This window comes from Brevundimonas sp. (assembly GCF_051858995.1).
GTDB lineage: Bacteria > Pseudomonadota > Alphaproteobacteria > Caulobacterales > Caulobacteraceae > Brevundimonas.
This window is the reverse complement of the sequence record NZ_JBHYGN010000011.1, coordinates 1-111,899: the sequence shown is the minus strand read 5'-3', so window position 1 is coordinate 111,899 and position 111,899 is coordinate 1. Positions and strand designations below refer to the sequence as shown.

109 protein-coding genes, 3 tRNA genes, 2 pseudogenes and 1 riboswitch (1 of these 115 running past the window's edge) are annotated in these 111,899 nt (G+C 68.6%); of the genes and pseudogenes, 62 read left to right on the top strand and 52 right to left on the bottom strand.

The window, feature by feature from the left end:
- The 8 genes from ACTIEF_RS12820 to coxB all read right to left on the bottom strand — a co-directional run.
- A protein-coding gene (locus ACTIEF_RS12820) for an SURF1 family protein (RefSeq protein WP_439472529.1) crosses the window boundary here: on the bottom strand, positions 1–491 show its 5' portion. Its footprint begins 238 nt before the window's first position; the window shows 491 of its 729 coding nt (coding positions 1–491); the start codon lies at positions 489–491; its stop codon lies beyond the left edge, outside the window.
- The gene (locus ACTIEF_RS12815) at positions 484–867 is read right to left on the bottom strand and encodes a DUF983 domain-containing protein (protein WP_439472528.1); all 384 of its coding nucleotides are present in this window, start codon (positions 865–867) and stop codon (positions 484–486) included. The genes ACTIEF_RS12820 and ACTIEF_RS12815 overlap by 8 nt, the downstream gene beginning before the upstream one ends.
- Positions 868–891: 24 nt before the next feature.
- Positions 892–1,800: a cytochrome c oxidase subunit 3 gene (locus ACTIEF_RS12810; protein WP_439472527.1), complete on the bottom strand. Its 909-nt coding sequence runs from the start codon at positions 1,798–1,800 to the stop codon at positions 892–894.
- A 51-nt stretch (positions 1,801–1,851) separates the two neighbouring features.
- On the bottom strand, positions 1,852–2,430 hold the full coding sequence (locus ACTIEF_RS12805) for a cytochrome c oxidase assembly protein (protein ID WP_439472526.1): 579 nt from the start codon (positions 2,428–2,430) through the stop codon (positions 1,852–1,854).
- Positions 2,427–2,606 carry a hypothetical protein gene (locus tag ACTIEF_RS12800; RefSeq protein ID WP_439472525.1) on the bottom strand — a complete coding sequence of 60 codons (180 nt, stop codon included), beginning with the start codon at positions 2,604–2,606 and terminating at the stop codon, positions 2,427–2,429. The genes ACTIEF_RS12805 and ACTIEF_RS12800 overlap by 4 nt, the downstream gene beginning before the upstream one ends.
- A 4-nt stretch (positions 2,607–2,610) precedes the next feature.
- Positions 2,611–3,573: a heme o synthase gene (locus ACTIEF_RS12795; protein WP_439472524.1), complete on the bottom strand. Its 963-nt coding sequence runs from the start codon at positions 3,571–3,573 to the stop codon at positions 2,611–2,613.
- Between the two features lie 71 nt (positions 3,574–3,644).
- Positions 3,645–5,309, bottom strand: coding sequence for a cytochrome c oxidase subunit I (gene ctaD / locus ACTIEF_RS12790; protein WP_439472523.1), 1,665 nt, complete (start codon positions 5,307–5,309; stop codon positions 3,645–3,647).
- A gap of 23 nt (positions 5,310–5,332) precedes the next feature.
- Positions 5,333–6,334 (bottom strand): cytochrome c oxidase subunit II, encoded by a 1,002-nt coding sequence (coxB, locus tag ACTIEF_RS12785; protein WP_439472522.1) that lies wholly within the window; start codon positions 6,332–6,334, stop codon positions 5,333–5,335.
- A 245-nt stretch (positions 6,335–6,579) separates the two neighbouring features.
- Here coxB and ACTIEF_RS12780 point away from each other — a divergent pair, with 245 nt between their 5' ends.
- The 4 genes from ACTIEF_RS12780 to tldD are packed head-to-tail and all read left to right on the top strand — an operon-like array spanning position 6,580 to position 9,783.
- Positions 6,580–6,945: a PadR family transcriptional regulator gene (locus ACTIEF_RS12780; protein WP_439472521.1), complete on the top strand. Its 366-nt coding sequence runs from the start codon at positions 6,580–6,582 to the stop codon at positions 6,943–6,945.
- Entirely contained in the window at positions 6,942–7,520 is a 579-nt protein-coding gene (locus ACTIEF_RS12775) for a DUF1700 domain-containing protein (protein WP_439472520.1), read from the top strand. The genes ACTIEF_RS12780 and ACTIEF_RS12775 overlap by 4 nt, the downstream gene beginning before the upstream one ends.
- Positions 7,521–7,534: 14 nt before the next feature.
- A complete protein-coding gene (locus tag ACTIEF_RS12770) occupies positions 7,535–8,311 on the top strand; it encodes a GIN domain-containing protein (RefSeq protein WP_439472519.1) in 777 nt (258 codons plus the stop codon).
- A 41-nt stretch (positions 8,312–8,352) separates the two neighbouring features.
- A complete protein-coding gene (gene tldD, locus ACTIEF_RS12765) occupies positions 8,353–9,783 on the top strand; it encodes a metalloprotease TldD (RefSeq protein ID WP_439472518.1) in 1,431 nt (476 codons plus the stop codon).
- A gap of 83 nt (positions 9,784–9,866) precedes the next feature.
- Here tldD and ACTIEF_RS12760 read toward each other — a convergent pair whose 3' ends face one another.
- The gene (locus ACTIEF_RS12760; RefSeq protein WP_439472517.1) at positions 9,867–10,829 is read right to left on the bottom strand and encodes a TraB/GumN family protein; all 963 of its coding nucleotides are present in this window, start codon (positions 10,827–10,829) and stop codon (positions 9,867–9,869) included.
- A gap of 171 nt (positions 10,830–11,000) precedes the next feature.
- On the opposite strand from ACTIEF_RS12760, the gene ACTIEF_RS12755 reads away from it, so the two are divergent.
- Both ACTIEF_RS12755 and ACTIEF_RS12750 read left to right on the top strand, forming a co-directional pair.
- Positions 11,001–13,049 carry a TonB-dependent receptor plug domain-containing protein gene (locus ACTIEF_RS12755; RefSeq protein ID WP_439472516.1) on the top strand — a complete coding sequence of 683 codons (2,049 nt, stop codon included), beginning with the start codon at positions 11,001–11,003 and terminating at the stop codon, positions 13,047–13,049.
- A gap of 181 nt (positions 13,050–13,230) precedes the next feature.
- Positions 13,231–15,321 carry a TonB-dependent receptor plug domain-containing protein gene (locus tag ACTIEF_RS12750; RefSeq protein WP_439472515.1) on the top strand — a complete coding sequence of 697 codons (2,091 nt, stop codon included), beginning with the start codon at positions 13,231–13,233 and terminating at the stop codon, positions 15,319–15,321.
- A 224-nt stretch (positions 15,322–15,545) separates the two neighbouring features.
- On the opposite strand, the gene ACTIEF_RS12745 is transcribed toward ACTIEF_RS12750, so the two are convergent.
- Positions 15,546–17,483: a peptide MFS transporter gene (locus ACTIEF_RS12745; protein WP_439472514.1), complete on the bottom strand. Its 1,938-nt coding sequence runs from the start codon at positions 17,481–17,483 to the stop codon at positions 15,546–15,548.
- Positions 17,484–17,651: 168 nt separating this feature from the next.
- On the opposite strand from ACTIEF_RS12745, the gene ACTIEF_RS12740 reads away from it, so the two are divergent.
- The 11 genes from ACTIEF_RS12740 to ACTIEF_RS12690 all read left to right on the top strand — a co-directional run bounded on the left by ACTIEF_RS12740 (position 17,652) and on the right by ACTIEF_RS12690 (position 25,192).
- Positions 17,652–18,590: a hypothetical protein gene (locus tag ACTIEF_RS12740; RefSeq protein WP_439472513.1), complete on the top strand. Its 939-nt coding sequence runs from the start codon at positions 17,652–17,654 to the stop codon at positions 18,588–18,590.
- Positions 18,591–18,635: 45 nt separating this feature from the next.
- Positions 18,636–19,697, top strand: a complete 1,062-nt coding sequence (locus ACTIEF_RS12735; RefSeq protein ID WP_439472512.1) for an isoaspartyl peptidase/L-asparaginase family protein — start codon at positions 18,636–18,638, stop codon at positions 19,695–19,697.
- The gene (locus ACTIEF_RS12730) at positions 19,694–20,059 is read left to right on the top strand and encodes a cupin domain-containing protein (protein WP_439472511.1); all 366 of its coding nucleotides are present in this window, start codon (positions 19,694–19,696) and stop codon (positions 20,057–20,059) included. Before ACTIEF_RS12735 ends, ACTIEF_RS12730 begins: the two co-directional genes overlap by 4 nt.
- Positions 20,056–20,526 carry a methyltransferase family protein gene (locus ACTIEF_RS12725; RefSeq protein ID WP_439472510.1) on the top strand — a complete coding sequence of 157 codons (471 nt, stop codon included), beginning with the start codon at positions 20,056–20,058 and terminating at the stop codon, positions 20,524–20,526. Before ACTIEF_RS12730 ends, ACTIEF_RS12725 begins: the two co-directional genes overlap by 4 nt.
- A 20-nt stretch (positions 20,527–20,546) precedes the next feature.
- Positions 20,547–20,783: a hypothetical protein gene (locus ACTIEF_RS12720; RefSeq protein ID WP_439472674.1), complete on the top strand. Its 237-nt coding sequence runs from the start codon at positions 20,547–20,549 to the stop codon at positions 20,781–20,783.
- Between the two features lie 93 nt (positions 20,784–20,876).
- Complete coding sequence (locus ACTIEF_RS12715; protein ID WP_439472509.1) at positions 20,877–21,632, top strand: hypothetical protein; 756 nt, start codon at positions 20,877–20,879, stop codon at positions 21,630–21,632.
- A gap of 58 nt (positions 21,633–21,690) precedes the next feature.
- Positions 21,691–22,704, top strand: a complete 1,014-nt coding sequence (locus ACTIEF_RS12710; protein WP_439472508.1) for a fumarylacetoacetate hydrolase family protein — start codon at positions 21,691–21,693, stop codon at positions 22,702–22,704.
- A 64-nt stretch (positions 22,705–22,768) separates the two neighbouring features.
- Complete coding sequence (locus tag ACTIEF_RS12705; RefSeq protein WP_439472507.1) at positions 22,769–23,623, top strand: hypothetical protein; 855 nt, start codon at positions 22,769–22,771, stop codon at positions 23,621–23,623.
- 195 nt (positions 23,624–23,818) lie between these two features.
- A complete protein-coding gene (locus tag ACTIEF_RS12700) occupies positions 23,819–24,259 on the top strand; it encodes a DUF1453 domain-containing protein (RefSeq protein WP_439472506.1) in 441 nt (146 codons plus the stop codon).
- The gene (locus ACTIEF_RS12695) at positions 24,256–25,038 is read left to right on the top strand and encodes a hypothetical protein (RefSeq protein ID WP_439472505.1); all 783 of its coding nucleotides are present in this window, start codon (positions 24,256–24,258) and stop codon (positions 25,036–25,038) included. The genes ACTIEF_RS12700 and ACTIEF_RS12695 overlap by 4 nt, the downstream gene beginning before the upstream one ends.
- A 69-nt stretch (positions 25,039–25,107) precedes the next feature.
- A tRNA-Leu gene (locus ACTIEF_RS12690) sits at positions 25,108–25,192 on the top strand.
- 49 nt (positions 25,193–25,241) lie between these two features.
- Here the strand turns inward: ACTIEF_RS12690 and metE are convergent.
- From metE to acnD, 3 genes are all read right to left on the bottom strand, one after another.
- Entirely contained in the window at positions 25,242–27,560 is a 2,319-nt protein-coding gene (gene metE / locus ACTIEF_RS12685; protein ID WP_439472504.1) for a 5-methyltetrahydropteroyltriglutamate--homocysteine S-methyltransferase, read from the bottom strand.
- Positions 27,561–27,667: 107 nt separating this feature from the next.
- Positions 27,668–27,862, bottom strand: a riboswitch (cobalamin riboswitch).
- A 66-nt stretch (positions 27,863–27,928) separates the two neighbouring features.
- Positions 27,929–29,128 (bottom strand): 2-methylaconitate cis-trans isomerase PrpF, encoded by a 1,200-nt coding sequence (prpF, locus tag ACTIEF_RS12680; protein ID WP_439472503.1) that lies wholly within the window; start codon positions 29,126–29,128, stop codon positions 27,929–27,931.
- Positions 29,128–31,755 (bottom strand): Fe/S-dependent 2-methylisocitrate dehydratase AcnD, encoded by a 2,628-nt coding sequence (gene acnD / locus ACTIEF_RS12675; RefSeq protein WP_439472502.1) that lies wholly within the window; start codon positions 31,753–31,755, stop codon positions 29,128–29,130. The genes prpF and acnD overlap by 1 nt, the downstream gene beginning before the upstream one ends.
- A 309-nt stretch (positions 31,756–32,064) precedes the next feature.
- Between acnD and prpC the strand changes: the two genes are divergently transcribed.
- The 3 genes from prpC to prpB are packed head-to-tail and all read left to right on the top strand — an operon-like array spanning position 32,065 to position 34,504.
- Positions 32,065–33,219: a bifunctional 2-methylcitrate synthase/citrate synthase gene (gene prpC, locus ACTIEF_RS12670; RefSeq protein WP_439472501.1), complete on the top strand. Its 1,155-nt coding sequence runs from the start codon at positions 32,065–32,067 to the stop codon at positions 33,217–33,219.
- Between the two features lie 5 nt (positions 33,220–33,224).
- Positions 33,225–33,551 carry a hypothetical protein gene (locus ACTIEF_RS12665; RefSeq protein ID WP_439472500.1) on the top strand — a complete coding sequence of 109 codons (327 nt, stop codon included), beginning with the start codon at positions 33,225–33,227 and terminating at the stop codon, positions 33,549–33,551.
- A gap of 29 nt (positions 33,552–33,580) precedes the next feature.
- Positions 33,581–34,504 carry a methylisocitrate lyase gene (prpB, locus tag ACTIEF_RS12660; protein ID WP_439472499.1) on the top strand — a complete coding sequence of 308 codons (924 nt, stop codon included), beginning with the start codon at positions 33,581–33,583 and terminating at the stop codon, positions 34,502–34,504.
- Between the two features lie 61 nt (positions 34,505–34,565).
- Here prpB and ACTIEF_RS12655 read toward each other — a convergent pair whose 3' ends face one another.
- Genes ACTIEF_RS12655 through ACTIEF_RS12645 form a run of 3 tightly spaced genes read right to left on the bottom strand, consistent with a single transcriptional unit; the run spans position 34,566 to position 35,085 of the window.
- Positions 34,566–34,754 (bottom strand): hypothetical protein, encoded by a 189-nt coding sequence (locus ACTIEF_RS12655; RefSeq protein ID WP_439472498.1) that lies wholly within the window; start codon positions 34,752–34,754, stop codon positions 34,566–34,568.
- Complete coding sequence (locus ACTIEF_RS12650; protein WP_439472497.1) at positions 34,751–34,957, bottom strand: hypothetical protein; 207 nt, start codon at positions 34,955–34,957, stop codon at positions 34,751–34,753. Before ACTIEF_RS12650 ends, ACTIEF_RS12655 begins: the two co-directional genes overlap by 4 nt.
- On the bottom strand, positions 34,954–35,085 hold the full coding sequence (locus ACTIEF_RS12645) for a hypothetical protein (RefSeq protein ID WP_439472496.1): 132 nt from the start codon (positions 35,083–35,085) through the stop codon (positions 34,954–34,956). The genes ACTIEF_RS12650 and ACTIEF_RS12645 overlap by 4 nt, the downstream gene beginning before the upstream one ends.
- A 281-nt stretch (positions 35,086–35,366) precedes the next feature.
- On the opposite strand from ACTIEF_RS12645, the gene ACTIEF_RS12640 reads away from it, so the two are divergent.
- The 9 genes from ACTIEF_RS12640 to ACTIEF_RS12600 all read left to right on the top strand — a co-directional run bounded on the left by ACTIEF_RS12640 (position 35,367) and on the right by ACTIEF_RS12600 (position 47,771).
- On the top strand, positions 35,367–35,459 hold the full coding sequence (locus tag ACTIEF_RS12640) for a potassium-transporting ATPase subunit F (protein ID WP_439472495.1): 93 nt from the start codon (positions 35,367–35,369) through the stop codon (positions 35,457–35,459).
- A gap of 13 nt (positions 35,460–35,472) precedes the next feature.
- Complete coding sequence (gene kdpA, locus ACTIEF_RS12635) at positions 35,473–37,176, top strand: potassium-transporting ATPase subunit KdpA (protein ID WP_439472494.1); 1,704 nt, start codon at positions 35,473–35,475, stop codon at positions 37,174–37,176.
- Positions 37,177–37,187: 11 nt separating this feature from the next.
- Positions 37,188–39,257, top strand: a complete 2,070-nt coding sequence (kdpB, locus tag ACTIEF_RS12630) for a potassium-transporting ATPase subunit KdpB (RefSeq protein ID WP_439472493.1) — start codon at positions 37,188–37,190, stop codon at positions 39,255–39,257.
- Positions 39,258–39,276: 19 nt separating this feature from the next.
- Positions 39,277–39,996 carry a TorF family putative porin gene (locus ACTIEF_RS12625; protein WP_439472492.1) on the top strand — a complete coding sequence of 240 codons (720 nt, stop codon included), beginning with the start codon at positions 39,277–39,279 and terminating at the stop codon, positions 39,994–39,996.
- An 11-nt stretch (positions 39,997–40,007) separates the two neighbouring features.
- The gene (gene kdpC, locus ACTIEF_RS12620; RefSeq protein ID WP_439472491.1) at positions 40,008–40,583 is read left to right on the top strand and encodes a K(+)-transporting ATPase subunit C; all 576 of its coding nucleotides are present in this window, start codon (positions 40,008–40,010) and stop codon (positions 40,581–40,583) included.
- Positions 40,580–43,255: a DUF4118 domain-containing protein gene (locus ACTIEF_RS12615; RefSeq protein WP_439472490.1), complete on the top strand. Its 2,676-nt coding sequence runs from the start codon at positions 40,580–40,582 to the stop codon at positions 43,253–43,255. The genes kdpC and ACTIEF_RS12615 overlap by 4 nt, the downstream gene beginning before the upstream one ends.
- Positions 43,256–43,264: 9 nt before the next feature.
- Entirely contained in the window at positions 43,265–43,954 is a 690-nt protein-coding gene (locus ACTIEF_RS12610) for a winged helix-turn-helix domain-containing protein (RefSeq protein WP_439472489.1), read from the top strand.
- Between the two features lie 158 nt (positions 43,955–44,112).
- Positions 44,113–46,641, top strand: coding sequence for a hypothetical protein (locus tag ACTIEF_RS12605; RefSeq protein ID WP_439472488.1), 2,529 nt, complete (start codon positions 44,113–44,115; stop codon positions 46,639–46,641).
- Complete coding sequence (locus tag ACTIEF_RS12600; RefSeq protein ID WP_439472487.1) at positions 46,638–47,771, top strand: cytochrome-c peroxidase; 1,134 nt, start codon at positions 46,638–46,640, stop codon at positions 47,769–47,771. The genes ACTIEF_RS12605 and ACTIEF_RS12600 overlap by 4 nt, the downstream gene beginning before the upstream one ends.
- On the opposite strand, the gene ACTIEF_RS12595 is transcribed toward ACTIEF_RS12600, so the two are convergent.
- On the bottom strand, positions 47,768–48,544 hold the full coding sequence (locus tag ACTIEF_RS12595) for an energy transducer TonB family protein (RefSeq protein WP_439472486.1): 777 nt from the start codon (positions 48,542–48,544) through the stop codon (positions 47,768–47,770). The two genes, ACTIEF_RS12600 and ACTIEF_RS12595, sit on opposite strands and share 4 nt — an antisense overlap.
- 88 nt (positions 48,545–48,632) lie before the next feature.
- Positions 48,633–48,980, bottom strand: coding sequence for an arsenate reductase (glutaredoxin) (gene arsC, locus ACTIEF_RS12590; protein ID WP_439472485.1), 348 nt, complete (start codon positions 48,978–48,980; stop codon positions 48,633–48,635).
- A 79-nt stretch (positions 48,981–49,059) separates the two neighbouring features.
- Here arsC and ACTIEF_RS12585 point away from each other — a divergent pair, with 79 nt between their 5' ends.
- From ACTIEF_RS12585 to ACTIEF_RS12555, 7 genes and pseudogenes are all read left to right on the top strand, one after another.
- The gene (locus tag ACTIEF_RS12585; protein ID WP_439472484.1) at positions 49,060–50,319 is read left to right on the top strand and encodes a multidrug effflux MFS transporter; all 1,260 of its coding nucleotides are present in this window, start codon (positions 49,060–49,062) and stop codon (positions 50,317–50,319) included.
- Between the two features lie 53 nt (positions 50,320–50,372).
- Positions 50,373–52,316, top strand: coding sequence for a M1 family metallopeptidase (locus ACTIEF_RS12580; RefSeq protein WP_439472483.1), 1,944 nt, complete (start codon positions 50,373–50,375; stop codon positions 52,314–52,316).
- Positions 52,317–52,632: 316 nt separating this feature from the next.
- Positions 52,633–53,718 (top strand): 4-hydroxyphenylpyruvate dioxygenase, encoded by a 1,086-nt coding sequence (gene hppD / locus ACTIEF_RS12575; RefSeq protein WP_439472482.1) that lies wholly within the window; start codon positions 52,633–52,635, stop codon positions 53,716–53,718.
- Positions 53,719–53,907 (top strand): hypothetical protein, encoded by a 189-nt coding sequence (locus ACTIEF_RS12570; protein ID WP_439472481.1) that lies wholly within the window; start codon positions 53,719–53,721, stop codon positions 53,905–53,907.
- 10 nt (positions 53,908–53,917) lie between these two features.
- Positions 53,918–54,082, top strand: a pseudogene (locus tag ACTIEF_RS12565) (DUF7684 family protein); the annotation flags it as partial.
- 25 nt (positions 54,083–54,107) lie between these two features.
- Positions 54,108–54,356: pseudogene (locus ACTIEF_RS12560) on the top strand (DUF7684 family protein); the annotation flags it as partial.
- Positions 54,357–54,501: 145 nt separating this feature from the next.
- On the top strand, positions 54,502–55,026 hold the full coding sequence (locus tag ACTIEF_RS12555) for a hypothetical protein (protein ID WP_439472480.1): 525 nt from the start codon (positions 54,502–54,504) through the stop codon (positions 55,024–55,026).
- 44 nt (positions 55,027–55,070) lie between these two features.
- Here ACTIEF_RS12555 and ACTIEF_RS12550 read toward each other — a convergent pair whose 3' ends face one another.
- From ACTIEF_RS12550 to ACTIEF_RS12535, 4 genes are read right to left on the bottom strand one after another with little or no spacing between them, the layout of a single operon-like run.
- The gene (locus tag ACTIEF_RS12550; RefSeq protein WP_439472479.1) at positions 55,071–55,496 is read right to left on the bottom strand and encodes a hypothetical protein; all 426 of its coding nucleotides are present in this window, start codon (positions 55,494–55,496) and stop codon (positions 55,071–55,073) included.
- A 54-nt stretch (positions 55,497–55,550) separates the two neighbouring features.
- Positions 55,551–58,847 carry an error-prone DNA polymerase gene (locus ACTIEF_RS12545; RefSeq protein WP_439472478.1) on the bottom strand — a complete coding sequence of 1,099 codons (3,297 nt, stop codon included), beginning with the start codon at positions 58,845–58,847 and terminating at the stop codon, positions 55,551–55,553.
- Entirely contained in the window at positions 58,844–60,454 is a 1,611-nt protein-coding gene (locus tag ACTIEF_RS12540; RefSeq protein WP_439472477.1) for a DNA polymerase Y family protein, read from the bottom strand. The genes ACTIEF_RS12545 and ACTIEF_RS12540 overlap by 4 nt, the downstream gene beginning before the upstream one ends.
- Positions 60,360–61,013 (bottom strand): hypothetical protein, encoded by a 654-nt coding sequence (locus tag ACTIEF_RS12535; RefSeq protein WP_439472476.1) that lies wholly within the window; start codon positions 61,011–61,013, stop codon positions 60,360–60,362. Before ACTIEF_RS12535 ends, ACTIEF_RS12540 begins: the two co-directional genes overlap by 95 nt.
- Before the next feature lie 178 nt (positions 61,014–61,191).
- Between ACTIEF_RS12535 and ACTIEF_RS12530 the strand changes: the two genes are divergently transcribed.
- Together ACTIEF_RS12530 and ACTIEF_RS12525 are read left to right on the top strand one after the other, a co-directional pair.
- Positions 61,192–62,337 carry an N-acetyltransferase gene (locus ACTIEF_RS12530; protein WP_439472475.1) on the top strand — a complete coding sequence of 382 codons (1,146 nt, stop codon included), beginning with the start codon at positions 61,192–61,194 and terminating at the stop codon, positions 62,335–62,337.
- Between the two features lie 162 nt (positions 62,338–62,499).
- On the top strand, positions 62,500–63,159 hold the full coding sequence (locus tag ACTIEF_RS12525) for a hypothetical protein (RefSeq protein ID WP_439472474.1): 660 nt from the start codon (positions 62,500–62,502) through the stop codon (positions 63,157–63,159).
- 200 nt (positions 63,160–63,359) lie between these two features.
- Here ACTIEF_RS12525 and mscL read toward each other — a convergent pair whose 3' ends face one another.
- From mscL to aroA, 6 genes are all read right to left on the bottom strand, one after another.
- Entirely contained in the window at positions 63,360–63,779 is a 420-nt protein-coding gene (gene mscL / locus ACTIEF_RS12520; RefSeq protein ID WP_439472473.1) for a large-conductance mechanosensitive channel protein MscL, read from the bottom strand.
- A gap of 13 nt (positions 63,780–63,792) precedes the next feature.
- Positions 63,793–64,077 (bottom strand): integration host factor subunit beta, encoded by a 285-nt coding sequence (locus tag ACTIEF_RS12515; RefSeq protein ID WP_439472472.1) that lies wholly within the window; start codon positions 64,075–64,077, stop codon positions 63,793–63,795.
- A 244-nt stretch (positions 64,078–64,321) separates the two neighbouring features.
- Complete coding sequence (gene rpsA, locus ACTIEF_RS12510) at positions 64,322–66,025, bottom strand: 30S ribosomal protein S1 (protein WP_439472471.1); 1,704 nt, start codon at positions 66,023–66,025, stop codon at positions 64,322–64,324.
- A 158-nt stretch (positions 66,026–66,183) separates the two neighbouring features.
- A complete protein-coding gene (gene cmk / locus ACTIEF_RS12505; protein ID WP_439472470.1) occupies positions 66,184–66,834 on the bottom strand; it encodes a (d)CMP kinase in 651 nt (216 codons plus the stop codon).
- Positions 66,831–67,112 carry a hypothetical protein gene (locus ACTIEF_RS12500; RefSeq protein WP_439472469.1) on the bottom strand — a complete coding sequence of 94 codons (282 nt, stop codon included), beginning with the start codon at positions 67,110–67,112 and terminating at the stop codon, positions 66,831–66,833. The genes cmk and ACTIEF_RS12500 overlap by 4 nt, the downstream gene beginning before the upstream one ends.
- Entirely contained in the window at positions 67,105–68,403 is a 1,299-nt protein-coding gene (gene aroA, locus ACTIEF_RS12495; protein WP_439472673.1) for a 3-phosphoshikimate 1-carboxyvinyltransferase, read from the bottom strand. Before aroA ends, ACTIEF_RS12500 begins: the two co-directional genes overlap by 8 nt.
- A 136-nt stretch (positions 68,404–68,539) precedes the next feature.
- On the opposite strand from aroA, the gene ACTIEF_RS12490 reads away from it, so the two are divergent.
- From ACTIEF_RS12490 to ACTIEF_RS12475, 4 genes are all read left to right on the top strand, one after another.
- Entirely contained in the window at positions 68,540–69,004 is a 465-nt protein-coding gene (locus ACTIEF_RS12490) for a TIGR02300 family protein (protein ID WP_439472468.1), read from the top strand.
- 180 nt (positions 69,005–69,184) lie between these two features.
- Positions 69,185–69,260, top strand: a tRNA-Ala gene (locus tag ACTIEF_RS12485).
- Positions 69,261–69,413: 153 nt separating this feature from the next.
- Complete coding sequence (locus tag ACTIEF_RS12480) at positions 69,414–69,836, top strand: Hsp20 family protein (RefSeq protein ID WP_439472467.1); 423 nt, start codon at positions 69,414–69,416, stop codon at positions 69,834–69,836.
- Between the two features lie 82 nt (positions 69,837–69,918).
- On the top strand, positions 69,919–70,176 hold the full coding sequence (locus ACTIEF_RS12475; protein ID WP_439472466.1) for a DUF1150 domain-containing protein: 258 nt from the start codon (positions 69,919–69,921) through the stop codon (positions 70,174–70,176).
- A 166-nt stretch (positions 70,177–70,342) separates the two neighbouring features.
- Here ACTIEF_RS12475 and ptsN read toward each other — a convergent pair whose 3' ends face one another.
- From ptsN to ACTIEF_RS12415, 12 genes are all read right to left on the bottom strand, one after another.
- Complete coding sequence (gene ptsN, locus ACTIEF_RS12470; protein WP_439472465.1) at positions 70,343–70,810, bottom strand: PTS IIA-like nitrogen regulatory protein PtsN; 468 nt, start codon at positions 70,808–70,810, stop codon at positions 70,343–70,345.
- Between the two features lie 73 nt (positions 70,811–70,883).
- Positions 70,884–71,549: a ribosome hibernation-promoting factor, HPF/YfiA family gene (hpf, locus tag ACTIEF_RS12465; protein WP_439472672.1), complete on the bottom strand. Its 666-nt coding sequence runs from the start codon at positions 71,547–71,549 to the stop codon at positions 70,884–70,886.
- An 87-nt stretch (positions 71,550–71,636) separates the two neighbouring features.
- The gene (rpoN, locus tag ACTIEF_RS12460) at positions 71,637–73,148 is read right to left on the bottom strand and encodes an RNA polymerase factor sigma-54 (protein ID WP_439472464.1); all 1,512 of its coding nucleotides are present in this window, start codon (positions 73,146–73,148) and stop codon (positions 71,637–71,639) included.
- A 291-nt stretch (positions 73,149–73,439) separates the two neighbouring features.
- Positions 73,440–74,036 (bottom strand): peptidase S14, encoded by a 597-nt coding sequence (locus ACTIEF_RS12455; RefSeq protein WP_439472463.1) that lies wholly within the window; start codon positions 74,034–74,036, stop codon positions 73,440–73,442.
- Positions 74,033–74,218 (bottom strand): hypothetical protein, encoded by a 186-nt coding sequence (locus ACTIEF_RS12450; RefSeq protein ID WP_439472462.1) that lies wholly within the window; start codon positions 74,216–74,218, stop codon positions 74,033–74,035. Before ACTIEF_RS12450 ends, ACTIEF_RS12455 begins: the two co-directional genes overlap by 4 nt.
- A 108-nt stretch (positions 74,219–74,326) precedes the next feature.
- Positions 74,327–74,677: a DUF2200 domain-containing protein gene (locus ACTIEF_RS12445; protein ID WP_439472461.1), complete on the bottom strand. Its 351-nt coding sequence runs from the start codon at positions 74,675–74,677 to the stop codon at positions 74,327–74,329.
- 3 nt (positions 74,678–74,680) lie between these two features.
- Positions 74,681–75,103 (bottom strand): GNAT family N-acetyltransferase, encoded by a 423-nt coding sequence (locus ACTIEF_RS12440; protein ID WP_439472460.1) that lies wholly within the window; start codon positions 75,101–75,103, stop codon positions 74,681–74,683.
- A complete protein-coding gene (gene lptB, locus ACTIEF_RS12435) occupies positions 75,103–75,891 on the bottom strand; it encodes an LPS export ABC transporter ATP-binding protein (RefSeq protein WP_439472459.1) in 789 nt (262 codons plus the stop codon). Before lptB ends, ACTIEF_RS12440 begins: the two co-directional genes overlap by 1 nt.
- Before the next feature lie 21 nt (positions 75,892–75,912).
- On the bottom strand, positions 75,913–76,389 hold the full coding sequence (locus ACTIEF_RS12430; RefSeq protein ID WP_439472458.1) for an LptA/OstA family protein: 477 nt from the start codon (positions 76,387–76,389) through the stop codon (positions 75,913–75,915).
- Positions 76,389–77,045: an LPS export ABC transporter periplasmic protein LptC gene (gene lptC / locus ACTIEF_RS12425; RefSeq protein ID WP_439472457.1), complete on the bottom strand. Its 657-nt coding sequence runs from the start codon at positions 77,043–77,045 to the stop codon at positions 76,389–76,391. Before lptC ends, ACTIEF_RS12430 begins: the two co-directional genes overlap by 1 nt.
- Before the next feature lie 12 nt (positions 77,046–77,057).
- Entirely contained in the window at positions 77,058–77,672 is a 615-nt protein-coding gene (locus tag ACTIEF_RS12420) for a ribonuclease D (RefSeq protein WP_439472456.1), read from the bottom strand.
- A 115-nt stretch (positions 77,673–77,787) separates the two neighbouring features.
- A tRNA-Leu gene (locus tag ACTIEF_RS12415) sits at positions 77,788–77,874 on the bottom strand.
- Positions 77,875–78,056: 182 nt separating this feature from the next.
- Between ACTIEF_RS12415 and ACTIEF_RS12410 the strand changes: the two genes are divergently transcribed.
- Positions 78,057–79,034, top strand: a complete 978-nt coding sequence (locus ACTIEF_RS12410; RefSeq protein ID WP_439472455.1) for a complex I NDUFA9 subunit family protein — start codon at positions 78,057–78,059, stop codon at positions 79,032–79,034.
- A gap of 85 nt (positions 79,035–79,119) precedes the next feature.
- Here the strand turns inward: ACTIEF_RS12410 and ACTIEF_RS12405 are convergent, their stop codons facing one another.
- Together ACTIEF_RS12405 and ACTIEF_RS12400 are read right to left on the bottom strand one after the other, a co-directional pair.
- Complete coding sequence (locus tag ACTIEF_RS12405) at positions 79,120–79,926, bottom strand: undecaprenyl-diphosphate phosphatase (protein WP_439472454.1); 807 nt, start codon at positions 79,924–79,926, stop codon at positions 79,120–79,122.
- Positions 79,927–79,956: 30 nt separating this feature from the next.
- Positions 79,957–81,165, bottom strand: a complete 1,209-nt coding sequence (locus ACTIEF_RS12400; protein WP_439472453.1) for a citrate/2-methylcitrate synthase — start codon at positions 81,163–81,165, stop codon at positions 79,957–79,959.
- A gap of 98 nt (positions 81,166–81,263) precedes the next feature.
- Between ACTIEF_RS12400 and ACTIEF_RS12395 the strand changes: the two genes are divergently transcribed.
- From ACTIEF_RS12395 to queG, 3 genes are all read left to right on the top strand, one after another.
- The gene (locus ACTIEF_RS12395) at positions 81,264–82,184 is read left to right on the top strand and encodes a cation diffusion facilitator family transporter (protein WP_439472452.1); all 921 of its coding nucleotides are present in this window, start codon (positions 81,264–81,266) and stop codon (positions 82,182–82,184) included.
- 45 nt (positions 82,185–82,229) lie between these two features.
- Entirely contained in the window at positions 82,230–82,913 is a 684-nt protein-coding gene (gene fzlA, locus ACTIEF_RS12390; protein WP_439472451.1) for an FtsZ-binding protein FzlA, read from the top strand.
- Between the two features lie 111 nt (positions 82,914–83,024).
- A complete protein-coding gene (gene queG / locus ACTIEF_RS12385) occupies positions 83,025–84,092 on the top strand; it encodes a tRNA epoxyqueuosine(34) reductase QueG (protein ID WP_439472450.1) in 1,068 nt (355 codons plus the stop codon).
- Positions 84,093–84,224: 132 nt separating this feature from the next.
- On the opposite strand, the gene ACTIEF_RS12380 is transcribed toward queG, so the two are convergent.
- Positions 84,225–84,758 (bottom strand): FKBP-type peptidyl-prolyl cis-trans isomerase, encoded by a 534-nt coding sequence (locus ACTIEF_RS12380; RefSeq protein WP_439472449.1) that lies wholly within the window; start codon positions 84,756–84,758, stop codon positions 84,225–84,227.
- The gene (locus ACTIEF_RS12375; RefSeq protein WP_439472448.1) at positions 84,739–85,941 is read right to left on the bottom strand and encodes a threonine ammonia-lyase; all 1,203 of its coding nucleotides are present in this window, start codon (positions 85,939–85,941) and stop codon (positions 84,739–84,741) included. The genes ACTIEF_RS12380 and ACTIEF_RS12375 overlap by 20 nt, the downstream gene beginning before the upstream one ends.
- Positions 85,942–86,079: 138 nt before the next feature.
- Between ACTIEF_RS12375 and ACTIEF_RS12370 the strand changes: the two genes are divergently transcribed.
- From ACTIEF_RS12370 to ACTIEF_RS12360, 3 genes are all read left to right on the top strand, one after another.
- Positions 86,080–86,595, top strand: a complete 516-nt coding sequence (locus ACTIEF_RS12370; RefSeq protein WP_439472447.1) for a hypothetical protein — start codon at positions 86,080–86,082, stop codon at positions 86,593–86,595.
- 56 nt (positions 86,596–86,651) lie between these two features.
- Positions 86,652–87,287 (top strand): BA14K family protein, encoded by a 636-nt coding sequence (locus ACTIEF_RS12365; protein ID WP_439472446.1) that lies wholly within the window; start codon positions 86,652–86,654, stop codon positions 87,285–87,287.
- A 129-nt stretch (positions 87,288–87,416) separates the two neighbouring features.
- Complete coding sequence (locus tag ACTIEF_RS12360) at positions 87,417–87,614, top strand: hypothetical protein (protein ID WP_439472445.1); 198 nt, start codon at positions 87,417–87,419, stop codon at positions 87,612–87,614.
- A gap of 143 nt (positions 87,615–87,757) precedes the next feature.
- Here ACTIEF_RS12360 and ACTIEF_RS12355 read toward each other — a convergent pair whose 3' ends face one another.
- From ACTIEF_RS12355 to rplU, 3 genes are all read right to left on the bottom strand, one after another.
- On the bottom strand, positions 87,758–88,291 hold the full coding sequence (locus ACTIEF_RS12355) for a GNAT family N-acetyltransferase (RefSeq protein ID WP_439472444.1): 534 nt from the start codon (positions 88,289–88,291) through the stop codon (positions 87,758–87,760).
- Between the two features lie 165 nt (positions 88,292–88,456).
- On the bottom strand, positions 88,457–88,744 hold the full coding sequence (gene rpmA, locus ACTIEF_RS12350) for a 50S ribosomal protein L27 (protein ID WP_376859056.1): 288 nt from the start codon (positions 88,742–88,744) through the stop codon (positions 88,457–88,459).
- 90 nt (positions 88,745–88,834) lie between these two features.
- Positions 88,835–89,338 (bottom strand): 50S ribosomal protein L21, encoded by a 504-nt coding sequence (gene rplU, locus ACTIEF_RS12345; protein WP_439472443.1) that lies wholly within the window; start codon positions 89,336–89,338, stop codon positions 88,835–88,837.
- Between the two features lie 302 nt (positions 89,339–89,640).
- Between rplU and ACTIEF_RS12340 the strand changes: the two genes are divergently transcribed.
- Positions 89,641–94,662, top strand: coding sequence for a beta strand repeat-containing protein (locus tag ACTIEF_RS12340; protein WP_439472442.1), 5,022 nt, complete (start codon positions 89,641–89,643; stop codon positions 94,660–94,662).
- Positions 94,663–94,748: 86 nt separating this feature from the next.
- The gene (locus tag ACTIEF_RS12335; RefSeq protein ID WP_439472441.1) at positions 94,749–95,408 is read left to right on the top strand and encodes a hypothetical protein; all 660 of its coding nucleotides are present in this window, start codon (positions 94,749–94,751) and stop codon (positions 95,406–95,408) included.
- A 75-nt stretch (positions 95,409–95,483) separates the two neighbouring features.
- Here the strand turns inward: ACTIEF_RS12335 and ACTIEF_RS12330 are convergent, their stop codons facing one another.
- Positions 95,484–95,624: a hypothetical protein gene (locus tag ACTIEF_RS12330; RefSeq protein WP_439472440.1), complete on the bottom strand. Its 141-nt coding sequence runs from the start codon at positions 95,622–95,624 to the stop codon at positions 95,484–95,486.
- A 6-nt stretch (positions 95,625–95,630) separates the two neighbouring features.
- Here ACTIEF_RS12330 and ACTIEF_RS12325 point away from each other — a divergent pair, with 6 nt between their 5' ends.
- Complete coding sequence (locus tag ACTIEF_RS12325) at positions 95,631–96,488, top strand: cation diffusion facilitator family transporter (RefSeq protein ID WP_439472439.1); 858 nt, start codon at positions 95,631–95,633, stop codon at positions 96,486–96,488.
- Here the strand turns inward: ACTIEF_RS12325 and ACTIEF_RS12320 are convergent.
- Positions 96,485–97,438, bottom strand: coding sequence for a DUF5995 family protein (locus ACTIEF_RS12320; RefSeq protein ID WP_439472438.1), 954 nt, complete (start codon positions 97,436–97,438; stop codon positions 96,485–96,487). The two genes, ACTIEF_RS12325 and ACTIEF_RS12320, sit on opposite strands and share 4 nt — an antisense overlap.
- Before the next feature lie 28 nt (positions 97,439–97,466).
- Entirely contained in the window at positions 97,467–98,411 is a 945-nt protein-coding gene (locus tag ACTIEF_RS12315) for an aspartyl protease family protein (protein ID WP_439472437.1), read from the bottom strand.
- Positions 98,412–98,491: 80 nt separating this feature from the next.
- Here ACTIEF_RS12315 and ACTIEF_RS12310 point away from each other — a divergent pair, with 80 nt between their 5' ends.
- From ACTIEF_RS12310 to ACTIEF_RS12275, 8 genes are all read left to right on the top strand, one after another.
- A complete protein-coding gene (locus tag ACTIEF_RS12310) occupies positions 98,492–99,589 on the top strand; it encodes a CobW family GTP-binding protein (RefSeq protein ID WP_439472436.1) in 1,098 nt (365 codons plus the stop codon).
- Positions 99,590–99,663: 74 nt separating this feature from the next.
- A complete protein-coding gene (locus ACTIEF_RS12305; protein ID WP_439472435.1) occupies positions 99,664–100,629 on the top strand; it encodes a WD40 repeat domain-containing protein in 966 nt (321 codons plus the stop codon).
- A gap of 253 nt (positions 100,630–100,882) precedes the next feature.
- Positions 100,883–101,017 carry a hypothetical protein gene (locus tag ACTIEF_RS12300; RefSeq protein WP_439472434.1) on the top strand — a complete coding sequence of 45 codons (135 nt, stop codon included), beginning with the start codon at positions 100,883–100,885 and terminating at the stop codon, positions 101,015–101,017.
- Positions 101,002–101,421: a TadE/TadG family type IV pilus assembly protein gene (locus ACTIEF_RS12295; RefSeq protein ID WP_439472433.1), complete on the top strand. Its 420-nt coding sequence runs from the start codon at positions 101,002–101,004 to the stop codon at positions 101,419–101,421. Before ACTIEF_RS12300 ends, ACTIEF_RS12295 begins: the two co-directional genes overlap by 16 nt.
- Positions 101,418–103,034 carry a TadG family pilus assembly protein gene (locus ACTIEF_RS12290; protein WP_439472432.1) on the top strand — a complete coding sequence of 539 codons (1,617 nt, stop codon included), beginning with the start codon at positions 101,418–101,420 and terminating at the stop codon, positions 103,032–103,034. Before ACTIEF_RS12295 ends, ACTIEF_RS12290 begins: the two co-directional genes overlap by 4 nt.
- Positions 103,035–103,079: 45 nt before the next feature.
- Positions 103,080–103,784, top strand: a complete 705-nt coding sequence (gene mtgA, locus ACTIEF_RS12285) for a monofunctional biosynthetic peptidoglycan transglycosylase (protein ID WP_439472671.1) — start codon at positions 103,080–103,082, stop codon at positions 103,782–103,784.
- A gap of 121 nt (positions 103,785–103,905) precedes the next feature.
- Positions 103,906–105,801 (top strand): M2 family metallopeptidase, encoded by a 1,896-nt coding sequence (locus ACTIEF_RS12280; protein ID WP_439472431.1) that lies wholly within the window; start codon positions 103,906–103,908, stop codon positions 105,799–105,801.
- Between the two features lie 141 nt (positions 105,802–105,942).
- Complete coding sequence (locus ACTIEF_RS12275; RefSeq protein WP_439472430.1) at positions 105,943–107,940, top strand: pilus assembly protein TadG-related protein; 1,998 nt, start codon at positions 105,943–105,945, stop codon at positions 107,938–107,940.
- Positions 107,941–108,219: 279 nt separating this feature from the next.
- Here ACTIEF_RS12275 and ACTIEF_RS12270 read toward each other — a convergent pair whose 3' ends face one another.
- Complete coding sequence (locus tag ACTIEF_RS12270) at positions 108,220–109,131, bottom strand: isopenicillin N synthase family dioxygenase (RefSeq protein ID WP_439472670.1); 912 nt, start codon at positions 109,129–109,131, stop codon at positions 108,220–108,222.
- A 223-nt stretch (positions 109,132–109,354) separates the two neighbouring features.
- Between ACTIEF_RS12270 and ACTIEF_RS12265 the strand changes: the two genes are divergently transcribed.
- Positions 109,355–110,029, top strand: coding sequence for an OmpA family protein (locus tag ACTIEF_RS12265; protein ID WP_439472429.1), 675 nt, complete (start codon positions 109,355–109,357; stop codon positions 110,027–110,029).
- 254 nt (positions 110,030–110,283) lie between these two features.
- Positions 110,284–110,454, top strand: a complete 171-nt coding sequence (locus tag ACTIEF_RS12260; protein WP_439472428.1) for a hypothetical protein — start codon at positions 110,284–110,286, stop codon at positions 110,452–110,454.
- A gap of 12 nt (positions 110,455–110,466) precedes the next feature.
- Here the strand turns inward: ACTIEF_RS12260 and ACTIEF_RS12255 are convergent, their stop codons facing one another.
- Positions 110,467–111,771, bottom strand: a complete 1,305-nt coding sequence (locus ACTIEF_RS12255) for a UDP-glucose dehydrogenase family protein (RefSeq protein ID WP_439472427.1) — start codon at positions 111,769–111,771, stop codon at positions 110,467–110,469.
- Positions 111,772–111,899: the final 128 nt, after the last annotated feature.

Sequence of the window (111,899 nt, the reverse complement as noted above, 5' to 3'; positions counted from 1 at the left end):
GCGGCCGTATCGCGGGCGTAGAAATGCAGGCCGCTGGGCGGCGGAGCCATGGCTCCGGGCGGCGGCGTATGGCGCAGTTCGACCGTCAGCCCCGTCGGCATGTCGGACGCCGTCACCGGCGGGCGAGCCGAAATGCTCTCGGAGACGAAGCCCCGGTCGATCATGAAGGTCGTCGCCTGTCCTTCAGGACGACAGGCCGACACCAGACGCACCCCGACCTCGGCCTCCTGAATCGTCTGCAGTTCGACGAAGGGCGCGGTCGCCAGCCCGGGGCAGATGATGGTCGCCTTGCGGAACTCGGGGTCAGCGGCGGTCAGGACCACGGCCAAGGGCGCGGGCGGCGCCTTGGCGGCCGCCTCGGCCTCCGCGATCAGGGCTTCTTTCCACTGCAGACGCTGCACCTGCCAGGTCCCAAGGCCGCACAGCAGGATCAGGGCGACGCCGGTGGCGACCGTCAGGCCCCAGGGGAAGCGTGCGCGCGTCTCAGACATGATCGTGCTGTCCAGCCTTGTTGCGCATCTGCAGGGCGATCATCACCCCCTTGCCCGGCCGCATCAGCCCGATGGACAGCCCCGCCACCAGCGGCAGGGAGACCAGCAGCAGGAGCCAGATCGGCGGGTTCCAGGCGATCATGACGGCCAGGGCGCTGAACACCACCAGCCCGCCCGCGATCTGCATGATGAAGATGGCCGCGCCGTCGCCCGTGTTGAGGCGGCTGTAGTCGAAACCGCAGGCCTCGCACCGGTCCACGACCTTGAGGAAGCCCGCATAGAGCGGTCCCTGCCCGCAGTTGGGGCAGCGACAAAGCAGACCGGCGCGGATCGGGTCGATCCGCGCCGGCGCAGGGTCTTTGGTTTCAACGTCCATTCGTCATCCCGGCGAAAGCCGGGATCAACCGAAGACGACGTAGACGAAGGCGAACAGGAACAGCCACACCACGTCGACGAAGTGCCAGTACCAGGCGGCGGCTTCGAAGCCGAAATGCTTCTCGGCGGTGAACTGACCGGCCAGCAGACGCAGCAGGCAGACGATCAGGAACAGGGTGCCGATCAGGACGTGGAAGCCGTGGAAGCCCGTCGCCATGAAGAAGATCGAACCGTACAGGCCCGAGTTGATGGCCTCGTCGTTGAAGAACAGGTTCTCGTGGATGATGTGGTGATATTCGTAGGCCTGAACGGCGGTGAACAGCACGCCGAGAGCGATGGTGATGCCCAGGCCGATCTTGGTGGCCTTGCGGTCACCCTGCGCGATGGCGTGGTGAGCCCAGGTCACGGTCGTGCCCGACAGCAGCAGGATGATGGTGTTCAGCAGGGGCAGCTGCCAGGCGTCCAGGGTCTCGATGCCCTTCGGCGGCCAGGTCGACCAGGCCTTGGCGGTGTCGGCCCAGGTGCCGATTTCCGGAATGTGAGCGCGCGCTTCGTTGAAGAGCGTCATCTCGAAGAACATCCAGAAGAAGCCGGCGAAGAACATCACTTCCGAAGCGATGAACAGCAGCATGCCGTAGCGCAGGCCGATCTGGACGACCGGGGTGTGATCACCGGCGCGGCTTTCCTTGACCACGTCGGCCCACCAGCAGCCGGCGGCCAGCAGCACGCCCGCCAGACCGGCGAAGAACAGGGCCTTGTCGCCCTTGGCCAGCAGGGCGCCGGCGACAGCGCCGGAGTCCGCCGGAACCAGACCCTTCATCCAGACGACCGCGCCGATCATCATGATCGTGACGGCGATCGAGGACACCAGCGGCCAGGGGCTCGGGTTGACCAGGTGATAGTCGTGATGCGGGGTCGCGTGGGCGTCGGCCATCTGTATCTCTTGAACGGTCGAGAGTCGTATTGAGGCAGGCTATAGCCGCCGTTATCCAGCCGCGCCAGAGCCTTGCGGCGTAGTTTGGGCGCCGTTTGCGGCCTGCTGGAAGCTGGCGGTCGGATAGAAGGTGTAGCTGAGGGTGATTTCGGTCACGCCCCGGCTCTCGCGATCCGTCGCCATTTCCGGGGCCACGAAGTACTGGACCGGGAATTTCATCGTCTGGCCGGGCTGGATGATCTGCTCGTCGAAGCAGAAGCACTGCAGCTTCTGGAAATAGGGTCCGGCCCGCTCCGGCACGACGTTGTAGGCGGCCTTGGCGCTGATCGGCTTGTCCGAGGTGTTGGTCACGTCGAAGAAGGCGACGCCGGTTTCACCGATGCGGACGCGCTGGCTGACCTGCTCGGCCCGGAAGGTCATCGGCAGGTCGCGGACATTGGTGTCGAAGCGGACCAGAACCGTCTCGTCCAGTTGCACGTCCGGGGCCTTGTCGGCCTTTTTGACCGTGCCGTCGAAGCCGGTCACCTGACAGAACATCCGGTACAGGGGCACCGCCGCGAACGAGGCGCCGGTCATGCCCATCACGCCCAGCACGCAGGCGATGGCGACGGCGTTCCGCGACATCTTCATTGGGCGTACCCGACCGGCTGGCCGGCGGCCAGGGCCGCCTCGCGGGCGTCGAGGTTGCGCTTCAGGTTCAGGACGGTGACGCCGAACACCAGGACGATGAAGGCGACCAGCGCCCCGGCGATGGCCAGGTTGCGCTTCTTGCGGGCGGTGAGTTCTTCGGGGGTCAGACGACGCATGGGCTTACAGTCCCGGGGTTAGGCTCTCGACCAGAAGGGCCGCGAACAGAGCCATCAGATACAGGATCGAGAAGGCGAAGAGATTGCGCGCCGGTTTGGCCTCGGCGCGGACGTCGTACAATGCGGCCTCTCGCCCCACGGCCTCGGCCTTGTCGGGCTGGTCGCCCGCGCGCGAGCGCCACAGGCGCACGGCCAGCAGCAGGAAGCCCAGCCCGCCGACGATGGAGACGATGCGGTAGATCAGCCCGCCCATGCCGGTGAAGCCCGGCGCGATGGCCGCGGGCAGGAAGATCAGGGTGTAGATCAGGATTTGCAGCCGGGTGCTCTTGGCGCCCCGGGCCACCGGCATCATCGGAATGCCCGCCTTGGCGTAGTCGCCCGCCGAATACAGGGCCAGGGCCCAGCTGTGCGGCGGGGTCCACAGGAAGATGATCAGGAACAGCAGCCAGGCCTGCCACGGCGCCGAACCGGTCGCCGCCGCCCAGCCGATCACCGGCGGCAGGGCGCCCGCCGCGCCGCCGATGACGATGTTCTGGGGCGTCCGGCGCTTGAGCAGCAGGGTGTAGAAGACGGCGTAGTAGAGGATGGTCAGCAGCAGCAGGCCGCCCGCCAGCCAGTTGGTCGCCATGCCCAGCAGCATGACCGAGAAGATCGACAGGATGACCCCGAAGGCCATGGCGTCGTTCTTGCGGACGCGACCGGCGGCGACGGGGCGGCCGCGTGTGCGGCGCATCAGAGCGTCCGTCTCGCCTTCCAGCGCCATGTTCAGGGCGCCCGCCGCGCCCGCGCCGACGGCGATGCACAGCACGGCGATGGCCGACGAAATCCAGTCCAGACGCCCTCCGGCCACGATCAGGCCGGTGACGGCGGTGAAGATGACCAGCGACATCACGCGCGGCTTGAGCAGCTGGAAGAAGTCTTCCGGCTGGGCCGTGGAGATGGCGGACGGGGCTGCGGGTTCGGTCATCGGGCTTCTTAACGGTTGAGGGCCGCCCCTGTGAAGGAGCGGCCCCCGATTACTGTCCGGCCAGGCCGGTCTTAGTGGTCGTCGCTCTTGACCACCGGCAGTTCGTTGAACTGGTGGTGCGGAGGCGGCGAGGACAGGGTCCATTCCAGCGTCGTGGCGCCTTCGCCCCACGGGTTGGCTTCACCCTTGCGACGACGAATCGCGGCTTCCAGCAGCATCACCAGGAAGACGGCGACGCCGATGACCGTGATCAGGTAGCCGATCGACGAGACGTGGTTCCACAGGGTGTAGGCGTCCGGATAGTCGATGTAGCGGCGCGGCATGCCCTGCAGACCGAGGAAGTGCTGCGGGAAGAACACCAGGTTCACGCCCACGAACATGATCCAGAAGTGCAGGCAGCCCAGGAACTCGTTGTACTTCACGCCGAACATCTTCTCGAACCAGTAGTAGAACCCGGCGAAGATGGCGAAGACGGCGCCCAGCGACAGCACATAGTGGAAGTGGGCCACGACGTAGTAGGTGTCGTGCAGGCTGTAGTCGATGCCGGCGTTCGACAGGACCACGCCGGTCACGCCGCCGACGGTGAACAGGAAGATGAAGCCGATGGCCCACAGCATGGGCGTCTTGAAGCTGATCGACCCGCCCCACATCGTCGCGATCCACGAGAAGATCTTAACGCCGGTGGGCACCGCGATGATCATGGTCGCGGCCACGAAGTAGGCGCGCAGGTTCACCGACATGCCGACGGTATACATGTGGTGCGCCCACACGATGAAGCCGATGAAGCCGATGGCGACCATGGCGTAGGCCATGGCGAGGTAGCCGAAGACGGGCTTCTTCGAGAAGGTCGAGACGATGTGCGAGATGATGCCGAAGCCCGGCAGGATCAGGATGTACACCTCGGGGTGGCCGAAGAACCAGAACAGGTGCTGGAACATGACGGGGTCGCCGCCGCCGGCCGGATTGAAGAAGCTGGTGCCGAAGTTGCGGTCAGCCAGCAGCATGGTGATGGCGCCCGCCAGAACCGGCAGCGACAGCAGCAGCAGGAAGGCGGTGATCAGCACCGACCAGGCGAACAGCGGCATGCGGTGCAGGGTCATGCCCGGCGCGCGCATGTTGAAGATGGTGGTGATGAAGTTGATCGCGCCGAGGATCGACGAGGCGCCCGCGACGTGCAGCGAGAAGATCGCCAGATCCATCGCCGGTCCGGTGTGACCCGAGGTCGAGAGCGGCGGATAGATCGTCCAGCCGCCGCCGAAGCCCTGGCCCGGTCCGCCGTCGACGAACAGCGAGGCGCACAGCAGCACCCAGGCGGCGACCAGCAGCCAGAACGAGATGTTGTTCATGCGCGGGAAGGCCATGTCCGGCGCGCCGATCATGATCGGAACGAACCAGTTGCCGAAGCCGCCGATCATGGCGGGCATGACCATGAAGAAGATCATGATCAGGGCGTGGGCCGTGACGGTGACGTTGTAGCCGTGCTTGGACGCTTCAACGAGGCCCAGTTGCTCGATCAGGCCGCCCGGCACGAAATACTGGATGCCCGGGGCGGCCAGTTCGAGACGGATCAGGCCGGACAGGGCGCCGCCCACGATCCCCGCCATGATGGCGAAGATCAGGTACAGGGTTCCGATGTCCTTGTGGTTGGTCGACAGGAACCAGCGGGTGAAGAAACCCGGCTTGTGGTCGTGATGCCCGTCGTGGTCGTGGGCGAGATTTTCGGCTGCGGTGGCCATGTCTTTGGGGCTCTCGCGTATCGTTAGTGGGCGGCCGGGGCGGCGGGAGCCGCGACCGGGGCCGGCGTGGCCGCGGCGGGCGCGGCGGGAGCGGGAACGGCGACAGCGCCGTCAGCGACGGTGGGGGCGCCGGTGGTGCCGGCGGCGGCCTGGGCGACGGTGCCGCCCGGAGCTTCAGCCGCCGTCTTCGGCGTCATCGAGCCGCCCTTGGAGGCGACCCAGGCTTCGAACTCGGCCTGGCTGACGACGTGGATCTCGATCGGCATGAAGGCGTGGTCGACGCCGCACAGTTCAGAGCACTGGCCGTAGAAGACGCCGGTGCGGTCAGCGCGGAACCAGGTCTCGTTCACACGGCCCGGGACGGCGTCGATCTTCAGACCGAAGGCCGGCAGGGCGAAGGCGTGGATCACGTCAGCGGCGGTGACCAGAACGCGGACGGTCTTGCCGACCGGCACGACGATCGGCTCGTCAGCGGCCAGGCGGTACAGGTCGTGCGACATGCCGCGACGGGCGATCTCTTCTTCCGGCAGCATGTTCGAGACGTACTCGGCGATGCCCTGGTCCGGATATTCGTAGGCCCAGTTCCACTGGTTGCCGGTCGCCTTGATGGTCAGGTCCGGCGTCGGCATGTCGTGGTAGGCGAACAGCAGGCGGAACGAGAACAGCGAGATGCCCACCAGGATCAGCACCGGTACGACGGTCCAGATGACCTCGATCAGGGTGTTGTGGCTCCACTTGGCGGGAACCGGGTTGGACTTCTTGTTGTAGCGGATGACGATCCAGACCAGCAGACCCAGCACCAGGACCACGATCAGGGTGATGATCGGCAGCAGGATGAAGTCGTGGAAGACGTGCGCCTCCACCTTCAGCGGCGAGGCCGCCGGCTGCAGGCCAATACCGCCCGGCGTCGGTTGACCCATCCGGTCACTTCCCGAAGCCAAGGCCGGCGTGGCGCTGAAAACGGCCAGGCCGAGAGCGGTGAGACCACCGCCGATCAGCGCCCGGGCCCGCGTGCCCATCCCCATGCGAGACATCCTCATAAAACCGTTTCTTCGCAATCATTTGCGAGTGAATCGCAAACAGACGCCGCGGACGCGTTGGTCACGGCGAGACTTCGGGCGGTCCATATCGCCCCCTCCCCCGCTTGCCAAGCGTCCCGACAAATCCGCGACCATCGGGCGTCGGATTAAATCGCAGTCATGTTTCGCCAGCTACCTTGCGCCGCAAGATACCTTGCAGTACCCCATCAAACATCACAGGAGACGTTGATGTGCCTGAAACCATAGAGATCCAGTTGAAGAAGGGGGTGCTGACGCTGTGCGTCCTCGCCCTGCTGAACCGCCGCGAGAGCTATGCCTATGAGATCGCGTCCACCCTCTCGGACGCCATCGATATGGGCGAGGGGACCATCTACCCGCTGATGCGGCGGATGCAGTCCGACGGCCAGGTCGAGACCTATCTGGTCGAATCGCCCTCGGGCCCGTCCCGCAAATACTATCGTCTGACCGATGCCGGTCGTCGGGCCCTCGAGGCCCAGCGGTCCGAGTGGCGAGGCTTCGTCCGCGCGGTCGAGACCCTTCTCGACGATGCGGGCCAACCCGCCGCCGAATCCGCTGAACAGGGAGCTGAACAATGACCCGCGCCGAATTCATGGCCCGGTTGAGACAGGGGCTGGTGGGCCTTCCGATGTCCACCGCCGCCGAGATCGCCGCTGACTACGACCTGCACTTCACCGACGGCGCCGCCGCCGGGCGTAGCGAGGCCGAAATCGCCGCGGCGCTGGGCGACCCCTCCCGTCTGGCCCGCGAACTGCGCGCCGAGGCCGGAGCCCGTCGCTGGTCACAGGAGCAGAACCCTTCGGCCGCCGCCGGCGCCGTCTTCGGCCTGCTGGGGCTGGGCGCGCTGGACATCATCATCATCCTGCCGCTGGTCCTGCCGATCTTCGGCACGGTTCTGGCCTTCCTCGTCACGGGAATCATCGTCTTCGTCACCGGCGGCATCATCGCCGTGGTCGTGCCCTTCGTGGGCGGGCCGGGCGGACCGATCGCCGGAGTGCTGCTCGGCGTGGGCCTGATGGGCCTGGGCCTCTTCATGGGCGGCCTGATGGCGATCCTGACCAAATGGCTGATCGACGCCACCGTCTGGTACGCACGCCTGCACTACCGCGTGCTGAAGCCGGCGCTTGAGCCGCAACCCGCTTACCAGGCCTGAGGGAGGAACCTGACATGATGCGCAATCTTCTCGTCATCACCGGCGTCGGCTTCATCCTCGCCATCGCCGGTCTCGGCGGCGCCGCCGCCATGGTCGGCAACGACATCCGGAATCACGACTGGACCTGGGTCGTCACCGACGACTCTCCCGGCGACAACAGCTTCCGGCTCGAGCGCGGCGAGGTCCAGCCGGACGTCACCCGCGACATCGCCTGGACCGGCGGCGACAGCCTGTCCATCGATGTGCCCGGCGACGTCACCTATGTGCAGGGCGATCAGGCCAGCGTGCGGATCACCGGTCCCAAGGATATCGTCGACAGCATCCGGTTCACCGAGGGTCGCCTGACCATGACCCGCGATGACCGCCCCGACCGCGGCTACGTCCGGTGGACCGGCAGCGGCATCCGCGTGTGGAGCGAATCCGAGGCCCTGAAGATCGTCGTCACCGCCCCGTCGGTGAAGACCTTCGAAATGGGCGACAACGGTCTGCTGCGGATCCGCGACTACGACCAGCCTGACCTGACTCTGACCCTTCAGGGTGAGGCCGGGGTCGAGGTTGAGGGCCGGACCGACGCCGTCTCCGTGACGGTGAACGGCGACGGCGATGCGGAGCTGGACCGGCTGATCGTGGCGCGGGCGACCGTGGCCGTTCCGGGCCGGGGCGACGTTCGCGTCGGACCGACCGAGCGCGCCGACATCGACATCTCGGGCCGGGGCGATGTCCGCCTGACCCGCAACCCGGCCCAGGTGAACCAGGTCATCACCGGCTGGGGTGAAGTCGAGATGGACTGAGCCATGGTGACGCGGGGACGGTCAGCCCCTACTTAAGGCCCATGACCGTCCCCGTTTCCCCGCCCGCCATCCTCGACAGCGCCGAGGTCGGCGCCGACGAAGCCCTCTCGATCCTTCAGGACGCCCTGACCGGAGCCGACGACGGCGAACTGTTCCTCGAGCGATCCGAATCGGAGTCGCTCGTTTTCGACGACGGCCGCCTGAAGTCCGCGGCCTATGACGCCGCCGAAGGCTTCGGCCTGCGCGTCGTCGCCGGCGAGACCGCCGGATACGCCCACGCCAACGAGATCAGCGGCCCCGCCCTCCGCCGCGCCGCCGACAGCGCCGCCCTGGCCAAGTCCGGCTATGCGGGCGTCGCCGCCCAAGCCCCGCGGGCGACCAATCGCAAGCTCTATGACGAGGTCGATCCCCTCGCCTCGCCCGCGTTCTCCGACAAGATCGCCCTGCTGGCCGAAATCGACGCCTGGGCCCGCGCCCGTGATCCGCGCGTGGTGCAGGTCTCGGCCTCGCTGGTCGGCGAGCACCGCCAGATCGAGATCCTGCGTGGCGACGGCCGCCAGATGCGCGACATGCGCCCGCTGGTGCGCCTGAACGTCTCCGTCACCGTGGAGAAGGACGGTCGCCGCGAGAGCGCCTCCTCCGGCGCCGGCGGCCGCGCGGGCTTCGAGGAATGGATCGCCCCCGACCGCTGGCAGGGTCAGGTCGATGAAGCCCTGCGCCAGGCGCTGGTGAACCTTGAGGCCGTCGACTGCCCCGCGGGCGAAATGGACGTGGTCCTCGGCGCCGGCTGGCCCGGCGTGCTGCTGCACGAGGCCATCGGCCACGGCTTCGAGGGCGACTTCCACCGTAAGGGCTCGTCGGTCTTCACCGGCATGATGGGCAAGCGCGTCGCCGCGCCGGGCGTGACCGTGGTCGATGACGGCTCCATCGCCGGTCGTCGCGGCTCCCTGACCATCGACGACGAGGGCACGCCCACCAACCGCACCGTCCTCATCGAGGACGGCATCATGGTCGGGCTGATGCACGACCGCCTGTCGGCCCGCCAGCTGGGCGCCAAGGCCACCGGCAACGGCCGTCGTCAGTCCTTCGCCCACATGCCCATGCCGCGCATGACCAACACCTTCATGGAAGGCGGCAAGGATTCGAAGGCCGACATGATCGCCTCGACCAAGCGCGGCCTCTACGCCGCGAACTTCGGCGGCGGCCAGGTCGATATCACCAACGGCAAGTTCGTCTTCCAGTGCACCGAGGCCTACCTCATCGAGGACGGCAAGATCACCGCCCCGGTGCGCGGCGCCACCCTGATCGGCGACGGCGCCACGGCCCTGACGCAGGTGCAGATGATCGGCGACGACTTCGCCTTCGACCCCGGCGTCGGCGTCTGCGGCAAGGCCGGCCAGGGCGTCCCCGTCGGCATCGGCCAGCCCTCGCTCAAGATCGGCGGCCTGACGGTGGGCGGGACGGCGGTCTGAGGCAGGAATTAGGGCTTGGGGCGTAGGAATTAGGGAGAACGCTCCCGCCTAATTCCTAACTCCTGATTTCTACGCCCTCCCCCTCACTTCCACTCCGGCCCGACCACCTCGAACCCACGGGCGACGAGGCTGTCCAGAACGCCGCCCTCTTCGGCCAGCAGGCGGATCGGGGCCACGCCCATGGTCGTGCCGGGCGAGATCATCGCCGTCTCCACCGCCGCCGCCCATTGCTGGTGCAGTTGCGGCGCCAGGTCGGGGTCGCCCCACGGCCAGCAGACATTCAGCGCCTGTTCGATCGGCGAGTTGACGACGTCCGGCACGCGGAAGGCGCGCCAGTCGATGGCCCGGTCGCGGGATGATTCCGGCCCCGCCTCGGCGGCGGCGATGGCGCGCTCGGCGCAGCGAACGTGGACGGTCTGCGGCGCATTGATCAGGCTGTCGACCAGCTCGTCGCCCCGCACCGTGCCGACCGGGCGCATGTCGATGCGGGCGCGACGGCCCGCGCGACGCACCACGTCCACCGCGTCCGGCGCGTCCCGCCCGGCGCCGAAGCCCGCCTTGTCCTGCATCAGGTCGATGCTGGTGAACAACAGGCTCTGGCCGCGCCAGGTCTGGCTGCGCTCGCCCGCCATCAGGGCCTCGAGCCGCGCCTGATACTCAGGCGACAGATAGTCCGCCGTGGTCTGGCCCTGCGGCATCCGCCCGATGGTCCGCGCGCGCCAGATGACGCGCAGGATGTCGCTGAAGGACGCCCGGCCTTCCTGCGGCAACAGGATCAGATCCGCCTTGGCCGTGGCCTGCTCCAGCGCATCCGGACGCCAGGTGACGTCGCGCGGAATGGCGCGGATCGAGCCGACCAGGATCAGGGTCGAGTCGCCCCGGGTGATCGTCCACATCGGCGCGCCCGACCGGCGAGCCAGCACCACGACCTCATCCAGTTCGATAGCGTCCTGCGCCGCCGCATTGGGCGGAGTCTGGGCCAGTACCGGCGAGGCGGCCGGAGCAAACGCCAGGAGGATCGAAGCGAAGACAGCGACGGATTTCACGGACGAGCCCATTTAACTTGAGTGATCACAGTATAGTCGAGACAAGATCAGAACACGAAGATGACAGCCCTGTAATGCTGTCGCCGATTTAATCCACCTGTCGGTCTTGTAACTGGAGACAGGCGAACCATCCGGTCACACCTCTCGTCACATGACGAGGGGAGTTTCGCAATGACCAGAACCATTCTGCTGGCGACGACGGCGCTGTTTATGACCGCCGGCGCGGCCGCGGCCCAAACGCCTCCGACCTCGCCGCCCGCCCCCCCGCCTGTTCAGGCCGAGGCAGGCCAGCAGGGCGTGCTGGTCTTCAATCCCGACTTCTTCGCCGACCAGCGCCCAACCACCGCCCTGGACATGGTCAACCGGGTCCCCGGCTTCAGCGTCTCGGACGGCGACGGCAGCCGCGGCTTCGAAGGCTCGGTCGGCAACGTCCTGGTCAACGGCTCGCGCCCGGCCTCCAAGAACGACACCGGCTCCAGCGTTCTGGGCCGCACCCTGGCCGCGAACGTCGAACGGATCGAGCTGATCCGCGGCGGCGCCCCGGGCATCGACATGCAGGGCTTCTCGGTCGTGGTGAACGTGATCACCCGCGAGCAGTCCAGCCGCCAGACCATCGTCACCGGCAACGCCGTGCTGTTCGAGAACGGTCAGGACGTCTACGGCGGCTCGGTCCAGTTCACCGCCAAGGACGGGGAACGCACCTGGGGCTTCACCCTCAGCGACGGCCTGTCGATGAGTGACTCGAACGGCACCGGCCCGGTCGTCCGCCGCGACGGCGCAGGCGCCGTCATCCGCAACGAGGACTTCTTCAACGACCAGAAGGGCGGCGGTCAGTCGGCCCGGGTGAACTTCGCCACGCCCTTCCTGGGCGGCAAGATCGACCTGACCGCCCGCTACGGCGTCAATGACTACGCCAACATCAACCTGCAGACCTCGCCCACCGTGCGCCGCGAGAGCCGCTACGCGGAAGACGGCAACAGCGGCGAGTTCGGCGCGGTCTACACCCGCCCGCTGAGCGACCGCCTGCGGCTGGAGACCCGCTTCATCCACGAGTTCAGCGAGTTCACCGGCGTCTCGACCAATCGCACCCGCCTGTCGGGCGTGGACAGCCCCGAGCAGCGCTTCGAATCCGACGGCGAGTCGTCCGAGACCATCCTGCGCGGCCTGTTCCGCTTCGAGCAGACGCCGAAGCTGACGTGGGAGTTCGGCGGCGAGGTCGCCTACAACATGCTGGAGACCGAGCAGTCGTTCAGCATCGGCGGGACCCCGGTCCCCCTGCCCTCCGCCTCGGTCACGGTCGAGGAGACGCGCGGCGAGATCTTCGGCAAGGGCACCTGGCGGCTGCGTGACGACCTGACGGTCGAGGGGGGCCTGCGCATGGAGGCCTCGACCATCACCCAGTCGGGCGACGCCGATCAGGAGAAGAGCTTCTACTTCGCCAAGCCCCGCCTGCTGGCGACCTGGACGCCCATGCCCAACAACCAGGTCCGCCTGCGTTTCGAACGGGAAGTCGGCCAGCTGGACTTCAGCGACTTCGCCGCCTCGGCGGATCTGGAGGACGAGAACGTCTTCGGCGGCAACATCGATCTTGAGCCGGAGCAGCGCTGGATCAGCGAGCTGACCTACGAGCGCCGCTTCCTGGGCGACGGCATCGTCAGCATCGGCCTGCGCCATGACGAGATCGTCGACGCCATCGACGCCATCCCGCTGGACGACGGTCTGTCGGCGGTCGGCAACATCGGCGACGGCACGCTGGATCAGCTGGCGCTGAACGTTCTGGTCCCGATGGACTGGGCGGGCTTCAGCGGCGGCCGCCTCGGCTTCCGCAACACCTGGAACAAGACCGAGGTCACCGACCCGACCACCGGCGAGCGCCGCCCGATCTCGAGCGTCCGCGCCTCGCAGGCCACCTTCACGGTCGCCCAGGACATCACGTCGTGGAAGCTGCAGTGGGGCGGCGCCTGGATCCCGCTGCTGGGCCAGACCAGCTTCGACCCGGACCAGCGCTTCAGCTGGCGTGGCCGCGACTATTTCGAGCTGTGGGCCGAGTACAAGCCGACCCCGACCCTCTCGATCCGCGCCCAGGTCAACCTGTGGGACAATTTCGATCAGGAGCGGATCGCCTACGGCAACCGCACCACCCGGCCCATCGACTACGTCGAGACCAAGGAGATCGACCCGCGCACCTTCTACCAGATCCGGCTGCGCAAGACGTTCTGAGATCGGTTCCGGCCTCAACGCCCCCGGAAGGGCCGGAATTCGACGGCGGCGGAGGTCCCTTACCCTCCGCCGCCCCCTCCCCGGGGGACACCAGACGAGGGCGATTAACAGACCTGTCCCGCTTGTAACTGGAGCCGAACAGCGTTCGCGGGCACACCACGCAACGACAAGGGGAGATGTCATGCGTAAGGCTTTCTGGATGGCGGGCGTTGCGATGTCCGTCCTGGCGTCTCCGACCCTCGCCCAGACCACGCCTGCGGCGCCCGAGAGCGTGGCCCAGTCGCCCCGCCCCACCGGTCCCACGCGCTCCGCCCCCGAGGTCGATGCGACCCAACGCGGCGTGCTGGTCTTCGAGCCGGTCTTCTTCGCCGACAGCCGTCCCGACACCGCCCTGGACATGATCGCGCGCCTGCCCGGCTTCGCCTTCGATTCGGGCGACAGCGGCACGCGCGGCCTCGCCGGCGCCTCGGGCAATGTCCTGATCGACGGCCAGGCGCCCTCGACCAAGACGGATGATCTGGAGGCCGTCCTGCGCCGCATCTCGGCCGCCGGGGTGGCGCGCATCGAGCTGATCCGCGGCGGCGCGCCCGGCATCGACATGCAAGGCCATCCGGTCGTCGCCAACATCGTGCTGGTCCGCACCGTGACCACCGAGCGGGTGCTGGAACTGAACGCCTACACCTATCCCGACGGCTACATCGGGCCGCTGGTCGCCGCCCGCTATGCGCGGCGCGAGGGCGACAACCAGATCGAGGCCTCGATCAGCGCCACCACCGACCGCACCGACGGCACCAGCGACGGCTATCGCCGCCGCTACGACCCGGCGGGCAACCTGATCCAGGACGCCGATCTGGAGCTGTGGGACCGCTTCCGCAACGTGCGCGCCACCGGCGCCGTGCAGCGGCGTCTGGCGGGTGGCCGCCTGCGCGTGAACGGCCTGCTGGGCTGGAACGGCAACGAGAATTCGCAGCAGGTCCGCATCCTGTCCGGCGCCGGAACCGACAGCTTCAACGACGAGGAATCGGACTCGCTCAACGGCGAGCTGGGCCTCAGTTGGGCCCGCGATCTGGGTCCGCGCACGGCGCTGGAGCTCACCGGCCTGCAACGCTACGAGACCGACGACTATACGGGCGTCTCCACCAGCGGCGGCGACAGCTCGACCTTCACCTCGGACGACACAGCCGGGGAGTCCATCGCCCGCCTCGAATTGCGTCATCGCCCCAATGAGCACTGGGCCGTCGAGACCGGCGGCGAGGTGGCGTGGAACTTCCTCGACAGCGCCACGACCTATGCCGAGAACGGCGTGCCGGTTCCCCTGCCCTCCGCCTCGGTGCGGGTCGAGGAGTTGCGCGGCGAGGTCTTCGGTCAGGCCACCTGGCGGCCGAGCCCGAGCTTCACCCTGGAGTTCGGCCTGCGGGTCGAGGTGTCCGAGATCAGCCAGTCGGGCGACAGCGACGCCAGCAAGTCCTTCGTCTATCCCAAGCCCCGCATCCAGGCGACCTGGACCCCGTGGGCGGGCCATCAGTTCCGCTTCCGCGTCGAGCGGCTGGTAGGCCAGCTGGACTTTGAGGACTTTGTCGCGTCGGCCGATATCGACATCGGTCAGGTCGAGGGCGGCAACCCCGATCTGGAACCGTCCAAGGAGACCCTGTTCGAGGCCTTCTACGAGCGTCGTTTCTGGGGTGAGGGCGTGTTCGACGTCACCCTGCAACATTCCCAGGTCGAGGACGTGGTCGATGTCATCCCGCTGGCCGGCGGCTTCGACGGCGTGGGCAATATCGGCGACGGGACGTCCAACTGGCTGCAGCTGCGCCTGACCCTGCCGATGGACCGTCTGGGCCTGTCCAACGCCCGCCTGCAGGCGCGGGGCAGCTGGTCCCAGACCAGCGTCACCGATCCCGTCACCGGCGAGGAACGGCGCTTCCAGGGCAACCAGGCCTTCGGCTGCGGGGTCAACTTCAATCAGGACCTGATGGACGGACGCTGGTCCTATGGCGTCGATCACGGCTGCAACGTCGACAAGGGCCGCATCTTCAGGGTCCGCGAGATCCGCGCCCTGCGCACCGATCCCTTCGTGACGATCTACGGCCAGTGGAAGCCGCGCTCCGACCTGACCCTGCGGATCGATCTGGGCAACGCCACCAACCAGGCCCAGGGCTACACCCGCGAGCTCCACAGCGGCCCCCGCGACGTCGCCCCGGTGACCACCCGCGAGACCCGCAGCACGAGGATGAGCCCCTGGCTCTTCTTCCAGGTGAGGAAGACTTTTTAGAGCGCTACCGCTCGTCGCGCGGCGGCTCGCTGCTTGAGCGCGAACTCAGTTCCTCCCCCTTGGGGGAGGGGGACCACGCGCAGCGTGGTGGAGGGGCGCCCGCGACAAGCTCCGTCCCGATCCGCGCTCAAGCAGCGAGGGACCGCGTCCCGAGCGATAGCGCACAAAGAAAAAGGGCGGAGCCTCCCGGCTCCGCCCTTTCCATGTCAGCGATCGCTCGCCGCTCAGCCGGTCGTGGTGGCCGAGGGATTGGCGACGTTGCCGTCTTCACGGCCCGCATCCGACAGCGACGGTCCCGGGTGGTTGCCCGGCTCGTTCACGCCGTTCGACCACTTCGAGATCACGAAGCTGATCAGGATGAAGGCGACGCCGATGCCGACGCCCCACAGGCCGATGGTCTGGAAGGTGTCCAGCGAGGTCTGCAGAGCGGCCTCGGGATTGGTCACCTGACCGCCGACGGTCTCGGTGCCGGCGCGCTTGGCGATCTCACCCCCGATGAAGTGGGCGATCGACGAGGCCATGAACCACACCGCCATCATGAAGCTGACGATCGAGGGGACCGACAGTTTGGTGATTTCGGACAGGCCCACCGGCGACAGGAACAGCTCACCGGTCGTGTGCAGCATGTAGAGCAGGCCCAGCAGCACCAGCGGGGTGCGGAAGGCGTCGTCCACCATGCCCGAGTTGGCGCCCCACACCACGACCAGGAAGCCGAGGCCGACCTGGATGATGCCGAGGCCGAACTTGACCACCGGGTTCGGGTCCATCCGGCGCTTGCCCAGGAAGGCCCACAGGGCCGCGAACACCGGGGCGAAGATCAGGATGTAGCCCGCGTTGAACGACTGGGTCTGGGCGGCGGTGATCGAGGTGTCGATCCACAGGCCCGAGGTCGAGACTCCGGCGGCGGCCAGCTGGGCCGGGGTGCCGTACGGAATGCCGAGCAGGGTGCCGGCGGCGGCGGTCAGCGACAGGTCGACGTTCCGGTCAGCGAACAGGTTCAGCGACGAACCGGCCTGTTCGAACAGGGTGAAGAACACCGCCGAACCGAAGATCAGCACCATGGCCAGCATCATCCGCTCGCGGGCGACCTTGTCCTTGCCGATCTTGAAGATGATGAACCAGGTGATGAAGCCCAGCGCCGCGATGGTCGACAGCAGCAGGCCCTGCCCCACCAGGGCGTGGTTCGGCACGATGAAGTACAGGGCGCCGACGCCGACGAAGGCCAGCAGGTAGATGATGGTCTCGCGGTTCAGGAAACCGGCGACCGGCTTTTTGATCAGCTCCGGATAGGGGCTCTCGCCCTTGCCTTGCAGCAGGGGCTTGCCCAGCCAGAAGACGACCAGACCCAGCGCCATGCCGATGCCGGCGAGGCCGAAGCCCCAGCCCCAGCCGAAGTTCTGGCCGAGGTAACCGCACAGCACGGCGGCCCAGAAGGCCCCCAGGTTGATGCCGTAGTAGTACAGGGTGAAGCCCGAATCCCGGCGCGGATCGCCTTGCGGATACAACTGGCCGACCAGGGTCGAGATGTTCGGCTTCAGGAAGCCGACGCCCATGATGATCAGCGACAGGGCTAGGAAGAACCAGTTCTCACCCGACGACTTGACGACCGACACCTGCAGCTCGCCCGGAGCGGCGGTGGCCAGCGGGGTGCCGGCGGGCGCGTTGGCGACGGTGATGTGGCCATCCGGGGTGGCGGTGTAGTCATAACCCTGGCCGTTGACGACGACTTGGCCGACCTTCTGATCGCCGCGCTCCACCATCTGAACGGCGTAGGATTCGCCGCCGGCGTTGACGACCTGACGGGCCGGGCTGCCTTCGAAGGCCATCAGGCCGTGGCCCATGACCAGCAGGATGGCGCCGAACATGATCGCCTTGCGGGTGCCGATGTAGCGGTCAGCGACGATGCCGCCGATCAGCGGCAGCAGGTACACCAGCGAGCCGTAGGTGCCGTACTGGCCGGACGCCTGGGCGTCGGGGAAGAGGAAATGCTGGGTCAGGTAGAAAATCAGCAGGCCGCGCATGCCGTAAAACGAGAAGCGTTCCCACATCTCGGCGAAGAAGCAGATGATCAACCCTCGCGGGTGCCCCTTGAGGATCTGCAAAAGCACGGGAATGCCCGTGGCGAGAGTGATGATCACCCCCAGCAAGATAACGATATTCATGCTTACCCTTTGGCTTGCGGGGGTGCGATGCCCGTTTGTGTTGTGGGCGCGCCTCTGCGGCCCCGCCTTCCCCTGACGAAGGGGCGATAGGACCACCGTGCGTGGGGGTTTACAAGCCGTAACCCTGTGTGAGAGGCGAGCGGGACGTCGCAGGAGTTTGAGTAAGACATGCTGACCCGTCGTGGGGCCCTGGCTCTCGCAGCCGCTTTTGGTGTCGCCCCCTCAGCCTGCTCCCGCGCCCCCGGCATCCGTCGCGACGTCGTCGCCGCGGGTCAGCCCGCGGCCCTGCTGATCTGGGCCGTCGCCCGCGAACGGCTGGCGGGATGGCCGCTCAAACCCGATCCGGCCTGTCTCGCCGGTCTCCCGGCGGAAGGCTCGGCCCTGCCCGATCTCGGCGGTCTGTCCGGGCGCGGACGACAGGCGAGCCGCGAGGCCATTCTCGCCCTGAAGCCAGCACTGATCCTGGACTACGGCGACACCGAGCCAGAGGACGTCGCCCGGGAAGCGCGCGCCGAGGCGGATCTGAACGTGCCGTGGACCCTGATCGATGGGCGGCTGACCAGCATCCCCGAGGCCTTCAGGCAGGCCGGCCAGTTGCTCGAGGCCTCCGGCCGGGGCGAGAAACTGGCCGAGGAGGCCGAAAAGGTGCTGACCCACTGGCGGCATTCTCCGGAGGGCCAGAGCTTCTATTACGCCAGCGGCGCAGACGGGCTGAAGACCGGCTTCCGGGGCGCCCTGGCCACCGAGGTCCTGGAGGGCGCGGGCTGGACCAATGTCGCGGTCGGCGACGCCAACACGGGGATCGTCACCCTCGATCAGATCACCGAATGGGACCCCGAGGTTCTGGTCACCCTGAACGAGACCTTCGCCCGCGCGGCCCTGCACAGCGACGTCTGGCGTCGCCGCCCCAATGGCCGGATGCGCCCCATCCTGCTGCTGCCGGACCGTCCGTTCGGCTGGATCGACCGCCCGCCGTCAGTGAACCGCCTGCTGGGCTGCGCCTGGATGGCCGCGCCACATGGCGGCTCGGTCGCCCTGGCCATGCTGAGCCGTCGCCTCTACGGCCTCGCCGCCGACGAGATCGCCCGCCCCCGGTGGCTGACCTGACGACCGCCTCTTGAGTCAGACCGGCGAAACGCCGACGCTGCGGCCATGACCCGTCTCCGCCTCGCCCTCGCGGCCCTCTTCGCCCTGACCGCCGCCCCCGCCCTCGCGCAGGAGTCGCCCCGCTGGTCCCTCGCCATCCACGGCGGCGCGGGCGTCATCGAACGCGACAGCCTGACGCCGGAACAGGACGCCGCCTATCGCGCCGCCCTGCACCGCGCGCTGGAGGCCGGACAGGCCATTCTCGCGAACGGCGGCTCGGCGCTCGACGCCGTGCAGGCGGCAATCCAGATCATGGAGGACGACCCGCTGTTCAACGCCGGGCGCGGCGCGGTCTTCACCGCCGAGGGCCGCAATGAGCTGGACGCCGCCGTCATGGACGGCTCCACCCTGAACGCCGGATCGGTCGCCGGCCTGACCACCACCCGCCACCCCATCGCCGCCGCCCGCGCGGTGATGGAGCAGTCCCCGCACGTCATGCTGATCGGCCCCGGCGCCGACCGCTTCGCCGCCTCGGTCGGGCTGGAGCAGGTGGACCCGAGCTTCTTCTTCACCGAGCGCCGCTGGCGCGGTCTGGAAACCGCCCTGCGCGCCCAGAACCTGCCGATCCCGCCACGCCCCGCCGGCGCACCCGGCCCGCAGGCGGAAAACACCCTGCCCGCCCCGCCCCTGAACGAGCGCAAATTCGGCACCGTCGGCGCGGTGGCGCTGGACCAGCAGGGCCGTCTGGCGGCGGGCACCTCCACCGGCGGCATGACCGCCAAACGCTGGGGCCGCGTCGGCGACGTGCCGGTGATCGGCGCCGGCGCCTATGCGTCCAACGCCGACGGCTGCGCGGTCTCGGCCACGGGCTCCGGCGAGTATTTCATCCGCGCGACGGTGGCGCGGGATATCTGCGTCAGCACCCGCGAGGGCGCGACCGTCCAGGCCGCCGCCGATACGGAGATCGCGGATGTCGGCTCCATCGGCGGCGACGGCGGCGTCATCGTCATGGGCCGCGACGGGACACCGGCCTTCGCCCTGAACACCTCGGGCATGTATCGCGGCGCGGTCGCCAGCGGCTCCGCGGCCGGGGTCGCCATCTACGGCGACGAGGCCCTGCGCCCATGACCGCCGCCATCGACCTGACCGAAAAGTTCGCCGCCTTCTCTGACCACTGGCGCCCCCGCATCGCCGCCCAGTTGAACGGGCAGGACGTTCGGCTGGTGAAGGTGCAGGGCGTCTTCCCCTGGCACAGCCACGCCGACGCCGAGGAGATGTTCCTGGTCTGGAAGGGCCGCTTCCGGGTCGAGTTCCGCGACCGGATCGTCAGCCTCGATTCCGGCCAGTTCATCGTCGTCCCGCGCGGCGTCGAGCATCGCACCGCCGCCGACGAGGAGGCCGAGGTGATGATCTTCGAGCCGTCCGAGGTCATCAACACCGGCGACGCCCCCGCCTCCGAATTCACCGCGCCTTCGGGACAGACTGTATGACCGGCCCCAACACTGGCCCCGTCCGCTTCCCCCCGCCCCTGATCTATGTCGGCTTCCTGCTGGCGGGCTGGGGCCTGACCTTCGTCGTCGCCGACCCGGGCCTCGGCGCCGGATGGGACGTGCGCCGCTACATCGCCTTCGCCCTGATCGTCGGCGGCCTGCTGCTGGACGGGGCGGCGATGGAAAGCTTCCGCCGCAAGGGCACCCCCGCCGAGCCGTGGAAGGAGTCCGTGGCGCTGGAGACCGGCGGCGTCTTCCGCTTCAGCCGCAACCCGATCTACGTCGGCTTCGCCCTGATCTACGCCGGCGCCGCCGTGTGGATGGACAGCCTGATCGCCCTGGCCTTGCTGCTGCCCTGCATGGTCATGGTCGATCGCTTTGTGGTCCTGCGCGAAGAAGCCTATCTGTTCGCCAAATTCGGCGCCGACTGGGACGCCTATCGATCGAAGGTGCGCCGGTGGCTGTGAGCGATGACGAACTGTCCGAAATGGCCATCGAGGAACTGGACGCCGCCTGCGCCCTGCCGTGGCCGGACATGAAGGCCGTCACGCCCTGGGGCGACACGTTCGAGGGCGTCGCGCCGTCGGGCCGGGATGTCGAGGTCGAGCGCCGCTACCTCTGGGCCCACCAGCCCGAGGGCGCCATCGCCGTCGAGGTAGAGGTGCGCCTGATCGGCGGCCGCGAAGGGGCCGAGGCCAAGGCCCTGATCCACCCGCCCGCCTGATCCGGGCGGTTTCCACAAAACCGTTAACCTTTTCCCGTTGCCAAGCGGGGCTGTCCGCGCAGAATGCCGTTCGGTCATTCAGCGGGAGCCTTCATGTCCTACGGCGCAGACTTCGCCTCGGCCGATCCGGCCAACGCCCCGCTCGACGCGCCGATCTATTTCGGCGCCGACCCGGTGCTGTGGGGCGCGCTGATTCTGGGGCTGCTGGCGGCGGCCCTGCTGGGCTGGTTCCTGCGCGGCCAGTCAGGGCCGAAGGGCGGCGACGCCTCGGACGCCATCTGGAAGGCCATCGACGGCGCCGCCAAGGACGCCATGAAGGCCGACGACAGCGCCCTGAAGGGCCGGGCCGAACACCTTCTCCACGTGGTCGACGCCCGTCTCGGCAGGACCCTGTCCCTCTCGGGCGGCAAGGAGGGTCTGGCCGCCTGCGTCACGGCCCTGCGCGGCGCCGTGGACGGCAAGCTGCCGGACAAGCCCAAGGGCGATCACGGCAAGGGTCACGACGCCGGCCACGGCCCCGGTAACGGCAAGTCCGAGGACAAGCACGGCGAGGACAAGGGCCACGACGGCCACGGCCCGACCTCCAGCGTCGGCGCCGCGGCGGCCAACATCACCATCAATGTCGCCCCTTCCGCCCCGGCCAAGCCCGCCAAGCCGGATCACGACCAACACCACCCCGCCCCGGAGCCTCGCAAGGAGATGACGGTGCGCGAACAGACCAACGCCCTGCGGCTGGCGGTCGCGGCTTTCAACGAGCACTGGCGGCACAGGGACGCCCGCACCGCCGCCTTGCGCGGCGCTCTGGCGGAACTGTCCGGCGGAAACGGCCCCACCCTCAGCCACGGTTGATCCGCCACCGACACGGCGCCCGGTTTCCCCGCGCCGGGAAACGGGTTAGGCGTGCGGCATGAAACTCGCCTCGCTCAAGCATGGCCGTGACGGCCGCCTCGTCGTCGTCTCCAGCGATCTCGCCTGGTTCACCGACGCCTTCCTGATCGCCCCCACGCTGCAAGCGGCGCTGGACAACTGGGACCGGGTCGAGCCCGACCTGCGCGCCCTGGCCGAAAGCCTGGAGCACGGTGGCGTGCCGCGCGGCCGCTTCCATGAACGCGACGCCGCCAGCCCCCTGCCCCGCGCCTATCAGTGGGCCGACGGCTCGGCCTATGTGAACCACGTCGAACTGGTCCGTAAGGCGCGCGGCGCCGAGATGCCGGAGAGCTTCTGGACCGACCCGCTGATGTATCAGGGCGGCTCGGACGGCTTCCTGGACCCGCGTGATTCGATCCCGCTGGCCGACGAAAGCTGGGGCTGTGACCTGGAGGCCGAGATCGTCGTCGTCACCGGCGACGTGCCGCAGGGCGTGAGCCGCGAAGAGGCGCTGGGCCACATCCGTCTGGTCGGCCTTGTCAATGACGTGTCGCTGCGGAACCTGATCCCGGCGGAGCTCGGCAAGGGCTTCGGCTTCGTCCAGTCCAAGCCGGCCAGCGCCCTTTCGCCGGTCTTCGTCACCCCGGACGCCCTGGGCGACCGCTGGCGGGACGGCAAGCTGCATGGAACCCTGTCGGTCCAGCTAAACGGCGCCGACTTCGGCAAGGCTGACGCCGGCGTCGACATGACCTTCGACTTCGGCACCCTGATCGCCCACCTGGCCAAGACCCGCGCCCTGTGCGCCGGCACGGTCATCGGCTCGGGCACGGTCTCGAACCGCGACGCAGACGGAGGCCCCGGCAAGCCGGTGGCCGAAGGCGGTCTGGGCTACAGCTGCATCGCCGAGGTCCGCACCGTCGAGACCATCCTGCGCGGCAAGCCGGAAACCGGCTTCCTCAAGCACGGCGACACCGTCCGGATCGAGATGCTCGACGACAAGCATCACTCGATCTTCGGGGCCATCGAACAAACGGTAGCTCCGGTTGAAGGCTGACGCCTTTTCGCCTTGGTCCCGTAGTTAAGCTCCGCCCGAGGCAATAAAAATTGGGGAGTACACAATGAACCGGAAGTCGCTTTGGCGCACGGTCGGAATGGCGTGCCTGACGCTCGCGGCCGTCCCGGCCCTGGCCCAGGATTCGGGGGACGACTGGGATTTCGGGCAGGACGCCTCGCGCGACCTCAGCATCGCCGCCGTCACCTTCCAGAATTTCGGCGTCGCCGTTCGCTGCGTGAACGACCGCCTCAGCGTCGTGGTGTCGGGCCTGCCGGAAGGCTCGGGCCGCCGCACTCTGGGCTGGACCATCAATGGCCAGACCGACGAGACGTCGCAGTGGGTCTCGGGCCGCAACAGCACCTCGGCCTTCGCCGTCTGGCCGCGCAGCATCGCCACCCAGCTGAGCCATGGCGGCCGTCTGGAGGTCGTGGTTGAAGAGAACGGCCGCGCCCGTCGTCACGTGGTCGATATCCCGGCCTCGTCGCAATCGGTGGGTCGCGTCTTCCAGGCCTGCGGCCAGAACCTGACCAGCCCGACCGATGTCGCTCCCTCGGGCGAGAACCTGACCGGCCTGCGCTGGGATCGCTATCCGACGCCCAGCTTCCCGAATCGCTCGGAAAACTATGAGGCCGGTCTGGCCGCGGTGCTGTGCACGGTTCAGCCGAACGGCTCGTTGCGCAACTGCCGCGCCGAGAGCGAATTCCCGGAAAACGGCGGCTTCGGCCGCGCCGCGGTTCTGGGCGCCCACCGCTCGGGCCGTATCTCGCCGACCACCCGCGGCGAGGCCATCGGCGGCCGGACGATCAGCTTCGTCACCACCTACGGCCAGCTGGACGGCGTCTACGTCGCCTCCCCGCCCAGCCGCCTGCCGGGCCGCGAGGAAATCTACAACCCGGGCCGCCTGACCACGCCGCAATAGGACTGTGAGACGCGTGCGACTTTACGTCCACGCGGGACCGACTAAGCTCCCCCCGTTCGCCGTCTGACGCGAACGGGGGAAGTCTTCGTGACACAACAAAACCTCATCCCGCTGATCGTTATCGCGGTCGTGATTCCGCTCATCCTGCTGCGCAATCGCAGGCCCCGGACGCTGCGACCTCAATTCTTGTGGGTCATGCCCCTGCTGATCGTCGCGGCCATCGGCTTCGGCATCTGGGGCATGAGCGTCAGCGGACGCGGCGAGGCCCCCGTCGATCCCGTCTCCCTGCTGATCCTCGCCGTCGGCCTGGGTCTGGGCGGCGCCTTCGGCTGGCAGCGCGGCAAGATGACCACCATCTTCAAGGAGCCGGACGGCACGCTGAAGGCCCAGGCCTCGCCGATCGGCCTGCTCATCGTCATCGGCGTCATGATCCTGAGGAAGGCGCTCGAGCCGTGGCTGGCGGCCCATGCCGCCGACTGGCACGTCAACCCCAACGCCATCCTCGAGGCCTTCATGCTGTTCGCCGCGGGCATGGTGGTGACCCAGCGCATCGAGATGTGGATCCGCGCCCGCAACATCCAGCACGGCGGCTCCGACGCCCACGTCGAACTCGACACCCCGGGCGCCGCGCGATGAGCCGCCCCCTCGCCGCCTTCGCCCTTCTCGCGAGCGCCGCCCTCGCCCTCCCGGCCTCGGCCCAGGAGGCGTCCGCGGATTGGGACCTGACCACCAGTGTCGAGCGGCAGCTGACGCTGGCCACGCTCGACTTCGGCGATAACGTCCTGGCCCTGCGCTGCAGCGCGGGCGCGCTCGACCTGCTGGTGACCGGGGCGCCGGTCTCGACGGCGGCCACGCGCAAGGTGCGGGTCTCGGCGGGCGCCATCGCCGCCGAGGATCAGGTCTGGATCACCCAGGCCGGCCAGCCGGTCCTCGGCGCGGATGAACCCGCCCGTCTGGCCCGCCAGCTTCGTCCGGGCGGTCAGCTGGACGTCCGCATCGAGCCGGAGACCGAGGCCGAACGGCCCCACCGCTTCCGCCTCACGGTCCCCGCCTCGGCCAACGCCGTCAACGCCGTTCTCACCGCCTGCGGCCAGCCGCTGGACGAACCGCGCGACCTGATCGCACGAGTCCCGCTCCCGAACCTCCGCTGGGAGACCGCGCCCCAGCCGACGTTCCCCGCGGCGGCCTCCAACCGGCGCGTGGAAAACGGACTGGTCCGGATGTCCTGCGTCGTAGCCGAGAACTTGACCCTGAGGGACTGCCTCGCCGACGTCGAGAACCCCAAGGACGTCGGTTTCGCCGACAGCGCCCTGGCCGCGGTCGCGCAGTCCAGAATGGCCCCCCCGCTGGATGGGACGGACATGCGCGGCCGGATCGCCCGCTTCGCCATCCGCTTCATCCCGCCCCCGTCCTGAGGCCCGTCCTGAGACCTGTTGGCGGGACCGGTTGCAATCGCGCCACCGCCCCTGTAGGCGCAGACCCACGCGGCTGTGGTGAAATTGGTAGACGCGCCGGACTCAAAATCCGGTTCCGAAAGGAGTGTCGGTTCGAGCCCGACCAGCCGCACCATCTTTGAGAAGCCCGGCCCCGCAAGGCCGGGCTTCCCGCATTTCAGCCCTCAGCCGCGCGCCGCCCGGGCGGCGGTCACCAGATTGCGCAGGGCCGCCTCGGTCTCGGGCCATTTGCGGGTCTTCAGGCCGCAGTCGGGGTTCACCCACAGCCGGTCGGCGGGCAGCTTCTCCGCCGCCGCCTTCAGCAGGGCCGTCATCTCCTCGACAGCCGGGACGCGGGGCGAGTGGATGTCATAGACGCCCGGCCCGATCTCGGCCGGGTAGCGATAGTCGTTGAAGGCGTCCAGCAGCTCCATCTGCGAGCGCGAGGTCTCGATGGAGATGACGTCGGCGTCCATGGCGCCGATCGACTGGATGATGTCGTTGAACTCCGAATAGCACATGTGGGTGTGGATCTGGGTTTCGTCCCGGACGGTCGAGGCCGTGACGCGGAAGCTCTCGACGGCCCAGTCCAGATACGCCTGCCAGTCACGGCGACGCAGGGGCAGGCCCTCGCGCAGGGCGGCCTCGTCGATCTGGATGATCGGCGCGCCCGCGGCCTCCAGATCGGCCACCTCGTCGCGGATGGCGAAGGCGATCTGGCGGCAGGTCTCGCCGCGCGGCTGGTCATCGCGCACGAAGGACCAGTTCAGGATCGTCACCGGCCCGGTCAGCATCCCCTTCATCGGCCGCGCGGTCAGCGACTGGGCATAGCGCCACCATTCCACCGTCATCGGCTGCGGACGCGACACATCGCCGAAGATGATCGGCGGTCGCACGCAGCGGCTGCCGTAGGACTGCACCCACGCCGCCTTTGTGAAGACGAAGCCCGACAGCTGCTCGCCGAAATACTGAACCATGTCGTTGCGTTCGAACTCACCGTGGACCAGCACGTCGAGCCCCACATCCTCCTGCCACTTCACCGTCCGGGCGGTCTCCTCGCGCAGGAACTGTTGGTAGGCCGTGTCATCCAGCACGCCCTTGCCGTGGTCGGCGCGCGCCTTGCGCACCTCGGCGGTCTGGGGGAAGGAGCCGATGGTCGTGGTCGGGAAGGCCGGCAGGCCCAGCCGCGCCGCCTGCGCCTGCCGCCGGATCTCGAACGAACTGTCCCGCCGGGTGAGCGCCTCGTCGCAATCCGCCGCACGCGCCTTCACCGCGGCGTCGTGGATGCGGGTCGACGTCCGGCGCGAGGCGATGGCCGCATCGGCCGCCGCCAGCTCCGCCCGCACCGCCTCCCGGCCCTCGTTCAGGGCGCGGGCCAGCACCTTCAGCTCGGCCACCTTCTGCACCGCGAAGGCCAGCCAGTCGCGCACCTCGGCGTCCAGCGCCGTCTCCCGCTCCAGATCGATCGGGGTGTGCAGCAGGGAGCAGGACGGGGCCACGATCACCGACCGCCCGCTCGCCACGACCGGTTCGATCCGGTCCAGGATGGCGGTCAGGTCGGCCTTCCAGACATTGCGTCCGTCGATGACGCCCAGCGACAGCAGCTGATCGGCCCGCGCCCCCGCGACCACCGCTTCCAGCTGCTCCGGCGCCCGCACCAGATCGACATGCAGCCCGTGGGCGGGCAGCGACATGGCCAGATCGAGGTTGTCGTCCAGCGCCCCGAAATAGGGGGTCAGCATCACCCGGATCGGCGGGGTCACATTGCACAGCACCTCATAGGCGCGGGCATAGGCCTCGCGCGCCGCCGGGCTCAGGTCGGTGACCAGGCAGGGCTCGTCCAGCTGCACCCAGGTCGCCCCGGCGCGGGCCAGCGAACGCAGCACCTCGGCATAGACCGGCAGCAGTCTGGGCAGCAGCGTCAGGGGATCGAAGTCGCCATCCCGCGCCTTGCCCAGCAGCAGATAGCTGACCGGTCCCAGCAGCACCGGGCGCGTCTCGACCCCCTTCTCCTTCGCCTCCAGATACTCGTGCAGCGCCTTCGTCGAGCCGAGGCGGAAGGTCTGGTCCGCCGTGAACTCCGGCACGATGAAGTGGTAGTTGGTGTCGAACCACTTGGTCATCTCGGCTGCGGGCACGTCCTGCGCGCCATGGATATGACCGTGCTCGCACCGCTCGCCCTGCGCGCCCCGCGCCATGGCGAAGTAGGTGTCCAGCCCGACCCGTTCGGCGTCCCAGCCGTAGATGGCGGGGACCGCCCCCACCATGGCCGTCGTGTCCAGCACATGGTCGTACAGCGAGAAGTCGTTCGACGGGATCAGGTCCGCGCCCAGGTCCCGCTGGCGCGCCCAGGCCTGACCACGAAGGTCGGCGGCGGCGGCGAGCAGCGCCTTGGCGTCGATCTTTCCGGCCCAGTGGGCCTCAAGCGCGGTCTTGAGCTCTCGCTTCGGACCAATACGGGGAAAGCCGAGGGTGGCGACCTGAACGGGGGAGCGGGCGGTCATGGGGCGAAGCCTTTGCAAGAGGCAGGGCTTCGGACAGGGACGCGCGAACGCTCACGCGGGCAACAGGTCCGGCGGCGCACTTGCGGCCTGACCGGACACCCCGCCGGAGGACGTTATCTGTCGGGGCAGGTCTCCTGGCTCACGGGTCGACGCCTCCGGTCCGGCCTTCCCGGGAGGCGAACCCCCAGTGACACGAGATGGACCTTCGGCTCGCCGCTCACAGTTGCGGGGGCAGCGCCGGCGTCACACCGGCTTCCCTCTTAGCTCCGCACGGCCCGAAGACCGCGCGCAGAACCACGACCCCGCGAGACTGCCACAGGCCGGACGGATGTCAACGCGCATATAAAGATATCTTTATATGCTTATATTCACTCGACGGTGTCGCCGGGGACGTAGACCCAGCCTTCCATCAGGCGACGGGCGCTGCGGCTCATGATGGCCTTGGTGATGGTCCAGCCCCCGTCCTGCTGCACCGCCTCGGCGCCGACCCGCAGGGTCCCGGAGGGATGGCCGAAGCGGACGGACTGCCGCTCACCACCACCCGCCGCCAGATTGACCACCGTGCCGGGGATGGCCGCCGCCGCGCCGATGGCGACCGCCGCCGTGCCCATCATCGCGTGATGCAACTTGCCCATCGACAGGGCGCGGACCAGCAGGTCCACATCGCCCGCCCCGACAGCCTTGCCGCTGGACGAGACATAGTCTTTCGGCGGCGAGACGAAGGCGATCTTGGGCGTATGCTGGCGCTTGGCCGCGCCTTCGAGGGTGTCGATCAGGCCCATCTTCAGCGCCCCGACGGCGCGCAGGGCCTCGAACCGCTTCAGGGCCGCCGGATCGCCGTTGATGGCCTCCTGCAACTCCGTGCCTTCGTAGCCGAGCTCAGCGGCGTTGACGAAGATCGTCGGGATGCCCGCGTTGATCATCGTCACGGTCAGCTTGCCGCCCGCGACCAGATCCTCGGGCACATCCAGTTCGTCGATCAGGTTGCCGGTCGGGAACATGGCCCCGCCGTCGTCACCCTCGCCCTCATCGGCGGGGTCAAGGAACTCCAGCACGATCTCTGCGGCGGGAAAGGTCACCCCGTCCAGCTCGAAGTCGCCGGTTTCCTGCACCGCGCCGCCGCTGACCGGCACATGGGCGATGATGGTCTTGCCGATATTGGCCTGCCAGATGCGCACCGTCCGCACGCCGTCCGGACCCGCATCGACATAGCCCGCGTGGATGGCGAAGGCGCCCGCCGCCGTGGACAGGTTCCCGCAGTTGCCGGACCAGTCGACGAAGTCGGTGTCGATGGAGACCTGGCCGTACAGATAGTCCACGTCATGGCCGGGCCGGTCGCTTGGCGACACGATCACGCATTTCGAGGTGCTGGAGGTCGCCCCGCCCATGCCGTCGATATGCTTGCCGTAGGCGTCAGGGCTGCCGATCACCCGCTGGAACAGCCGGTCGCGCGCCGGGCCCTGCGAGCGGCAGGTTTCCGGCAGGTCTTCCAGGCGGAAGAAGACGCCCTTGGACGTCCCGCCGCGCATATAGGTGGCGGGGATGCGGACTTGCGGACCGTGGCTCATCAGGCGGCCTCGGCTTCGGAGGCCAGGAAGTCTTCGGCGAACCGCTGCAGCACGCCCCCGGCCTCATAGATCGAGACCTCCTCGGCGGTGTCGAGACGGCACTTCACCGGCACGGTCTCTTCCGAGCCGTCGGCGCGGTGGATGACCAGCGTCAGCTCCGCGCCCGGCGCGGGCGTCCCGACGACGTCATAGGTCTCGGTCCCGTCCAGCAGCAGGCCCAGACGAGTCACGCCGTTGATGAACTCCAGCGGCATCACGCCCATGCCGATCAGGTTCGTGCGGTGGATGCGCTCGAAGCCCTCGGCGACGATGGCCTCGACCCCGGCCAGACGCACGCCCTTGGCGGCCCAGTCGCGCGACGAACCCTGGCCGTAGTCCGCGCCCGCGATGATGATCAGCGGCTGGCGGCGGGTGAGGTAGGTCTCGATGGCCTCCCACATGCGCATGACCTTGCCGTCCGGCTCGACCCGGGCCAGCGAGCCCTTCTTCACCGCCCCGTCCACCACGGCCATTTCATTGACCAGCTGGGGGTTGGCGAAGGTGGCGCGCATGGCGGTCAGGTGGTCGCCGCGGTGGGTGGCGTAGGAGTTGTAATCCTCCTCCGGCACGCCCATCGAGGTCAGGTATTCGCCGGCCGCCGAGGTCGGCAGGATGGCGTTGGACGGCGAAAGGTGATCGGTCGTGATGTTGTCCGGCAGGATGGCCAGCGGCCGCATCCCCTTCAGGGTGCGCGGGCTGGCCGCCAGGGCGCCCAGGCCCTCGGTGTCCCAGTAGGGCGGACGGCGAATATAGGTCGAGGTCGGACGCCAGTCGTACAGCGGCGCGGCAGGCGCTCCGCCATGCAGTTGGCGGGCGAACATCGGCTCATAGACGTTGCGGAACTGCTCGGGCTTCACATGCTCGCCGACGATGGCGTCGATCTCGGCGTCCGTCGGCCACAGGTCCTTCAGGCGGATGTCCGAGCCGTCCGGGGCGACGCCCAGCACGTCCTGCTCGATGTCGAAACGCACGGTCCCGGCGATGGCGTAGGCCACCACCAGCGGCGGCGAGGCCAGGAAGGCCTGCTTCGCATAGGGGTGGATCCGGCCGTCGAAATTGCGGTTCCCGGACAGGACGGCGGTCGTATAGAGGTCGCGGTCCACGATCTCCTTCTGGATCACCGGATCCAGCGCGCCGGACATGCCGTTGCAGGTGGTGCAGGCGAAGCCGACGATGCCGAAGCCGAGGCTTTCCAGCTCGGTCAGCAGACCGGCCTCTTCCAGATACAGCTTGGCCACCTTCGAACCCGGCGCGAAGGAGGTCTTCACCCACGGCTTGCGGATCAGGCCCAGAGCGTTGGCCTTCTTGGCCACCAGACCGGCGGCAACGACGTTGCGCGGGTTGGAGGTGTTGGTGCAGCTGGTGATGGCGGCGATGATCACCGCCCCGTCCGGCATCAGCCCCTCGCGCTCCTCGGCCAGGGCGCCTTCCAGATCGACGGCCACGCCGCGATCGCGCAGGGCCGAGGTCGGCAGGCGACGATGCGGGTTCGACGGTCCGGCCAGATTGCGCTCGACGCTCGACAGGTCGAACTCCAGCACCCGCTCATATTCGGCGCCCTTCAGCGCCTCGGCCCACAGGCCGGTGGCCTTGGCGTAGGTCTCGACCAGGGCGATCTGCTCCGGCTCGCGACCGGTCAGGCGCAGATAGTCGATGGTCTGCTGGTCGATGTAGAACATCGCCGCCGTCGCCCCGTATTCCGGGCACATGTTCGAGATGGTGGCGCGGTCGCCGATGGTCAGGCTGTCCGCCCCCTCGCCGAAGAACTCCAGCCAGGCGCCGACGACCCGCTCCTTGCGCAGGAACTCGGTCATGGCCAGCACGATGTCGGTGGCGGTGATGCCTTCCGGACGGCGGCCGGTCACCCGGACGCCCACGATGTCGGGCAGGCGCATCATCGACGGACGGCCCAGCATGACCGTCTCGGCCTCCAGACCGCCCACACCGATCGCGATGACGCCCAGGGCGTCCACGTGCGGAGTGTGGCTGTCGGTGCCGACGCAGGTGTCGGGGAAGGCCACGCCGTCGCGCGCCTGGATGACCGGGCTCATCTTCTCCAGATTGATCTGGTGCATGATGCCGTTGCCCGCCGGGATGACGTCCACGTTCTCGAAGGCGCGCTTGGTCCATTCGATGAAGTGGAAGCGGTCCTCGTTGCGGCGATCCTCGATGGCGCGGTTCTTGTCGAAGGCGGCGGGATCGAAGCCGGGGGCCTCCACGGCCAGCGAGTGGTCGACGATCAGCTGGGTCGGAACCACCGGATTGATCTTGGCCGGATCGCCGCCCTGTTCGGCGATGGCGTCGCGCAGGCCGGCCAGATCGACCAGCGCCGTCTGCCCCAAGATGTCATGGCAGACCACGCGGGCCGGATACCAGGGGAAGTCCAGGTCCCGCTTGCGGTCGGCGATCTGGATCAGGGCGTCGTTCAGCACGGCCGGATCACAGCGGCGCACCAGCTGTTCGGCCAGCACGCGCGACACGAACGGCAGGCCGTCATAGGCGTCGGGCCGGATGGCTTCGACCGCCTCGCGCGTGTCGAAATAGTCGAGGTTCGCGCCCGGCAGCGGCTTGCGGAAGGCGGTATTCATGGCAGCACTCTCGTCACGTCGTCTGGCCACGACAATGCTGAGCGGCGGCGTCGAACGCGCGTTCTTCCCTGCCGTTGTGCGTTCCCGTGGCCATTTGGCCCTGTTTTGCCAAGTGGTAGCACGGCGCGACCACGCAAGTCGCGCCCCAAGCAGATTCACCCTTCACCCGGCGTGGAATTCCGCTATTTCGTGCCCATCAATCAGGGCGGACGCGCGATCAACGGGCGCCGCCGCGTGCAGGCTCGGCCCGCGCTCCCTCACCGGGACGCCAGACGCCGCGAAGCGCTGCACTGACCACTGAGGAAATCGATGACCGACGCCGCCGCCCCCGCCTTCAAGCCCAAGAAGTCCGTCGCCCTGTCCGGCGTCGCCGCGGGCAACACCGCCCTGTGCACCGTCGGCAAGACCGGCAACGACCTGCACTACCGCGGCTATGACATCCTGGACTTCGCCGAGACGGCCGAGTTCGAGGAAATCGCCCACCTGCTGATCCACGGCACGCTGCCGAACGCCGCCGAGCTGAAGGCCTACAAGGCCAAGCTGAAGGCGCTGCGCGGTCTGCCCGCCGCCGTCATGGACGCGCTGGAGTGCATCCCCGCCGCCGCCCACCCGATGGATGTGATGCGCACCGGCGTCTCGGCCCTCGGCTGCGTCCTGCCGGAAGCCCACGACCACAACCATCCGGGCGCGCGCGACATCGCCGACCGCCTGATGGCCTCGCTGGGCTCCATGCTGCTCTACTGGCACCACTTCAGCCAGAACGGCCGTCGCATCGAGGTCGAGACCGATGACGAGACCATCGGCGGACACTTCCTGCACCTGCTGCATGGCACGCCGCCGTCCGACAGCTGGGTGCGGGCCATGCACACCTCGCTGATCCTCTACGCCGAGCACGAGTTCAACGCCTCGACCTTCACCGCCCGCGTCATCGCCGGCACCGGCTCGGACATGTTCTCGGCCATCGCAGGCGCCATCGGCGCCCTGCGCGGGCCCAAGCACGGCGGCGCCAACGAGGTCGCCTTCGAAATCCAGAAGCGCTACGCCAACCCGGACGAGGCCGAGGCCGACATCCGCCGCCGCATGGACGCCAAGGAAGTCATCATCGGCTTCGGCCACCCGGTCTATACGATCTCGGACCCGCGCAACGTCGTCATCAAGCGCGTCGCCAAACAGCTGTCCGACGAGGCCGGCTCGACCAAGATGTACGACATCGCCGAGCGCATCGAGAGCGTCATGATGGACGCCAAGAAGATGTTCCCTAACCTCGATTGGTTCTCGGCCGTCAGCTATCACATGATGGGCGTGCCCACGGCCATGTTCACCCCCCTGTTCGTCATCTCGCGCGTCACCGGCTGGTCGGCCCACGTCATCGAACAGCGCCAGGACGGCAAGATCATCCGCCCGACGGCGAACTACACGGGGCCGGAGAACCTGGAATGGGTGGACCTGAAGAAGCGGGGGTAACGGCTATGGCGGACCGGCTCGAGCAACAGTTCGATCAAGCTATGTTCAACGTCTATCGCCAAGCGAAAGACGAAGCCGACTACAACGCCACCATCTTTCTCCAGATGCTCACTGACAATGGCGGTCTTCGGACCGCCAAAACGCTGATCAATGCACCGCGAGAGTCCGAAGGCTATACGGCGCTGTACCTCCGCGAGCGGCTGGATCTGACAGTTGAAGCCGTGGTCGTCGAGAATGATCGCTGGCACCCGCTTTTTACCTCCGACGAACTTGAGCGCGCTCGGAAACGACTACGCGCGTATCGCTACACTCCGCGTGCAGGCGCGGAATAACGGCCAACTCTACGGCCTAAAGGACCCCCATGCCCTACCTCCTCGCCTCCGACCTCCCCACCGAATCCGCAGGCAAGCGCTTCCGCGCCGCCCTCGCCCGTGACGGCATCTGGCAGCTGCCGGGCGCGCACAACGGTCAGGCGTCCCTTCAGGCGAAGAACGCGGGCTTCGACGGCGTCTATCTGTCGGGCGCGGCGATGACCGCCTCGATGGGCCTGCCGGACCTCGGCATCATCACCGTGGACGAAGTCGCCTTCTTCATCCGCCAGATCGCGCGCGCCTCGGGCCTGCCGCTGCTGGTGGACGGCGACACCGGCTACGGCGAGGCGCTCAACGTCATGCACATGGTGCGGACCTTCGAGGAAGCCGGCGCCGGCGCCGTGCACCTTGAAGACCAGATCCTGCCCAAGAAGTGCGGCCACCTGAACGGCAAGTCGCTGGTCCCCGCCATGGACATGGCCGCCAAGGTCGCCGCCGCCGCCAAGGCCCGTCGCGATCTGGTGATCATGGCCCGCACCGACGCCGTCGGCGTTGAAGGCTTCGACGCCGCCGTCGAGCGCGCCAAGCTCTATGTCGAGGCCGGGGCCGACGCCATCTTCCCCGAGGGCCTGACCAGCCGCGAGATGTTCGAGAAGTTCGCCGCCGCCATGCCCGGCGTGCCGCTGTTGGCCAACATGACCGAATTCGGCAAGACGCCCTTCTACACGGCGTCCGAGTTCGAGGAGATGGGCTACAAGATGGTGATCTGGCCGGTGTCCTCGCTGCGCGCCGCCAACAAGGCCCAGGAAGAGCTCTACGCCTCGATCAAGGCCAACGGCGGCACCCACAAGTACATCGACCGCATGCAGACCCGTCAGGAGCTGTACGACACCATCGGCCTGCACGAGTTCGAGGAACTGGACGCCTCGATCATCAAGACCATCGTCCCTCAGGGCATGCCGCAGGAAGACTGAAGCCTTCCGACAGCCGGACACACGAACGGAGCCTGACGGTCGTCAGGCTCCGTTTTTGCGTTCAGGGCTGATCGACCCCGACCACCACATAGCCCTCATGCCCCTTCGCCTCGTCGCGAGCGGCGCGGACGGCGGCGCGTCGGTCGATGAAGGCGCCGCTCAGGCGGCCGTCCAGCGAACGGAAGCACCACAGGCCGTGATCGATGGTGATCGCGATCGGCACGGGCTCGGCGGGAAGCGCCGCGATCATTGGCGGGCCTCCCGGCGATGATGCAGCCCGTCGGCCTCGGCCTGCAGGCTGCGCGCCAGTTGTTCGGCCAGTTCGCGGACCGGCAGGGCGCGCGTGCGACAGCCGTTGACGGCCACACACCACCCGCCCGCCGTCGGCACGACCTCATAGCCGCCGGGACGACGCCGCGCCGGCGTTCGGTCGTCGACATAGCCCGACATCATCGGCCGCGCTCCCGCGTCGAAGCGGCGCCGAAGGCCTGGCCGATCACGTCCATCGCCATCCGCCAGACGCTTGGCGGCGCGACGGGGCGAGGTTTCAGGCTTTGGGTCAGCAGGGCGTTGCGGGTCATTTCGACCTCCGTTGAAGAGGCCTGCAATCGACACCCGCCGGGCCTCAGCGCGCCATTCGAAAACCGCCCGCCCGCATAAGCGCCGCATAAGCCGGGGGCCCTCCCCTTATGTTTTCCTTATGCGCCGCGCCGGAACCCGAATGGCGCCCTTACGCGGTTCGGGAGCCTTGTCCCGCCTCCACAAAGTCGGAGGCGTCGGCAATGTCCGATCTGATCTTTCTGGCGTTGGGCGGCGGAGCATTCCTGCTCTTCGCCGCCCTCGCCGCTACATTGAAGAGGATGTGACGATGATCGTCTCCATCCTCTGGGGCGTCGGCGCGATCGTCGTCGCCGGTTACATGGTCGCGGCGCTCGTGCGCCCCGAGCGGTTCTGAAGGAGCCGCCGCCATGACTGTTCAAGGCTGGGCGGAAATCGCCCTCACCCTCGGTCTGGCCGTCCTTCTGGGCTGGCCGATCGGGCTCTATATGTCGCGCGTCTGGAATGGCGAGCGGACCTGGCTCGACCCGGTGCTGAAGCCGGTCGAGACCGTCTTCTACAAGGCCGCGGGCGTCGACCCGACCCGCAGCCAGGGCTGGCTCGGCTACGCCGGCGCCCTGCTGGCGTTCAACCTCGCCGGCTTCCTGCTGCTGTTCGCCATCCTGCGTCTTCAAGGCATTTTGCCGATGAACCCGCAGGGCTTCGACGGCCTGTCGCCGCATCTGGCGTTCAACACCGCCGTCAGCTTCGTGACCAACACCAACTGGCAGTCCTATGGCGGCGAGGTGACCATGTCGGCCTTCAGCCAGATGGTCGGCCTGACCACCCAGAATTTCGTCTCCGCCGCCACCGGCGCGACCATCGCCGCCGCCTTCGCGCGGGCCTTCGTCGCCAGCCGGGGTGAGGGCGTCGGAAACTTCTGGGCCGACCTGACCCGGACCACCCTCTACGTCCTGCTGCCCCTGTCCTTCGTTCTGGCCATCGTGCTGGCCGCGCTGGGCCTGCCGCAGACCCTGTCGGCCAACGCTGTCGCCACCACCATGGAAGGCGGCCAGCAGACCCTCAGCCTGTTCCAGACCGCCAGCCAGGTCGCCATCAAACAGCTCGGCATCAACGGCGGCGGCGTCTTCAACGTCAATGCCGCCCACCCGTTCGAGAACCCCTCGGCCCTGACCAATCTGATCACCGCCGTGGCCATCAACGTCATGGGCTGGGCCGCCTTCTTCGCCTTCGGGCGCAGCGTGCTGGCGAAGCGCGAGGTGAAAGCCCTGGCCGCCGCCGCCCTGATCATCCTGGGCGTCTGCACCTCGGGCATCTACATCGCTGAAAGCCAGCCCGCGCCCGCGCTCGTCGCCGCCGGGATCGAGCAGCCGGTGAACATGGAGGGCAAGGAGACCCGCTTCGGCGTCCCCGCCTCCGCCGCCTGGGCGGGCCAGACCACCGGAGCCTCGAACGGCTCGGTCAACTCGATGCACGGCAGCTACATGCCTCTGTCCGGCGGCATAGAGATGTTCCTGATGCAACTGGGCGAAATCCTCCCCGGCGGCATCGGCTCGGGCATCGCCATCATGGTCGTCATGGCCATGCTGGCGGTCTTCGTGGCGGGCCTGATGGTCGGTCGCACGCCGGAATATCTCGGCAAGAAGATCGAGGCGCGCGAGATCCAGTACGCCATGATCGCCGTGCTGGTCCTGCCGCTGGCCATCCTGGGCTTCACCGCCGTCGCCGTCGTCTTCCCCACCGCTCTGGAAGGGCTGCTGAATCATGGGCCGCACGGCCTGTCGGAGATGCTTTACGCCTACACCTCGGCGGCGGCGAACAACGGCTCGGCCTTCGCGGGCCTGACCGCCAACGCGCCCTGGTGGAACACGACCCTCGGCATCGCCATGCTGGCTGGGCGCTTCGTCCCCGCCGTCGCGGTGCTGGCCATCGCTGGCTCACTGGTCGCCAAGCCCAAACTGGCTCCGAGCACCGGAACCCTGCCGACCCACGGCGGCCTGTTCATCGGCCTTCTGATCGGCGTCATCCTCATCCTCGGCGGGCTGCAGTTCTTCCCGGCGCTCGCTCTCGGACCCATCGTCGAGCATTTCCAGATGCTCGGCGGGGCGTTCTGACGGACATTCCCATGACCTTCGCAAATCCTGAACTGCCGGGCGGCAAGGCCCGTCCGGCGCCCCTCGCGGGAGGGCTCAACGGCGCCATGCTGGGCCGCGCGCTCGGCGACGCCTTCATCAAGCTGGATCCGCGCAAACTGCTGCGCAATCCGGTCATCTTCGCCACCTGGATCGTGGCCCTGCTGGCGACCGTTTCGGCGGTCGCGGCGGTGGCGGCGGGCCAGTCGGCGGGCTTCGCGGTGCAACTGGCGCTGTGGCTCTGGGCCACCGTCCTGTTCGCCAACATGGCCGAAAGCGTCGCCGAAGGGCGGGGCAAGGCGGCCGCGGACTCCCTGCGCGCCACCCGCGTCACGACGAAAGCCAAACTGATCGTCGATCCGAAGACCGGCGCCATCGTCCCCACCCCGGCGCACGAGCTGGTCGTCGGTTCGGTGATCCTGGTTGAGGCGGGCGACGTGATCGCCTCGGACGGCGAGATCATCGAGGGCGTCGCCTCGGTCAACGAGGCCGCCATCACCGGCGAAAGCGCCCCGGTTATCCGGGAAAGCGGCGGCGACCGGTCGGCCGTCACCGGCGGCACCACGGTCGTTTCCGACTGGATCAAGGTGCGCATCACCTCGGCGCCGGGCTCGACCTTCCTCGACCGCATGATCGCCATGGTCGAGGGCGCCAACCGTCGCAAGACGCCGAACGAACTCGCCCTGTCCGTCCTGCTGGCGGGCCTGACCCTGGTCTTCCTGATCGCGGTCGTGACCCTGCTGGGCCTCGGCGCCTATTCGGGCGTGAAGCTGGACCCCATCGTTCTGGGCGCCCTGTTCATCACCCTGATCCCGACGACCATCGGGGGACTGCTGTCGGCCGTCGGGATCGCGGGCATGGACCGTCTGCTCAAGGTCAATGTGCTGGCCACCTCAGGCCGCGCGGTCGAGGCCGCGGGCGACGTCGACACCCTGCTGCTCGACAAGACCGGCACCATCACCTTCGGCAACCGCATGGCCACCGAGGTGATCCCGGTCCCCGGCGTCCGTCCGGAAGTCGCCCTTCGCGCCGCCGTCACCGCCTCCCTGGCCGACGAGACGCCCGAGGGCCGCTCCATCATCGAATTGGGCCGCAACGCCGGGATCGTGGTCGAGCAGCCGGTCGGCTCGAAAGCCATCGCCTTCTCCGCCGTCACCCGCCAGTCGGGCCTCGACGCGGGCCAGGACAGCTGGCGCAAGGGCGCGGTCGATGCGGTGCTCAAATCGCTGAACCTGGACGAGGCCTCGGCCCCGGCCGAGTTCCGCTCCGCCGTGGACCGCATCGCCCGCTCGGGCGGCACCCCTTTGGCGGTCACCGAGAACGGCGCGCTTGTCGGCGTCATCCACCTCAAGGACGTGGTCAAGCCGGGCGTGAAGGAGCGCTTCGCCGAACTGCGCCTGATGGGGCTGCGCACCGTGATGATCACCGGCGACAACCCGGTCACGGCGGCGGCCATCGCCTCGGAGGCCGGGGTCGACGACTACCTCGCCGAGGCTACGCCCGAGGACAAGATGCGGCTGATCAAGGCCGAGCAGTCCAAGGGCCGTCTGGTCGCCATGTGCGGCGACGGCGCCAACGACGCCCCCGCCCTCGCCCAGGCCGACGTCGGCGTGGCCATGCAGACCGGCGCCCAGGCCGCCCGGGAGGCGGGCAACATGGTCGACCTCGACAGCGACCCGACCAAGGTCATCGAGATCGTCGAGGTCGGGAAGCAACTTCTCATTACCCGAGGGGCGCTGACCACCTTCTCCATCGCCAACGACGTGGCCAAGTATTTCGCCATCATCCCGGCGATGTTCGTGGTCGCCCTGCCCTCGCTCGGCGCGCTGAACATCATGCGGCTCGGCTCGCCCGAAAGCGCGATCCTGTCGGCGGTGATCTTCAACGCCCTGGTCATCGTGGCCCTGATCCCGCTGGCCCTGCGCGGGGTCAAATACCGCGCCGTCGGCGCCGGGAAGCTGCTGGGCCGCAACCTGCTGATCTACGGCCTCGGCGGTCTCGTCGCGCCCTTCATCGGCATCAAGCTCATCGACATTGTGATCACCGGCCTCGGCCTGGCCTGATCCTGAAAGGACACCTGAAATGAACCGCAAACCCTCATTCAAAGCCACCGGCCGCAACGACGCCGTCTTCGCCATCGCCTGCCTGGCTCTCCTCGCCGGCGTCGGCTTCTGCAGCCAGGCCAAGGCCCAGGACGTGACCGGAAACGTCGCCGTCACCTCCGACTACGTCTTCCGGGGCGTCAGCCAGACTCGCGAGAACCCGGCGATCTCGGCGGGCGTCGATGCGACCTTCGGCGACTTCTACGCCGGGGGCTGGGCCTCGAACGTCGACTTCGGCGACGACACGGACGCCGAGGTCGATGTCTACGGCGGCTGGCGCTCGGAGCTGTCGGGCTGGGCCGTCGATCTGGGCGGCGTCGCCTATCTCTACACCGGCCAGCCGGACGGGGCGGACTATGACTATGTCGAGCTGAAAGCCGCCGCCTCCCGCGCCGTCGGCCCGGCCACCCTCGGCGTCGCGGCCTACTGGTCTCCGGACTTCTTCGGCGCGTCGGAGGACGAGGCGACCTACCTGGAGGCCAACGCCGCCTTCGCCCCCGCCGACCGCTGGACCGTCTCGGGCGCCGTGGGTCGCCAGTGGGTGTCGTCGGACCTCGACTACACCACCTGGAACGCGGGCGTGGCCTTCGCCCTGACCGACCATCTGGCGCTCGACGTCCGCTACCACGACACCGACCAGCACGACTTCGGTGAAGCCTACGGCGCCCGCGCCGTGGCCTCGCTGAAGGCGACCTTCTGAGGAGCGGAGCCATGATCTCCCACCTGCGTCCGGCCCTTGTGATGACCGGGCTGTTCACCCTGGTGCTGGGGGCCGCCTATCCGCTGGCGGTCACCGGCGTCGCCCAGGCCGCCTTCCCGGATCAGGCGAATGGCAGCCTGATCCGCGACCGGGACGGCACGGTGCGCGGCTCGGCCCTGATCGGTCAGCCCTTCGCCGAGGCCCGCTACCTGCATCCCCGCCCTTCGGCGGCGGGCGACGGCTACGACGCCTCCGCCTCCTCCGGCTCCAACCTCGGACCGCTGAACCCGGACCTGAAGAGCGCTGTGGCCGAGCGCGCCGCAGCGGTCCGGGCCGAGGACGGCGCCGGGACCATCCCCGCCGACGCCGTCACCGCCTCCGGCTCGGGCCTCGACCCGGACATTTCTCCGGCCTACGCTCGGCTCCAGGCCCAGCGCATCGCGACGGCCCGGGGCGTCTCCGTGGATCAGGTCCAGCGCATCATCGAGCGGCATGTCGAACAGCCCCTGTTCGGCTTCGTCGGCCAGCCCCATCTGAATGTGCTGATGACCAATCGCGCCCTTGATGCGGAGCTGCCCCGACCTTGACCGACCCCGGACCTGACCCGTCCGCATCGCCAGCCGCCCGTCGGAAACGCGGGCGGCTGAAGGTGTTTCTGGGCATGTCGCCCGGCGTCGGGAAGACCTATGAGATGCTGCGCGCCGCCCGCCGCCGGAAGGCCGAGGGCGGCGACGTCGTGGTCGGGGTGGTCGAGACCCACGGCCGCCGCGAGACCGAAAGCCTGCTGCGCGGGCTGGAGGTCATGGCCCGTCAGCCCATCGACTATCGGGGCCGCGCCCTGATGGAGTTCGACATCGACGGCGCCATCGCCCGGCGCCCCGACCTGCTGCTGGTCGACGAATACGCCCACTCCAACGCCCCCGGCTCTCGCCATCCCAAGCGCTGGCAGGATGTGGAGGAGATCCTCGACGCCGGGATCGACGTCTGGACCACCCTGAACGTCCAGCATCTGGAGAGCCTGTCCGACGTCGTCCTGCGCATCACCGGCGTGCGCCAGCGCGAGGCGGTGCCCGACAGCGCCCTCAGCCGCGCCGACGACATCGAGGTCATCGACATCACCCCCGACGAGCTGCGCAAGCGGCTGGGCGAGGGCAAGGTCTACGTCCCCGAGACCGCCCGGCTGGCGTCCGAGAATTTCTTCAAGGTCGAGAACCTGACCGCCCTGCGCGAGCTGGCCCTGCGCCGCGCCGCCCAGACGGTGGACGACCAGCTGGTCGCCGCCCTGCGCGAGAAGGGGGTCGAGGGGCCATGGGCGGCGGGCGAACGCATCCTCGTCCTCGTCGGCGGCGACGCCATGGCCGCCACCCTCGTCCGCACCGGGCGACGCCTGTCCGACATGATGATGGACGCGCCCTGGACCGTCGCCCACGTCGACCGCCCCAGCGCCGGCGCGCCCGACGCCGTCGCCTCCGCCCGCCTGTCCGAAGCCGCCCAACTGGCCGAACAGCTCGGCGGCGGCAGCGTCCGCCTCAGCGGCGACGACGTGGTGCGTGCGGTCATGGACCACGTCCGCCGCAACAACATCACCCAGATCGTGCTGGCGCGCGGCCGCGAGAACCGCTTCAGCGCCTTCCTCGGCCGCTCGCTGGCCGTTGAGCTGCTGCGCGCCTCCGAAGGCGCCGCCGTCCACATCATCACCGACGCCAGCCCGCCCGAACGCCCCGCCCTGCGCTGGCCCACGGCCTCTCACAGGGGCTGGACCGGTTACGCTGTCGGCCTCGCCCTCGTCGCCGTCGCGACCGGGCTGGGCCTGCTGCTGGACCAGAGTTTCGAGCGCGTCGACCTGGGCGTCATCTACCTCGCCGCCGTGGTCTGCGCGGGGGTGCTGCACGGCCTGCGCCCCGCCCTGGCGGCGGCGACGGCGGCCTTCCTCGTCTACAACTTCCTCTTCCTGCGACCGCTCTACAGCTTCGCCATCGGCTCCCCGACCGACCTGCTGACCCTCGTCCTCTTCTGGGCCGTCGCCCTGACCACCGGCGCCCTCGCCGGGCGGGTGCGCGAACAGGTCAGCCGGGCCCAGCGCCGCGCCTCCGCCGTCTCCGCCCTGCTCGCCGCCAGCCAGACCCTGTCCGGCGCCGAGGACGCCCGCGCCACGGCCCGCGCCCTCGCCGAACAGGCCAGCGCCGCCGCCGGGGCCAAGGCCGTCGTCCTGCTGCCCGAGGGCGAGGACCTCGCCGTCGCCGCTTCCGCCCCCGTGGTCGAACCGCCGCTCCAGCTCGGCGCCGCCGCCATGGCCGCCGCCCGCTGGGCCTGGGAGAAGGGCGAGCCCGCCGGCCACGGAACCGGCACCCTGCCCCAGACCAGCTGGACCTTCCGCCCCCTGCAGGGGGTGCGCGGCCGCTCCGGCGTCGCGGGCATCGAGGCGGACGCCCTCGCCCCCGGCTCGGACGAGGAGCGTCTGGCGCTGGCCATCCTCGGACAGGGCGCGGTCGCCATCGAGCGCGCCGAGCTGGCCGGGCAGGCGCTGGAGACCGAGACCCTCAAACGCGCCGATCGCTTTCGCGGCGCCCTGATGAACTCCGTCAGCCACGACCTGCGCACGCCGCTCTCGACCGTGCTGGGCTCGGCCACCACCCTGATCGACTACGGCGACACCCTGAAGCCCGACGTCCGCGCCGACCTGCTGCTCAGCATCCGCGAGGAGGCCGAGCGCCTGAACCGCTATGTCGGCGACCTGCTGGACATGACCCGGCTGGAAGGCGGCGGACTGAACATCAAGTCCGACTGGACTGATGTCCGCGACGTCCTCAACGCCGCGGCCCAGCGGATCAGCCGCCGCCTCGGCGCCCGCGACCTGACCCGCGACTTCCCCGCCGACCTCAGCATGGTCATGGTCGATGAGGGGCTGCTGGAACAGGCCGTGGTCAACATCCTCGAAAACGCCATCGCCTACAGCCTCGACGGCTCGCGCATCGAACTGGCCGCCTATGAGGATCGCGGCTCGGTCGTCATCTCCATCGAGGACGAGGGCAAGGGCATCCCGACGCCAGAACTGGAGCGGGTGTTCGACAAATTCCGCCGCATGGAGGAGCCGTCCGACCGCACCCAGGGCGCCGGACTGGGCCTCGCCATCGCCAAGGGCTTCGTCGAGGCCATGAACGGCCGCATCGCCGCCGCCAGCCCCATCGTGGACGACCACGGCACGCGCGTGCTGATCAGCCTGCCCAAGGCCATCGCCACCCACCGCGACCTGCTATGAAGGGGCCAAATGTCCGCCTCTAGAACCACCATTCTGGTCATCGACGACGAAGCCCAGATCCACCGTTTCCTGTCCCCCGCCCTGGACGCCGCCGGCTTCGATCCCAAGCGCGCGGACAGCGGTCAGGAGGGCCTGCGCGCCATCGCCCTGTGGAACCCGGACGCCGTGGTTCTGGACCTCGGCTTGCCTGACATGGACGGCAAGGACGTGCTGGTCCGCGCCCGCGAATTCTATCAGGGGCCGATCCTCATCCTGTCCGCCCGCGACCGCGAGGCCGAGAAGATCGAGGCGCTGGACCTCGGCGCCAACGACTATGTCGAAAAGCCCTTCGGCGTCGGCGAACTGCTGGCCCGCCTGCGCGCCGCCCTGCGCCTCAAGGCCGGAACGGACCAGCCGCACGGCCCCATCACCGTCGGCGACCTGGTCATCGATCTGGAGCGGCGTCTGGTCACCCGCGCGGGCGAACATGTCCGCCTGACGCCAAAGGAGTACGACGTCCTGGCCCAGCTGGCCCGCGCCGCGGGCAAGGTGCTGACCCACAAGGACCTGCTCACCGCCGTCTGGGGCGCGGCCCATGCGGCGGACACCCAGTACCTCCGCGTCGTCGTCGGCCAGCTCCGCCAGAAGCTCGAGCCCGATCCCGCCCAGCCCCGCTGGATCTCCACCGAACCCGGCGTCGGCTACCGGCTGCAGAGCTGACCGCCGCGCAACCCTGATCCCGTCCGGACGGACCGTCGCAACCGGGCGGAATCTTCAATCGCGCTTCAATGTCGCCTGACATTGATAATGAGTTGCATATTCACGTTATCGCGGATAACTCACCCGCCCAGTTCAGTTGCGGGGTGCACACCATGGTCATGCGTCATCTTCTTTCGTCAGCGGCGGCCGTCGCCCTGCTGGCCCATGCCGGTCTCGCCGCCGCCCAATCCGCGCCGCAGCCGACGCAGGATCAGGCCGTCCCGACCGTGGTGGTGGATGACAAGGCCGCCGCCCCCGCCGCGCCGGTCTATGGCTCGGGCGGCGAGTCCGGGACCACGACCCTGAACCGCGAGGCCGTCCACACCCGCGCCCCCGGCTCGGGCGACGTGAACAGCCTGCTGCGAATCGTCCCCTCGATCCAGTTCAGCAATGAGGCGGGCAACGCCACCCGCGAGGACCTGCAGGACCTGCGGCCCGAGACCATCTCCATCTCGGGCGGTTCGGTGAATGAGAACCGCTTCACGCTCGATGGCGTCGGCGTGAACTCCTACATGTACGACAGCGACGCGGGCGCCGGCGACTTCACCGGCGCGGGCGTGGCCGCCGCTTCGGCCCAGACCCACTGGGTCGATCAGAGCCTGGTCGGCAGCCTGGTCGTGCGCGACTCCAACATCTCGGCACGCTACGGCGACTTCACCGGCGGCGTGGTGGAGATCACCACCCGCGCGCCCTCCTCGGTGTTCGGCATGGAGGCCTTCTACGGCCTGACCAGCGACGGCATGGCCGAGTACAAGGTCTCCGACGTGGCCCGTAACGCCCTCCCCGGCGGCGTGGCGCCCGACACGCCCGAGTTCGAGAAGGAACGCTTCGGTTTCAGCGCCGACCTGCCGGTCAACGCGCGCCTGCGCCTGCTGACCGCCTACAACCGGACCACCGCCACGGTCACCAACTTCCCCGGGGCCAACTACGCCGTCTACGGCGCCTACGGCCAGACCAGCACCAAGGAGACCTGGCTGCTGAAAGGCGAGTACGACCTGTCCGACACCCTGCTGTTCACCGGCCTGCTCACCTACGCCCCCTATGAGGCCGAGGCCCGCCAGACCAACACCGCCTACAACAACCGCATCCTCTCAAACGCCGGCGGCCTGGTGGCCAAGGCCCGGCTGGACGGCGAGCGCGGCCCGGCGATCTGGAACCTCGAGCTCGCCTACTCCGGCACCGACAACGACCGCCAGGCGCCGTCCGGCACCTTCAACATCTCCAACAGCGCGCCGGGCATGGCGGGCTGCTCGGCGGCGTCCAGCTGCACCATCGGCGCCGCGGGCGACTTCACCCAGCAGCAGGACGTGGTCACCCTGGCCGGCCAGTGGGACCAGCCGCTCGGCGCCGGCCACCTGTCCGCCGGGTTCGACTTCGGTCACGTCGAGGCGCGGCGCGCCCGGTCTCAGGATCTGATCTCCCACCTGACCACCAACGCCAGCGTCAACACCGTCTGCACCACCGGCGAAAGCCTGGCCTGCCGCAACGGCTCCTACGCTCTCACCACCCAGCTGCGGTACGGCGCCTTCGACGCGCGGGCGAACCTCGACAGCTACGCCCTGTGGGGCGAGTACCAGTTCGATCTGGCCGGCTTCGATGTCCGCGCGGGCCTGCGCTACGACTACGAGAGTTTCCTGGAGAACCACAACATCGCGCCGCGCCTGTCGGTGTCGCGCGAGGTTCCGGGCGCCGGGATGACCGTCACCGCAGGCCTGAACCGCTACTATAACCGCAGCTTCGTCGGCTACGCCCTGCGCGAGGGCGCGGGCGTGACCCGCACCTTCACCCGCACCCCGACCATCGTCGGAACCGAGCGCCGCTGGAGCGACAACTGGGTCCTGACCAACCACACCGACAGCAACCGCTACTCGGGCCTCGGACTGGATACGCCGTATTCGGACGAAGCCACCCTGGCGGTCAGCGGCGTTCTGCCGTGGCTCGGCGGCGACTATCGGGTCAAGGGGGTGCTGCGCGACACCCGCGACATGATCGCCAGCTCGCCCCGCACCACCGAGGTCTATGACCGCGAGACCGGCACGACCGCGACCCGCTCGGTCTACCACGCCACCAATGAGGGGGAGCGCAGCTATCGCGGCCTGACGCTGGAATACACCCGCGCCATCGGCTCCACCCAGGCCGTCTCGTTCAGCGCCGACTTCTCGCACACCGACGCCAGCAACCTGGAATACTTCGACGTCCCGGACAACATCGAGCTGTCGGGCCGCATGGTCTATTATCAGGGTCAGGTCGTCGATCTGCTCCAGGCCACCGCCGACAACCAGCTGCTGGACTACGCCTCCCCCTTCATCCTCAACGCCGACTGGGGCGCCAGCTGGTTCGGCGGCCGCGTCACGACCAACCTCAACGCCCGCTATCGCGAGGGCTACAAGGTCGTCGCCGACACCGGGGTGAACATCAACGTCAGCGGGACCAACTACGACGTCTTCGACAAGGTCGAGGTGTCCGGCTCGGTCGAGGCCAACCTCTTCGTAGAGGCCGAGGTCGTCCGCAGCGCCTACGGCACGATGACCGTCGAGGCGCGGGTCAACAATGTCTTCAACGCGGTGCTGAATGACGACTATGTCTCCAGCACCCAGCCCTACCAGCTGGGCCGCAACGCCTGGTTCGGAGTGAAGTACAAATATTGAGCCGCCTCGTCCGCCACGCCGCGTCCGGAACCGCCCTGGCGATCTGTATGATCGCCGGGGCTTGGGCGTTTGACGGGGTCCGCGCCGAGGACGTCCCGGCCCGCGCCGTCCTGCCCGACAACCCCACCGTCGAGCAGCTCCGCGCCGCCTATGCCGGCGCGCCCGAGACCTGGCCCGCCCCGACGCTGAGGGAAGGCGCGGTCTTCACCGAGTTCGGTCCCCTGCCCCCGCCGGTCGCCCCGGCCGACAATCCGACCACGCCCGAGAAGGCGGCGCTGGGCCAGCGGCTGTTCGACGACCCAAAACTGTCGGCCTCGGGCCAGATCGCCTGCGCCTCCTGCCATGCGCGCGAGCTGGGTTTCGCCGACGGCCTGCGCACCTCGTTCGGCCACGACCGCCAGCGCGGCAGGCGCAACTCGCCCTCCGTCGCCCCCGCCGCCTGGCTGCCGGTGCTGTTCTGGGATGGCCGCGCCGAGACGCTGGAGGCCCAGAGCCTTCACCCCATCGTCGATCCGCTGGAGATGGCCGGCGCCCTGCCCGTGATCGAGGCGCGCATCGCCGCCGACCCGTCCTACGCCGAGGCCTTCACCGCCGCCTTCGGCGACGACCGCGTCACCATCGACCGCATCGCCAAGGCCCTGGCCTCGTTCCAGCGCAGCCTGCGCCCGGGCCAGGGTCGCTGGCGTCGGTTCATCGGTGGCGAGCGCCGGGCGCTGAACGATCAGCAACTGCGCGGCCTGCACCTGTTCCGCACCAAGGCTTCCTGCGCCAGTTGCCACAGCGGCCCGGCCTTCAGCGACGGGCGTTTCCACAATCTCGGCCTGACCTTCTACGGACGCCAGAACGAGGACCTCGGTCGCTACGGGGTCACCGGTCGCCCCGAGGACGTCGGCGCCTTCCGCACCCCCAGCCTGCTGGGCGTCTCGCGCACCGGCCCGTGGATGCACAACGGCCTGTTCCCGCTCTTCGAAGGGGTTGTCCGCTTCTACAACGCCGGGGGCGCCCATCCGCGCCGTCCCGCCGGGGCCGAGAATGATCCCATGTTCCCGGTCACCGACCCGATGCTGCAGCCGCTCGACCTGACCGAGGACGAGATCGAAGACCTCGTCGCCTATCTGGAAACGCTCTAACTGCCGCGCGCCGCGCGGTAGTCGATGTTCACGGTGAAGTCCCGCATCGTCCAGCGGGCCCCTGCGTCCGGACGCGGGAAGGGCTGGGTGTTGGCGATCTGGTCCAGCGCCGCCCGGTCCAGCGCCCGCAGTCCGCTGGAGCGCGCCAGACGCAGCCGGTGCACCCGCCCCCGGCGGTCCAGCTGGAAGCTGACCGTCACCACCCCGCGCGCTCCGCCCGGATGGCGCTTGTGCCGCTCGATCCAGCCCAGCAGCTCGGCCGCATAGGTGTCGACATCCGCCGCCGCAGCCGCGCCCAGCGACTGACCGCCCCCGCCCTGGGTCGCGCCCCCCGTCGAGGCGTCCATGTCCACCTGCCCGCGCTCGCCCGCCTGTCCGGTTCCTGGCGGTCCCGGCGCCTCGATCCGGCTGTCCTCGGCCCGGCGCGTCTGGTCAGACGGCGGCGTCGGGCTGGGCGAAGGCAGGGTGAAGGCCGCCGGAAACACCGCCGGGGTCAGGTGCGCGCGCGGGCGGTCCGCCACCGGCTGCGGCTGGGCCGCTCCGCCCGCCTTCCGCTCGGCCTGCGCCGCGGCGGCGGGCGGCGTCGGCGAGTCGAAGCGTGGCGACGGCATCAGGCTCAGATTGATCACCGGCGCCGCCCCGCCGATCACGTCCGGCGCCGCCTGCAGGCCGAACAGCGCCAGCCCGCCCACATGCGCCGTGGTCACCAGCCCGTACAGCAGCAGACGTCCGCCCGGCTTGGCCGTCGCGCTCTGGCGGGGGCGAGCAGACATCGACGCGGCGATCCTCGGGGTCCGGAAGAAACAGGGGACCGCTAATATCGATAATCACTCGCAAGGACCAGCAGCATCCGCCGGAGGTTCAGAGAACCTCCAGCACCTTCTCCTTCGGGCGGGCCAGGACCGTACCCTTCCGTGTCCGGACGAAGGGCCGCTCCACCAGCACCGGATGCTCGACCATGGCGGCCAGGATCGTCGCATCGGACGTGCCTTCGTTCAGCAGCCCCAGCCCCTCGGCCAGCTCCCCCTTGGTCCGCATCGCCTCGCGCGGCGTCAGCCCGGCCTCGGCGAACAGGGCCTTCAGCCCCTCCGCCGTCCAGCCTTCCTTCACATACTGGACAATCTCGGGCTCGACGCCCGTATCGCGGATCATCTGCAGCACATTGCGCGAGGTGCCGCAGTTCGGATTGTGGAAGATCGTGATGCTCATGGGCGCCTTATAGGGCGCGTCGCAGACTTTTCATCCTTCAGCGGTTGCGCTTCGCGACACAGCGCCGCATCTGCCCCGGATGACCTCCCCCCAGTCTGAAACCGCCGCGCCCGCCATCAAGGGACCGGGCTTCCCCGAGTTCGTCTGCCTGATCGCCTGCCTGATGGCGCTCAACGCCCTGGCCATCGACTCCATGCTCCCGGCCCTGCCCGACATCGGCAATGCCCTGGGCGTGCTGCGCGAGAACGACCGCCAGTGGATCATCACCGCCTATCTGCTCGGCTTCGGCGTCGCCCAGATCTTCTACGGCCCGCTGGCTGACCGTTACGGTCGCAAGCCCGTCCTGATGTTCGGTGTCGGGGTCTACGCCCTGTTCGCCCTCGCCGCCGCCCTGGCCCCGACCTTCGACCTGCTGATCGCCGCCCGCGTCGGCTGCGGCGTCGGCGCGGCCTCGCTGCGCGTGCTGGCCGTCTCCATCGTGCGCGACCGCTATGAGGGCCGCACCATGGCCCGCGTCATGTCGCTCAGCTTCCTGGTCTTCCTCGGCGTGCCGATCATCGCCCCCAGCCTCGGCGCCGCCATCCTGCACGTCGCCCCCTGGCCATGGATCTTCGGCGTGCTGGCTGCGGCGGGCCTGCTGGTCATGGCATGGGCCGCCATCCGCCTGCCCGAGACCCTGCATCCGGAAGATCGCCTGCCGATCCAGCCGTCGCGCATCGCCGCCGCCTTCAAACAGGCCCTGACCGAGCGTCAGTCGCTCGGCTACACCCTGGCCATGACGGCGATCACCGGCGCCCTGTTCGGCTTCCTGAACTCGTCCCAGTCGATCTTCGAGCACGTCTTCCACGCCGCCGACCTGTTCCCGCTGGTCTTCGCCGCCGTCGCCGGAGGCATCGCCGCCGCCAGCCTGCTGAACGCCACCTTCGTCGAGCGTTTCGGCAGCCGCCTGATCTCCCACGCCGCCCTGATCGGCTTCATCAGCGTGGCCGGGATCCACGCGACCGTCTCGGCCCTCGGCTACGAGACCCTCTGGGTCTTCGGCGTCCTGCAGGGCCTGACCATGTTCTGCTTCGGCTTCATCGCCGGCAATTTCGGCGCCATGGCCATGGAGAAGATGGGCCATATCGCGGGTACGGCCAGCTCGGCCCAGGGCTTCCTGTCCACCACCTTCGGCTCCATCGCCGGCTTCGCCATCGGCCAGCAGTTCTCGGGCACCGCCACCCCCATGCTGGTCGGCTTCACCCTGATGGGCCTGCTGGCCCTGGCCGCCGTCCTGTTCGCCGAAAAGGGCCGCCTCTTCCGGTCGCATCACGCGCGCCCTTCAGCGCAAGGCTCTTGATCTTTCGGGCGTGGCGGCGCGTTGTCCCGCCACGTCTTGAAAGAGGTGCTTCAATGATCCGTACGGCCGGTCTGGTCTCCACCCTCGCCCTAGCGCTCGCCACGGGAGGGTGCGCCACGATGAACGCCTCCGGTTCGGACATGCCGCCCCTGCCCGCCTCGGCCACCGCGCCGATCCAGTATGTTCGCGACATCCACTCCCATGCGCGGCCCGAGATCGCCCACGTCCGCCACGTCTCGCTGGACCTGACCGCCGACTTCACCGCCAGGACCCTGTCGGGCACGGCGACGCTGGATGTGCAGGGCGTCCCCGGCGCGACCGAGGTCATCCTCGACGCCCGCAACCTCGACATCCAGTCCATCACCGACGCGTCCGGAGCGCCGCTCCAGTTCAGCCTCGGCGCCAATGACCCGATCCTGGGTCAGGCCCTGACCGTCCGCATCCCGGCCCTGGCCGCGGGCGCGACCCAGAAGCTGGTCATCCGCTACGCCACCCGCCCCGACGCGGCGGCGCTCCAGTGGCTGACCCCGGCCCAGACCGCCGGCGGCCGCCTCCCCTATATGTTCAGCCAGGGGCAGGCGATCCTGACCCGAACCTGGGTCCCGACCCAGGACAGCCCCGGCATCCGCCAGACCTGGGACGCCCGCATCACCGCCCCGGCCGACCTCAAGGTCGTCATGAGCGCCGAGACCCTGAACACCTCGGGCGAAAGCGTCGCGGGCGGCAAGGCCTGGTCCTTCCGCATGAGCAATCCGGTCCCGCCCTATCTGATCGCCATCGGCGTCGGCGACGTGGACTTCGCCGCCATCGACCACCGCACCGGGGTCTGGACCGAGCCGTCGCGCCTGCACGCCGCCCACGACGAACTGGTCCCCACCGCCCGCATGGTTGATGTGGCCGAGCAGTTGTACGGCCCCTACCGCTGGGGCCGTTATGACCTGCTGGTCCTGCCGCCCTCCTTCCCGTTCGGCGGCATGGAGAACCCGCGCCTGACCTTCGCCACCCCGACCATCATCGCCGGCGACCAGTCGCTGGTCTCGCTGGTCGCCCACGAACTGGCGCACAGCTGGTCGGGCAATCTGGTGACCAACGCCACCTGGGCCGACTTCTGGCTCAACGAGGGCTTCACCGTCTATTTCGAGAACCGGATCATGGAGGCCCTCTATGGTCAGGAGCGCGCCCTGATGCTGCAGTCGCTCGGCTGGGGCGACCTGCAATCGACGCTGGCCGACCTGCCGGCCGCCGACACCCGGCTGAAGATCGACCTGACCGGGCGTGATCCCGACGATGGCCTGACCGACATCGCCTACGAAAAGGGCGCCGCCTTCCTGCGCACCATCGAGCGCATCGTCGGCCGCGAGCGCTTCGACGCCTGGCTCAAGGGCTATTTCGAGCGCAACGCCTTCCGCCCCATGACCACCGAGCTGTTCCTCGAGGACATCCGCGCCAACCTGATCCACGGCGATCAGGCGCTGGAGCGTCAGCTGATGATGGACGCCTGGATCTACCAGCCGGGCATGCCGTCCAACTGGGTCCCGCCGGTCTCCCACGCCTTCGAGCCGGTGGACGCCGCCGCCCGCGCCTTCACCTCGGGCGGTCCGGCCTCGGCCATTCCGTGGGCCGGCTGGTCGACGCAGGAGCGACAGCGCTTCCTCGCCTTCCGTCCGGCGGGCCGCGCCGAGGGCGCCGACTGGCTGACCCCGGCGCAGCTGGCCGATCTGGAATCGACCCTGAACCTCAAGGCCGAGGGCAATGCCGAGGTCGTCTTCGCCTGGCTCCAGATCGCGGTCCAGCACCGCTATCAGCCCGCCGTGCCGACGCTGGAGCATTTCCTGACGACCCAGGGCCGCCGCAAATTCGTCCTGCCGCTGTTCACCAGCCTCTGGGCCGAAGGCGACTGGGGCCGCCCCATCGCCACCCGCATCTACGCCCAGGCCCGCCCTGGGTATCACCCGGTCACCACCGGCTCGGTGGACGCGGTGGTGGGACGGCCCTGACCCACCCCTCTCCCGGCGGGAGAGGGCTTGAGGCTCGCAGAGCGTAGCGATGCGCCAGCCGAAAGGGTGAGGGGCTACTCTTGGCATTCGGCGTAAGCCGCGTCCCCGTCCCGGGGGCGGCTTACGCCGACTTCAACAGCCGACCCTCATCCGACCGGGCTCCGCCCGGCCACCTTCTCCCATCGGGAGAAGGAAAGCCAAGTGCGCCCCCCCACGAACCTGTGTCCCGTCCCACCTTGGCTTCACGGGTTCCGGACACTAGGTTCCGCGCGACATCGGCGAGCCAACGCCGAACGCTTCCTTCAGGAGACGCCCCATGACTGACGCCGCCACGATCGACCAGGAAAACCCCCTCGGTGTCGACGGCTTCGAGTTCGTCGAGTTCACCGGTCCCCAGCCCGAGGCCATGGTCGCCCGGCTGGAGCTGATGGGCTTCACCCGCACCCATGTGAACCCGGCCACCGGCGCGATCCGCCTGAAGCAGGGCGACATCACCATGCTGGTCAACGGTTCGCCCAAGGGCCAGGCCGCCGACTTCGCCACCGACCACGGCCCCTCGGCCAACGGCATGGCCTTCCGCGTCGCCAATGCGAAGGAAGCCTATGAAGGCGCCCTGGCCCGCGGCGCCGTCGCCGCCACCGACGCCGCCGGCGGGGCGCTCGGCAACGACTATCCCTACATCCTGCAGGGCATCGGCGGTTCGCTGCTCTACGTCATCGACCAGTACGGCGAGACCGGCTCCCTGTATGACGGCTGGGACGAGATCGAGGGCTGGGAAGAGGCCGAGCGCAAGAACTCCGTCGGCCTCGAGGTCCTCGACCACCTGACCCACAACGTCCGTCGCGGCCAGATGCGCACCTGGTCCGGCTTCTACAACTCGATCTTCAATTTCGAGGAGCAGAAGTATTTCGACATCAAGGGCAAGGCGACCGGCCTGTTCTCGCAGGCGATGATCGCGCCCGACCGCGCCATCCGCATCCCGCTGAACGAAAGCCAGGACGACAACTCGCAGATCGAGGAGTTCCTGCGTCGCTACAACGGCGAGGGCATCCAGCACATCGCCCTGACGACCGAGAACATCTACGAGACCGTCGAGACCATGAAGGCTCGCGGCGTCGACTTCCAGGACACCATCGAGACCTATTTCGAGCTGATCGACAAACGCCTGCCGGGCCACGGCGAGGACGTGGAGCGGATGCGCAAGAACCGCATCCTGATCGACGGCTCGGACGAGGAAGGCCTGCTGCTGCAGATCTTCACCCAGGACACCTTCGGCCCGATCTTCTTCGAGATCATCCAGCGCAAGGGCAACGAGGGCTTCGGCAACGGCAACTTCCAGGCCCTGTTCGACTCCATCGAGCTGGACCAGATCCGTCGCGGCGTCATCAAGGTCGACGCCTGAATGCAGATGCGGCCGCCGCCCTGGCTGCCCTGGCTCGGCCCCGTCCTCGCGGCCGGGGTCGGGGCGCTGGCCGGTGAATTCTGGCTGGGCGGCGGCTTCTGGACCGTGCTGGCGGCCGCCCTCATCTGCGGCTTCGCCCCCATCATCGGCTACCGCATCTGGAAGTGGCGCTGGTTCCGGAAGGGGTAGGCGTCACGCCATGACGGTCCGCTACCTGCACCTGCCCGCCGGATCGGAACCACCCGTCATCGGGCAGGACGGCCCGTTCAGGGCCGTCGTGGTCATTGAGCAGACTGTCGAACAGGGCTGGCGCGACCGGATGGGCGGATGGCTGGTCCGCAGCGGCTGCCTCTTCGCGATGACGTGGGGCCAAGGAAGCCGAAGCGTGGCACGACAGCGTCGATTGGGCGCTTATGAAGCTCCACGACTTCAACGCCATCCCCGACGACAAGCACGTCATGACCAGCTGGCACGACGACGAGCCGCTGGTCGAGGTCTTCTGGTTCAGCGATCACTGCGCCTGGCACGCGACCGTCGATCTGGTGGACACTTGGATCATCGACATCCACGCGGACAACCGTGAAGCCCTGATGCTCGCCGACTATGCGGCCGCGCGGGACGCCGAGCCGTACCAATAGGCGCTCAGCACCGCCCCTGCTGGAAGGGTAGTCCACCGACCGCGCCGACTAGGCAACAGCCTCACCTTGGCATTCGCGCGTACAATAGCGCCTCGTCCCGCAACTCGGACGACTTAGGCCAACCCGTAAACCCGGATGGACAGCCATGCCCGGGAACGACCATTACGCCGCCGGCATAGCGGCAGCGGTTTTTGCTTCGATGCCCGCCCTGGCCTCTGCCCAGACCCTGTCAGGCGAACGGGGCGGACCGCCGGCGGCGGCGGTCGTCGAGATCCTTCGGGGCGAGCATGATGCGCGCACCGTTCTGACGATCTACGCCGAGCGCGCGAGCGACCAAACGAGGTGGCGAGCCGTGCTGACCGAATCGAACGGCGCCGTGCGGGAAGCGAATGGGCCGACCTGTCCGGCTCTTGCCGATGCGGTTGACCGTCTGGAACGCGTCTCGCTCCCACCGGTCGAAATACGGCCTGTCCAGCCAGCGGAGGGCCAGCGCCCCTCCCCGCCAAACCTCGGATATCTCCACCAGAGCTATCGTCTGACACTGAGGGCCGTCTCAACCGATGGCGCGCCGGTGGAACTCTCGCTCGCCCATGGCGGCGCGGGCCCTGTCCGCGACTGGTTCGAGCATGTCGAGCCGACCCTTGATCCGTGTTGGCGGCCGACGCCTTAGGGGTAGCCTTCGGCCGACTGCGGCACGATCTCGGACAGAGGCCCTCAGCGGAACCAGAAGTCTTCGGCGGTCGCCTGTCCCATGCCGGAATAGGTCACAAGCTCACGCCCCGTGATCCGGGCCGCCGCATTTTCGTACACGACCCCGCCGTCGCGCGGGACCTCGCCGCGACTGACGATCACCGAGAACCCGCCGTTGCGTGGGCACATCACCTGAAACCGATAGACGGCCGACGCGGTGGAGATGTCGCCCAGCAGCTCCGGAACCGCGTCACCCGTCAGCGCTCGCCCGTTCACCCGGATCCGGGGCTCACGCGGCTGAGGGGTCCCGGCGCCATAGCCCATGACCTCCAGCACATCCCGCCCGCAGACGGCGCGGACAGACTGGGTCCACGGCTCCGCCACCTGCCGGAATCCGCTCATCAGCACCACATCCTCCTGCCCGAGAGCGAGCAGGGAAAGAACCGTCATCGCGATCATCCCGCGATTAAGACACATGCTCAGGTTGAGACCAACGGGAGCCTGTCAGTGAAAGTCCCGCGAGCCCGGCAGCACCCGCACATCCCTCGGATGTCGCCGCTGAGTCGGCGCGTGGCCTGAGCCCGGCGCGGCGTCGGGCGACAGATGGCCCAGCATCGGGGTCCAGTCCTCCAGTTCCTCGACCACCAGATGGGTCACCCCCTCGGCGGTCTGCACCTTGCCCCGCGCCAGCACCATCCGCGCGCCCATGGCCACCGGACGCAGCCGCTCGAACACATCGGGCCACAGCACCAGATTGGCGACGCCGGTCTCGTCCTCCACGGTCATGAAGCAGACGCCCTTGGCCGTGCCGGGCCGCTGGCGGACCAGCACCACGCCCCCGACCGCGACCCGCTTCCCGTTGGCCAGCCCCGGATAGGCCGCCGCGGTCAGGCCCCCCGCCGCCGCCAGCCGCTCCCGCAGATAGCTGACCGGATGCCCCTTCAGGGACAGGCGGATCGTCTGGTAGTCGCCCACCACCTCCTCGGACGGCGCCAGTTCCGGCAGGGCCTCGGGCGGGCGCCCGTCCGCCTCGCGCAGGCCCATGGCCTCAAACAGGGGCGCGCCCGCGACCGGCGGCGCCCCGCGCGCGGCCCACATCCCCTGCCGCCGGCTCAGCTTCAGCGAGCCATAGGCGTCCGCCTCCGCAAGCCGGTCCATCGCCGCCGGCGTCAGCCGCGCCCGCAGGCGCAGGTCGTCCAGATCCGCGAACGGCCCCTCCGCCCGCGCCGCCATGATCTGCTTCGCCCAACTCTCCTTGAACCCGTCGATGGCGCGCAGGCCCAGGCGCAGGGCGTGCCGCGCCTCGTCCCGCCGGGGCTCCAGGGTCGCATCCCAGTCGCTGCGGTTCACATCCGGGTGGCGCGCCTCGACCCCGTGCTCCCGCGCATCCCGCACCAGTTGGGCGGGGGCATAGAACCCCATCGGCTGGCTGTTCATCAGGGCCGCGCAGAACACCTCCGGATAGTGGTGCTTCATCCAGGCCGAGATGTAGACCAGCAGGGCGAAGGAGCAGGCGTGGCTCTCGGGAAAACCGTACTCCCCGAACCCCTTGATCTGGTCGAAGCAGCTCTGCGCAAACGCCGGATCATAGCCCCGCTCGATCATCCTCGACGTGAACCGCGCCTCGTGCTGGCCGATGGTCCCCATGTGCCGGAAGGTGGCCATGGCCCGCCTCAGGCTGTTGGCCTCGGCGGGGGTGTATTTCGCCGCCTGCATGGCGATCCGCATCGCCTGCTCCTGGAACAGGGGCACGCCCAGCGTCTTGTTCAGCACCTGTTTCAGCTCGTCCGCCGGACCATGCTCCGGGGACGGACTGGGATAGTCGATGTGGAAGGGCCGCCCCTCCGCCCACGCCTCGCGCCGTTCCTTCCGCCGCTTCAGATAGGGGTGCACCATCCCGCCCTGGATCGGCCCGGGCCGGACGATCGCCACCTCCACCACCAGATCGTAGAACTCGCGCGGCTGCAGGCGCGGCAGCATGGCCATCTGCGCCCGGCTCTCCACCTGGAACACCCCGATGGAATCGCCCTTGCACAGCATGCCGTAGACGTCGGGGTCCTCCGCCGGGACCGTGTGCAGTTCGAACCGGTGGCCATAGCTGTCGGCGATCAGGTCGAACCCCCGCCGCAGCGCCGTCAGCATCCCCAGCGCCAGCACATCGACCTTCATCAGCTTCAGGCAGTCGATGTCGTCCTTGTCCCATTCGATGAAGGTCCGGTCGTCCATCGCCGCATTGCCGATGGGCACGATCTCCAGCAGGGGCGTCTGGCTGAGCACATAGCCGCCGACATGCTGGCTCAGGTGGCGGGGAAACTTGATGATCTCGGCGGTCAGTTCCAGCGCCAGCTTCATCCGCGCGTCGTCGCGGCTCAGGCCCGTGCGATCCACGTGCTCGTCCTTCACCGCATCGCCCCACGAGCCCCAGACGGTGTCGGCCATGCGCGCGGTGACGTCCTCGGTCAGGCCGAGCGCCTTGCCCACGTCGCGGATCGCCGAGCGGGGCCGGTAGTGGATGATGGTCGCCACGATGGCCGCCCGGTCGCGGCCGTAGCGGCGGTAGACATACTGCATCACCTCCTCACGCCGCTCGTGTTCGAAGTCGACGTCGATATCCGGCGGCTCGTCCCGGTCGGCGGACATGAATCGCTCGATCAGCACGTCCTGCTCGGCCGGGTTCACATTGGTCACCCCCAGGCAGAAGCAGACCACCGAGTTCGCCGCCGAGCCCCGCCCCTGGCACAGGATCGGCTTCTCCCGCCCCCGCGCCCAGGCGACGATGTCGTGCACCGTCAGGAAGTAGTTCGGGTACTTCAGCTGCTTGATCAGCTTCAGCTCATCGCGGATCTGGGTCCGCACCTTCATCGGCACGCCGTCAGGCCACTTCTCCCGCGCCCCCTTGAAGGTCAGCCGCATCAGTCGGCGCTGGGCGGTCCAGCCCGCAGGCACCGGTTCGTCCGGGTACTGATAGCTCAGCTCGCGCAGCGAGAAGGTGCAGGCCCGCGCCACGTCCATGGTCCGCGCCAGCGCCGCCTCATGCCCCCGAAACAGACGCGCCATCACCTCCGGCGGCTTCAGGAAGCGCTCGCCGTTGGCCTGCAGCCGCCGCCCGGCCTTGTCGATGGTCGTCCCCTCGCGGATGCAGGTCAGCACGTCCTGCAGCATCCGCCGGTCGGGGTGGTGATAGAGGACCGCATTGGTGGCGATCATCGGCGCCCCGGTCCGCTCCCCCATCGCCGCCAGCCGCGCCAGCCGTCGTCGGTCATCCCCGCGCCACAGGGCCGCCGCGGCCAGATACAGGTCGTCCGGCCACGCCTCGCGCCACGCCAGAAGCCGCGCCTCGAAGTCCGCATCCGGCGTCTCCGGGGCCGGGACCAGCGCGATCATCCCCTCGCCCAGCCCCACCGCCTGCTCGAAGCTCAACCGCGTCTCGGCCTTCTCGATGCGATCGCCGTCGGCCTGGGCGCCGACCTGCGGCACCGCCTCGCTCTTGCCCAGGGTTAGCAGGCGACACAGCCGCCCATAGGCGGCCCGGTCGCGCGGAAAGACCATCAGGTCCGTCCCGTCCGTGAAGCCCAGCCGCGCCCCGATGATCAGGGGGATGTCCAGCTTCTCCGCCCCCATCAGGGCGCGCACCATCCCGGCCAGGGTGTTGCGGTCCGCCACCCCCACGGCGGCCAGCCCCAGAGCCTTGGCCTGATGCATCACCTCGCCCGGATGCGACGCCCCTTCCAGAAAGCTGAAGTTGGTGATCGCCCCAAGCTCCGCATACTGACCATTCCAGCTATTGGCCCGACCGTTCACGCCAGCACCCCGTGCATCCACCAGCTCGGCGCCCGGCGCTCATCCCCCGCCCCGGCGTAGTCCCAGCCGTAGCGCCCCTCGCGGAACAGCCAGTAGCGACCGCCCTCGCCGTCCTCGACGCGGTAGTAGTCGCGGGTGCGCGCCTCTCGCCCGTCCGGGCGGGGTCGCCACCATTCCGGTGCCAGTCGTTCCGGCCCCTCGGCCCGCACGATCCGTCGACTGACCCGCCGCCAGGTGAAGCGCGCGGGCGCGCCGTCCGGCAGGTCGAACACCGGGTCCTCCAGCGGCTCGGGCGGATCCAGCAGCAGGATCGGCCGCCGCCCCACCTCCGCCGCGTCCGCCGCCGGAACCCGCCCCAGCGCCGGAACCAGCCGCTCGGCCCGCTCGGGGATCCAGCTGTCCACCGGCTCGGGCGTCAGCACCCGCCCCTCGCCCAGCCGCGCCGTCAGCCGGTCGATCAGCACCGCCAGATCCTCCGCCTGCTTCGCCTCCGCCTCGGTCTCCAGCGCCCCCTGCCGCGCCGCCATGACCTCGGTCTCGTCCGCGGTCAGCATCAGGGCGTCCAGCCCGAACCCCAGCTCCAGCCGCCCGAACCCGGCCTCGCGGAACAGCCGCATCCAGATCGACACATCCCGCCCCGGCAGCCCCATCCGCACCGACAGCTGGGTCGCCTCCCCGTCCGTGCGGAAGCCGGTCAGGGTCAGAACTTTCGCCCCCTGCCCGTCCCGCTCCAGCGACCGCGTCAGGTCCGCCGCCAGTTCCGGCAGGCGCGCCTCCACCCCGGCCATGTCGCCCAGCGGCTCGGCGAAGGCCTGCCATATTCGATAGCGGGCGGGCGGGCGCACCGGCGTCAGCGCCTCGCCCACATGCCCCCGCGCCTGATCCAGCCGCCGCACCAGCCCGATGGCGTCCCCGTCCCGGAACCGCCGCGCCAGCCCGGTGCGCGGCATGGCGTACAGGCTGCCGATGGTCTTCAGCCCCAGCCGCCGCGCCCCGGTGATCGTCCGCTCGTCCAGCCGCAGCGCATCCACCGGCAGGTCGGCCAGCAGGTCCGACACCGTCTCGTCCGTGGCGATGGGGTCCCGCCCTTCGCCCCACCGCGCCAGCGCCCAGGCCGCCCCCGGCGTCGGGGCCATGGCCACGCGCGCGGCGGTCCCCGTCCCGGCCAGCCGTTCCCGCATCGCCGCCAGCAGGGCCGCCTCGCCGCCGAACAGATGCGCCGCCCCGGTCACGTCGAGGAACAGCCCCTCCAGCCCCTCCTCCGACGGATCGAGGCTGACCGAGGGCGACCACCGCTCGGCCCAGACCGCCAGCGCCTTCAGCGCCCGCTCGTCGGCGGCCACGTCGGCGGGCTGGCACAGCAGCTGCGGGATCATGGCCCGCGCATCCGCCTGCGTCTGCCCGCGCCTCAGCCCCGCCTTCCGCGCCGCCGGGTTCAGGGCATGGATCACCGCCGCCCCACGGCGGTTCTTCAGGATCAGGGCGAAGGGGTTGGCCGGGTCGAGCGCCGGATCAGGCGGCGAGGCCGGTCGCCGCGCCCGTTCCAGCGATCGGCGGCGGACCGAAACCGGCCAGTCGATCAGCCAGACGGAGACGATGCGTCTCATCATCCTGCTCCATCATCCAGACGCCGGGACGCTCGCCCCGGCCCCGCGTCATCTCGGCCGTCAGCCGTGTCCGTCCCGGCGCGCGCGGATCGTCCCGGTCCGGGGCCGACAGGGCCGCCGTCACCCGCCAGCGCCGCCGCGCCGCGCTCAGCCCGCCCCCATGCCGGGGCAGCATCAGCCCGACCGCCTCCCCCTCCCGCGCCGCGAACTCCAGCCGCCGCGTCTGCGCCAGGGTCGCCCCATCCACGGCCCCCAGCGCCAGCGACACCGCCCCGGACCGCAGCGCCTGCTCCAGCACCCACAGGGCCTCGGCCGCCGTCGCCGTCGGCGTCAGGATCAGGGCCGTCCCGGCCAGGCCGGGGCCATAGGGCCGCCCATGCTCGGTGAACCACGCCCTCGGCGCCGCCATCAGCACCGGCCGCCCATCCCCTTCCCGTCGTCGCGACAGGGCGAACAGCAGGGTCGCCGCCATGTCCCGGGGCGTCGGCGCGCACGCTTCTTCCAGAGGCGCGGGGGCCTCCGGAAACGGCTCCGGCGATGCGGCGGGAAGGGCGGACATGACAGCTCTGGAAAGTCGAATGTTCTTTATTTGTTCCAACGCCGGCCAGAGTCAAACCGGAATCCGCGCCTCGCGCCCTACGGTAACCATCAATCGACCCCAGATTGTAGAACCGGCCCGGTCTCTGCACGTTTTGCGACGTGGGAGCCTCGGGTTCCCGAAACGATACAGTTTGGCCATGACCCTCAGAGAGATCGCGGAAGCCGACTATCCCGCCATCCAGGCCCTGCATCGCAGCGTGGGCTGGCCGGAACGGTCGCTGGCGGGCTGGCGATGGCTTCACGCCAATCCCGCCCGGCTCGACATCGGCGCTCCCGCGGGCTGGATCGTCGACGGCCCCGATGGCGAGCCCGCCGGCCACGTCGGCAATCTGATCCAGCGCTTCCGGCTGGGCGAACGACGCCTGCACGGCGCCACCGGCTTCAACATCATCGTCTCGGCGGCGGTGAAAGGCTCCAGCCGGGCCATGCTGAAGACCTTCATCCGCCAGCCGGACGTCTTCGCCCGCTACACCTTCAACGCCAATTCCAGGTCCCAGCCCCTCTATGTCCGCCACGGCATGCAGGCCTGGCCCGAACAGACCCACGCCCTCAAACTCAGCTGGATCGTCGCCCCCCTGCCGCTGGCGATCAGCCGCCTGTGGCGACGGCTCTACGACGCCGCCCCCGGCATGGTCGGCTCGCGCGAGCGGCTGATGAACGACCGGCTCGGCCGCGTCGCCCGCCCCGCCCTGCCGCCGGGGGTCCGCGTCCTCACCGACTTCAGCGACGCCTCCCCCTACGCCGCCTTCTGGACGGCGCTGGCCGCCGAACCCCGCCTGCTGGCCGACCGCAGTCCGGAGATCCAGCGCTGGCGCCTGCAGGACCCCGACCTGTCCCAGCCGCCGCTGATCCTCTCGTTCGAACGCGACGGCGCCATGGTCGCCTACGCTATCGCCATGATGGCCAAGTCCAACATCCTCGAACCCCCGGTGCTCGAGATCATCGATCTGGAAGCGCTGGCGAACCACGCCGACGTCATTCCCGTGCTGATGACCGCCCTGCGCGACGCCGCCCGGGCCATGGGCGCGGCCAAGCTCCGGCTTCAGGCCGTCTCGCCCCAGGTCCTGCACCGGCTCGGCGACTTCGCCCGCACCGCCCGCCGCGAAGGCGGCTGGGGCCACTGCCACGCCCAGTTCTCGCCCAACGCGCCGGACCCGGCCCTCTGGTCCCCCACCCCCTACGACGGCGACTACGCCGTCTGCCTGCGCCCAGTCCCGCTGGAAGGCGTCCATGCCGGGGTCCGCGCCCCCGCTCCCGGCGCGCACACGGCGTCGAAGGCCTGAGCACGGAAGCAGGGCATAGGGGATAGGGTGTGGGGTGTGGAGTGCACGCGCCCGCCACACTCAACACCCCACACCCCACACCCCACACCCTGCTCCCCTCCTCCCCCTACGTCCAAATTTGACGTATCGCCGTTCCATAATGCCTCAACTCCGGAGGCTCCCATGAACGACGCATCCCCCGCCGACGCCGGCCACAACCCTGTCTCCGACGATGTCTGGAAGCAGATCCGCGAGGACTATCTGTCCGGCTGGTCCGCCCCGGCCTGCGCGCGGCGCTACGGCGTCGGGCTCAGCACCGTGCGCAAACGGGCGGCCGATGAGAAATGGCGACGCGGGGACCAGCCCCCGTCCCTGCCCATGGGTCTGGATCGTGACGACGTGGGCCTCGCGCTCGAGGAGCGCTTCGACGGCGATCTGGACAGGATCCCTCTGGGCGAGCTGATCATCGTCGCCTTCCAGCGGATGACGCGGGCGGTCCTGCACGGCAACGCCGCCGAGGCCCTGCGCTGGCGCCGCGTCCGCCAGGCCCTCGACGCCGAGCGCGACCGGGTGGTGGAAATCCACCGGCTCGAACGGCTCCGCCGTGAGCAAGAGGCGCGTAAGACCCGCCCCAGGCAGAGCGCCCGGTTGGAGGCGATGCGCGAGGAGACCAGGGCCATGGCGACCGCGTGCAGACGCCTCGACGTCCTCGAAACCGGAGCGGGCGGGATAGACGGATTAGACGGTTTAGACGCTTTGGACGGTGTATTCGCCCCGTCTCCACCCTCGCCCTTCATCCTCCCCGGCCTCCCCGTCGGAAGAGCGCCTTCAGGGCCGCCTTGAGGGGTATGGCGGCTCCCGAAACCACGCGCCACAACTGCTATCGTCATCCCGGGGGCGCGAAGCGAACCCGGGACCCGGCGGCGCGCGTGAGCGCGACCCTGCCGGGTATACAGGCGTCTCTACATGGACTTTCAGTGTTTCGCCGCCGTCGCGGCGCCGCTGGGTCCCGGCTTTCGCCGGGATGACGCTAGCAGCGAGGCTTAGCGCTTGGCCTTCAACTCGTCGCGGATCTCGGCCAGCAGGGCCTCGGTCGCGGTCGGGGCCGGCGGGACTTCCGGTGCGGGCGCGGCGGCCTGTTCGCGGCGCAGCTGGTTCACGACCTTCACCATCAGGAAGACCACCATGGCCACGATCAGGAACTGGATCACGGTGTTGATGAAGGCGCCGTACTGGATGGCGACCTTCTCGACCTCTTCGGTCAGCGGGTTCTCGGGGACCAGCACCCATTCCAGGTTCGAGAAGTCCACCCTGCCCAGCAGCAGGCCGATCGGCGGCATGACCACCTGTTCGACCAGGCTGGTGACGATCTTGCCGAACGAGGCGCCGATGATCACGCCGACGGCCAGATCAATGACGTTGCCGCGGGCGATGAATTCCTTGAACTCGCTAGCCAGTCCCATGGGGCTCCTGATGTCAGTCGGTGGCGTTCAGCCGCTCGCGCAGCTCCTTGCCGCTCTTGAAGAAGGGCACGGCTTTCGCCGGCACCTCGACCGACTCGCCCGTACGCGGGTTCCGACCAGCGCGCGCCGGACGTCCCCGAACGGAAAAGGCTCCGAAGCCACGGAGTTCCACGCGACCGCCCTCGCCCAGCGCGTCGACCATCTGGCCGAGCACGACGTTGACCACACGCTCGACCTCAGCATGGGTCAGATGCGTGTTCTCGGCAGCGAGCTTTTCGATGAGCTCGGATTTGATCATGCAGGCCCCCGCCCCTGTCAGCCCTTCCCGGGCCCATACGGGTGCATCTGAACGCCGGATGCAAGGCCCACCCTAACGCTCGCGCGGCGGGGGAAAAAGGCCCCAAGCCCCGATTACTGACGGAATTGTAGGTTAACTGTACGGTAACGTACGTAATTTGCCCGCCAAGGCAGCGGCGGGGCACGAAAAAGGCGGCCGGAAAAATCCGGCCGCCCCATCGTTCTTTCGTCACTGACGAAGAGGCTTATTCTTTCGAGCCGGCCTTTTCGCGCAGGGCGGCGCCCAGGATGTCGCCCAGCGAGGCGCCCGAGTCGGACGACCCGAACTGCTCGATGGCTTCCTGTTCGTCCTTCATTTCGAGCGCCTTGATCGAGACGGAGACGCGGCGCGAGGCCTTGTCCACGCCGGTGACCATGGCGTCGACGCGGTCGCCGACCGAGAAGCGCTCGGTGCGCTGCTCGTTGCGGTCGCGCGACAGGTCCGACTTGCGGATGAAGGCGGTCGCCGGGGCGTCCTCTTCACCGAACTTGACCTCGATGCCGCCGGTCTCGATCGCCGTCACGGTGACGGTGATCTGCTGGCCCTTCTTGAAGGTGTCGCCTTCCATCGGATCGCCGCCGAGCTGCTTGATGCCCAGCGAGACGCGTTCCTTCTCGACGTCGACGTCCAGGACCTTGGCCTTGACGGTTTCGCCCTTGCGGTAGCGCTGGATGGCTTCTTCGCCCGACACGTTCCAGTCCAGGTCCGACAGGTGGACCATGCCGTCGATGTCGTTGTCCAGGCCGATGAACAGGCCGAACTCGGTGGCGTTCTTGACTTCACCCTCGACGGTCGAGCCGATCGGGTGCGAGGCCACGAAGGCATCCCACGGGTTGTCCTGAGCCTGCTTCAGGCCCAGCGAGATGCGGCGCTTGGAGGCGTCGACGTCCAGCACGACCACGTCGACTTCCTGCGAGGTCGAGACGATCTTGCCGGGGTGGACGTTCTTCTTGGTCCACGACATTTCCGAGACGTGCACCAGACCTTCGACGCCGGCTTCCAGCTCCACGAAGGCGCCGTAGTCGGTGATGTTGGTGATGCGGCCCGACATCTTCGCGCCGACGGGGTACTTGGCTTCCACGCCGTCCCACGGGTCGGCCTGCAGTTGCTTCATGCCCAGCGAGATGCGTTGGGTGTCCGGGTTGATCTTGACGATCTGGACCTTGACGGTGTCGCCGACGGCCAGGACTTGCGACGGGTGCGAGACGCGCTTCCACGACATGTCGGTGACGTGCAGCAGGCCGTCGATGCCGCCCAGGTCAACGAACGCACCGTAGTCGGTGATGTTCTTGACGACGCCTTCGCGGACTTCACCCTCTTGCAGCTGGCCGACCAGCTCCGTGCGCTGTTCGGCGCGGGCTTCTTCCAGGATGGCGCGACGCGAGACGACGATGTTGCCGCGCGGACGGTCCATTTTCAGGATGGCGAAGGGCTGTTCCTTGCCCATCAGCGGGGCGACGTCGCGCACCGGACGGATGTCGACCTGCGAGCCCGGCAGGAAGGCCGAGGCGCCGCCCAGGTCGACGGTGAAGCCGCCCTTGACGCGGCCGACGATGGTGCCGTTGACCGGCTGGCCGTCGGCGAAGACGACTTCCAGGCGGGTCCAGGCTTCTTCGCGGCGAGCCTTGTCGCGGCTGATGACCGCTTCACCCAGGGCGTTTTCGACGCGCTCCAGATAGACTTCGACGTTGTCGCCGACCTTCGGGATCACGGCGCCTTCGCCGATGCCGAATTCGCGGGCCGGGATGCGGCCTTCGGTCTTCAGACCGACGTCGATGATCAGGATGTCCTTCTCGATGCCGACGACGCGGCCGTGGACGACCTGGCCTTCGCCGAGGTCACGGCCTTGCAGTTGTTGGTCGAGAAGCGCGGCGAAATCGTCGCGGGTGGGGGTCAGGGTGTCGGTCATGTAACTCTGGGGTTGGAGAAAAGGTCTTGCGCGCGACCGGAAGGTCCCGCGCGAAGGGGGTTCAAAAGAGGAAATCAGGTCGTCGGGACGCGAGGCTTCAAACTCAGCCAGAGCGCCCGCGGAAGCCGAGGATGGAGCGTTGGATTTGCGAGAGCGGTCTAGAGACCGTGTTTCGCGCGCGCCGCCTCGACGATACGGCGGGCCGCATCGAAGGCGGCTTCTATATCCATATCGGTCGTGTCCAGCAAGACGGCGTCTTCAGCCTGCACCATGGGGGCCGCGCCCCGCCCGGCGTCGCGCTCGTCCCGCTTGATGATGTCGGCCAGCATGGCCTCGAAGGCGATGTCCTGCCCCCGCGCCGTCAGTTGCTTCCAGCGCCGGGTCGCCCGCACGTTCGGCGTCGCGGTGATGAACAGCTTGGCCTGGGCGTCCGGGGCGATGACCGTGCCGATGTCGCGCCCGTCCAGCACCGCACCGCCCGCCTGGGTCGCGAAGGCCTTCTGGAAGGCCAGCAGGGCCGCGCGCACGCCGGGATAGCCGGCGATCCGGCTGGCCGCCTCGCCCGCCTCGCCGCTGGTCAAACGGTCGGTGTCGGTCAGATGGCTGGCGTCCAGTTTCAGCGCCACGGCCTCGGCCGCCGCCGCGTCGTCCAGCGACCCGCCCGCGTCCAGCACGCCCACGCCCACGGCTCGGTACAGCAGACCGGTGTCCAGATGCGGCAGGCCATAGGTTGCGGCCAGCCGCGCGGCGATGGTGCCCTTGCCCGAGGCGGCGGGTCCGTCGACGGCGATGATGAGAGAAGCGGTCATTCTGCTCCTGATGCCTTCTCCGAGGCCTTCAAGACAAGGGCGCCGACGCCCGCCGCGATCATGGCGATCACGAGCAGCAAGCCGAAATGGCCCCACGGAAAGATCATCGCGGCCCAGAAAAGCCCGGGATCGTCCGCCAACCGGAAGGTTCCGGACTTGCGGGTGACAACGCCGTCGTAGCCGTCCACCAGGGCGCAGACGAACAAGACCAGGAAGCCCACCGCGCAGCTGAAGGCGAAGTCTTCGAACTGCTTCGCGGAAGGCGTTCGCTCAGCCACCGATCTCCCCGCCCAGTCCCCGCATCATCTCGACGAAGCCCGGGAAGCTGGTGGCGATCATGTCCGGGTCATCGACGGTGACCGGCTCTTCAGCGGCGAGGCCCAGCACCAGATGGCTCATGGCGATGCGGTGATCGTGGGCGGTGTGCACCGTCCCTCCGCCCCGCACCGGACCGCCGGTGACGATGAAGCCCTCGGGCTCCTCCTCGACCGCGACGCCGCAGGCGCGCAGGCCCGCGACCATCAGGGCGATCCGGTCGCTCTCCTTGACCCGCATCTCGCCGACGCCGCGCATCACCGTCCGCCCCTCCGCGAAGGCGGCGGTGGCGGCCAGGATCGGATACTCGTCGATCATCGAGGCGGCGCGGTCCTCCGGCGCCACCACGCCCTTCAGCGCCGAGTGACGGGCGGTGATGTCGCCGACCTCCTCGCCTCCAGCCATGCGACGGTTGGTGATGGTCAGGTCCGCGCCCATCTCCAGCCAGGTGTCGAACAGGCCCGTGCGCAGCGGATTCAGCATGACGCCCTCGACCGTCACGACCGAGCCCGGAACCACCAGCCCCGCCGCCAGCGGGAAGGCCGCCGACGACGGATCGCCCGGCACCGCGACGAAGGTCCCGGTCAGCGGCTGGCCGCCCATCAAGGTGATGGACCAGCCCTCACCATGGTCTTCGACCCCGACTTCGGCTCCGAAGGCGCGCAGCATCCGCTCGGTGTGGTCGCGGCTCTTCTCCGGTTCGGCGACCGTGGTCACGCCCTCGGCGTTCAGCCCGGCCAGCAGGATGGCCGACTTGATCTGGGCCGAGGCCACGGTCTGCACATAATCGATGCCACGCAGGGTCCCGCCCGTCAGTCGCAGCGGCACCCGATCCTCCGCCGCCAGCCAGTCGAAGCTCGCGCCCATATCGGCCAGCGGGACGGTGACGCGCTTCATCGGCCGCTTCCGCAAACTCGCGTCGCCGTCGAAGGTCGCGGTGATCGGATAGCCCGCCGCCGCGCCCATCAGCAGGCGCACGCCCGTTCCGGCGTTGCCGCAGTCGATGACGCTGTCCGGCGAGCGGAAGCCGCCCCGCCCCGTGATCCGCCAGCGCCCCTGCCCCAGCCGCTCGACCTGGGCGCCGAAGGCTTCGGCGGCGCGGGCGGTGGCCAGGACGTCATCACCCTCCAGCAGGCCCTCGACTTCCGTCACCCCGGTCGCCATGGCCCCCAAGATCATCGAGCGGTGGGACATGCTCTTGTCGCCGGGGGCGCGCACGGAACCGGTCAGCGCGGGGCTGCGACGGGTGGTCAGATGTGTGGTGTTCGTCACCCGCAGGTCTCCGAAAGGTCAAGGACGGCGCGGGTGGCGCAGACTTCGCTTTTGACAGCGGCCCCAAGGGGTGGCAAGGGACGCCCCCGAATTCCCCCCTACCGTGAGAGGCGCCTCCGTGGCTAATCCCGAACTGGGCCAAAAGCAGGTCTGTCCGAACTGCCAGGCCAAATTCTACGACCTCAACCGTCGTCCGGCCCATTGCCCCAAGTGCGGCACCGACTTCGATCCCGAAGAAGCCCTGAAGCTGCGCAACCGCCGCGGCCGTCCGGCCGGCTACCCGGCTGACGACGAGGCCGAAGATCAGGTCAAGGACAAGAACGCCGAAGGCGACGAGGACGAGGACGAAGCGACCTCGACCCCGGAGATCGACGAGGAAGGCCATGAGCCGATCCTGACGCCGGACGACGACGATGACTCGCCCACCGACCCGACCGAGGAGCCCGGCATGGGCGAGGCCGGCGACGAGGACGACGTCCTGGCCGACGACGACGATGACGACTCGGTCCCCTTCATCGAGGACGAGGATGACGATGACTCGTTCGAGGACGAGATCGGCAAGCCCGAGAAGGACGAAGACTGACGGAATTCCGGGCGGATCGACGCGTGTTGATCCGCCTGGAAACACCTTGAGAACGGCGTTCGAAAAAGGTGAAAATAAAAGGCGAAAACGGGCTTGATCCTCAAACGGGCCTGACATAGTTTCCGCCGCCTCGCCGGGGGTCAACACCAACACCTCGGCGGACGAAACCGGCAACGGTTCGGGGCTTTAGCTCAGTTGGTAGAGCGCTTGCATGGCATGCAAGAGGTCAGCGGTTCGACTCCGCTAAGCTCCACCATGAAGGCCTCGCGGGACACCGCGAGGCCTTCTCCAATTCCGGCCCTGGCCGGATTGCACCGGACGCCTTCCGGTCCCATCTAGAGCTCAGCCGGCGCCCTGCCGATCTCGGGGGGCGTGGACGGCTTAGAGGCCTGCTTCGGGGGCAAGAGACATGACGACGCGCACCATCCTGTTCGACAGCCCCTTCCTGCTGGGCTTCGACCACACCCGGGCCCTGATCGACCGCGCCCAGCGGGCGGCGGCCGACAGCTATCCCCCCTACAATGTCGAGCAGCGCGGCGAGCAGGCCGTCCGCATCACCCTGGCGGTGGCGGGCTTCGGCCCCGACGATCTGGCGATCACTCTCGAAGGCCGTCAGCTGACCATCGCCGGCAAGCGAGAGGATGCGGCCGCCAAGGACCCGCAGGCCTTCCTGCATCGCGGCATCGCCGGTCGCGGCTTCGTACGCAGCTTCGTGCTGGCGGACGGGCTGGAGGTTGACGAGGCGAAGCTGGAGCACGGCCTGCTGCACGTCGACATGAGCCGCCCCGAGGACCTGCCGGTCCTGCGGCGCATCCCCATCACGACGGGCTGACAGCCGTCGTTCCCACGGTCGCCGCTGACGGGACCGAACCCAAGCGCCTTATCGGCGTTAGTTGATTGAAGGAGGCGGTCACATGACGCCTGAGAGAATGACCCACAAGGACTTCGCCGATCTGGGCGCTCCGGACCTCGTCTATGTGCGCGAGATCCGCGCCGCTGACGTGATGGCCGACACCCCCATGACGGCGATGCAGGGCCTGTCCATCGACCCGGAGGCCACCCTCTATGCGGTCCACGGAGCCGACGGCGAGCGGCTGGCCGTGATGGTCGACCGCGAGACCGCCTTCGCCACCGCCGTGGCCCACGAGCTGGAGCCCGTGTCGGTTCACTGATGACATACCACAAGGGGCGCTAACGCTCGGCTCGCGGAGCCTCGCTGCTTGAGCGCCCGCGGCTGGCCCGCCCCTGAGGACGTCCAGCGAGATATCCCATGCGCTCAGGCAGCCACCCGCCGCGCGGTTGGCGTTAGCGCCCTTCAAAGAAAGACCATGGCCGCCCCTAGGCCGCCGTAGCCGGGACCTGATCGCGGACGAAGAGGGCGTGGATGGCGTCAGGAGTGTGGGCCTGACGCAGTTGCTCGCGCATCTCGGACGAGCGCAGGGCGCGCGAGACCGCCGCCAGGGCCCGCAGGTGCTCGGCCCCATCGCTGGGCGGAGCGAACAGGGCGAACAGCAGATCGACCGGTCGGTCATCGACCGAGCCGTAGGCGACCGGCGTATCCAGGCGCACGAAGACCGCCGTCACGCGGTTGACGCCGTCCAGACGGGCATGAGGCACGGCCACGCCAGAGCCGAGCCCGGTCGAGCCGAGCGCCTCGCGCTCCAGCAGAGCCTCCAGCACGCGCTCTTCGGGCAGGCCGAGGGCCTGGGCGGCGGCGTCAGCCACCACATGAAGCGCCTGGCGCTTAGACGACGCGCCGCTGCGCAGGACGACGCCGCCGTCCGCGAGCAAATCACCGATGTCCATTGAAACCCCGACTCTCACTTCATCCCAGGGTGGGCGGGCGCCCTTTAGAACACCCGCCCTTCCGAGGGAAGCACTATGACGTACGACCGTTTACCGAACCGTGTCCGTTGAGAGAAACACCCTTTCGGTCGGGGTCGATCCAGCCGACGTTTCCGTCGGGACGGCGATAGACCACCGAGATGCCGCCATGGGCGGCGTTGCGGAAGACGACGACCGGATAGCCGGTCATGTCGAGCTCGGCCACGGCGCGGCCGACGGTGATGGTGCGGATCTCGGTTTCGTTCTCGGCGATGACCATGCCCACGGGCGGAGGCTCGTCCGGAGCCCCGGCGTCGCCGAACGCATCATCCTCGACCTCGTCCGGATTGCGCAGGACGATGCTACGGGCGACCTCGCGGGCGGCGTCCTCGGTCTTCTCCGGCGAGAGACGCTTGGGCCCGATGTGGTGATCCTTCAGGCGGCGCTTGTACCGGCGCACCCGCTTCTCGAGCTTGTCGAGCGAGTCGGAGAAGGCGCCGTGGGCGTCCCCTCCGAGGCCGGTGGTCACGATCGCCTGACCCGAGGCGAGGCGGACCCAACAGTCCACCTTGAATCCATGACCGTCTTTCGAGACGACGACCTCAGCATCCTGAGCGCCGCGTTCAAAATATTTTCCGATCCCGTCTTCGAGTTCCTGGGAGATGCGCGAGCCTAACGCTTCGCCGACATCTACGTGCTTGCCGCTGACCTGGACTTGCATGCCGATAGAACGCGACCGATCCGGTTTGGTGTCAACGAAGAACAAGGAAATCGACAGTCACGCTTGCGCGATTGGTCGCAGGGGGAACTAGCCCGCCTTGAGCATTCGTTTGCGCTCGACAGACGACGGAATCCGCAGGGCTTCCCGGTATTTGGCGACCGTGCGGCGGGCGATGTCGATGCCGGCTTCGCTGAGCAGTTCGACGATGCGATCGTCCGACAGGACGTCGCCGTCGCGGCCCTCGCCGTCGATCATGGTCTTGATCCGGTGACGGACGGCTTCGGCCGAGTGAAGCGCGCCGCCGTCCGACGACTGGATGGCCGCCGTGAAGAAGAATTTCAGCTCGAACACGCCGCGCGGCGTGGAGACATATTTGTTCGAGGTGACCCGGCTGACGGTCGACTCGTGCATGCCGATGGCGTCGGCGACGGTCTTGAGGTTCAGGGGGCGCAGGAACTCGACCCCGAAGGCCAGGAAGGCGTCCTGCTGGCGCACGATCTCGGACGCCACCTTGAGGATGGTCTTGGCCCGCTGGTCCAGCGACTTGACCAGCCAGGAGGCCTGGGCCGCGCAGTCGGCGACGAAGGTCTTCTCCACCTCGGTGCGCGCGCCCGAGGCGACGACGCCGTGATAGCGCTTGTCCATGATCAGGCGCGGCAGGGTGTCGGAGTTCAGCTCGACCTTCCAGCCGCCCGCCGGATCGGCCCGGACGTGGACATCGGGGATGACGGTCTGGGCCGGTTCGCCGCCGAAGCCGGCGCCGGGGCGCGGTGTCAGCGCCTTCAACTCGGCGATCATTTCGGCCATGTCCTCGGCGTCGACGCCGCAGATCTTGCGCAGGCCGGTCAGATCCCGCTTCGCCAGCAGGTCGAGGTTCTCCAGCAGGGCGGCCATGGCCGGATCGAAGCGGTTGCGCTCGATCAGCTGCAGCTCGAGGCATTCGGGCACCGAGCGCGCCATGACGCCGGTCGGCTCGAAGCCATGACAGGCGGCCAGGACGCTCTCGACCCGCTCGATGCCGACGCCCAGCCGCTCAGCCACCTCGGCCAGATCGCCGCGCAGGTAGCCGCCCTCGTCGACCATGTCGATCAGGGTCAGGGCGATGCCGTGGTCCGCCGCCGAGAAGCCCGCCTGCGACGCCTGGGCCTGCAGATGCTCCCACAGGGTGGCGTCACGCGCATCCGGCTGTTCACGTCCTTCGCCGTCCGGAAGGCCGCCGCCGGAGCCGGCGCGGGACCAGTCGGTCAGGCCGGGCTGGCCGTCGTCGGTGCGGTCGGCGCCGCGCTCGCCGGGGGCGGCGTCGCCATAGACATCGTCGCCCCGCGCATCGACGGAGTCGCCCGCATCGGCGGCGCGCCCGTCCTCGAAGGTCATCTCGGCGCGATCCGCGACCTCGGCCCGCTGTTCGACCGGGGCCTCGCCGGGTTCGCCGCCCGGTTCGCCGTCCTCGCGCTGGAGCAGGGGGTTCTTCTCCAGCTCGGCCTCGACGAAAGCCTCCAGCTCAAGGTTCGACAGTTGCAGCAGCTTGATCGCCTGCTGCAGCTGGGGCGTGATGACGAGCCCCTGCCCCTGTCTGATCTCGAGCCTTTGTCCGAGCACGCGATTTTCCCTGATCCCGGCGAAGTGGCCCGGAACTTGCTTCGGCGACCATGTCGCCGAACCGGTTAACGACCCTTGAAGGGTTTGACCGGTCCCGAACACGGGCCGGACCTGGGCCGCGCCGAGGGTGTTGAGGAAGGTCATCCGCTCGCGCAGGCGTTTCGCGCCCTTCAGAGGTTCTCAAGCCCAAAAAGGAGCGCCGGCCGCCTGAACGGCTCGCCCGTGACCTGGTTGGAGCATGTGACGGACGAGGAATACCTCGGAACCGGCGGCGGCTGAGCCGGCTATATCTTAGATCACCGCCTCCACCAGCCCGCGCGCCTGGGCCTCGCCGGCTTCGAGATACCAGTCGTGGGGCGCGCGCTTCAGCACCTCGTCCATGGTGATGTCAGAGCCCCGGATGAGGTTCTCGAAGCCTTCGTTCTGGATAGCGATCGAGTGTTCCAGCTCGTGCAGCAGGGCCTTCACGGGGGCGATGCAGGAGGTCAGCGGGCCGGCGACCTTGAGCATCTTCTCCATCTTGCGCTCGTGGATCATCACCCGCGTGCCCCGCGTCAGATAGCGGTTCTCGCGCGCGAAGAAGCTCATGAAGGTGGCGCCGGCGGAATAGATGGCGGCCTTGCCGAGGAAGACGAAGCGACGGTCGGGACGGTCCTCGCTGTGGAAGCGGATGTCCTCACCCATCATGCGGGCGACCTCCGGATCGCCGCCGAGGGTGGACAGTTCGGTGACGACCAGACCCGTGGCGGGCGCGGCCCCCAGCTGGTCGCGGAAGCGGTCGTACATGGCGTAATCCACCCTCCCGGCGAGCAGGATCTTGGGGCAGGCGAAGTGTCCGGCCGTCAGGCGAAGGCCATCGGACGTCGGGTGCAGGGCCGTCACGCTCATCCCTGACGCACCTCATAGCCGCGCGCCGTCGCCCAGCTGCGGGCCTCGTCCAGCGAGAAGAAGGGATGCAGGGGGTCGCGGATCGAGCCCTGATCGTCAGTCAGCTCACACTCCCACCAGCGGATGACGCGGTGATCGCGGGTGTGACGCTCGACGGGGATGAGGACGGCATAGGGGGTCATCGATCTGTCCTCACGGCTACTGGGGCCGTGTGAACACCTGGTGAGGACGTAGAGTTCCTGTGTCGGATCCCAGACACGAGCAGAGACGCCCGTGTCAGGAGGATCGGCTCAGGCGCGCAGCACCTTCTCCATCGCCTTGCCCTTGGCGAGTTCGTCGATGAGTTTGTCGAGGTAGCGGATCTCCTGCATCAGGCCGGGCTCCATGGCCTCGACGCGGATGCCGCAGATGACGCCGGTGATGAGCTCACGCGCGGGGTTAAGGGCGGGGGCGTTTCCGAAGAAGGTCTGGATGTCGGTCTTGTCGGCGATCAGGGCGTCGAGCTGGGCCTGGGAATAGCCGGTGAGCCAGCGGATGACTTCATCAACCTCGGCCTGGGTGCGTCCCTTGGTCTTGGCGGCCTTGGCGACATAGGCCGGATAGACCGAGGCGAAGGGCATGGCGAAGATGCGGTGGGTCATGCCTCAATCCTTCACGGGGAAGAGCCGGGCCATGCCGACCGATTTGGGCGCGGTCTCGGTGAAGCCGTACTGGGCGTAGAGGCGCTTGGCCTCGCCGTCGGCGATCAGGCTGACATAGGTCCCGGGCAGGGCGTGGCGTTCCGTCCAGGCCATGAGGGCGGCCATGATGGCCTTGCCGAGGCCCTGCCCCTGATGGGCGGGCTCGACGGCGATATCGACGACCTGAAGGAAGAGGGCGCCATCGCCGACGAGGCGGCCCATGCCGACGGCCCGCCCCTCATGCTCGATGACGATGGCGAAGAGGGTGTGGGGCAGGCCCGCGGCGGCGGCCTCAGCGCTCTTTCGGCCCATGCCCGCGACGGTGCGGAGACGCAGATAGTCCTCGACGGAAGGCGTGCGCTCGACGATGGCGTAGCCGTCGCGCATCAGCCGTACATATCGCCCAGATAGACGCGGCGGACCTCTGGGTCGCGGATGACGTCCTCGGCCTTGCCCTCGAAGAGGACCGCTCCGCCCGAGATGATCGAGGCGTGGTCGATGATTTCGAGGGTTTCGCGAACGTTGTGGTCGGTGATCAGGACGCCGATGCCCTGCCCGGCCAGATAGCGGATCACCTGACGGATGTCGGCGATGGCCAGGGGGTCGATGCCGGCGAAGGGTTCGTCGAGCAGCATGAAGCTGGGCTTGCCGGCGAGGGCGCGGGCGATCTCGCAACGGCGACGCTCGCCGCCCGACAGGCCCGAGGCCGGGGCCTGACGCAGGTGGTCGATGCGGAGCTCTTCCAGCAGGCGGGAGACCTCCTCGTTGATGGCGCGCTCGCCGGTGTGGTGCAGCTCGACCACCGCCCTGACGTTCTGCTCGACCGTCATGCCGCGGAAGATGGAGGCTTCCTGCGCCAGATAGCCGAGGCCCATGCGGGCGCGCTGGTACATGGGCTGGGCCGTGATGTCCTCGCCGTCCAGCCAGATCGAGCCGGAGTCCGGCGGGATCAGGCCGGTGATCATGTAGAAGCAGGTGGTCTTGCCCGCCCCGTTGGGCCCGAGGAGACCGGCGACCTCGCCGCGCTGGACGGTCAGGGAGACGTCACGAACGACCTGGCGCTGGCCGAAGGCGCGGGCCAGGTTTTCGGCGCGCAGGCCCGTGGCGCGCGCGGCCTCGACCGGGGCCGGGGCGGCGTCATGAACGTTGAGGGCGGAGAGTTCCTTGCGGGCCAAGTATCACCTGTGAGCCGGGGCTCAGTTCCCCGTGCTCTGGGGGTGGAAGACGCCCTGCACGCGGCCCCCGCCGCCGCCCTCCATCTGGGCGGACTCGGTGCGGGTGTTGTAGACCAGACGGGCGCCGGTGATGACGTTCTCGCCCTGGGTCAGGATGACGTCGCCGGTCAGGACGATGGTGTCGTTGCTGGTCGTGTAAACGGCGCGGTCGCCGCGGATCGTCTGTTCCGGGGTGACCAGATAGACGCTGCCGCTGGCTTCGACGCGGCTGTTCCCCGACTGATCGAGGCCCGAGATGCGGTCGGCGCGCAGGCGGCTGGTTCCCTGGATCAGCTCGGCGCGGCCGATCAGGTTCAGGGTCGAGCCCTGATACTCGACGCGGTCGGCGCCCCAGGTGATGGGCTGGTTGCCCTGGAAGCTCTGGGCGTCGCCCACGGTCGGCAGGGCGATGAGGCCCAGGCCGATGGCGGCGGCGGTCAGGAGTCTGGTCTTGATCATCAGTTCGCCCTCGTCGGGTTCACGGTCCCGCGCACCTTGTTTTCGCCCGTGCCGCTGAACACGACCCGTTGGCCCTGTTCATAGATCGCATAGGCCGAAGCGTTGATCGTTCCAAGGGGGCCGGTTCCCTGAACCCCCTTGTCGCCGGTCACGACGCCGGTGGCGGTGTTGACCACCGCCTCGGGCGTGACGAGCGTGAAGCCCGATCCGCCGTCCGAAATGCGGACGTTGGGACCGATGGTCACGGTCTTGGCGGCCTCGTTGTACTCGCCGCCGTCGGCGGTGAGGGTGGTGACCTTGCGGCCGCCCAGATTGAGCCGGAGCGCCGGGCCGATCAGGCGGAAGCGGCCGGTGTTGGCGTCACGCACCGCCCCCTTGGCGCCGATGACGAAGCTGCGCCCGCCCGCGTCCTGACCATGGAACATGGGGTTGTCGAGGCGGACCTCGCGGCTGGTCCCGGCCTTGCGCTCGACGTCCGACATGACGGTGCGCAGGGCGATCCAGCTGATGGTGCCGCCCGCGAGGACGAGGATCATCACCGGCAGGACGCGGCGCAGGAGCTGGACCCGGCGCGAGCGCGAGCGGAAGGCCTTGGCCGTCGCGGCGACGCGGGCCTCGTCTTCCGCCTTGCGGGTCTCAACCGGCTCCTGGCTCATCGGGCCTCAGTCTCAGGCGTGGGCGAAGATGTCCTGCTCGTCCCAGCCGGCCAGATCGAGGGCGGCGCGGGTGGGCAGGAAGTCGAAACACTGGCGGGCCAGTTCGGTGCGGCCTTCACGCTCAAGCATCTCGTCCAGACGGTTCCGCACGGCGTGCAGATACAGGACGTCGGAGGCGGCGTAGTCGAGCTGGGCCTGGGTCAGGACGGGCGAGCCCCAGTCGCTGGACTGCTGGGCCTTGGAGAGCTCCACGCCCGCGCATTCGCGCACGACATCCTTGAGGCCGTGGCGGTCAGTATAGGTGCGGGCCAGCTTGGAGGCGATCTTGGTGCAGTAGACCGGGCGGGTGTCGACGCCGAGGTGCAGCTGGAACATGCCGATGTCGAAACGGCCGTAGTGGAACAGCTTGAGCACGTTCGGATCGGCCAGCACGCGCTTCAGGTTCGGGCAGTCGTAGGCGGGGCGATTCAGGCGCACGACATGGGCGTCGCCGTCGCCGGACGACAGCTGAACCACGCACAGCGGGTCGCGGCGGAAGCGCAGGCCCATGGTCTCGGAATCGACAGCCACCACCGGGCCGAGGTCGAGGTCGTCGGGCAGGTCGCCTTCGTGAAGATAAACGGTCATGGGGAGTAGGTAGCGCCTTGGCGGTTGCGATGCGAGATCAATGTCGTCCGACAGCGCGGGCAGGCCCAAAACAGAAAAAGCGCCGCATCGGACGATGCAGCGCCTTTTCAATAATTGGTGCCCAGAAGAGGACTCGAACCTCCACGACCTTTCAGTCACTGGCACCTGAAGCCAGCGCGTCTACCAATTCCGCCATCTGGGCCAAACGTCCGTGCCGCGAGCGGCGTTTCCGTCTGGAAGGCGCGGACCTCTAAGGCAGTGCCCGGATCGGGTCAACAAGCTTTTTCAGCATTTTTTGCGTTTGCGTTGCGAGGCCCGCGCCCATCGTCTAATCCCCGCCCCAGCAAGGGTTATCCCGAGCGCCGTTCGCCTTTGGAGTCTGACATGAGCGAAGTCGCCCCCGGCCTGATCACCGTCTTCGGCGGGTCGGGATTCGTCGGCAGCCAGGTGGTGCACGCCCTGGCGCGCGCCGGATGGCGCATCCGCATCGCCTGTCGCCGTCCGGACCGGGCCTGGAAGCTGCAGACCTCGGGAACGGTGGGCCAGATCAAGGCGATCCGCTGCGACGCCACGGACGCCGCACAGGTCGCAGAGGCCCTGCACGGCGCCGACGCCGCGATCAATCTGGTCGGCATCCTGTATGAGGGCGGCGGCCGCAAATTCGAGGCGCTGCACGTCGGCGCCGCGCGCACGATCGCGGAAGCCTGCGCCGCCGCAGGGGTGGCCCGTCTGGTCCAGGTCTCGGCCCTGGGCGCCAATCCGGAGAGCAATTCCGACTACGCCCGCACCAAGGCCGCCGCCGAGATGGCGGTGCGCGAGGTGAAGCCCGATGCGATCATCGTGCGTCCGTCGGTCGTGTTCGGCCCGGGCGACGACTTCCTGAACAAGTTCGCCAAGCTGGCGCAGATGGCCCCGGCCCTGCCGCTGATCGGCGGCGGCCAGACCAAGTTCCAGCCGGTCTATGTGGGCGACGTGGCCGAGGCCATCGCCCGCGCCGTGGGCCGCACCCAATCGGACGGCCAGACCTATGAGCTGGGCGGACCGGCGGTGATGACGTTCGAGGACGTGCTGAAGCTGGTGGCGCGCGAGACCTATCGCACCCCGGGCTTCGTGCCCCTGCCCTTCTTCGCCGCCAAGGCCATCGGCGCGCTGGCTCAGATCACGGCGGTGGTCGGCGTGAAGCCGGTGCTGACCGAGGATCAGGTGCTGCTGCTGCAGAGCGACAATGTGGTGTCGGACGGCGCCCTGGGCCTGTCGGACCTGGGCATCGAGCCGACCGGCGTGGAAGCGGTGGCCGCCAGCTATCTGTGGCGCTATCGCCGCGGCGGCCAGTTCGCGGAACCCGCGGCGGCCCGAGGCTGAAAGCCAGGCATGAAAAGGCCGGGCTGGAGCGATCCAGCCCGGCCTTTTTCTTTGGCCGCGATCAGGCCGACGCTGCCTTCAGGCCCTAGAGACCACCGGTCAGCGCCAGGGCGAGCAGCCCGGTCAGGCCGACCGCGATCCGCCACCAGGCGAAGGGCGCGAAGCCGTGCTTGCTGACGAAGTCGAGCAGGAACTTCACCACCGCCAGCGCCGTCAGGAAGGCCACGACGAAGCCGATGGCGATAAGGCCTGCATCGCTGAAGTCGAGTTGGTCCCAGCTCTTGTACAGGTCATAGGCCACCGCGCCGCCCATGGTCGGCAGGGCGAGGAAGAAGGTGAACTCGGCCGCCGAGCGCTTGTCCGTGCCCAGCAGCAGCCCGCCAGCGATGGTGGCGCCCGAGCGCGACACGCCCGGCACCATGGCCAGGCACTGGAACAGACCGATCAGGCCATAGACCCGAAACGGATAGGTGTTCACGTCCAGATATTTCGGGACAGTCTTCATTCGATCGAGCAGCAGCAGCAGGACGCCGCCGACGATCAGGGCGACGCAGATGATCACCGGGGTCTCGAAGAAGACGGTCTTGATCAGGTCATAGGCCAGCACGCCGATGACGGCGGCGGGCAGGAAGGCCAGCAGGACGCCGATAATGAAGTGGCGCACGCCCGGATCGAACGGCCACCGGGTGGCGAGCCGCCACAGGCGGCTGAAATACACGCTGATGATGGCGAGGATGGCGCCCAGCTGGATGACGATCTCGAACGTCTTGCCGGTGCTTTCAAAACCGAGGAAATGCCCCAGCAGCAGCAGGTGGCCGGTCGAAGAGACCGGGATGAACTCGGTCAGGCCCTCGACAAGGCCTAGAATGATCGCCGACAGCCAATCCGGCATGCAGAACCCCTGGAACAAAAACCGTCCGGGTTAATGCGCACCCGGCTCCGGACCCACATAGCGCAGGCGCGCCCGGATAGGCGAGCCATCGAGCATCTGATCGATCGCATGGGCCAGAAGACCCGCCAGACGCCCGGTCAGGAGGATATCCTGCGCCGCGTCGCGGGGCAGCTCCATGCGGCGGGCGGTTGCGGCGAGGGCCAGGGCGAAGCCGGGCGGGTGTCCGACAGCCGCCTCCCCTTCACGCAGGACGCGGGCCAGATCGACAGGCAGGTCGGCGGCCGCCAGCAGGGCGGCGGCGCGCGGGTCGCCCGAGGGCCAGTCGGCGTCGCCGAACCCGGCCCTTTCGGCATCGCGGACGGCCTCGGCGGGGGCGCGGCGGGCGGCGTTGATCCAGTCGGAGGCGGCGACGGCCTCGCTGACCGCGCGCGAGGCCGTGAGGACGGCGAGACCGGACAGGGCGGCCGCGGCAGGCGAGGCCCCGCCCCCGGCGGCGGCGCGTGTGGCCATGACGGCGGCGTCCATCCCGGCGTCGGCGGACAGGACGAGGGCGCGGCGGATCAGCTGGGCGTCGCGCTCGGGCGCCTTCCAGAAGCGGGCGAGGCGCTGGTGCAGGAAGAGGCGCGGGCCGGGTCCGGCGACGGCGTCGACGGCCTCGTCCAGGACACGGGCGCATTCGATACGCAGGGCCTGGGCGTCGCGCGGCTTGGCGTCGGCGTCCTCCTCGGCGCGACGGGACAGGGCGGTGAACAGGCGGGCGCGGGGCGAGCCGCCGGGGGTGACGCCGACGCGCGGCTTGATCTCGGCGAAGGGATTGGCCGTGCGCGCGCCCCACAGGGTGCGGGCGACATCCTCCAGCGTGGCGGAGGTCGAGAGCTGGACCACATCGAGGCCGCGATAGAACAGGCGGTCCGAGGCGATGACGCTGACGGAGGTGACCAGATCGGCCTCGCCACGGGCGGCGGGACCATGCTCGTCCGGACGGGGCGCGGCGGCGTCATCGACGACGTCGCCGGTCAGGCGGGCGATGTCGCGGACGGCGTAAAGACTGCGGCGGGGATCATTGGGATCGGGGCGGGCGGCGATGCGGCCCCGGCTGACGTAGGCATAGAGGGTCTGAGCCTTGACCCCGAGCCGGTCCAAGGCCTCTCCCCGTCCGATCCAGCGGTCGCCGGTCGTCTCCATGATCAGCTCCTCCGGCTTGCCCCACGCCCGGAAACCATAATGGGACGCGACCATGGGGCCGTTTCGTGACGAACACGCTAACAACGGTACGCAAGGACGCCTTGGGAAAGGGGCGCCTTGGCACGGGCACGGGATTCCGCGACAAGTCGCACATGACCGCCTCCTCCCTCGACGACGCCCACGCCGCGACCCGCAGCGTCACGCGCTTGTCGGTGGGCGTGGCCGTGGTGCTGATCGCGCTGAAGGCCTTTGCGCTGGGGGCCTCGGGCTCGGTGTCGATCCTGGCGTCTCTGGCGGATTCGTCGCTGGACCTGCTGGCCTCGCTGGCCACCTTCTTCGCCGTGCGCTGGGCCGCCGCCCCGCCGGACGAGGAGCACCGCTTCGGCCACGGCAAGGGCGAGGCCATGGCCGCGCTGGTGCAGGCCGGGCTGGTGTTCGCCTCCAGCGTCTTCATCGGCTGGGAAGCCATCCAGCGCCTGTTCGACCCGCGTCCGGTGACGGCGGGATCGTGGAGCGTCGGGGTGGTGCTGATCTCCATGGCCCTGACCGGCTGGCTGATCTGGCGGCAGAGCCGGGCGATCAAGGCCAGCGGCTCGGTGGCCGTGGCGGCGGACCGGGCGCACTACGCCTCGGATCTGGCCGCGAACGTGGTGGTGCTGATCGGCGTCATCTCCGGGACCTTCCTGCGCGCGCCGGGGCTGGACGCCGCCGCCGGTCTGGTGGTCGCGGTCTGGCTGTTCTGGGGCGCGACCAGCGTGCTGCGCGATGCGGCGGACCAGCTGCTGGACCGTGCGACCTCGGACACCGACCGGGCGGCGATCACAAGCGCCGTGCTGGCCGACCCTCAGATCACCGGCGTGCACCGGCTGCGCACCCGTCAAACGGGGCCGGTGACGGTGATCCAGATGCATGTGGACATGGCGCCGACCCTGACCCTGGCCGAGGCGCACGATATCCTGGAGGCGGCGGAGAAGCGGCTGCTGGCGCAATGGCCGCACGCCGATATCCTGATCCATCCCGACCCGCGCGGGCCGGTGCAACCGGAAGCCGCGCAAAAAGGGCCGTGGTCCTGAGATCACTAACGCCCGTTTAACGGGCTTGGGCGCATGGATCGCCGGATGTCGGTCTCGGTCCTCTTCCACTTCGCCTTTGATCCCGCCTCGCGCGCCGCGCGTCTGGCGCTGGGCGAGGCCAAGGTCGCGTTCGAGGAGAACGCGGTGAAGCCGTGGGAGCCGGACTGTCCGGTCGGCGGCCTGAACCCGTCAGGCATGACCCCGGTGCTTCAGACCACGGCCAACAGCCGGGTGCTGACGGTGTGCGAGCAGTCGGCCATTCTGGGCTGGCTGGAGGACCGGACGAAGGAGGCCTTCCTGCTGCCGACCGACCCGTTCGAACGGGCCGAGACGCGACGGCTGGTCGGCTGGTTCGACCGCCGTTTCACCGACGAGGTGGACGCCGTGCTGCTGCATGAGCGGATGGAAAAGCCCCTGCTGCGACTGGGACCGCCCGAGGCTCGGGCGCTGCGCGCCGGGCGCGAGGCGCTGAAGCACCATCTACAGATGATGGAGCGACTGCTGGGCGAGCGCGACTGGCTGGCCGGACGGCGGATGAGCCAGGCGGACCTCGTGGCCGCCGCCCACCTGTCGGTGCTGGATTACTTCAGCGAGATCGGCTGGGCCAATTATCCGGGCCTGAAGACCTGGTACATGAAGCTGAAGTCGCGGCCCTGCTTCCGGACTCTGCTGAGCGACCGGTTCCCGGGCGTGGCCCCGGCGGCGCACTACACGGATCTGGATTTCTGACTGAGGAGTGAGAGTGCTAGTGAGTGGTGAGTGAGCGCTGTTTCAGCCCACGCGCCGATCTACTCACTCCTTGCTCACCAGCACTTTTCACTCCCGCCCAGCGCCAGTCCCGTGAGCGACCGCTTCAAGACCCACATCCGCAAGGCCGCAGCGGACCTCGGCTTCGAGGTCTGCCGCTTCGCCTCGGCCTCGGAGCCGTGGAGCGCGGGCGAGCGGCTGGCGCATTTCGTCGAGGCCGGGCGGCACGGCGAGATGGGCTGGATGGAGACGACGCTGGAGCGCCGCGCCCACCCGACGGCCATGTGGGACGGGGCGAAGACGGCGATCGTGCTCGGGCTGAACTACGGCCCCGAACACGATCCCCTGCCGGAGCTCGAGGACCGGTCGAACGGCTACATCTCGGTCTATGCGCGCGGCGACGACTATCACGAGGTGATCAAGGGGCGGCTGAAGACGCTGGCCGGGCAGATCGCGGCCAAGACCGGCGAGGAGGTGAAGGTCTTCGTGGACACCGCGCCCCTGATGGAGAAGCCGCTGGCCCAGCGGGCGGGACTGGGCTGGCAGGGCAAGCACACCAATCTGCTGTCGCGGAACCACGGCAACTGGCTGTTCCTGGGGGTGATCCTGAGCGCGACGGTGTTCGCGCCGGACGCGCCGGAGACCGAGCACTGCGGGCGCTGCACCGCCTGTCTGGACGCCTGCCCGACCAAGGCGTTTCCGGCGCCGTTCCAGCTGGATGCCCGGCGGTGCCTTTCCTACCTGACCATCGAGTTCGCGGGGCCGTGGCCCGAGGAGTTCCGCGAGGCGACGGGCAGCCGGATTTACGGCTGCGACGACTGTCTGGCGTCGTGTCCCTGGAACAAGTTCGCGGCGGCGGCGAGCGAAAGCCGGGTGCAGGCGCGCGACAGTCTGGTCTCGCCCCGGCTGGCCGATCTGGCGGCGCTGGACGACCCGGGCTTCCGGGCGCTGTTCACCAAGAGCCCGGTCAAGCGGATCGGGCGCAACCGCTTCGTCCGCAATGTGCTGTACGCCATCGGCAACAGCGGGGACGCCGAGCTGATCCCGTCAGCGGAAGCCCTGCTGGAGGATTCCGATCCGGTGGTGCGGGACGCGGCCGAGTGGGCCTTGTCCCGCCTCCTCCCCGTCGCAGATGGGGAGGGGGACCGCCCGGGCGACTGAGCCCGGGTGGTGGGGGCTGCGCCGGTGGAGAGGGCTTGGCGGATGGCTTTCAGAAGCCGGAGCCGCCCCCTCCGTCACGCTTCGTATCCGAAGCGCGCCACCTCCCCATTCGCGAAGCGAACGGGGAGGAAATCAGACGTTTGCCGCGCCGCTGACGATGCGTTCGCCGCCCGGGGCGGGGGCGACGGCCTGCAGCTTGAGGCGGAAAATCAGGACGCTGTTGGGCGGGATCTCGCCCGAGCTGCGCTCGCCATAGCCCTTGTCGGCGGGCAGGTAGATGATCCACTCGTCGCCGACCTTCATGTGCTGGAGCGCCTCGGTCCAGCCCTTGACGACGGTGCCGAGGGTGAAGACGGCGGGCGTGCCCTTTTCGAAGGAGCTGTCGAAGACGGTGCCGTCGATCAGCGAACCCTCGTAATCGACGCGGACCAGATCGTTGCTGTCGGGGCTTTCGCCGCCGGGCGGGCCGGACTGGATGACCTTGTACTGGATGCCGCCGGGCAGGGTCTGGACGCCCTCGGCCGTGGCGTTCTTCTCCATGAAGGCCTCACCGGCCTTGAGGTTGGCCTCGGCGTCGATGCTGCTGACCTCGGGCCCGCGATTGCAGGCGGCTAGAGCCGCGACCATGGCCAGCGCCGCGGCGCCCTTAACCCATCCGGAGTTCATAGCCCGCACCTTCAAGTCCCTGTCTGATTTCTTCCGCATGCGCCTCGCCACGGGTCTCGACCATGATGTCGAACTCCGCGCCCTTGGCGGGCACGTCCAGCGCCAGCCGGTTGTGCACCACGTCTATGATGTTTCCACCAAGGCCGCCGATGACGGCGCTCATTTTCGACAGCATGCCGGGGCGGTCGTCACCGAGGATGCGGTAGACGATCAGCCGCTTCTCGCGCACCAGCTCACGGTTCAGGACCACGGCCAGCATGCGGGCGTCGATGTTGCCGCCGGTCAGCTCGATGCCGACCTTCAGCCCCTTGAACTTCTCGGGATAGGCCAGCATGGCCGCCAGACCGCCGGCGCCCGCGCCCTCGGCCACGGTGCGTTCCATGGTGGCGAGGAAGGCGACGCCCTTTTCGAAATCGGCCTCCTGACAGACCAGCACCTCGTCGATCAGGCCGTCGCCGATGGCGAAGGGCACGTCGCCCACGGCCTTGATGGCGATGCCCTCGGCGATGGTCTGGCCGCCGCATTTCGGCGGCTGACCCGCGCGGCGGGCGGTGAAGGAGGGGTACATGGCCGCCTCGACCCCGATGATGCGAATCGACGGCTTCAGCGTCTTGGCCGCCAGCGCCGAGCCCGCGATCAGGCCGCCGCCGCCGATCGGGATGATCAGGACGTCGAGGTCCGGCGCATCCTCCATGAACTCCAGCCCGCAGACGCCCTGACCGGCGACGATTCCCTCGTCATCGAAGGCCGAGACGAAGATGAAGCCTTCCTCGTCGCGCAGGCGGTGGGCTTCTTCGGTCGAGCCCGAGAAGTCGAGGCCCTTGATGACGACATTGGCGCCGTGCTGGCGCGTGCCGTCGATCTTCACGAAGGGGGTGCCCTCGGGCATGACAATGGTCACCGGGATGCCCAGACGACCGCCGTGGTAGGCCAGGGCCTGGGCGTGGTTACCTGCGCTGGCGGCCACGACGCCCCGCGCGCGCTCGTCCGGCGTCAGCTGGAGCAGGCGGTTCAGCGCGCCGCGTTCCTTGAACGAGCCGGTGAAATGCAGGTTGTCGAACTTGATCCAGACATCGGCGCCGGTCAGTTGCGACAGGCGGCGGGAGTAGCGGACCGGAGTGCGGTCCACCTGACCGGCGATGCGTTCGCGGGCGGCCAGAATATCGTCAAACGTCACTGTCATGGGCTTCCCCTATAGCCGGTCTCGCGCCGGTTTGTTGCGCGCTTGTGAACCACGGCCCGAAGGGTCGCAACCTTGACCTTATGGGGGCGTTGAGGGTCTGATCCGATGTTCGACCCGAGCCCCCCACGGAGAGAGCCTATGTCTATCGTCCGGTCGCTTCTGACCCTCGCCGCCGTCACCACCGCCGCAGCCGTTCTGGCCGGCTGTGAGACCGTGCCCATGGGGGCGACCGGCCCGTCAGGCCCCGCCCCCTTCAACGCCGCCGACTTCGGCTGGTCCTCCGCCCAGGGCCGCGGCGCCATCGAGGGCCGCGTCGACTACCGCCGCGACGGCCAGGCCTTCGCCTGCACCGGCTCGGTCGCCCTGACGCCCGACACCCCCTACACCCGCGCCCGCTTCCGCACCCTGTACGGCTCGACCGACCGCGCCGCGATCCCGGAAGCCATCGTGCGCGCCCGCACCGTGGCCGACCCGAATGCCGACTACCGCTCGTTCGTGCGCTCGGCGACCTGCCGGGACGGCGCGTTCGATTTCGTCGGCCTGCCCGCCGGCGGCTGGTTCATCATCGCCCCGGTCAGCGCGGGCGGAGACCGCGTGGTGCTGATGCGCCGCGTGGACATCCGTAACGGACGGATCGCCGTCACCCTGCCCTGAGGACCAGTAAAGCCCCTGTTCGAGGCCGCGTATCGGGCCGCTCCGGAGAATTAACCATGCGAGCCTCCCTTCTGATCGCCGCGGCCGGACTGGCCCTGATCGCCGCCCCCGCCGCCGCCCAGTCGTGGAACGACGGCTATGGCTATGAGTACGGAAACAGCGGCTATGCCGGGGGTTATGACCCGCAGCCGTCGCGGTACTACACGCCGCGCTGGCGCTCGAACGCCGTGCCGTCGAACTTTGACTGGCGCAGCCAGCTGGACCGACCGGGCGACTATCGCTGCGACCGGTTCTGGGACGCGAGCCGGGATGACTGCGGCGACCGCTGGCGCGACCAGCGGCGCCGGGTCAGCCCGCAGGCCCGCCGCGACTATCGCGAACTGGCGGGCTATCGGTATGGCGACGGCTATGGCTACAGCCGGTATGGCCACGGGTATCGCTACGGCGGCTATCCGCGCCGGGGCTACGGCTCGGCCTACTACGGCCATGGTTCCGGCGGGACGACCTATGAAGGCGCCTACGGGCGCCCGGACGTGGTCTACCCGGGCGGCGGCTATGGCGGCTACCACGGCGGCTATCAGGGTGGGCGCGACGTCCGGCGGATCGACTGGTGCCGGGCGACCTACCGGTCCTACGATCCGGCCAGCGGCTACTACCGCGCCTACAGCGGACAACTGGTCTGGTGCGGCTAAGCTTCTGAAAGTCGGACATTGTTCGTCCGATCACGGATGTGTGGGTGATCGGCGTTCGCCATTTTTTCGCCTGTTCCCGCCCGCTTCGCTCGCTCTTCGCCCGACAGGGGCGCGGTCGAGGGGAGCGTCATGTCCCAGCACAACATCTCGGGCTCCGAAGTTTTCGGGCCGAAGCCTTTCGTCATCCTGCGCGGCGTGAAGTCGAGCGGCCTGCGGCGGCGTCGCAGCGCGCGCATGCTCGGGGCCTTTATCGCGGGGGCCGTCGTGACGCTGATCGGCGGCGCGGTGGCCGTGGCGGCGATGGTGGGGCCAAATCTGTTCGGCTGACGCCGAACAGATTTGTTTTCTCCTGGGCCGCGGTCCGAAGGCTCCGCCTTCTCGACCCACGCGGCCTGGCGCTTCGCGCGGACTGATCAAATCGTCATCCGGAGCGGCGTCCTTCTCCCCTTGAGGGAGAAGGAACACTCCAATCAAGCCAGCCACACCATCCGGCGTGTCCGCGCATCCTCGCCCCGCGCGCGGCTGAAGCCCTGACGGACTTCGCCCGTGTAGAGGAAGCCGGCCTTTTCCAGGACGCGACCCGAGGCCGGGTTGTCGTCGAAATGACCCGCCACCAGGGCGCGACGACGCCAGTTGCGGCTGGCCCAGGCGACGCCCGCTTCCAGCGCCTCGGTGGCGTAGCCCCGGCCCCAGAAGGGGCGGCCGATCCAGTAGCCGACCTCGGGGCCGACGTCGCCGTCCTCGAAAATGCCCAGGACGCCGACGGGGCCGTGATCCTCGTGCTCGATCAGGAAGGTGCGGGCCCTGGCCGGATCCTGGCCCTGCACGTTCAGAACGAAGGCCTCGGCGTCATGGGTCGAGAAGGGATGCGGCATACGCAGGGTCATGCGCGCGATGTCGGCGTCATTGGCCAGGGCGGCCAGACGGGTGACGTCCTGGGCCTGCGGGGCGCGCAGGGCCAGACGCCGCGTCTCGACGACGGGGGAGGGTTCGATCACGCACATGACACGCCTCATTCGCAATCCACCGCCTCCTTGGAGGGCTCGGGCGGTGTTCGAGGCGGGGAAACGAAAAAGGGAGCCTGGTGATCCAGACTCCCCGCGGAATATTTCCCTTGGTCCGGATCGGGGCCCTTGGGCCGACGCGATCCGGGGATGTTCCGTTTCGCGTTACTCGGCGGCCGCGGCCTGCTGGGCGTCGTCGTTGGCGGCGAGAATCGACACGTAACAACGGCCACCACGTTTGGTGGTGAATTTCACAGCGCCGTTGGTGAGCGCGAACAGGGTGTGGTCGCGGCCCATGCCCATGTTGTCACCCGGATGGAAGGTGGTGCCGCGCTGACGCACGATGATATTGCCGGCCAGCACGCGCTCGCCGCCGAACTTCTTCACGCCGAGGCGCTTCGACTCGGAGTCGCGACCGTTGCGCGACGAACCGCCGGATTTCTTGTGAGCCATCGTAACTCTCTTCGGTTTGCACCCGGCGCCCTCGGGCGCCCGGTACGTTCATTCTAGCACAGTCGCGCCCGGAAGGCGCGGTCGGATGTCTTAGGCTTCTTCGGTCGAAGCGGCGGCGGCCTTCTTGGCCGGGGCCTTCTTCGCAGCCGGAGCCTTGGCGGCCTTGGCCGGCTTGGCTTCTTCAGCGGCGGCTTCGACGCGCGGGGCCAGGCCACGGGCGCGCGCGTTCATCTCGGCCTTGGTCAGGACCTGAGCGGTGCCTTCCCACTTGGCCTTTTCGCCGGCGCCTTCGATGCCGGTGATGCGCAGGACCGATTCCATCTGGCGGTGGCCGTTGGTGCGGCGGTAGCCCTGACGACGGATCTTCTTGAAGATCTTGATCTTCTCACCCTTGCGGGTTTCGACCAGGGTCGCGGCGACCGAAGCGCCTTCGATCAGCGGGGCGCCGAGGGTGATGCCCTTGTCGCCGCCCAGCATCAGCACTTCACCGAAGTTGACGGTCGCGCCGGCGTCGCCGTCGAGCTTCTCGACAACGATCACGTCGCCCGGCTGAACCCGGTACTGTTTTCCGCCGGTCTTGATCACCGCGTACATGTTGAAGCCTCAGCGTAAACGCAAAAAGAATAGCGCCCGCGGGGACCCCCGGCGGGCGAAGAGCGGCGACATATACGGAAGGGGTCCCCGGAGTCAACGCGGACGGGGAAAAAACCCGCCCCGCCCGGCGGCGCGCGAAATGGCGGGCGACGCAAGGCGCGCGGCGAAGAGGCATAGTGTCACCCGGCCACCGCCGGAAGCCGCATTGCCTTATCCGGGCCGGTAAGATTTACATAACGACAATCGTCAAGCGCGCACCGGGTGGGTCGGACGCGCATGACCTGTACAGGGGGATCAACGTCATGCCGGTCACGTTCAGCGCCAGCTCCACCAGCACCTTCCCGTCGCCGGCCGCCGGTGGGCGGATGACCTTCATCGACGCCGACGGCGATGGCGATGAAGACATCCTGTACCAGACCGGCGCCAACGGTTCGGCCTGGGCCTACGCCCGATCCAACGGGGACGGCACCTACACCCTTCTGGCCCTGTCCGCCTCGCCGTTCGCAGGGCTGACGATCCCGGACGACCTCACCGGCTCCAGCTTCCATGTGCTGGACTATGACGGCGACGGGGACATGGACGTCTGGGGCGCCTCGCCCAACTTCTCGACCGGTTCCCTGTTCAGCAACAACGGCAACGGGACGTTCAGCGCAGTCAGCACGGCCGCCTTCCCGACCATCGGCGCCGGATCCCGCCTCATTACCGGCGATTTCGACAACGACGGGGATGACGACATCCTCTTGCAGACGAACGCCAACGGCTCCGCCTTCCAGTACGCCCGCTCCAACGGCGACGGCAGCTATACGGTGATGTCACAGGCCGCCTCCCCCTTCGCGGCGTTCACACTGACCGACAACACCGGCTACGCCCACCACGTCGGCGACTTCGACGGTGACGGCGACGACGACATCTGGATGGCGGTCAACGCCACGACCGGGACCTTCCTGCGCAATGACGGCGGCGGCGCTTTCAGCAGTATTTCCAGCGCCACCTTCCCCGCGCCGCTGGCCGCCTCGCGTGTCGTGGTCGGCGACTTTGACAGCGATGGCGATGACGACATCCTGTACCAGACCGCGGGCAACGGCAGCGCGCACCAGTATGCCCGGTCCAACGGCGACGGCACCTTTACCATCCTGAGTCAGGCCGACTCGCCCTTCGCGGGCCTGACCCTGCCGGATCAGTACGGGACCAGCTCCAACTACAGGGCCGCGGACGTCGATGGCGACGGCGATCAGGACCTGATGGTAGGCATTAACGCCACGACCGGCCAGGTTTTCCTGGCCAACGGCGCGCCGCCGCGCCTCGCGGCCTCGACCCCGTCGGACAACGGGAACGGCGTGGCCGTCGGCGCCAACCTGACGCTGACGTTCAGTGAGAGCGTCGCCAAGGGCAGCGGCAACATCTATATCTATCGCGGCGACGGCACCCTGATCGAGACGATCAGCGTCGGCTCGGCGCAGGTCACCGGCTCGGGCACGACCTGGACCGTGGATCCGTCCGTCACCCTGGCAGGCAACACCAACTATTATGTGCTGACCGACCGGGCGATCTTCCGCGACGCCGACAACTCGATCTTCTTCGGCATCACCAATCCCGCGACCCTGAACTTCACCACGGCGGCCTCGAACACCGCCCCGGTCATCTCCAACCTGAACGGCGACGGCGTCGGCTTCACCGAAGGCACGGCGGTCCGTCTGGATGTCGGCGGCAACGCCACGGTCGCGGACGCCGAGAGCGCCAATTTCGATACGGGCACGCTGACGGTGTCGATCACCGCCAACGGCCAGTCCGGGCAGGACGTGCTGGGCATCGCCAACATCGGCAACGGCGCTGGACAGATCGGCGTTTCGGGCAATGCCGTCTTCTACCAGGGCGTCCAGATCGGCGCCTTCACCGGCGGGACCGGCGGGGCCAATCTGGTCGTCACCTTCGACGCCGACGCCACCCCGGCGGCGGTGCAGGCGCTGGTGCGGGCCCTGACCTACAACAACACCTCGGACGCGCCGAACACGGCGACCCGCACGGTGACCATCGTCCTGACCGACGGTGATGGCGGCACCAGCTCGACCCAGACCACCAGCGTCACGGTCACCGCCGCCAACGACCCGCACACCGGCGGCGCCGCGATCACCGGCACGACGGCCGAGGACGGCGTCCTGACCGCCGTCTCGACCCTGGCGGACGCCGACGGCATCGGGACCCTGCACTATCAGTGGCAGCGCGACAGCGGTTCGGGCTTCGTCAACGTCGGGGCCGATCAGGCGACCTACACTTTGGGCGACGCCGATGTCGGCGCCTCGGTCCGGGTGGTGATCTATTACACCGACGCCGGCGGCACGGTGGAGAGCGCGACCTCGACCGGCACCACCGCCATCACGGCCGTCAATGACCCGCACACCGGAACCGTCGTCATCACCGGCACGCAGACCGAGGATCAGGTCCTGACCGCCGACACCTCGGGCCTGGCCGACGTCGATGGTCTGGGCACGATGCATTTCGACTGGCAGCGGGACACCGGCTCGGGCTTCGTCTCCATCGGCGCGGCGGATCAAGGGACCTACACCCTCGGCGACGCCGACGTGGGCGCTTCGATCCGCGTGGTGGTGACCTATACCGACGGACAGGGCTTCTCGGAGTCCTCGACCAGCACCGGCACCGGCGCCATCGCCAACATCAACGACGCGCCGACCCTGTCACTTACGGGAGGAACCCCGACCTTCACCGAGGACGGTTCGGCCGTGGGCCTGTTCTCGGGCGCGAGCGTGACCAATCCGGAGGCCGGACAGGAACTGACCCTGACCCTGCGGGTCAGCGGGGTCTCGGACGGCGGTAACGAGCAACTCGTCCTGTCGGGCGTTCCGATCAATCTGGTCTCAGGCAGCCCCTTCATCCAGCCCGCCCCCGGCGGCGCGGTGATGATGCAGGTGACCGCCGCGGGCAGCGGGGCGTTCGACGTCGTCATCGTGGGCATCAGCTCGAACAGCCACGCCCAGCAGATTCTGAACGCGATCACCTATCAGAACACCAGCCAGAACCCGACGACCGGCGATCGGACGGTCACCGTGGTCTCGATCAACGACAACGGCGGCGGAACCAACTCCAGCACGGTCAACGTCAGCACCACGGTCACCGTGGCCGCGACCGACGATGCGCCCGTGGCCGTGGATGACGCCAACAACGTTCTGGAGACCGGCACGGTCTCGGGCTCGGTGTTCGGCAACGACACCGACGTGGACGGGCCTGCCCTGTCGGTGGCGGCGGTCAACGGCTCGGCCGGGTCGGTGGGGACGCAGATCACCCTGCCCTCGGGCGCCCTGCTGACGCTGAACGCGGACGGCACCTACGACTACGATCCCAACGGCGCCTTCCAGTATGTGCCGGGGCCGTCCTCGGGCTCGCCCAACCAGACGGCGACGGACACCTTCACCTACACCCTGACCAACGGCGGCACGGCGACGGTGACCATCACCATCACCGGTGAGGACTCCGAGGGCGATCTCGTCACCGGCGGCGCCGGTCCGGACGTGCTGACGGCGGGCGACGGCGACGACACCCTGGTCGGCAGCGCGGGCAACGACACCCTGAACGGCGGCGACGGAACCGACACCGCCGACTACAGCGGCGCCTCGGGCGGCGTGCGGGTGCGGCTGAACCACAACGACGCCATCAATGACGGCGAAGGCGGCTCGGACACCCTGAGCAGCATCGAGAACGTCACCGGCTCGGCCTTCGACGACGTGCTGGCGGGCGCGGGCGGGGCCAACGTCCTGAGCGGCGGCGCGGGCTATGACGTGCTGATCGGTCTGGGCGGCAATGACGTCCTGTACGGCGGCTCGGGCGCCGCCAACGAAATGTACGGCGGCGAAGGCGACGACATCTACTACGTCGACGCCCAGGACACCGTCGTGGAGGGCGTGAACCAGGGCTATGACGAGGTCCGCACCACGCGCTCGACCCTGACGCTGGCGGCCAATGTCGAGGCGCTGACCTATGTCGGCGGCGGCAGCTTCACCGGCATCGGCAATGCGCTGGACAACGTCCTGACGGGCGGCGCGGGCAGTGACATCCTGCGCGGCGCGGCCGGCAACGACACCCTGAACGGCGGCGGCGGCAGCGATACGGCGGATTATCTAACCGCCGCAGGCGCCGTGACCGCCAACCTGACCAGCGGCACGGCCAGCGACGGCGACGGCGGGACCGACACCTTCAACAGCATCGAGAACCTGCGCGGTTCAGCCTTCAACGACGTGCTGTACGGCGACGCCCAGGCCAACACCCTGGACGGCAGCAACGGCGACGACACCCTGGTCGGGCGCGGCGGCAACGATATCCTGCGCGGCGGCGCGGGCATCGACACCGCCGACTACAGCGACTCGACCTCGGGCATCGTCGCGCGGCTGAGCACCGGCGTGATCAACGACGGCGAGGGCGGCACTGACTTCGTGGTCTCGATCGAGAATGTGGTCGGCGGCGACTTCAACGACGTCATCATCGCCTTCGCCGGGGACAATGTCCTGTCGGGCGGGCTGGGCTATGACGTGCTGATCGGCGGCGAAGGCAATGACACCCTGCGCGGCGGAACCGGCGTGGCCAACGAACTGTACGGCGGTCTCGGCGACGACATCTATGTGGTGGACGCCTATGACACCATCATCGAACTGGCCGACGAAGGGATCGACACGATCCAGACCTCGCTGAACAACTACTTCCTGGCGGCCAACGTCGAGAACATGACCTTCACCGGGACCGGCAATTTCGCCGGCGCGGGCAATGCCCTGGCCAATGTGATCACCGGCGGCGACAGCAGCGACACCCTGACCGGCGGGGGCGGCAACGATACCCTGAACGGCGGGCTGGGCCGCGACATCGCGGTCGTGTCGGGCGCCAGCATGGAGTACACGATCGAGTATCTGGGCGGGACCCAGTACCGCATCACCGACACCGTCAACGGCCGCGACGGCGTCGACATCCTGAACGGGATCGAGGAAGTCCGCTTCGGCAACGGCATCACCGTCATCCTGAACGGCGGCGTCACCGCCCCAGCCCTGACCGACAAGGAGATGGGCGCCGCCCAGATCCTGCCGGCCCTGGCGGATGAGACCTTCGGCGGCGACCAGCCTCTGGTCCTGCCGGGACTGGCCGACGAAGACTTCTTCCCGCTGAAGGACTTCGATGGTCCACAGGTCCTGCCGGACGCTTTCGACGCCGTGGCGGAATGGACAGCCTCGCCCCCGAGCGCCCTGGTCCATGGCCAGCTGGTCACCTTCGTGGACGAGCTGTTCGTCGGCAGCCACGCCCCGGGCCACGACGACTGGATGATGTAAGGCCCCCTGACCGTTCGAACCGGCGGCGCGCAAAAAATGCGCCGCCGGGCTCGACCGTTATAAAGTAACACGCTACAGGACGAGCAATGTCGCCGTCCGATCTTGAGCACCCCCTCCTGCTGTCCCTGCTGGGCACCGGCTTCGCGACGGCCTTCCTGCACGCCGCCCTGCCGACCCACTGGCTGCCGTTCGTGCTGGTCGGCCGGGCGCAGCGCTGGAGCCTGCCTCAGGTGCTGGGCGCGGTGGGCGCGGCCGGTCTGGCCCATATCTCCACCACGGCGGTCGTCGGCGGCCTGATCGTCATCGCCGGACTGGCGCTGGACCAGTGGATCGCGGGCCTGCTGCCGCACATCGCGGCGGTGCTGCTGTTCCTGTTCGGCGCCTTCTATCTGGCGCGGGCCACCCTGCGACGTCCGCGTCTGGCGGGCGGGCCGGAGATGGACCTGCCCGAGCCCAGCGTGTCCCACGCCGCCGCCTTCTGGGGGCTTGTGGCCATGATGGCTGTCTCTCCGGGCGAGGTGCTGCTGCCCATCTATCTGTCGCAGGCGACCGAGGGGCTGCTGGTCCTGGCCGCCCTGACCCTGACCTTCGCGGCGGGGACGGTGGCCGGGATGGCGGCCTTCACCCTGCTGGCCCGGGCGGGCTGGTCCGTGCTGCGGCTGGAGCGCTGGGCGCGATACGAAAGCGCGGTGCTGGGCGTGGCCCTGATCGGCATCGGCCTGCTGGTGGCCTTCCACCAGCACTGATCCGCCGGTGAAAGGTTATATATTTACATTCAAGGACTTAGATCACGCCCGCATTGACGGTGGGCACGGCGAGGCCTAGGGACGGCCATGGCCCACGACCACGCACACGATCACGGCGACCACGACCACTCCCATGGTCACGATCACGGCCATGATCACGGGCACGACCATGATCACGACCACAGCCACAGCCATGGCTTCGGCGGTCACCATCATGGGCCGGTGGACACCGGCGACTGGCGCTATGCGGTCGGGCTGATCGTCAACCTGGCCTTCGTCGCGGTCGAGTTCGGGGCCGGCATCATCAGCGGCTCGACCGCCCTGATGGCTGACGCGGGGCACAATCTGTCAGATGTGCTGGGACTGGCCATGGCGGGGGGCGCGGCCTGGCTGGCGCGGCGCACGGCGGTCGCGGCCAAGACCTACGGCTACGGCAAGGCGACGGTGCTGGCCGCCCTGTTCAACGCCCTGCTGCTGATCTTCGCCTGCGGCGCCATCGCCTTCGAGGCCTTCCGCCGCTTCGCCGAACCGGCGCCGGTGGGCTCGACCACCATCATGATCGTCGCGGGCATCGGCTTCGTGATCAATCTGGGCACCGCCCTGCTGTTCATGAAGGACCAGCACAAGGACCTGAACGTGCGCGGCGCCTATCTGCACATGATGGCCGACGCGGCGGTGTCGATCGGCGTGGTCATCGCCGGCGGGGCGATCCTGCTGACCGGCTGGTCGATCATCGATCCCATCGTCAGCGTGCTGATCGTGGTGGTGATCATGCTGGGGACGTGGGGTCTGCTGAAGGACTCGGTCAATCTGGCGCTGGACGCCGCCCCGCGCGGAGTGGATGTCGGCGCCATCCGCGCCGCCTTCCTGGCCCTGCCGGGAGTGAAGGCGGTGCACGACCTGCACGTCTGGGGCCTGTCGACCACCGAGACCGCCCTGACGGCCCATCTGGTGCATGATCGGACGGATGCCGACGCCCTGCTGATCGAGGCCCAGACGCTGGCCCGGAAACGCTTTGAAATCGGCCACACCACCCTGCAGCTGGAAAACGGCGCCCTGCCCGACTGCCCGAACTGCTAGTCGGCGCGGCGCGGGCCGTCGTCATCCGACCGACGCCCCTCGATGTCTTCGAGAGCGGGCAAACCGAGCAGGGAGCGCCTCCGTTTGCGGCGGCTGCGGAAATCGTCCGGCGTATTGACCGCAATCCGGAGATACTCGCTCGCCAGCCGCCCCCACAGGTCCACAAAGTCCTCCAACTGCTGGTCTTCCTGCCGCTTCCGAGACCATGCCGCGCCGAGGAGCAATACGACCACCGCCGCCACAACGCCTGTAACGACAGACTGGGCCAACCCGAGACTCGTTACCGACAGGCCGGCCAACGCCGGGCTGAGCCAGACGGCGCCTTCCGGCGAGCGGTAATTGAAGGTCCGCCAGAGAAAGACATCGGAGGCGTCAGCGAGGGCAGCCTCTATCGCTTCGGCCATCTTCGCCTCCCGCAGCGCCCGCTTTGTCCTGGTCGCCAGCACTTCGGCATGGATCCAGGCCCCCTGCCGCAACGAATGGACCCAGAGCGAGGCCGCCTTGAACATTCCTGGCGTCACCAGCCAGGACACGGCGCTCGGCCAGCCGACAAGCTTGTGCGAGCGGAACGTTCTGGCGAGTTGATCGGGAAAGACTGTCTCCAGCTCGACAAAGAATATCCGTCCGGCCCGATCCTTGTTTGGCCCCGTTCCCCACCACCCCGTGCCGGGCCAGTTGTCAGCCATCGCGCGAGGAAGATCATAACCGATGTGCAGATAGGCCCCGGCGACCAGCCACATGGCCTTCGAGCGGAGCCTCACCCATCGGCGTCGGTAGGGGGCGAGCTCTATCGCGGTTTCCCAGCGATCACGCTCTTTCGCAAAGGCGACGATCAGCGCCTGCAGCCAGTCCTGGTCAGGAGGGACGAGCCGATCTCGCGCGTGCGCCTGCATGGTCGCGGTGACCGATGCGTAGACCCCGTCGAACGGGTCCAAGTGTTTCTTGTCCATCGGCACGCCCCCCAGGACGAAACATCCTTTACCTGGTCACTGACCGCAACCCTGCATTATCCCGCTCACCGGCGGGCGGGACGGTCAGGCGGCCGGCGGGATAGTCCACGACCACCACGCCGAAGGGTCGGAACGCAGCGTTGCCGATGAAGCCGACGGCCTCCGGTCGCGCGAAATAGCCCTGGGGCGGCTGGATGATCAGACGGGGCTGGTCCCAATGCAGGTCGCCGAGCCGGAAGTCCGTGGCCAGATGCACCGGAAGGCGAAGCTGCCCGCCCGTTCCGCTGCCGCCCAAGACCTGCACCGGCACGCCCGCGCCGCGTCCGTCGAGGACGGCGGAGAATTGGGGCTCGGACAGGTTGACCCAGAGATGCGGGCTGTCGAACAGGCCCGCGCCGGAATCGTAGCGCAGGGCGACCGGGCGGCCGTCCACCTCGCCCTCGACACGAGGGATGCCGTTGTCATTGCTCATGGCCACGCCGCGCCCGCAGGCCGCCGCCGTGCGCGAGGCCTCGCTTTCTGAGGCGATGGCCAGACGCCCGCGCTCGAAATCGAAGACCAGGACCGAGCGCCCGAAGGCGTCGGAGCCAAGGATGCCCGCCACCGGCTCGCCGTTGGGCCCGGCCAGACCGGACAGGTCCGACACCGTCGGCGACAGGGGCATGGACAGGGCGCCGAGGGTGAAGCGCGGAATGGTGGTGGACGCGGCCTGAACCACGCCCGCCGTGCCCTCGACCGTGGTCGCGCCCTCGTCCGGCAGGCCGAGCGCGGTCGCCGCCCCGCGGTCCAGCGCCGAGCGGTTGGCGCCGGTGTCGATCAGGAACCACCGCCCCTGCCCGTCGCCGAGATCCGCCTTCGCCCAGCCGACCTGGGCGACATAGGCGGCCTCGACCGAACCGGCGGCGCGCAGCTGTTCGAACGCGGCCGAGCAGGCCGGATCGGGAGCAGTCAGGGCGAGCAGGAGGGACAACATGGGGTGATGACGCGCCCTTCCCCGACATCAGACAAGTTAAGTCTCTTTCATCCGGGCCATGCGGCGCCTAGATGTGCGCCATGACCGACACCGCCTCCGCAAACGCCAAGATCCCCGTCACCGTGCTCACCGGCTATCTCGGCGCGGGCAAGACCACCCTGCTGAACCGCATCCTCACCGAGGACCACGGCAAGCGGTATGCCGTCATCGTCAATGAGTTCGGCGAAATCGGCATCGACAACGATCTGGTGGTCGGGGCGGATGAAGACGTGTTCGAGATGAACAACGGCTGCGTCTGCTGCACGGTGCGCGGCGACCTGATCCGCGTGGTCGCGGGCCTGATGAAACGCCAGCGTCCGGGCAAGCCCGCCTTTGACGCCATCATCGTCGAGACGACCGGCCTGGCCGACCCCGGCCCGGTGGCCCAGACCTTCTTCGTGGACGACGAGGTCAAGGCCAAGACCCAGCTGGACAGCGTCACGGCCCTGGTCGACGCCAAGCATGTGATGGCGCGTCTGGATGACTCCAAGGAGGCGCGCGAGCAGGTGGCCTTCGCCGACCGCATCATCCTGAACAAGGTCGATCTGGTCTCGGGCGAGGAACTGGCCGAGGTCGAGCGCCGCCTGCGCGCGCTAAACCCGCTGGCCCCGATCACCCGCGCCGAGCGCTCGAACGTGCCGCTGGATCAGGTGCTCGGCGTGCACGGCTTCGATCTGGAGCGGATCACCGAGGTGCGCCCCGACTTCGTCAATCCGCCACACGGCGCCGACGGCCATGTGCACGACGAACACTGTGGTCATGATCACGACCACGCGCATCACGACCATGATCATTCCCATGATCACGCGCATGACCACGGTCCTCGGGGTCATGCCCACCAGGACGATATCAAGGGCATAGCCCTGTCGCTGGACCGCCCGCTGGACGGCCAGAAGTTCACCAAGTGGCTGGACGAACTGCTGGGTTCGCAGGGTCAGAACATCCTGCGCGCCAAGGGTATCATCGAGGTGGCCGGCGAGGATCGTCGTCTGGTCTTCCAGGCCGTGCACATGATCCTGGAGGGCGACCTGCAGAAGCCGTGGGGCGACAAGGAACGCCGCTGGAGCCGCGCCGTCTTCATCGGCCGTGATCTGGACGAAGCCGCCCTGCGCGCCGGGTTCGAGGCCTGCGCGGCCTGAGGCGGCTATTGGAACGCAACGCCGCAGGGGGCATACGCCTCGACTGACTTCACGATCGCCCCCAAGGCCGCCGCATGACCAGCTTCCAGTTTGACGCCCAGCCGACCGCCGCCCTGTTCGACAAGGACGGCGCGATCTTCGCCCTCGGCGACGGGGCGGTGCGGTTCGAGGATGGGACCTTCAGCATCGCCCACGACGGCGCCATCCTGTGCGCCTGCCTGCACCCGTCGGGCGAAGGCGTCGTGACCGGCGGCGACGACGGGCGGGTGATCTGGCACCGCAAGGGCGAGGCCGGGCTGCTGGCCACCGCAAAGGGCGCGTGGATCGACTCCATCGACGCCTCGGCTGAGAGCGGGCTGATCGCCTTCTCGGCGGGCAAGACCCTCTCGGTCATCGACGCGAAGGACGCGACCTTCCGCCGGGACTTCGCGCATGAGCGGACCGTCTCGGGCGTGGCCTTCGAGCCCAAGGGTCGGCGGATCGCAACCTCGACCTATGGCGGCGCGGCGCTGTGGTTCGCGCGAATCGCCGACCAGAAGCCGACGATGCTGAAGTGGGCGGGATCGCACACCAGCGTCGCCTTCTCGCCGGACGGGGCCTTCGTCATCACCGCCATGCAGGACAACCAGCTGCACGGCTGGCGGATCAAGGACCAGAAGAACCTGCGCATGGGCGGCTATCCCGGCAAGGTGAAGTCGGTCAGCTTCCTGTCCGGCGGCCAGCTGATGGCCACCTCGGGCGCGCAGGGCGTGGTGCTGTGGCCCTTCGTCGGCGCCAATGGCCCGATGGGGCGTGAGGCGACCGAGATCGGCTATGACGAGAACAGCCTGATCGCCCTGGTGGCCTCGACGCCGAAATCCGGCCTGCTGGCCGCGGGCCTGACCGACGGTCGGGTGTGGCTGGCCGATCCGGCGGGCCAGGGACTCAACTTCCTCAAGGCCGAGAAGGGCGCCCCCATCGTCGCCCTGGCGATGAGCAGGGACTCGCGTCGCGTGGCCTGGGCGGATGAAGACGGCCAGGCGGGCGTCTCGGAAACCTGATTCCTGATCAGGGAAAAAACTACCATGCCCGGCGGGAATCCGGCGTGCGTTTACGCGCGGTGAGCGGTCAAGCCAGTGGGAAATCACCCTTTTTCCGAGCAATGAATTATCACGCTCGTTTAGAGTGTATTAGGCAACACGGCGTTATTTTAGCTCCATGTCGCAAGCCGCCAAACCCGTTCCTGGCTTCCTGGGACTTGAAGTCCCGCCCCGCTCCGAGGCGTCCGCGCCCGCGCGGGCGAAACCGGTCGCCATGGAGGATCTCTCTCCCGAGGAATGGCGGATCATTGCGCTGGCCGAATGCCCGAAGACCCGGCGGACCATGGCCGAGAGCATCCTCAAATCCACGCCCGGCGCCGGAAAGGCGCCCCTATGGCGCGCCCGCTAAAACGACCCTTCCTGACCTGCACGCGCGGCGGCGCCGCGGTTGAGTTCGCCATATTGGCGCCCGCCCTGCTGGCGCTGGTGGCCGGCGGCGTCTTCTACAGTCGCTGGTTCACCGTGGCTTCCCAGACCCAGAACCTAGCCAGCGACGGCGCCCGCGCCGCCGTGGCGGGGCTGAACGACGCCGAACGGCTGACCATCGTCACCAATATGATGACCGGGGCCGTGACCCGCGTGCCCGTCGAGAAGGGCGCGACCCGGACCTGGCGGGCATGGCGCGACGGCGACCTGTACGCGGTGTCGGTGACCACCACCCTGCCCGACTACGATCTGGCCAAGGTGATCCCGATGCCCGACCGCAATGTGACCCGGCAGGCGATCGTCGTCATTCCGCAGGCCGCGGGATGAAGGGGCTGCTGAAACGCCTGCTGCGCGACCAGCGCGGCGGGGTGGGCGCCCTGTCGGTGCTGGTGTCGGTGCTGGTCATCACCGGGACCGCCGCCACCATCGACGCGGCCTCGGTGGAGTTCCGCGCCCGCGCCCTGCAGGGGCTGGCCGACACCGCCGCCGTCTCGGCCGCCGGCAATCTGGCCACCGCAGAGACCACGGTCCGGCGCGTGCTGACGCTGAAGCAGTCGGGCGCCAGCGTGCGGCAGGTGGCGCTGGGCGAATACCGGGGACAGGCCGATGTGCCCGTCGCCGACCGCTTCAATCCCGACGGCGCCATGCCCGACGCCGTCCGGGTGGTGCTGCGCGAGGACGTGCCCCTGTTCTTCGGCTCGATGCTGGGCATCGGCTCGGTGCGGGTCGAGAAGTCCGCCGTGGCCATCCGCCCGGCCCGCGACGCCGCCGCCTTCTCCATCGGCTCGCGCCTGCTGAGCCTGGACCCGCCCATCGTCAACGCCCTGCTGACCCAGCTGATCGGTCGTGAGATCCAGCTGACCGCCGTCTCGTACGACAGCCTGCTGACCTCCAGCCTCGATGTGGATGACCTTCTGAACGATCTGGGCGAGACCCTGTCCGAGGACGACCGCGAGGAACTGCTGACCCGCAGCCTGTCGACCCGCAAGCTGGTGGACGCGCTGGCGCGTGGCACCACCGGTCAGGCCAATGTCGCGTTGAAGAGCCTCTCTGCCTCCATCGGCACCGCGCCGGATCGCAACCTGCGGCTCAACTCCCTGATCAGCGTCGCGCCGGGGGTGAAGGGCGACATCAACGCCAAGGTGCCGGTGTGGGACCTGTTGAACGCCGCGCTGGGCGAGGCGGCGGGGCCGCAGACGATCGAACTGAACGCCAAGGTCGACGCGCCCGTCACCGCCACCGTGCGGCTGGCCGTCGGCGAGCGGGAGCAGAAATCGCCCTGGCTGACCGTGGCCCGCGACGGCACCACCGTGGTGCGCACGGCGCAGGTGCGGCTGCATGTGGACATCACCACCGCCAACCTGGCCGGTCTGGGCCGGGTCCATCTGCCGGTCTATGCCGAGGTGGCCAGCGGCAAGGCGGCCCTGACGTCCATCGACTGTCAGACCGATTCCTTCACCGTCACGGCCCGCTCGGGCATCGCCAGCGTGGCGCTGGGCGAGATCACCTCGACACGCCTGTCCGACTTCTCGCGTGACGCCGAGCTGACCCCCGCGGCCGTGCTGGACACCGCTGCGCTGAAGGTGCGCGGCGCCGCCCGAATCAATGTCGGCGACTCCGGCGACATGAGGCTGAAATTCACCCGGGACGACATCAACGGGCTGAAGGCCCAGACCATCGGGTCCAGGAGCATCCTCGGTTCGACCCTGACCAGTCTGGTGGCCAACGCCCAGCTGGATATCCAGCTGCTGGGACTGGGCCTGCCGGTCCCCGGCCTGCCCACGACCCTGCGCGACATCCTGGGCGAGATCGCAAAGCCGCTGGATACGGTGCTGGAGAGCGTGCTGAAGCTGGTCGGCGCCGGGATCGGCGAGGCCGATGTGCGCGCCGCCGGGCTGGAGTGCGGACACAGGGGGTCGCCGCCGGTGCTGGCCGCCTGACGCCTCTTGCACAGGTCCGTCGGACCGCCCAAACATCCGCCCATGATGGGGGCTCCCAAACGCAAGAAGGCGCGACCGATCCTGACCGTGGTCGGGGTCCTGGCCGTGCTCGTGTTCGGCGGGGTGGCCCTGTACCGGTTCGTGCCGCCGCCGCAGACCTGGCTGATGACCACCCGCCTGTTCCAGGGGGAGGGCCGTGACTATCGCTGGCGGTCGCTGAACGACATCTCGCCCCGGCTGGTGGATGCGGTGATCGCGTCCGAGGACGCGACCTTCTGCGCCCACAGCGGCTTTGACATGAAGGCCATCGAGAAGGCGCTGCAGAACAACGCCCGGACCGAGAAGCGCGGGCGCGGACGCATCCGGGGCGGCTCGACCATCAGCCAGCAGACCGCCAAGAACGTCTTCCTGTGGCCGGGCCGGGACTGGGTCCGCAAGGGGCTGGAGGCCGGCTACACGGTCCTGATCGAGACGACCTGGGGCAAGCGCCGGATCATGGAAGTCTATCTGAACGTCGCCGAATGGGGGCCGGGCGTGTACGGCGCCGAGGCCGCCGCCCGGCACTGGTACGGCAAGAGCGCCGCCGACCTGACCGCGCGCGAGGCCGCCCGGCTGGCGGCCATCCTGCCCTCCCCGCGCCGCTACAAGGCGGCCGAGCCCGGCCCCTATGTCCGTCGCCGCGCCTCGCGGATTCAGGCCGCCATGGGCACGGTCAGGAACGACGGGCTGAACGCCTGCGTGACCGGTTAGTCGTCCGGATCCGTCGCTTCGTCGCGAACGGGCGCCATCCGGGAACCGCCCCGCTTGACGTTATGGCTCCGCTCCGGTCCCTTGCCGCCCAAGCGCGGCGGGAGGCCGCGAGGAGGATCCCATGAAGCGTTCCCTGATGACCGCGACCGCCGTCTGCGCGCTCGCGCTGGGCGTCGCCGCCTGCGCCAGCATCGGCGACGGCTATTTCGACACCCGGTCCGAGGCGCCGGCCGGCCAGTTCCAGGTGCGCCCGCTGACCAGCGGCGAGATCGTCAACGCCGCCCCCACCGCCGCCGAGGCCGCCAACTTCGTCGCTGACGCCGAGCGCCAGCTGGCCGAGCTGAACGAGGAGGCCGCGCGCATCCAGTGGACGCGGGCCACCAACATCACCTTCGACACCATGTGGCTCGAGAGCAAGATCAACGCCGAGGTCACCGAGGTGCAGGTGCGGCTGGCCGGCCAGGCCGCACGCTTCAACGACGTGCAGGTCCCGGCCGACGTCCGCCGCAAGCTGAACCTGCTGCGCCTCGGTATCGTCCTGCCCGCCCCGGCGCGCGCGGGCGCGGCCAGCGAGCTGTCGGACATCACCACCCGTCTGGACTCCACCTACGCCACCGGCAAGTTCCAGTATCAGGGCCGCGAGATCACCCTGGACGAGGCGAACATCCTGATCGCCGAGAGCCGTGATCCGGCGCAGACCAAGGCCCTGTACGAAGGCTGGCGCACCATCTCGCCGGTCATGGCCCGCGACTATGCCCGCATGGTCGAGATCGCCAACGAAGGCAGCCGCGAGCTCGGCTTCGCCGACACCGGCGCCATGTGGCGCGCGGGCTATGACATGGACCCGGACGCCTTCGCCGCCGAGACCGACCGCCTGTGGGAACAGGTGAAGCCCTTCTATGTGAACCTGCACTGCTATGTGCGCGGCCGCCTGAACGCGAAGTATGGCGATGCGGTCCAGCCGGACCACGGCCCGATCCGCGCCGACCTGCTGGGCAATATGTGGTCGCAGCAGTGGGGGAACATCTACGACGTCGTGGCCCCGACCACCGGCGGCGCGTCGAGCTATGACCTGACCAACCTGCTGACCAGCCAGAACTATGACGCGACCCGCATGGTTCGCACGGGCGAGGGCTTCTACACCTCGCTGGGGCTCGAGGCCCTGCCCCAGACCTTCTGGGAGCGGTCGATGATTACCCGTCCGCGCGACCGCGAAGTGGTCTGCCACGCCTCGGCCTGGGACCTGGACAACCGTGACGACATCCGCATCAAGATGTGCACCCAGGTGAACGGCGACGACTTCTATACCGTCCACCACGAGCTGGGTCACAACTACTACCAACGCGCCTACAAGGATCAGCCCTTCCTGTTCAAGAACGGGGCGAACGACGGCTTCCACGAGGCCATCGGCGACTTCGTCGGCCTGTCGGCCCTGACGCCCACCTATCTGAACCAGATCGGCCTGCTGCAGACCACGCCGGGCGCGGAAGAGGACATCCCCTTCCTGCTCAAGATGGCGCTGGACAAGATCGCCTTCCTGCCGTTCGGCCTGATGGTCGACCGCTGGCGCTGGGGCGTGTTCTCGGGCGAGACCAGCCCGGCGGAGTACAACGACGCCTGGTCGGCCAATATGCTGAAGTATCAGGGTCTTGTCCCGCCGGGCGAGCGTCCGGCCAACGCCTTCGACCCGGGCGCCAAGTACCACATCCCGGGCAACACCCCGTACACCCGCTACTTCCTGGCCCACATCTACCAGTTCCAGTTCCAGCGCGCGGCCTGCAAGCAGGCGGGCTGGACCGGGCCGCTGCACCGCTGCTCGATCTACGGCAACAAGGAAGTCGGCGAGCGCTTCAACCGCATGCTGGAGATGGGCCAGTCGCGTCCGTGGCCGGAAGCGATGGAAGCCTTCACCGGCGAGCGCGGCAACGACGCCTCGGCGGTGGCCGACTACTTCGCCCCGCTGAACGCCTGGCTGACGGTCCAGAACCGCGGCAAGGACTGCGGCTGGGACGCCTGATCGCCGGACCTGACAGCAGCCCGGCGGTTCGTCGCCGCCGGGTTAACCGTCCGAAGTGAGCCTTCCCTTAACCGGAACCGGTCATGGTTACGGGACTGATTGCGGGCGCGTCATGCCCGTGACGAGGCGACGGGCGGGACGATGATGATCACCCACTGGCTTTCCGGGATCACGCGCGGCGCGCGGGCCTTCGTCCGCCGTCTGGCGAGCGAGACGCGCGGCAATGTCGCCATGATCTTCGGCCTGAGCGTACCGGTGCTGGTCCTGATGACCGTCGGGGGGGTTGATATCCACCGCGCCTCGACCGTGCGGGTGAACCTGCAGGATGCGCTGGACGCCGCCACCCTGGCCGCCGCCCGCTCGCCCTATACGGCCAACGCCGACATCCAGCGCGTCGGCTTGGCGGCGCTGAAGGCCAATCTGAAGGCCTATCCGGACATCATCCTGCGCGAGGCGGACACCAGCTTCGTGCTGCGCGATTCCGAGGTGGTCGTCGCCACCTCCAAGGTCGATGTGAAGACCCTGGTCGCCCACATCATCCTGCCGCCCTACGGCAAGTTCATGGACGAATACATCGCCGTCGGGGCCCACTCCGAGGTCAACCGTGCGACCAAGGACATAGAGGTGTCGCTGGTGCTGGACATCACCGGCTCAATGGCGGGCAACCGCCTGACCGACCTGCAGTCGGCGGCGAACGATCTGGTCGATCTGGTGGTGCAGGATAATCAGGCCATCAACCGCACCCGCATGGCCCTGGTCCCCTACTCCATGGGCGTCAACGCCGGGAGCTATCTGAACGACGTGCGCGGGGCCGCGCGCGGGGCCACCAACATCAGCGCCGCCGCCTGGATGGTGGCCAACAGCCAGAAGACGATCGGCGGGATCAGCCTGGCCAATACAGCGACCTTCTCGGTCTCGAACCACGGCTATTCAAACGGCGACTTCGTCTGGGTCAGCGGCGTCAGCGACGCCAACGAGTGGAACAAGAACGACCTCGCGGGGCAGCTGAACGGCCAGATCTTCAAGGTCGTGAAGATCGACAACAACAGCTTCTCGCTGCAGACGCTCGCCGGGGCGACCGTCAATACCTCGGGCCGCCAGACCTATACCGCCAACAGCGGGATCACCCGGCGCTGCCTGATCTCGACCTGCGAGGTGGTGGTGACGTCGAACAACCACGGCCTGTCGACGGGCGAGGATGTGCGCATCCTGAACGTCGGCGGCATGACCCAGCTGAACAGCCAGAACAACATCAGCCCGGCCACCGGCAGCGGTCAGCCCGCCTTCTATCGGACGATCACCAAACAGACAGACTCGACCTTCTCGGTGAACGGTATCGTGGGTCCCTCAGTGCCGGTCAGCAACTACACCTCCGGCGGGACGGTGCAGTGTCTGGAGTACGGTTGCCGGTACTTCCTGTTCACGAACAACGAGAACAATCTGCGCGTCTATGAGGCCTCGAACTGCGTCAGTGAGCGCGTGGGGTCGAACGCCTATACCGATGTGGCGCCGTCCACGACGCCGGTGGCCTTCTCGTACGTCGGGACCACCGACGTCGGCCAAGGCGGGTGCATGACCACCACCTTCACTCCCCTGACCACAAACCGGGGAACGCTTCACGACCGCATCAACGCCTACAAGGCAGAGGGCGGCACCGCGGGCCAGATCGGCGTGGGCTGGGGCTGGTACATGGTCTCGCCGACCTTCGCCTCCATCTTCCCGACCGAGAGCACGCCGGACCCGTATGGGACGCCGAACCTGCTGAAGGTCGTGATCATCATGACCGACGGCGAGTTCAACGCCGTCTACTACAACGGGGTGCGGGCGAGGGACTCGGGCAGCGGCGGCGGCTCGAACGAGCGCTGGATCAACCACAACTCCAACAACGGCAGCCCCTTCCTGCAGTCGGTCGAGATGTGCAAGGCGATGAAGGCCAAGGGCATCATCGTCTACACCGTCGGCTTCGATATCGCGGGCACCACCGACTACACCCCCAATGTGGTCGATACCGCCACCGAGGTCATGCAGGCCTGTGCCACCAACCCCAGCTACGTCTACCTGCCCCAGAACGGCACCTCGCTGAAAACCGCCTTCGCCGCGATCGGCCGGAGCATCAGCCAGCTGAGGATTTCGAAGTAGGGTAGCGGCTCCCAGCCGGGGGAGCCTTGTCATCCCGGAAGCGCCGCAGGCGCGATCCGGGATGCTGGGCGCTCCTCCCTACCCTCCCGGAAGACGCGGAGCGGCTATCCGGGAGACGGGCAGCCACGGAACGCTGCTCCCGGCTCATCGCTGCGCGATGTCCGGGAGGCGGACTAAAGGACTGGCGTCGCGTCCCGGGTCGTCGCTGCGCGCCGCCCGGGATGACAAGCGCCTCCTGTCCGGTTGGCCGAGGTCGCCCTTGTCGGCGGCGCAGGCCCCTTAGATCAGCCGGATTTCCTTCAGGCGCTGGGTCAGGAAGTCCTCGGCCATCAGGGGCTGGCCCTCGTAGCGGTCGGGATTTTCCGGCGTCACGGTGGACGGCAGGGTCTCGATCATGAAGTCCGGGTTGAAGTGCAGGAAGAAGGGCGTCGAGTAGCGGGCGAAGCTGGCCCGTTCCGGGGTCGGGTTGATCACCCGGTGGCTGGTCGACGGCAGGACGTGGTTGGTCAGGCGCTGCAGCATGTCGCCGATGTTGACCACCAGGGCGCCCGGAGGCGGAGCGACTTCCAGCCACTCGCCGTCAGCGTCCTTCAGCTGCAGGCCACGCTCTTCGGCCCCCAGCAGGAGGGTGATGACGTTGATGTCCTCGTGCGCCCCGGCGCGGACGCCCGCGGCGCCCGCGGCCACCGGCGGATAGTGCAGCATGCGCAGGATCGAATTGCCCAGTTGGACCTTGTCCTGGAAATAGTCGTCGCCGAGCTTCAGGTAGCGGGCGATGCCGCGCAGCACCTTGGCGCCCAGCTCATCCATGGCGACGAACATGGCGTAGACATGGTCGCGAAAGCCCTCGACCTCGGTCGGCCAGACATTGTCGCGCATGTATTTGCGGTAGGGGTGGCCCTCCGGCAGCTCGCGGCCGACGTGCCAGAACTCCTTCAGATCGACGGTGGCGGCGCCCTTGGCGGCCTCCACGCCGAACGGGGTCAGGCCGCGCGCGCCCCCGGCGCCCGGCTGGTGATACTGGCGCTTCACGTCTTCCGGCAGGGCGAAGAAGGCCTTGGCGTCCGCCAGGGCGTCGCCGATCACCTGCTCGTCCAGGCCGTGGTCCGCGATGACGGCGAAGCCGTAGCGCTTGAACGATCCGCCCAGGGCGTCGGCGAACGCCTGGAAGTCCTGATCGTACAGTTTCATCGAGACGGGCTCGAGGGCGCGGGTCTGGGGTGCGGTTTCGGTCACGTGGCGAGCCTTTGTCGAAGTCTGGCGATTTCCATACGCCCTGCGACACGACCTTGGCAAAGCGTGGGCGCGACGCGAGGGATGACAGACCCGGTTTGTTCAGCTTTGGTACAGGGAGGAACCTTGACCATAAGGCCGCGTTTCAGAGGCTGAGGCCTCATCGTCGAAAGGATCCAACATGCGCGCCAAGCTCTTCATCACCGGCGTCAGCATCGCCGCCCTTCTGGGCGCCGCCGCCTGCACCACCACCGACCCGTACAGCTCGACCCCGCGTCGCAACAACACCGGCACCGGCGTCATCGCCGGCGCGCTGGGCGGCGCCCTGCTGGGCTATCTGACCAACACCTCGAACTCCGAGGAAGGCCGCAAGAACGCCCTGATCGGCGCCGGCATCGGCGCCCTGGGCGGCGCCGCGGTCGGCCAGTACATGGACCGTCAGCAACGCGCGCTGGAAGCCGAACTGTCCGGCACCGGCGTGGGCGTGGCCCGTCAGGGCGACAACCTGATCCTGCGCATGCCGTCGGACGTGACCTTCGCCACCAACCAGTCGAGCATCGACTCGCGCTTCCTGGCCACGCTGGACGACGTCGCGCGCGTCCTGCAGCAGTATGACCAGTCGATGGTGGACGTCATCGGCCACACCGACTCCTCGGGCGGCGACGCCATCAACCAGCCGCTGTCCGAGCGCCGCGCCTCTTCGGTCGCCAGCTATCTGATCGACCGCGGCATCCTGCGCGAGCGTCTGTATGTGGCGGGCGTCAGCTCGCGCAATCCGATCGCCGACAACAGCACGACCCAGGGCCGCGCCCAGAACCGTCGCGTCGAGATCCTGATCCGCCCATTCCGCGGGTGATCTGACGGGCGGTGGCTAGTGGCTAGTGGCTAGTGGCTAGTGGCTGGTTTGCCACCCCTGCGAATATGGAAGAGGCCCCGGGGACACTCCGGGGCCTTTTCTCGTTCAGTGCGCCGGCTTGGGCCGCACCCGACCTTCACTATTCACTCGCCACCAGCCACTCGCCACTTTCTTCCCCCTCACACCGTTCCGTGACTTGCGAAGCACCGGCTCGGGATGCTGCATACGCACAGCGTTCGACTCGGGGGGGACGATTGCGTCCAGATCATCAGGAATTCGTCGACGGGCTGCGGCTCGCCACCATCGCGGTGATCGCGGCGGTGGTGTCGGCGACGGTGGTCATCGGCGCGGGACGCGCCTTCCTGCCCAAGCCCGATCCGGTCGCCGTGGCCCAGGCCCAGCTGATCCAGACCGTCTCCCGCTAGATCAGGCCCCGATCAGGCGCGACCGATCGAGGTGTAGCGGAAGCCGCGCGCCCGCATGTCGTCCGGGCGATAGACGTTGCGCAGATCGACCATGACCGGCTGCTTCAGCAGCAGCTTGATCCGGTCCAGGTCCAGGGCGCGGAACTGGTCCCACTCGGTCAGGATCACGACCACGTCGGCGCCCTCGACGGCGTCATAGGGGCCGTCCTTGAACACCACGCCGTCCAGCAGCTTGGCGGCCTCGTGCATGCCCTCGGGATCATAGGCCTGAACCGTGGCGCCCGCGGCCAGCAGGGCCGGAACCACGTCCAGCGACGGGGCGTCGCGCATGTCGTCGGTGTTCGGCTTGAAGGTGACGCCCAGCAGGGCGACGGTCTTGCCCTTCAGATCGCTGTCCAGCGCGGTCGCGACCCGGCCCGCCATGGCCTTCTTGCGGGCGTCGTTGACCTCGACCGTGGTCTCGATCAGGCGCACCGGCGTGCCCGCGTCCACAGCGGTGCGGACCAGGGCCAGGGTGTCCTTGGGGAAGCAGGACCCCCCGTAGCCGGGGCCCGCATGCAGGAATTTGGAGCCGATCCGGTTGTCCAGGCCGATGCCGCGCGCGACCTGCTGGACGTCGGCGCCGACGGCCTCGCACAGGTCCGCCATTTCGTTGATGAAGGTGATCTTCATCGCCAGGAAGGCGTTGGCCGCATATTTGATCAGCTCGGACGTGCGGCGGCCGGTGAACAGGATCGGCGTCTCATTGAGGTTCAGCGGGCGATACAGCTCGCGCATCACCTGCTGGGCGCGGGCGTCATCGGTGCCGACCACGACGCGGTCGGGGCGCTTGAAGTCCTCGATGGCCGCGCCTTCGCGCAGGAACTCGGGATTGGAGACGACGGCGAACTCGGCGTCCGGGCGGCGCTCGCGAATGATGCGCTCGATCTCGTCGCCGGTGCCGACCGGGACGGTCGACTTGGTCACCACGACGGTGAAGCCCTCGATGAGGCCCGCGATCTCTTCAGCGGCCGCATAGACGTAGGACAGGTCGGCATGGCCGTCGCCACGGCGCGAGGGGGTGCCCACGGCGATGAAGACGGCGTCGGCGCCGCGGATGGCCTCGGCGCCGTCCAAGGCGAAGAACAGGCGGCCGCCGCGCACGTTCGAGGCGACCAGATCATCCAGACCGGGCTCGAAGATCGGGATCTCGCCCTTCTCCAGCCGCTCGATCTTGGACGGGTCCTTGTCGACACAGGTCACCACGTGACCGAAGTCAGCGAAACAGGCCCCCGAGACCAGGCCCACATAGCCGGTTCCGATCATCGCCACGCGCATCTGGGTCCACCCCGTTCAGACAGGTCGTGGAGATAGCGAGCGGTCGCGGTTTTGACCACCCCGCTGACGAAACGTCACAAAAGCAAAACCGCCGGCCCTCTTTCGAGGACCGGCGGCTTCGTAGTCTT

Coding starts and splice junctions, on each gene's coding strand:
- ACTIEF_RS12815 (WP_439472528.1), bottom strand. CDS start 867: ATGGACGTTGAAACCAAAGACCCTGCGCCGGCGCGGATCGACCCGATC.
- ACTIEF_RS12810 (WP_439472527.1), bottom strand. CDS start 1,800: ATGGCCGACGCCCACGCGACCCCGCATCACGACTATCACCTGGTCAAC.
- ACTIEF_RS12805 (WP_439472526.1), bottom strand. CDS start 2,430: ATGAAGATGTCGCGGAACGCCGTCGCCATCGCCTGCGTGCTGGGCGTG.
- ACTIEF_RS12800 (WP_439472525.1), bottom strand. CDS start 2,606: ATGCGTCGTCTGACCCCCGAAGAACTCACCGCCCGCAAGAAGCGCAAC.
- ACTIEF_RS12795 (WP_439472524.1), bottom strand. CDS start 3,573: ATGACCGAACCCGCAGCCCCGTCCGCCATCTCCACGGCCCAGCCGGAA.
- ctaD (WP_439472523.1), bottom strand. CDS start 5,309: ATGGCCACCGCAGCCGAAAATCTCGCCCACGACCACGACGGGCATCAC.
- coxB (WP_439472522.1), bottom strand. CDS start 6,334: ATGGGGATGGGCACGCGGGCCCGGGCGCTGATCGGCGGTGGTCTCACC.
- ACTIEF_RS12775 (WP_439472520.1), top strand. CDS start 6,942: ATGACCCGCGCCGAATTCATGGCCCGGTTGAGACAGGGGCTGGTGGGC.
- ACTIEF_RS12770 (WP_439472519.1), top strand. CDS start 7,535: ATGATGCGCAATCTTCTCGTCATCACCGGCGTCGGCTTCATCCTCGCC.
- tldD (WP_439472518.1), top strand. CDS start 8,353: ATGACCGTCCCCGTTTCCCCGCCCGCCATCCTCGACAGCGCCGAGGTC.
- ACTIEF_RS12755 (WP_439472516.1), top strand. CDS start 11,001: ATGACCAGAACCATTCTGCTGGCGACGACGGCGCTGTTTATGACCGCC.
- ACTIEF_RS12750 (WP_439472515.1), top strand. CDS start 13,231: ATGCGTAAGGCTTTCTGGATGGCGGGCGTTGCGATGTCCGTCCTGGCG.
- ACTIEF_RS12745 (WP_439472514.1), bottom strand. CDS start 17,483: ATGAATATCGTTATCTTGCTGGGGGTGATCATCACTCTCGCCACGGGC.
- ACTIEF_RS12740 (WP_439472513.1), top strand. CDS start 17,652: ATGCTGACCCGTCGTGGGGCCCTGGCTCTCGCAGCCGCTTTTGGTGTC.
- ACTIEF_RS12735 (WP_439472512.1), top strand. CDS start 18,636: ATGACCCGTCTCCGCCTCGCCCTCGCGGCCCTCTTCGCCCTGACCGCC.
- ACTIEF_RS12730 (WP_439472511.1), top strand. CDS start 19,694: ATGACCGCCGCCATCGACCTGACCGAAAAGTTCGCCGCCTTCTCTGAC.
- ACTIEF_RS12725 (WP_439472510.1), top strand. CDS start 20,056: ATGACCGGCCCCAACACTGGCCCCGTCCGCTTCCCCCCGCCCCTGATC.
- ACTIEF_RS12720 (WP_439472674.1), top strand. CDS start 20,547: ATGGCCATCGAGGAACTGGACGCCGCCTGCGCCCTGCCGTGGCCGGAC.
- ACTIEF_RS12715 (WP_439472509.1), top strand. CDS start 20,877: ATGTCCTACGGCGCAGACTTCGCCTCGGCCGATCCGGCCAACGCCCCG.
- ACTIEF_RS12710 (WP_439472508.1), top strand. CDS start 21,691: ATGAAACTCGCCTCGCTCAAGCATGGCCGTGACGGCCGCCTCGTCGTC.
- ACTIEF_RS12705 (WP_439472507.1), top strand. CDS start 22,769: ATGAACCGGAAGTCGCTTTGGCGCACGGTCGGAATGGCGTGCCTGACG.
- ACTIEF_RS12700 (WP_439472506.1), top strand. CDS start 23,819: ATGCCCCTGCTGATCGTCGCGGCCATCGGCTTCGGCATCTGGGGCATG.
- ACTIEF_RS12695 (WP_439472505.1), top strand. CDS start 24,256: ATGAGCCGCCCCCTCGCCGCCTTCGCCCTTCTCGCGAGCGCCGCCCTC.
- metE (WP_439472504.1), bottom strand. CDS start 27,560: ATGACCGCCCGCTCCCCCGTTCAGGTCGCCACCCTCGGCTTTCCCCGT.
- prpF (WP_439472503.1), bottom strand. CDS start 29,128: ATGAGCCACGGTCCGCAAGTCCGCATCCCCGCCACCTATATGCGCGGC.
- acnD (WP_439472502.1), bottom strand. CDS start 31,755: ATGAATACCGCCTTCCGCAAGCCGCTGCCGGGCGCGAACCTCGACTAT.
- prpC (WP_439472501.1), top strand. CDS start 32,065: ATGACCGACGCCGCCGCCCCCGCCTTCAAGCCCAAGAAGTCCGTCGCC.
- ACTIEF_RS12665 (WP_439472500.1), top strand. CDS start 33,225: ATGGCGGACCGGCTCGAGCAACAGTTCGATCAAGCTATGTTCAACGTC.
- prpB (WP_439472499.1), top strand. CDS start 33,581: ATGCCCTACCTCCTCGCCTCCGACCTCCCCACCGAATCCGCAGGCAAG.
- ACTIEF_RS12655 (WP_439472498.1), bottom strand. CDS start 34,754: ATGATCGCGGCGCTTCCCGCCGAGCCCGTGCCGATCGCGATCACCATC.
- ACTIEF_RS12650 (WP_439472497.1), bottom strand. CDS start 34,957: ATGATGTCGGGCTATGTCGACGACCGAACGCCGGCGCGGCGTCGTCCC.
- ACTIEF_RS12645 (WP_439472496.1), bottom strand. CDS start 35,085: ATGACCCGCAACGCCCTGCTGACCCAAAGCCTGAAACCTCGCCCCGTC.
- kdpA (WP_439472494.1), top strand. CDS start 35,473: ATGACTGTTCAAGGCTGGGCGGAAATCGCCCTCACCCTCGGTCTGGCC.
- kdpB (WP_439472493.1), top strand. CDS start 37,188: ATGACCTTCGCAAATCCTGAACTGCCGGGCGGCAAGGCCCGTCCGGCG.
- ACTIEF_RS12625 (WP_439472492.1), top strand. CDS start 39,277: ATGAACCGCAAACCCTCATTCAAAGCCACCGGCCGCAACGACGCCGTC.
- kdpC (WP_439472491.1), top strand. CDS start 40,008: ATGATCTCCCACCTGCGTCCGGCCCTTGTGATGACCGGGCTGTTCACC.
- ACTIEF_RS12610 (WP_439472489.1), top strand. CDS start 43,265: ATGTCCGCCTCTAGAACCACCATTCTGGTCATCGACGACGAAGCCCAG.
- ACTIEF_RS12605 (WP_439472488.1), top strand. CDS start 44,113: ATGCGTCATCTTCTTTCGTCAGCGGCGGCCGTCGCCCTGCTGGCCCAT.
- ACTIEF_RS12595 (WP_439472486.1), bottom strand. CDS start 48,544: ATGTCTGCTCGCCCCCGCCAGAGCGCGACGGCCAAGCCGGGCGGACGT.
- arsC (WP_439472485.1), bottom strand. CDS start 48,980: ATGAGCATCACGATCTTCCACAATCCGAACTGCGGCACCTCGCGCAAT.
- ACTIEF_RS12585 (WP_439472484.1), top strand. CDS start 49,060: ATGACCTCCCCCCAGTCTGAAACCGCCGCGCCCGCCATCAAGGGACCG.
- ACTIEF_RS12580 (WP_439472483.1), top strand. CDS start 50,373: ATGATCCGTACGGCCGGTCTGGTCTCCACCCTCGCCCTAGCGCTCGCC.
- hppD (WP_439472482.1), top strand. CDS start 52,633: ATGACTGACGCCGCCACGATCGACCAGGAAAACCCCCTCGGTGTCGAC.
- ACTIEF_RS12570 (WP_439472481.1), top strand. CDS start 53,719: ATGCAGATGCGGCCGCCGCCCTGGCTGCCCTGGCTCGGCCCCGTCCTC.
- ACTIEF_RS12555 (WP_439472480.1), top strand. CDS start 54,502: ATGCCCGGGAACGACCATTACGCCGCCGGCATAGCGGCAGCGGTTTTT.
- ACTIEF_RS12550 (WP_439472479.1), bottom strand. CDS start 55,496: ATGACGGTTCTTTCCCTGCTCGCTCTCGGGCAGGAGGATGTGGTGCTG.
- ACTIEF_RS12540 (WP_439472477.1), bottom strand. CDS start 60,454: ATGAGACGCATCGTCTCCGTCTGGCTGATCGACTGGCCGGTTTCGGTC.
- ACTIEF_RS12535 (WP_439472476.1), bottom strand. CDS start 61,013: ATGTCCGCCCTTCCCGCCGCATCGCCGGAGCCGTTTCCGGAGGCCCCC.
- ACTIEF_RS12530 (WP_439472475.1), top strand. CDS start 61,192: ATGACCCTCAGAGAGATCGCGGAAGCCGACTATCCCGCCATCCAGGCC.
- ACTIEF_RS12525 (WP_439472474.1), top strand. CDS start 62,500: ATGAACGACGCATCCCCCGCCGACGCCGGCCACAACCCTGTCTCCGAC.
- mscL (WP_439472473.1), bottom strand. CDS start 63,779: ATGGGACTGGCTAGCGAGTTCAAGGAATTCATCGCCCGCGGCAACGTC.
- ACTIEF_RS12515 (WP_439472472.1), bottom strand. CDS start 64,077: ATGATCAAATCCGAGCTCATCGAAAAGCTCGCTGCCGAGAACACGCAT.
- rpsA (WP_439472471.1), bottom strand. CDS start 66,025: ATGACCGACACCCTGACCCCCACCCGCGACGATTTCGCCGCGCTTCTC.
- cmk (WP_439472470.1), bottom strand. CDS start 66,834: ATGACCGCTTCTCTCATCATCGCCGTCGACGGACCCGCCGCCTCGGGC.
- ACTIEF_RS12480 (WP_439472467.1), top strand. CDS start 69,414: ATGACGACGCGCACCATCCTGTTCGACAGCCCCTTCCTGCTGGGCTTC.
- ACTIEF_RS12475 (WP_439472466.1), top strand. CDS start 69,919: ATGACGCCTGAGAGAATGACCCACAAGGACTTCGCCGATCTGGGCGCT.
- ptsN (WP_439472465.1), bottom strand. CDS start 70,810: ATGGACATCGGTGATTTGCTCGCGGACGGCGGCGTCGTCCTGCGCAGC.
- hpf (WP_439472672.1), bottom strand. CDS start 71,549: ATGCAAGTCCAGGTCAGCGGCAAGCACGTAGATGTCGGCGAAGCGTTA.
- ACTIEF_RS12455 (WP_439472463.1), bottom strand. CDS start 74,036: ATGAGCGTGACGGCCCTGCACCCGACGTCCGATGGCCTTCGCCTGACG.
- ACTIEF_RS12450 (WP_439472462.1), bottom strand. CDS start 74,218: ATGACCCCCTATGCCGTCCTCATCCCCGTCGAGCGTCACACCCGCGAT.
- ACTIEF_RS12445 (WP_439472461.1), bottom strand. CDS start 74,677: ATGACCCACCGCATCTTCGCCATGCCCTTCGCCTCGGTCTATCCGGCC.
- ACTIEF_RS12440 (WP_439472460.1), bottom strand. CDS start 75,103: ATGCGCGACGGCTACGCCATCGTCGAGCGCACGCCTTCCGTCGAGGAC.
- ACTIEF_RS12430 (WP_439472458.1), bottom strand. CDS start 76,389: ATGATCAAGACCAGACTCCTGACCGCCGCCGCCATCGGCCTGGGCCTC.
- lptC (WP_439472457.1), bottom strand. CDS start 77,045: ATGAGCCAGGAGCCGGTTGAGACCCGCAAGGCGGAAGACGAGGCCCGC.
- ACTIEF_RS12420 (WP_439472456.1), bottom strand. CDS start 77,672: ATGACCGTTTATCTTCACGAAGGCGACCTGCCCGACGACCTCGACCTC.
- ACTIEF_RS12410 (WP_439472455.1), top strand. CDS start 78,057: ATGAGCGAAGTCGCCCCCGGCCTGATCACCGTCTTCGGCGGGTCGGGA.
- ACTIEF_RS12405 (WP_439472454.1), bottom strand. CDS start 79,926: ATGCCGGATTGGCTGTCGGCGATCATTCTAGGCCTTGTCGAGGGCCTG.
- ACTIEF_RS12400 (WP_439472453.1), bottom strand. CDS start 81,165: ATGGTCGCGTCCCATTATGGTTTCCGGGCGTGGGGCAAGCCGGAGGAG.
- ACTIEF_RS12395 (WP_439472452.1), top strand. CDS start 81,264: ATGACCGCCTCCTCCCTCGACGACGCCCACGCCGCGACCCGCAGCGTC.
- fzlA (WP_439472451.1), top strand. CDS start 82,230: ATGTCGGTCTCGGTCCTCTTCCACTTCGCCTTTGATCCCGCCTCGCGC.
- ACTIEF_RS12380 (WP_439472449.1), bottom strand. CDS start 84,758: ATGAACTCCGGATGGGTTAAGGGCGCCGCGGCGCTGGCCATGGTCGCG.
- ACTIEF_RS12375 (WP_439472448.1), bottom strand. CDS start 85,941: ATGACAGTGACGTTTGACGATATTCTGGCCGCCCGCGAACGCATCGCC.
- ACTIEF_RS12370 (WP_439472447.1), top strand. CDS start 86,080: ATGTCTATCGTCCGGTCGCTTCTGACCCTCGCCGCCGTCACCACCGCC.
- ACTIEF_RS12365 (WP_439472446.1), top strand. CDS start 86,652: ATGCGAGCCTCCCTTCTGATCGCCGCGGCCGGACTGGCCCTGATCGCC.
- ACTIEF_RS12360 (WP_439472445.1), top strand. CDS start 87,417: ATGTCCCAGCACAACATCTCGGGCTCCGAAGTTTTCGGGCCGAAGCCT.
- ACTIEF_RS12355 (WP_439472444.1), bottom strand. CDS start 88,291: ATGTGCGTGATCGAACCCTCCCCCGTCGTCGAGACGCGGCGTCTGGCC.
- rpmA (WP_376859056.1), bottom strand. CDS start 88,744: ATGGCTCACAAGAAATCCGGCGGTTCGTCGCGCAACGGTCGCGACTCC.
- rplU (WP_439472443.1), bottom strand. CDS start 89,338: ATGTACGCGGTGATCAAGACCGGCGGAAAACAGTACCGGGTTCAGCCG.
- ACTIEF_RS12340 (WP_439472442.1), top strand. CDS start 89,641: ATGCCGGTCACGTTCAGCGCCAGCTCCACCAGCACCTTCCCGTCGCCG.
- ACTIEF_RS12335 (WP_439472441.1), top strand. CDS start 94,749: ATGTCGCCGTCCGATCTTGAGCACCCCCTCCTGCTGTCCCTGCTGGGC.
- ACTIEF_RS12330 (WP_439472440.1), bottom strand. CDS start 95,624: ATGATGGTGACCGCCGAAGCCATGGCTGTGGCTGTGGTCGTGATCATG.
- ACTIEF_RS12320 (WP_439472438.1), bottom strand. CDS start 97,438: ATGGACAAGAAACACTTGGACCCGTTCGACGGGGTCTACGCATCGGTC.
- ACTIEF_RS12315 (WP_439472437.1), bottom strand. CDS start 98,411: ATGTTGTCCCTCCTGCTCGCCCTGACTGCTCCCGATCCGGCCTGCTCG.
- ACTIEF_RS12310 (WP_439472436.1), top strand. CDS start 98,492: ATGACCGACACCGCCTCCGCAAACGCCAAGATCCCCGTCACCGTGCTC.
- ACTIEF_RS12305 (WP_439472435.1), top strand. CDS start 99,664: ATGACCAGCTTCCAGTTTGACGCCCAGCCGACCGCCGCCCTGTTCGAC.
- ACTIEF_RS12300 (WP_439472434.1), top strand. CDS start 100,883: ATGGAGGATCTCTCTCCCGAGGAATGGCGGATCATTGCGCTGGCCGAA.
- ACTIEF_RS12295 (WP_439472433.1), top strand. CDS start 101,002: ATGGCGCGCCCGCTAAAACGACCCTTCCTGACCTGCACGCGCGGCGGC.
- ACTIEF_RS12290 (WP_439472432.1), top strand. CDS start 101,418: ATGAAGGGGCTGCTGAAACGCCTGCTGCGCGACCAGCGCGGCGGGGTG.
- mtgA (WP_439472671.1), top strand. CDS start 103,080: ATGGGGGCTCCCAAACGCAAGAAGGCGCGACCGATCCTGACCGTGGTC.
- ACTIEF_RS12280 (WP_439472431.1), top strand. CDS start 103,906: ATGAAGCGTTCCCTGATGACCGCGACCGCCGTCTGCGCGCTCGCGCTG.
- ACTIEF_RS12275 (WP_439472430.1), top strand. CDS start 105,943: ATGATGATCACCCACTGGCTTTCCGGGATCACGCGCGGCGCGCGGGCC.
- ACTIEF_RS12270 (WP_439472670.1), bottom strand. CDS start 109,131: ATGAAACTGTACGATCAGGACTTCCAGGCGTTCGCCGACGCCCTGGGC.
- ACTIEF_RS12265 (WP_439472429.1), top strand. CDS start 109,355: ATGCGCGCCAAGCTCTTCATCACCGGCGTCAGCATCGCCGCCCTTCTG.
- ACTIEF_RS12255 (WP_439472427.1), bottom strand. CDS start 111,771: ATGCGCGTGGCGATGATCGGAACCGGCTATGTGGGCCTGGTCTCGGGG.